The following is a 112781-nucleotide window of genomic DNA, read 5'->3' as shown; positions in this document are numbered from 1 at the left end:
AAGCGCATGCGGTTGTCGAGAGAGCCGCCAAATTCATCGTCGCGCCTATTCGTGGCAGGCGACCAGAAGCTGTCCATCAGGTGGCCATAGGCCTCGAACTCGATCCCATCGAGACCGGCTTCCTGCATGCGGGCAGCGGCCGTCGCATAGTCTTCGACGATGCGCTCGATGTCCCAATCCTCGATTTCCTTGGGGAAGTGCCGGTGGGCCGGCTCGCGGATCGGCGAAGGCGCCAGCACCGGCAGCCAGTCACCCTTGTTCCAATTGGTGCGTCGACCGAGATGGGTGAGCTGGATCATGACGGCGCAGCCGTGCTCGTGGCAGTCGTCGGTCAAGCGCTTCAGATGCGGGACGATCTCGTCCTTCCAGGCGAGCAGATTGCCGAAGGCGGGCGGGCTGTCGCGGCTGACACTCGCTGACCCCGCCGTCATGGTGAGCGCGATGCCGCCTCTCGCCTTTTCGACGTGGTAGAGCCGGTAGCGCTCGGTCGGCATTCCCGCTTCCGAATAGGCCGGCTCATGCGCCGTCGACATGATGCGGTTCTTCAGCATCAGGTGCTTCAGCTGGAAGGGCTGGAGAAGGGGATCGTTGGGACGGTCAAGCATGGTGGATACCACCCTCTGCCCTGCCGAGGATCTCCTCCTCCTCAAGGGCAGGGCCATCGAATATGGGACAAGCCCCCCTCTGGCCTGCCGGCCATCTCCCCCACACGGGGGGAGACTGGCTGAGCCGCCGGCCCGTTGAACCCCTCTGGCGTTGGAAAGGAAGTGGCAAACGCGGCGCTCCATTCTCCCCCCTTGTGGGGGAGATGTCACGCAGTGACAGAGGGGGGGGTCCCATGGGCTTATCGTCTCTCAATACCAGGCATCCGGCTTGGCGCGCTTTGTGCGATCCACATAGTCTAGAAGCGCCTCATCGATGGCGATGTCCAAAGGCGGCGCTTCGTATTCGGCGAGCGTCTTTTTCCAGCGGGCATTGGCACGCGTCGCCATATCGGTCGAGCCGGCTTCCGACCACTTTTCGAAGGGTTCGTTATCCGATAGGGCCGAATCCCAGAAAGCGGTCTGGTAGTTGCGCATCGTATGGGCCGAGCCCAAGAAGTGACTGCCCGGCCCGACCTCTTCGAAGGCATCCATGGCGAGTGTGTTGTCGTCGACCACGACACCGGCGAGATAGGAATGGAGCGCGCCGCAGAAATCGGTGTCCATGACGAACTTCTCGTAGGACATGGCGAGCAATCCATCGACGAAACCTGCCGAATGCAGGATGAAATTTGCACCGCAATGTACGGCCGAGAGCATCGACATCACACCTTCCTGCATGGCCTGTGCATCCGGCAACTTGGAATTGGAGAAGTTTCCGGCGCAGCGCAGCGGCAATTTCAGCCGCCGGGCGAGTTGGCCGATCACCATGGAGCCGATCGCCGGTTCCGGCGTGCCGAAGGTCGGCGACCCCGAGCGCAGAGACATTGAGGAGAGGAAGTTGCCGAAGATGACCGGCGCGCCCTTGCTTTCCAGCTGGGTGAGCGCGCAGCCGGCCATGGTTTCGGCCAGCGACTGGGCGATTGCGCCGGCATTGGTGACCGGGCCCATGGCACCACCAAGAATGAAAGGCACGATGACGGCCGCCTGGTTGGCCCGTGCATAGGCGCGCAGAGCCTTTGTCATCGTGCCGTCCCAGACAAGCGGCGAGTTGACGTTGACATTGCCGAGGATGACGCAGTTCCGGTCGACGAAATCCGCACCGAAGAGGATGCGGGCCATTTCGATCGATTCCTCGGCGCGGTCCTCTGCCGTCACCGAGCCCATGAACGGGCGGTCGGAATATTTCATATGGCTGTAGACCATGTCGAGATGGCGCTTGTTGACGGGCACATCGACCGGTTCGCAAATCGTGCCGCCGGAATGGTGCAGCCAGGGCGAGGACTGGGCAAGCTTGATCAGATTGCGGAAGTCCTCGATCGTGCCGTAGCGGCGGCCCCTGTCGAGGTCCATGACGAAGGGCGAGCCATAGGCCGGCGAGAAGACGACCGCATTGCCGCCGATCTCGACATTGTTTACCGGGTTGCGGGCGTGCTGGATGAAGACTGCCGGGGCCGAGGCGAGGATCTCGCGCAGCATGCCCTTGGGGAACCGCACGCGCAGCCCATCCATCTCGGCACCGGCCTTGCGCCAGAGCTCCAGCGCTGCAGGATCGTCGCGAAACTCGATGCCGATTTCGGCGAGGATCCGATCGGCGACTGCCTCGATGCGTTCGAGATTTTCCTCCGACAGAATGTCATAGGTCGGGATGTTGCGCCTGATATAAGGCACCACGAGCGGCGAGACCAAGGCTCCCCCTCGCCGAGCCGAACGCTGCCTGCGCGTGCCCGGGTTTTCCACAAGTGCCTGATCCATGACGCTTCCCCTCGTTTTCTCAGAGGCTAGTTCAGGGCAAAGCGGCTGTGACGCTGGAAAATTGCTGGAGATGCGATAAGCTCAGCTTATGACTACATTTCGCAGCCTCATCCCCTCGGCCAATGCGCTGGTGATCTTCGAAGCCGCGGGTCGACACGAAAACTTCACTCGGGCGGCCGAAGAGCTCGGCATGTCGCAGGTGGCAGTCTCCTATGCCATCCGTGGTCTCGAACAGCAGCTCGGCACGCAGCTCTTCGAGCGGCAGCATCGGGCAGCCAAACTGACGGAGGTTGGCGAGCGGTTTCATGCCGATGTCTCTGCCGGTCTGTCTCGCATCGGCCGGGCGGCGGAAGAAATCCGGATGAAGGGCCGCGAGGTGAATGTGACGCTCGCGGCCTCGACTGCCTTTGCTTCAATGTGGATGCTGCCGCGACTTTCCGCCCTAAGGGACGATCTTCCCGACATCGACCTCAGGATCCAGACCAGCGTGCGGGATCTCGATCTCGACGAGGAGGATATTCCGCTCGGGGTGCGCGGTGGCAACCCCGAGGACTGGCCGCATTACTATTCAGCTGAACTGGCGCCGGAGATCGTCACCGCCGTGGCGAGCCCCGCCTTTGTCGAGGCGAACGGCTTGCCTGATAGTCCCGAAGCGATCGCCCGGCACCGGCTGATCTGGCTGGAAGAGCCGGTGCGCCAAGCCTGCAGCTGGCCGGAGTGGTTTGCCTCGGCTGGCATCGACTACCGGCCAACGGGGCGGCGACTGGCGATCAACGACTATGTGCTCGTGATCCAGGCGGTGCTGGCTGGGCAGGGCATTTCGCTCGGCTGGCGGCATCTGGTCGAGCGGCTGATCGACCAGGGGCAACTCGTGGAAGTCGGTGGACATGCGCTTAGGACCGGCCAGGCCTTCCATGTCGTCTGGCCGCGGTCCCGCGAACTCAGCGCGGCTGCGACACGGGTGCGCGACTGGCTGCTGAGCCAAACCTGAGGGACAAGAGGATCAGGCCGAGGCGCGGTCGACGAGCGCGAAGTCGTGATGGTTCTCGGCGAGATAACGCAAGGTGGCTGCCGCATCGACCGGCTTGCCGAAGTAATAACCCTGCCCCATGCCGCAACCGAGTTCGCGCAGCTTCTGGGCTTCTGCATCTGTCTCGATGCCTTCGGCGACGACCTCGAGATCGAGGCCCTCGCACATGCTGACGATCGCCTTGATGATGTGTTCCGAGGTGCGGTCAGTGGTGATGGCCGAGACGAAGGCGCGGTCGATCTTCACCTTGTCGAATGTGAATTCGCGCAGACGGCCGAGGCTCGACTGGCCAGTGCCGAAATCGTCGAGCGAAATGCGGATGCCGGCGTCCTTCAATTCCTTGATGATGCGCCGTGCAGTATCGGCCGAGGACATGACCGCCGTCTCGGTGATTTCGAGTTCGAGGCGGCGCGGGTCGAAGCCGACGCTGTTGAGGATCGACAGCGTATTGAACGAGGTCCGGAGATCCATCAGCTGGACCGAGGAGAGATTGAAGGACAGGAAGAGATCGCGCGGCCAAGCGAGTGTCGCTTCGGCTGCCTTGCGCAGAAGCGTCTCAGAGAGAGTGTCGATGAAGCCGCGCTCTTCGGCAAGCGGCACGAAGACGGCCGGCGAGACGAAGCCGAGATCCGGATCGATCCAGCGGGCGAGCGCCTCGAAGCCGACGATGCGGTTGTCGCGCAGCCGGACGATCGGCTGGAAATGCACATCGACCGTATCGTTGATGATGGCGTTGCGCAGCGCCTGCTCGAGCTGTGTCGCCTGTTTCATCTCCTGGGCGATCTCGCGGGAATAGACGGTGATCTGGCCACGGCCGCGGCGCTTGGAGCGGTAGAGCGCCGTCTCGGCACTCTTCATCAGTTCCTCGAAATCCTCGCCGGCAAAGGGATAGACGGCAAAACCGAGGGAGGCGGAGAGGCGCACATTGCGGTCGCCCAGATCATAGGGCGCCGAGAGAACGTCCTTGATCAGCTGGCCGGCGCGCTCGGCGCCGAGGCGCTCGAAAACGAGCGGAAGGATGATGGCGAACTCATCACCATCGTGTCGCGTGACAGTCGCGCCATCCGGTACACAAGCCTTCAGGCGATGGGCGACTTGGCAGAGGATTTCGTCGCCAGCGGCCTGGCCGAACAGGTCGTTGATCGGCTTGAAGCCGTCGAGATTGACGATGCCGACGGTGAAAGGGGCAGGATCAGACGCGCGGTCGGCGGCAAGCTGCCGCACCTTGTCGCCCAGCCGATAGCGGTTGCCAAGGCCGGTCAAGCGATCGGTGTAGCCTGTCGTCTTCTGGTCGCTCTGGCGGTGCTGCTCAGGGCCTAGTCCGGCGGGACCCATTCATGCTTCCTGGTACGGTTCTCTCACACGTCCCAGAATGGGTCTAAAACATTAAAATTATCATATCGATGCATGGAAAGCGGCGACCATGGGCACCCCAAAAATCGGGGTCTGGATCAGGCCGTGGACGCCAGTCTTGCGATATCGGGAACGAGGCGGCGAATGGCCTGATCGACGACATCAGGGCTTAGCGGCTTCAGGATGACGTCGTTCATGCCCGATGCGAAGCAGGCTTCGCGGTCGCGATCGAAGGCCTGGGCGAGAACACCGATGATCGGCGTCGAGAGCCGGGCATCCTCCGATGACTGGCGGATGCGGCGGGCCGCCTCGAAGCCGTTCAGACCCGGCAGCGTTACATCCATCAGCACGATCGCCGGCTTTAGCTCGGTGCAGAGGCTTACCGCCGTCTCGCCGTCGGCGCAGATGCGATAGGCATAACCCAGGCCCTCGAGGATCTGCGAAAAGACGATCTGGTTGATCTCATTGTCTTCGGCGACGAGAACCAGAGAGGGCTGGCGTGGCGGTGCTGGCTTGACCGGGACTGCTGCGGCTTGCTCCGCCGTCCGCATGATCACGGCGGGCTCCGGCGCTGCCGGAACGTCCTCCGTGGTGATTTCCCAGTCATCTGCCGGAGATGGCCGTGCCTGCAGCGCGGTCAAACGGTCGAGCACGGTAAAGGCGAGATCCGTGGCGATCTCGTTTTCGGCCAGTGTCAGGTAATCGATGTCGACGGCCTGAAGCAGCTCCAGGCACTGCATGTCGAGGTCGACATCGACGATGGCGAGGTCGATGACCACACCCACCGAGCGGGCGACGGACAGGAATGCGTCGAGTTCGTCGTCGTTGCGGACGCAGCAGCTGTCGAGACCGAGGAGCTGCAGGATCTCCAGCGCTCTCGCCTCGAATTCGCGATCGCCGGTGATGAGCAATGCCTTGCGGCCGATCAACCGTCCGTCGACCGCCGCATATCCACCGCCCTCGTCCTGCCTCGTCTCAGGTACTTCGACCGGAGGAGACTGCAGGTCAGCGCCACTGCCGACTTCGCCGAGGCTCGCGACGATCAGATAGCGGCCAGGCGTTCCGACCCGCTGGACATGCGCGAGGATCGGTCGCGGCGGGTCTCCGTAGAGACGCATGGGCAGGGTCAGAGAGGATGTGACACCGGTTTCCAGCACCTGACGGGACACCGTCGTGAGGCGCTGGGCGACCTCTGCCTCGAACAAGGGGGCGATCGTCCCGCCCAGTGCGTTGTCCGCGCCGACGGAAATGGCCGAGCAGAAGACCTTGTTGACCGCGACCAGCTGAAGGTTGCGGTCCTGCACAAAAACAGGGTGGGCCAGATTGTCGAGAATCTCCTCCGTCAGCTGGACGCGCTCGATATCGGCACGCCACTGCTCTTCCCGGCGCTTCTGCTCGGTGATGTCGCTCATGACGCAGAAACCGAAACCGGACGGCAGGCGACGCTTGGAAAAGCGGGTCCAACGCTTACCGTCGTCGCAGGACTGGATTTCGTAGCGTTCCTTCCAGTGGGCGGCGATCTGGCGGGTCAGCCATTCTTCGCGGCTGAGCGCCGCTTCCGCCTGGCCGCTCGCCGCGTGGCGCAGACCAAGGTCATAGGCGGCGCCAAGAACGTCTCTCAGGCGCGTGCCGGGCGCGAAGAAGGAGGCCGGCAGCGGCAGGAACTGGCGGGCGCTGCGGCTGGCAAAGATCAGATGATCGTTGCGATCATAGACGATGAAGGCGGAGGAGAAGGCTTCGGACACCGCATCCAGCAGGGCAGCGTCGAGCGCAGCTTCGGCCGACGGATTGTCGTGCCCCTGCCGTCTCTTATCCTGGCCGGGGGCCGGTGGAAACTCGCTCACACTGCTGCCTCTTGGAACCTCGTTGCTGAACGCAACAAGACTTTTGTGGGGCTGATGCCATGACGGAGACATGCCGAACCATGCTTCTGGCGGGAACCCACACGAGAGACACCGCGGCTGTGTCCTCATTCCGCTGCCAGCGGACCTGCGCTCAGAGACATTGCAAGTCATTGTTCAGATTAGAGACATTCCGTTAAGACCCACTTAATGATGGGCATCGTCTCTGCCGTTGCGATTTCGTCTTTCGCCGCCGCCCCGAATCCGCGAAAATAGACAGATGATCATCAAGCAGCTCTCCGAAACGCTCATCAACCAGATCGCCGCTGGCGAGGTCATCGAAAGACCGGCCAGTGCGGCGAAGGAATTGATAGAGAACGCAATCGACGCCGGCGCTACCCGGATCGAGGTGGCGACAGCTGGCGGCGGCAAGACGCTTTTGCGCGTCATCGACAATGGCTGCGGCATGGGGCCGGAAGATCTGGCGCTCGCCATTCGCCGGCATTGCACGTCGAAGCTCAGCGAAACCTTGTTCGACATCCGCTCGCTCGGCTTCCGGGGCGAGGCCCTGCCCTCGATCGGATCGGTCGCCAAGCTGACGATCACCAGCCGCCCGGTGGGTGCCGACAGCGGCGCGGAGATCGCTGTGGTCGGCGGCAAAGTGGGGGACGTGCGCCCAGCGGCGGCCAATCCCGGAACGACGGTCGAGGTGCGCGACCTGTTCTTCGCGACACCGGCGCGGCTGAAGTTCATGAAGACGGAAAAGGCGGAAGCCGGCGCGATCACCGAGATCGTCAAACGCATGGCGATCGCCTTTCCGGCGATCCGCTTCGTGCTGTCAGGCACCGACCGCTCGACGCTCGAATTTCCCGGCACCGGCGACGATCATCTGGCGCGAATTGCCCAGATACTGGGCGCCGATTTCAAGGACAATGCCATCGAACTCGATGCCGAGCGCGAGGATGTGCGGCTCACAGGCTTTGCCGGCGTGCCAACCTTCAACCGGGGCAATTCCGCCCATCAATATGCCTTCGTCAACGGACGGCCGGTGCAGGACAAGCAGATCCTGTCAGCCATCCGCGGCGCCTATGCCGAGACCATTCCACAGGGACGTTATCCGGTGGCGGTGCTCTCACTGACGCTCGATCCGGCGCTTGTCGACGTCAATGTGCATCCGGCGAAATCGGACGTGCGTTTCCGTGACCCGGCCCTGGTGCGCGGGCTGATCGTCGGTGCTATCCGGCAATCGCTGCAGCGCGAGGGCGACCGGGCAGCAACGACGGGCGCCGGCGGCATGCTGCGGGCCTTCCGTCCGGGCTTCTCGCCGCAGCCGGCACAGGCGTGGTCACCGGCCAGTTCGCCGTCGCGGCCTCTCTATGGTGGGGCGCCAAGCTATGGCGGCGGGTTTGCGGCAGCGGCAGTGCCAGCTGCGCGCGGTTTTGGCGAGGCAGCGCAGGCGGCCTTCGACAGCCTCTCCGTGCCGACCTCCCGCAGCGAACCGGTCGTGATCGACCCTGCCCCCGCAAGCGCCTCTGTCGAAGCGATCTCGAACTATCCGCTGGGTGCCGCCAGGGCGCAGGTGCATGCCAATTATATCGTGGCGCAGACGGATGACGGGCTTGTCATCGTCGACCAGCATGCCGCCCATGAGCGGCTGGTCTTCGAGCAGATGCGCAAGGCCTTGACGGGACGCCGCCTCCCCTCGCAGGGGCTGCTCATCCCCGAGATCGTCGACCTGCCGGAAGAGGATTGCGACCGCCTGATGACCCATGCGGAGAGCCTGGAACAGCTGGGGCTTGCGATCGAACGCTTCGGTCCAGGCGCGATTGCGGTTCGCGAAACACCGGCAATGCTCGGCGAGATGGATGCGACGCAGCTCGTGCGTGACCTTGCCGACGAGATTGCCGAATGGGACACAGCCGACCGGCTGTCAGCCAAGCTCGAACATGTCGCGGCGACCATGGCCTGCCATGGTTCGGTGCGATCAGGCCGGCGGCTTCGGGTCGAGGAAATGAATGCGCTTCTGCGCCAGATGGAGCAGACGCCGGGCTCCGGCCAATGCAATCATGGGCGGCCTACCTATGTGGAGCTCAAGCTCTCTGATATCGAACGGCTGTTCGGACGCAGCTGAGCCGCCAGATGGTGGGTTTTAGGGCGAGCCATCTTTCAATCGCCCGGAGGGCGCTGTATTGCAGTTCCGTGACACGCGGCGCAGGAGAAGAGTGATGAACCGTTTCGAAGGCGGCGGAAACCGCGAAGCCAAGATCCGCTATCTCGATGCCGATTTCCAGATCCTGACACCGGGAACCTTCGTCACCTGCGCGATCACCGGTCGTCCGGTGCTGGTCGACGAGCTGAAATACTGGAGCGTCGCCCGACAGGAAGCCTATGTGGATGCGGCAGCCTCGCTCGAAGCCGAAAAGCGCGCAGGCGCCCTGCCCAACCAGCGGCGCTAGCTTCACGCCTTCTTGTCGAGACGCCTGCGGCGGCAGGCCTCGATGGCCCGGTCGATGATCAGGTCCGGCGCCTTCGGGTCGTCGAAGAGCATGTCGACATCGATGACCCTCGATTTTTCCCGAAGCTCTTCCGAACGTCCATGACCGCCCGACAGGCGGACGCTGTCCTTGGCCGTCGTGACGAGTTGCAGGCCCGGCTTTTCGGCGCGGCTGATCAGATCGGATATCTCGTCCTCGGCGAGGTGATGGTGATCGGGGAAATCCTGACGATCGGCGATGACGGCGCCGAGTTCGTCCAAGGTCCGGTAAAACTTGTTGGGGTCGGCGATCCCTGCGTAAGCGAGCACTGACTGACCGGAAAGCTCTGAGCCGGTGCTCGGCACGACATTGGCGACCAGGACCGGCTTGCCGCTGCGGGATGCCTTGCGGACGAACTGGTCGGCGGCATCGCCCTTGCCGACCTTCAGGATCGCATCGAGGTGGCGCATCTGGATGCCGATCGGGGCGCGGACCGGCCCTGCGGGCACGACCCAGCCATTGCCGATGCCGCGCTGGCTGTCGATGACGATCAGGGCGTAGTCGACCGTGAGGCGCGCACTCTGGAAACCGTCATCCATGATGATGAGATCGGCACCCTCGGCCACCAGCTTCTCGGCCCCGGCGACCCGCCGACGGGAGATAACCGTCAGCGCTTCGCGGGCGAGCAGCAAGGGCTCGTCACCCACGGCGGTCGAACGATGATGATGCGGGTCGACGACGGTCGTGACATCGAGAGAGCCGCCGTAGCCACGGCTTAGAAAACCAGGCTTCAGTCCCCGCGCCTTCGCGGCTCTGGCGATTGCGATCGCGGTCGGGGTCTTGCCGGCGCCGCCGACGGTGAAGTTTCCGACACAGATGACGGGGACGGATAAGGCATGCCTGCGGCGGTGGCGCATGACGGCACCGGAAATGCGGCCATAGGCGAAGGAGAGCGGATAGAGGCAGATCGCCTGCCAGCCGGTCTTGGTCCACCAGAAAGGCGGTGCCTCGGATACCATTCTTGTCCCTGTCGTGACCTCAGCGTCCCGCGGACGCCTTCCCATCGGCGCAACAAGAACCATTGCAACGCACGATGGTCAAGCGCGAGCGTGCCGAAATGAGACGGCGTGTCTCAGGCAAAAAGCGCTTCGAGCCCGGTGATGTCGCTCAAGATCATGTCGGATTGCTGGGTCAGCGTTTCCCGCGAGCCGGTTCCGGAGAGGACACCGATCTTCAGACCGGCCCCGGCATTCAGCCCCATATGCAGATCATGATTGTTGTCTCCGACGACGGCGACTTCAGACGGCGCAAGACCCGTTGCCGCGCAAAAGCCGAGCACCATGCCGGCCTCCGGCTTCTTGCCGTGGCCGCTGTCGTAGCCGGCGATGTAGTCCACGAAGGGCAGGATGCCGAGCCGTTCGGCAGCAACCCGGATCGAGCGTTCGTTGTCGCTGGAGGCGATGCCGAGGCGAAGGCCCTTGCCATGCAGTCGGGCAAAAAGCGGTCGAAGCTCGGTCACCGGCACGGAAAATTCTGCAGCCTTGGCGAAGCACGCGTCGATCTTCGGCACCAGAATATCCAGAGCGAAGGGCGAGCCAGCCGCGATCATGCCTTCAGCAATCTCGACCGTATTGCCGGCCGCAAACAGGCTGTCCGGAACAATGTCACCGGACACCGGATCCATGCCGCAGGCCTGAAGCAGGGCATCGGCCAAGGCCTGCTCCCCATCCGCCGCCATCAGGGCCACTTCCCGGTTGACCGGACCCCAGCTCGCGTCAAAATCGAGCAGCGTCCCGTCCTTGTCGAACAGGATGCCGGCAATCCGGGGTTTGTCGTTCATGGAAGAGGTCCTGACGTGGATGTCAGCTCTGGCCCGCGGCGCGCGGCTCGAGCTTGGCCTTGACGGAGAGAGGGCTGATATAGGGTTCGAGCCCCTTGAGGGTCGCGGTCAGCGCACCGCGCATTTCCTGCATGCTCTCAAGGCCGGCGTCGATCATCTTGGAGCGGGCGACTTCGTTGTTGAGCAGGAAATGCACGGCTTTGGCCAGCATTTCGGCATCGCGGACGATCCGGGCCGAGCCCTTGCGCACGAGTCGCTGGTAACTTTCGCGGAAATTGCTGACCTGCGGACCAGACAGGACGGCGCAGCCGAGCATGGCAGGCTCCAGCGGGTTTTGACCGCCTTCGGCCGAAAGCGAACGGCCGACGAATGCGACCTCCGTCAGGCGCAGATAAAGCCCCATCTCGCCGATGGTATCGCCAAGGAACACATCGGTCTCGGGCGTGATGACATCGCCACGCGTGCGGCGCGCGACCACCAAGCCCTTTTCGACCAGCATGGCCTCGATTTCGTCGCAGCGGTCGGGATGGCGTGGCACTAGCACGGTCAGCATGCCGGTATGGGCCTTCAGCGCCCGATGCACCATGGACGCGATCTTCTCTTCGCCCTCAAAGGTCGAGATTGCCGCCCAGGTCTTGCGGTTGCCGATTTGCTGGCGATAGCGCTCCAGCACCTGCTCATCGCAGGGCGGCGCGTCACTATCGACCTTGATGTTGCCCGACACGCTGACCGGCCAGGCGGCCAGATCGCGGAAGCGTTCCGCATCGAGGTCGGACTGGGCAATCACCAGCGCGAGCTTGCCGAAAAGGGTTTCGGCGATCGAGGGATGGCGCTTCCAGCGATCAAAGGACCGGTCAGACATGCGGGCATTGACGAGGATCTGCGGGATATGCCGCCGATGCAGTTCGGCAAGCGTCGTCGGCCAGATCTCGGATTCCACACCGATCGCAACATCCGGCTGCCAGTAGTCGAGGAAGCGACGAATGCAGGGGAGAAGGTCGAGCGGCACATACTGGTGCAGGACCATGTCGCCGAGGCGGTTCTTTGCGACTTCCGCCGAGGTGACAGTACCCGTGGTCAAGAGCACATGAATGTCGCGGCGGCGCAGTTCGCGCATCAGGGCGACGACGGCCGTCGTTTCGCCAACGCTCGCGGCATGGATCCAGACGAGCGGACCGGCGGGTCTAGCGAGGCTCGCATGGCCGAAACGTTCGCTGCGGCGGGCGCGATCTTCCTTGCCCTTGGCGGCCCGATAGGCAAGCAGGGGGCGCGACAGCGGATAGGCCGCAAGGCCCAACCAGCCGTAGGACGTCAGAGCGAGGGATGCGAGACCGTCGCTCAGTGCCATCGATCAAACCTGCTCATCTTCATCGACAATGCCGTTCTTCCCGTTCAGGAGGCGTCGCTACGCAACAAGAGAGATGCAAGAAGACTGAGTTGAAACCGTGACCATTGGAGGTCGAATGCAGCGACGGCGCGGTGGCCGCCGACCAGTCCTTACTTCTCGGAAGGATTGAGCAGCCGGTGCATGTGGACGATGAAGTAACGCATGTGGGCGTTGTCGACCGTCTCCTGTGCTTTCGCCTTCCAGGCGACAAGCGCGCTGGCATAGTCCGGGAAAATGCCGACGATATCGAGCTTGGTCAAATCACGGAACTGCACCTGTTCAAGGTTTGACAATTCACCGCCAAAAACGAGATGGAGAAGCTGCTTGTTTTCGTTGGATTCCGTCATGTTTGCGGCCTTTTTCTCATTCCTAGTCTGTTGGGAACCATCTGCGCGATTTCGCCCCAAAGGTCAACTCCGGGGAATTCGGGAGATGTTCTTCAGCAAGGCTGGAAGTAGTTCTCGCGATGCTGCGCAGAGCACCGGATGCGTCACCTCCTGCCTGTTGTATACGAGCGCTTCACCGTCGAGATCAGTGAGCGACCCGCCGGCACGCGCCAGGATCAGATCGGCAGCGGCAAGGTCCCAGTCGTGGGAGCTCTTCTTCACCAGCGTCGCATCGATGCGCCCGTCGGCCACCAATGCCAGCCGGTAGGCGAGCGAGGGTATGTGATCGACGCGCTCGATGCGGGGCCTGAGCACCGAGCTGAAACTTGCGACCATGTCCTGAGCCGAGGCGAGCTTCAGGCTGCCCTCGATGCCGGCCGTCGAGACTGAAATGTCCTGCCCGTTGCGGCGCGCGGGGCCATCGATCGTTGCGGTGAATTCCTCGCCCAGGGATGGCGCAACCAGGATGCCCGCCACAGGCTTTCCCCTGTGGACAACCGCCACAGACACGCACCAGGTATCCTTGCCTGCGAGGAAAGCCCGGGTGCCGTCGATCGGGTCGATGACGAAGAGCGTGTCGCAGGAAAGCCTAGCCGGATCGTCGTCGGTCTCCTCCGACAGCCAGCCGTAGTTCGGCCGGGCGTGACGAAGGATCTCCTCAAGGATGCGGTTGGCAGCGTAGTCGGCGGCGCTCACCGGCGAACGGCCCTCGTTCTTCCACCAGACCTCCGGCGACTGGCCGAAATGGGCCATTGCCACCTTGCCGGCCTCGCGGGCCGCCTCGGTGATCAGCGCAAGGTCCGCCTGCCAGTCGAAGTGCGGTATGGCCTCGGCCTTTCGATCAGAGTCCGGCAAGGGTCATACCCTCAATGGCAAGGGTGGGAGCTGCGACACCGAACTTGCGGTCTATGTCATTCGCCACCGTGATCCGCATGAACATGTCCTTCAGATTGGACGCGATCGTGATCTCGGAGACGGGATAGGTGAGTTCACCATTCTCGATCCAGAAGCCGCTTGCACCCCGGCTGTATTCGCCGGTGATCATGTCGACGCCACTGCCGATCATATCGGTGATGTAGAGCCCGGTGCCAACGCTGCGGATCAGGTCTTGCGGAGACATGTCACCAGGCTCCAGCGCCAGGTTGGTGGAGGACGGCGAGACCGAGGTGCCGCCGCGTACGCCACGACCATTGGTCGTCAGACCCAGTTCCCGGGCGGTGGACGACGACAGGAACCAGTGCTTCAGCACACCGTCCTCGATCATCGTCAGCGGCTTGCCCGACACACCCTCGCCATCGAAGGGGCGAGAGGAGGAGCCACGGACCTTCAGCGGATCATCGGTAATGTTGAGACCCGCTTTCAGGACCTGCTGGCCCATCTTGTCACGCAGGAAGGAGGTCTTGCGGGCAACCGAGGCACCATTGATGGCACCGGCAATGGTGCCGGCGAAGCCGCGGGCGACGCGCGGATCGAAAACCACGGTGAGGTTGGAGGCGGTCGGCACCTGACGCGGGTTCAGCCGCCGGATCGCGCGCTCGGCGGCGCGGCGGCCGATCTCCTCGGGGCTATCGAGATCGGCGAAATAGAGACGGCTGTCGAAATCATGGTCGCGCTCCATCTTCGTGCCCTCGCCGGCGATGACGCCGACCGAGCGGGAGAAGCGCGACGCGGCATAGCTGCCAGAGAAGCCGTGCGACGTGACGAGAACCATACCGCCCATGCCGGCCGAGGCACCGGCGCCCAGCGAATTGCTGACGCCGTTCACCGAGCGGGCCACCTCTTCCATGGCGAGCGCCGTTTCGCGCAGCTGATCGCCAGAGACCTCGGTCTCGTCGAAGAGCTGCAGGTCGGGAATGTCACGGGCGAGATCGCTCTCGTCGGCGAGACCGGCATAGGGATCTTCGGGCGAGACCTTGGCCATGGCGACCGCGCGTTCGGCGAGCGCCTTGAGGTCGAAGCCCGGATTGGCCGACACGCTCGCCACCTGGCGGCCGATGAAGACACGCAGCGAAAAGTCGTCACTTTCGGATGCTTCGGTCGACTCGACCTTGCCGAGGCGGACACTGACACCCTTGGACCGGGAGCGCACGACGACCGCATCTGCCTTGTCGGCACCCGCCTTGACGGCGAGGTCGACGAGCTGCTCGGCGCGTTCGAGGAGGTTGGCGGAATCGATTTGATTGGGCATAGGTTGGCCTTTCCTTCCCGCTCCATTTATTGTGCCTGTGATGGGGCATCAAGGGCGGTTCGGGCTTTTCCGTTCACGAGCCCGGCATAGGTCCATTTCAGGTCAACCCGATCGGGCAAACGAGGAGACAGAACCCTTGGCCAGCGCAACCGAAGCCCTGTTCGCCCAACCCCTGCTTCTCCTCGGAGGGGCGGTCATCGCAGCACCGCTTTTCCGCAAGCTGGGGCTCGGAACCGTGCTCGGCTATCTCGCCGCCGGCGTGGTGATCGGCCCCGTTCTGCACCTCATCGGAGGCTCCGGCGAGATCCTCGCGGTCGCCGAACTCGGCGTTGTGCTGCTGCTCTTCATCATCGGACTGGAACTGAAGCCTAGCCGCCTCTGGCACATGCGGCGTGATATTTTCGGGCTGGGTACGAGCCAGGTCGTGTTCACAGGTCTCGTGTTGACCGGCATCGTGATCGCGTCGGACCTGCTCGACTGGCGGGCCGCGTTGGTTGCCGGCTTCGGCCTCGCGCTGTCATCGACGGCCTTCGCCCTGCAATTGCTCGAAGACTATGGCGACATGAACAGCCGCTATGGCCAGCGCTCCTTCTCGATCCTCCTGTTCCAGGACCTCGCCATCGTGCCGCTTCTGGCCATGGTTTCGGTGCTCGGATCCCAGGGCGGCGACGTGCAGCAATCGCCCTTGATCGAAGTGGGAATCGCGATCGGCGCGGTGATCGGCATGATCCTCGCCGGCCGCTACCTGCTGACGCCGATGTTCCAGATCATCGCGCGGACGGGTGCGCGCGAGGTGATGATCGCGGCCGCTCTCTTCGTCGTTCTCGGATCGGCCTATCTCATGCAAGTCGCTGGCCTTTCGATGGCCATGGGCGCCTTCCTTGCCGGCGTGATGCTGGCCGAGTCGTCTTACCGCCACGAACTGGAGGCCGATATCGAGCCTTTCCGCGGATTGTTGCTCGCGCTGTTCTTCATCGCCGTCGGATTGTCGATGGAGCTTCAGGTCATCGTCGACAACCTGGCGCTGATCGCGATTGCCGTCCCCGTGCTGATGGCCGTCAAGGCCCTGGTCATCTACGGGATCACCCGCATCGCCGGCTCGTCACACAATGATGCCCTCCGCATCGGCATGCTCCTGCCACAGGGCGGCGAATTCGGCTTCGTGCTCTTTACCACCGCTGCGGCGGCAGGGCTTTTCAGCAATGCGCAATCTTCGCTGCTGATCTCGATCGTCACCTTGTCTATGGCGCTCACGCCGTTGACGGCACTGCTTGGCCAGCGGCTCCTCGCCCGACAGGCGGTCGACAAGGAACACATGGACGAAGACTTCGAAGGCGCCGGCTCGGATGTGCTGATGGTCGGCTTCTCTCGTTTCGGCCAGATCGCAGCGCAGATCCTTCTGGCGAGCGGGCGCGACGTGACCATTCTGGATGACAGTCCCGATCGCGTGCGACAGGCGGCAACCTTCGGCTTCCGCATCTATTTCGGCGACGGTACGCGGCTCGACATGCTGCGGGCGGCCGGCATCGAAAGGGCGAAGATTGTTGCGGTCTGTACCCACAAGAAGGAGATCACCGACAAGATCGTCGATCTGATCCGCTCGGAGTATCCGGACGTTCGCCTGTTCGTCCGCGCCTATGACCGCATCCACAGCCTGGAACTGCGGGCACGGGACGTGGAATACGAGTTGCGCGAAACCTTCGAGTCCGGCCTGCTCTTCGGACGGCGGACACTGGAGGGCCTCGGTGCCAGCGAAGACGAGGCCTATGACATCGCCGAGGATATCCGTCGGCGTGACGAGGAGCGGCTGAGGTTGCAGGCCCAGGAAGGCATTCTGGCGGGCCGGGAGCTCATGCACAAGCGACCGGTCAAGCCCGAACCGTTGATCAAGCCGAAGAAGCCGATCCAGGCCGTCGAGGAGGAAGAACAGGCGCCGGCCGCCTGATCTTCACCGACGTACGAAATCCTCCATGCGGGCCGATAGGTCCCGCTTCAGGGGCTCCTTGAGACGGTCGCAGAGTTCAAGGATCTGGCGCGCCTTGAAGAAATCGAGGACCTTGTAGCTGTTGACCTCGGGCCGCAGATAGATGTCCGGCTGGCAGATCTTCATTTTCAGCGCAATGTGCGACTGCATCATCAGCTGCGAGGCTCCGAACAGGCTGTCGATGCGGTTCGGCACCAGGGAGCCATCACCTTCCGGGGCGCCGATTACATCAACGGCAATCATGATGTCGACCTTGCCTACCAGATGGTCATAGGGCACCGGGTTGAAGATGCCTCCATCGATCATCAGGCGGCCACCGATGGTGACGGGCGCAAAGAGCGCGGGAATGGCGGCAGACGCCGACAGCGCCTCATAGAGATCGCCTTCACTGCGGACCAGTTCGCACTGGCCGTAATAATCGGTGGCGATCACCGTCAGCGGCAGCCGGAGATCTGCAAAGCTCTCTGGGATCTCAGGCGGGAGGAAGGCGCGCAAGAGGCGCGGCAGGTTGAACTGCCCGAGGCGGACGCCACCAAGGGCGCGAATGCTGGCAGGCCGCAAGCCCCAGAAGCGGTTGAGCACGAGGCCTCGGTTGTCGGCAAGCTGCAGCGTGTAGTCCCTGATGTCACGGCCGGACATGCCGGCGGCATAACCGGCACCGAGGATCGCTCCCATCGAGGACCCGGCGATCAGCGCCGGCTTGATTCCGAGCTCATCGAAGACTTCGAGCACCGGGATATGGGCAAAGCCGCGCGCGCCCCCTGCCCCGAGTGCCAGACCGATGGTCGGATCGGCCTTTACAGCTTCAGAGGGGATGGGCGTTTCGGCGACGAGATCCATGGGCTGAGCCTTTCTCCGCTGAGGGGATCAGGACGGCCTATAGGAAAAGAAGTACATTTTCGTGTCACCGAAGGTCCGCTCCTCGACGAAGGCGAAAACCGGGTCGACAGAGACCTGAACATCGGCGCGCTCTTCGAGGATGACGAGGGCGTCCTTCGCCAGCCAGCCACCCCGATGGGCCGAGAGCAGCGCCTTCTCACCCAGCCCCTTGCCATAGGGCGGATCGGCAAAGACCAGTTCGAAGGGTTCGATGTTGTTAGCAGGGCCGAGATCGGTCGCGTCGCGCCTCAACATGCGGGCGCGGCCATGCAGGCCGAACGCATCGATGTTTTCCCAGAGCAGGCCGCGACCCTCAACGCTGTTTTCGACGAAGAGTGCCGACTTGCAGCCGCGCGACAGCGCCTCGATGCCGACAGCACCTGTGCCGGCAAAGAGATCGAGGATGCGGGTGCCGTCGAGCACGCCCGGATGGGCATGCGCCAGGATGTTGAACAGGCTCTCGCGCGTCCGGTCGACGGTCGGCCTGATGTCATTCGACTTCGGCGTGGCCAGGCTGCGGCCACGAAACTCACCGCCGACGATGCGCATGACGGCTTACCTCTTGCCCTTCGGCGCACCGCCGCGGCTGCCCGAGGGCTTAGCCCCGGGACCACCGGAGCGCGGGCCGCCTGGGGCACGTCCGCCCGGCTTGCCGCCGAAGCTCTTGCCGCCACCCGGCTTGCCACCAAATGACTTGCCCGCAGGTTTGCCAGACGGCTTGCCGCCGAAGGACTTGCCCGCCGGCCTGTCACCAAATGGCTTGGCACCACGCGGCTTGTCGCCGAATGGACGCTCACCACGGGGCCGGTCATCGCGGGGTCTGTCGTCGCGGGGGCGATCATCGCGGGGGCGGTCGCCGCGCGGGGGCCGGTCACCGAAATCGCGTTTCGGGCCACGGTCGGAAAACTCGCGGCGCGGGCCACGCTCGTCGCCGTCACGGCGCGGCGCACGCTCGGCGCGATCGCCGAAATCACGCTTGGGGCCGCGTTCTGCTCCCTCGCGGCGCGGGCCACGATCCGATCCCTCACGACGCGGTGCACGATCATCACCGTCTCGGCGGGGCGGACGGGCGCCGAAGCCACCGGGCTTTCCACCACGGTCACCACGGTCACCACCGCGACCGCCAGGCTTCTGGTCCGGGCCGTCGGCGCGGATCCAATCGCCCTCTTCGTCCCGGGCGCGGGTGATCTGTACGGTAGACGTCGGACGATCGTCGAAGCGCTCGGTGGGCTTAGGCCCACGCGGATCGGGCTTGCGACGGGCAGCCGCTGCTGCCGCCTTTTCGCCGAGCGGACGCGCACCGGGCGCCATCCAGACGTTGGCGGTGCGGCCCTTGGTGTTGCCGGCCGGGCGCTTCGGCTTGTCAGAGAACTTGTCGCCGGATTTGGCACCCTCGTCGCGGCGGGTGTCGAGGCGTCCGAGTACCTTCTCGCGGCGGTCACCCTTGTCGGACCAGTCCTTCGGCGCGCGCTTCTTTTCAGACGGACGTTCGTCGCGACCCCATTCGGGCTTCGCTTCGCGGGCAGGCTTCTTCCCCGATACTGCTGGGGCGTCCTCGTCGTCGACCTCGGCCCCATGGGCGTAGATCGGAGCATCGAAATTGGCCTTGGATTCCTCGATCAGGCGTGGGCCCAGCTGATCGCGCAGCATGCGGCCGCGGACTTCGAGCACCTTGCCTTCGGGCAGGTCGCCAAGCTGGAACGGGCCATAGGAGATACGGATGAGGCGGTTGACCTCGAGACCGAGTGCGCCGAGCACGTTCTTGATTTCGCGGTTCTTGCCTTCGCGCAGACCCATCGTGATCCAGACATTATGGCCCTGCTTGCGGTCGAGCGTCGCGTCGATCGCGCCGTAGAGCACGCCATCGACGGCGATACCTTCCTTCAGCGCGTCGAGTGCCGGCTGATCGACCTCACCATAGGCGCGCACGCGGTAACGACGCAGCCAGCCGGTGGTCGGAAGTTCCAGCACGCGGGCAAGGCCCCCGTCATTGGTCAGCAGCAGCAGGCCCTCGGTGTTGATGTCGAGGCGGCCGATCGACATGACGCGCGGCAGTTCTTCCGGTAGATTCTCGAACACCGTCGCGCGGCCTTCGGGATCGGCATTGGTGGTCACCAGGCCGGCCGGCTTGTGATAGAGCCAGAGGCGCGTGCGCTCGATGCCGCGGATCGGCTGGCCATCGACCTCGATCGTGTCGGCGAGCGTGGCGTTGTGGACCGGGGTCTCCAGCACCTTGCCGTTCACGGACACGCGGCCTTCCATGATCATCCGCTCGATATCGCGACGGGATGCAACACCGGCACGGGCGAGAAGCTTGGAAATGCGTTCGGGCTTCACGGTCTCGTCGCCAGCGGGCGCAGCGGCGCGCGGCGCGCGGGCGGGCTTGTCTGCGGCGGCTACGGACGGCTTGGCGGACGGTTTTCTGGTTTGCGGCTTGCCGCTGCGGTCGGAGGACTTTGCCCCCGGACGCTTGGACTTGTCTTTGAATGTCATTTGTTGTTTGCCTGTGGTTTGGGCTGTCGTATCAGGTCGCGCGGCTCTGGTTAAGTGGAAAGTTCGTGCATGGGGAAGACAAACGGCTTCATGGAGGCGGCCTTCGAGGAGGCGCATGCCGCCGGGGCACGCGGCGAAGTTCCGATCGGTGCCGTGGTGGTGCGCGACGGCGAGATCCTCGGGCGGGCCGGCAACGAGTCGAGAGCCCTCAACGACGTCACCGCCCACGCCGAGATCCTAGCCATTCGCCGCGCGGCGGAAGCGGTCGGCGACGAGCGTCTGGTCGATGCCGATCTCTATGTCACGCTCGAGCCCTGCACGATGTGTGCGGCCGCGATCTCCTTTGCTCGAATTCGCCGACTCTATTATGCTGCTCACGATATCAAGGGCGGAGCAGTCGAGAACGGCGTGCGCTTCTATCATCAGCCGACATGCCACCATGTTCCGGAGGTCTATTCCGGCATTCGCGAGAGCGAGGCCGCGGACCTGCTGCGGAGCTTCTTTCAGGAAAGGAGAGACTGATGGTCTACGTCTTGCTCGCCGTGTCTATCGCGGCCATGGCCGGCATCGCGATCTGGGCCTATCGCAATATTGCTCCCGATGCAGACCGGCTACCGATGCAGTGGTCGGCAAGCGGCGAGATCAACTGGCGAGCACCGCGATTGATCGCCATTGCGGTCACCCCGCTGCTGATGCTTTCACTCATGGTGGTGATCTTCGTTTTCTCGCGCCATGACCATGCCGAGCGGGACATGGCGCTGATGTGGATTTCCTTCATCGGCCCGGCGCTCCAGGCCGTGCATATCGCGCTGATGGCGCGGGCGATCGAAAACGAGGAGTGAACCGGCCTTATTCGCCGCCGGCAAAGGCTTTCAGCTTATCACCAGTCAGCCGGTAGCGGATCCACTCGTTTTGCGGCTCGGCACCCACGGCGTCATAGACGCGGATCGCAGGTTCGTTCCAGTCGAGCACGCTCCATTCGAAACGGCCACAGCCCTTTTCCACCGCCACCCGCGCCAGATGCCTGAGCAGGAGTTTTCCGGCACCAGAGCCGCGACAATCGGGCGAGACGTAGAGGTCTTCGAGATAAAGACCGTTTTTTGCCTGCCAGGTGGAATAGCTGTAGAACCAGACGGCGAAACCGGCCGGGCGTCCGTCATGTTCGAGGATCACCGCTTCGGTGACGGAACCCTCGCCGAAGATCGAGGCGCGGATCGTTTCCTCCGTCGCCTCCACCTCATGGCCTGCCTTTTCATAGACGGCGAGTTCGGTGATGAAGCCGTGAATGACGGCGGCATCGTCTGGTGTTGCGGGACGGATGGTGAAGGGCATGGGTGGACCTCAAGCAAAAGGGCAGGCCGTTTCCGCCCTGCCCTGAAAATCACGATATCGGAGAAGACTTACTGGAAGGGCGTCCACCAGGAACTGCCCTGACGCGCCGCCTTGGCTTCGGCCTTGCGACGCTTTTCCTTCTTGGCTTCCGGCTCGCCCAGATCGCTCAGCGCCACATCCTGGGTCTGGCGATACTCGGTTGGCGGATCTGAAAGAAGGCGGCGCTGATCAAGATAGGCGCCCTTCTGCAGCTGGCGGGCGTCGCGGAATGCCTGCCACTTCTGCGTCTCGGTCATGGTGCCGGCCGTGCCGTAGCCGGCGAGCAGCGGCGAGCGATAACGCGGATTGTCGGCATTGGCGTCAGCTTCGGCGACCAGACGTTCGCGGGCCTCTTCCGGCGATTCCACCCATTCCGGATTGTTTTCGCGGCTGGCCACCGACGCCTGGGGCGCCACGAGCGCTGCCGTCTGCGTGCCGCCCGGGGGCAGCACGAGGTCGGGACGGGGATTATACTTAGTGCCCTTGTTGGCGGGCTCACGCGGCGCGATCGAGACGGCAGAGCCGACGTCATCCACCAGCTGCTCCATCGCCGTCTTGTCGGTGCCGTAGGTCGGGCTGCCGACGCAGCCGGACAAACCAGCCGTGACGCCGAAGAGACCAACCAGACCGAGGCCAACTCTGAACAGATATGCCGAATTCATGAATGCCTACCAGCCTCGCCGCAGTTTCATCAGTCGTGCCGAATACACGTGACCAGCCCTGCCGGTCGAATTCGGCCAATTTCAGGCAGTTTTACCGGATGACCCGCGAAAGCGCAAATCATCCGGTCACATTTCCTCATTCTGTCTTCAGCCGGCAGCCTGAGCGAGCTCGCGCAGCGCCTGTGCATCGCGGGCCGAGACATCAGGATAATCCGGATCGGAGCCGACATCCTTAGTGATCTTCCAGGAACGAGCGCATTTCTTGCCTTCGGCAAGCTTCGGCTCGACCGCGACCTTCGTGCCGTCATCGAGACGGAAGGCTTCCGAGGGGCCATCGCCTGCCACGACCTGGATATCCGAGGTGATGCAGATCTCGGCGAAGTCGAGGCCATCGAGCGCCTTCAGTAGCTCGGCGTCGGCGACATGAACGACCGGAGCCGCTTCCAGCGACGAGCCGATGCGCTTTTCCTTGCGCTCGATTTCGAGCGCGCCGGTGACGGCACGACGCACCGCGCGAACGCCCTTCCACTTTTCGGCAACGACCTCGTTCGACCAGTCGGCAGACACCGTCGGGAACTGTTCGAGATGGACCGACTCGGCCTTGGGATCACGCGACAGCCAGGCTTCTTCCGTCGTGAATGGCATCATCGGCGCAAACCAAAGGACCAGGCAGTCGAACAGCTTGCGGATGACGAAAAGGGCCGAGCGGCGCTTCAGGCTCGACGGGGCGTCGCAATAGAGCGTGTCCTTGCGGATGTCGAAATAGAAGGCCGAGAGCTCGACATTGGCGAAATCGCTGAGAGCGCGGACGATCCGCTTGAAGTCGAACTCGTCATAGGCCTTGCGGACCAGCTGGTCGAGTTCGGCCAGACGGTGCAGCATCAGCTTTTCGAGTTCCGGGAGATCGGCATAGGCAATCTCGTCGCCATGGTCATGGGCGAGCGTGCCGAGCATCCAGCGGACCGTGTTGCGGATCTTGCGGTAGGCGTCGATATTGGTCTGGATGATCGTCTTGCCGAGGCGCTGGTCCTCGGCATAGTCGGTCGACATGACCCAGAGGCGAAGGATATCGGCGCCGGATTCCTTCATCACGTCCTGCGGCGTCACCGTATTGCCGAGCGACTTCGACATCTTGCGGCCGTCCTCGGCCATGGTGAAGCCATGGGTGATGACGGCATTGTAAGGCGCACGGCCGCGGGTGGCGCAGCTTTCGAGCAGGGAGGAATGGAACCAGCCGCGATGCTGGTCGGAGCCTTCCAGATAGACGTCCGCCGGCCATTTCAGGTCCGGGCGGTCTTCCAGCGTGAAGGTGTGGGTCGAGCCTGAATCGAACCAGACGTCGAGGATGTCTGACACCATCTGCCACTTTTCGCCGTCATGCTCGCCGGCCAGGAAGCGTTCCTTGGCACCTTCGGCGAACCAGGCATCGGCGCCTTCCTTCTCGAAGGCTTCAAGGATGCGGGCGTTGACCTTTTCGTCCTTCAGGACATTGCCTTCTGCATCGGCGAAGACGCAGATCGGCACGCCCCAGGCGCGCTGGCGGGAGAGAACCCAATCCGGACGCTGCTCGATCATGGCGCGCAGACGGTTCTGGCCACCGGATGGCACGAAGCGGGTCTGGTCGATGGCAGACAAGGCGCGGCTGCGCAGCGTCGTGCCGTCGCCGAGTTCCTTGTCCATGTAGACAAACCACTGCGGCGTGTTGCGGAAGATGACCGGCTTCTTGGAGCGCCAGGAATGCGGATATTCGTGCTTGATGCGGCCGCGAGCGAAGAGGTTGTTGGCCTTGATGAGAGCGTCCATGACACGCTTGTTGGCGTCGCCCTTCTTGCCGTTATCATCGAGCACGCGGGCAGCACCACCTTCGGCCGAGGGGCCAAAGCCGGGGGCGTCTTCCGTGTAGAAGCCGGCATCGTCGACCGGGAACGGGATCTTCACATCGATGCCACGGGCTTCAAGCGCGCGGACATTCGCCATCCAGGCTTCAAAGTCTTCGCGACCGTGCGACGGCGCGGTGTGGACGAAGCCGGTACCGGCGTCATCGGTAACGTGGTCGCCGTCAAGCATCGGGACGGCGAAGGTGTAGCCGAGGTCAGCAAGCGGATGGGCACAAGTGATCGCGCCGAGTTCATCGGCTTCAAGATCTGCAATGTGACGAAGGACGATCTTGGCCTTAGCCCCACATTCCTCGGCCAAACGCCTAGCAAAAATAAGCTTCTCGCCCGGCTGAGGGCCAAAGTCGTTGTCCGCTTCAGTGACCTCAAACAAGCCGTATGGGATCTTGGACGAGAACGAGATAGCTCTATTCCCAGGGATGGTCCACGGGGTCGTCGTCCAGATAACGACGGAAGCCGAACGCAATTGTTCAAGCCTTTCTGTGCTCGCGGCCGCGCCAAGAACATTCTGGCGAACCTCGCTGAGCACGGCCTCGACCACCGGGAACTTCACCCAGATCGTGTCGCTCTCGACCTCGGCATATTCCACTTCGGCTTCGGCGAGCGCCGTGCGCTCGACGACCGACCACATGATCGGCTTGGAGCCGCGATAGAGCTGGCCGGACATGGCGATCTTCAGAAGTTCGCCGGCGATGCGGGCTTCTGAGTGGAAGGCCATCGTCGTATAGGGATTGTCGAAATCACCCTCGATGCCGAGGCGGCGGAATTCCTCGGCCTGGATGTTGATCCAGCCCTGGGCAAAATCGCGGCATTCCTGGCGGAATTCGTTGACCGGGACCTCGTTCTTGTCCTTGCCCTTCTCGCGGTACTTTTCCTCGATCTTCCACTCGATCGGCAGGCCGTGGCAATCCCAGCCGGGCACGTAATTGCTATCAAAGCCGCGCATCTGGAAGGAGCGGGTGATGACGTCCTTCAGCACCTTGTTCAGCGCATGGCCGATATGGATGTTGCCGTTGGCATAGGGCGGACCGTCATGCAGGACGAATTTTTCGCGGCCGGCGGCCGAGGCACGCAGCTTCTTATACAGTCCCATCTGCTTCCACTTTGCCGCCATTTCCGGCTCCTTCTGGGGAAGGCCGGCGCGCATCGGGAATTCGGTCTCTGGCAGATAGAGGGTCTTGGAGTAGTCGATCTTCTCAGGGGTATCGGTCATGGATCAGCCATCGGATGGGGCGACCTCAAGCGGTCGCGGAATTATGTCATGGATTGGCGGCAAGCGGGCGCTAAGGCTTTCAGACCCAACGCCAAAAACCCGGACCTTCCCGCAGCTCTTCAAGCCGCCGGGAGGGCCGGGCCAATAATTCGAATGATCCGGGCCGCCGAAAGATACGTCATGTTGCCGCGTTCTTTAGGGGTTTTTCGCGCCAAAAGGAAGGGGCAAGATAATGGCTGCAAAGCCGCTTTACTCGCCGCCGTCTGCCTCAACGACCGCACGCAGGGCGTCGTTGATACGGTCCTGCCAGCCGGGGCCGTCCTTCTGGAAATGTGCGAGGACTGCGCTGTCGAGCTTGATCGAGACGAGTTCCTTGACGTCGGGTGCCGCACGGCGCTCGACAACCGGGGCTGCCGGCTTTTTCACGGGCTTGAACAACGCCTCGGCGGCATCCTTCGGGTTTACGGGTCTGCGTGGCGTCATGGCCATGGGATGCCTTTCGGGCTGTCTCGATTGATATGCTGGGCGCAATAGGCGTCAATGCATGGGAGGCGTCAAGCCGTGATGGTCGTGAGGATACCGGGAACAACTCAGCCCGATCGACCGACGGCATCGGCAAAGAATTCGGCCTTTGCCAGCCTACGAGCGATGAGGATCCCGACGAGAAGGGCCGCCACGAAGATGGCGGCTGAGGTGTGGCCGAGGCCGAGTGCGGGGATGGATGCGCCGGGGCAGAAGCCGGCAATACCCCAGCCGATGCCGAAGACAGCGGAACCGCCGATCAGCTTCGCATCGATGGCGCTCGGCTTGGGCAGGCGGAAGGACTGGTCGAAGAGTGGCTTCTCGCGCATCCGGAAGAGGATCGCATAGCCGGGAGCTGCGACAGTGAGCGCTCCGGCCATGACGAAGGCGAGGCTCGGATCGAAACTGCCGGCAAGATCGAAGAAGTTGAGCACCTTGGCAGGGTTTGCCATGCCGGAAAGGGCGATACCGGTTCCGAAGAGGGCACCGATCAGGAAGACCAGGAGAAAGCGCATCAGATCGTGACCCCGAAGATGTGGCGGATGAGGAAGACGGTGAGGATGGCAAAGGCCATGAAGGTAGCGGTGGCCGCAATCGAGCGGCGTGACAGGCGCGCCATGCCGCAGATGCCGTGGCCCGAGGTGCAGCCGGAGCCGAAGGTGACACCGATGCCGGCGATCAGCCCGCCGATCACGAGGGCTGTGGTGGAAACCGGAACCGAATACTCGACCTCGTATCCGCCGAGCGTCAGGGCCAGCGGCGCAAGGATCGCCCCGGCGAGAAAGGCGGCCTTCCATTTCCAGTCAGAACCGAGCGGCGGCAGGATGCCGCCGATGATCGCGGTCATGCCGGCAATCCGGCCCCAGGTGAGCATCAAAAGGAGTGCCGAGAGGCCGATCAGCAGGCCGCCGGCGAAGGACATCAGGGGGGTGAATTCGGTCAAGAGAAGCTCCAGCATTCCCGCTTTGACACGGGGGATCAATCACATAGGTGCATCCATATGTGAGGCAATGCCGGGCGGCAATTCAAATCAGCGAGACCGAAGTGCCTCAGAACGCGATGGCAGCGTCGAGGGCGCCAATTGGCTTGACGCCCGAGAGCAGTGCCCTTGCCTCGTCCGCATCCTTGTGGATCTGCGCGACCAGCGGATCGAGACCATCGAACTTCCATTCGTCGCGCAGGAAGCCGAAGAGCGAAACCGAACAGATTTCGCCGTAGAGATCGCCGGAGAAATCGAAAATGAAGGTTTCGAGCCAGGGGTCGCCATTGCTGGTGACCGTCGGGCGATAGCCGAAGCTTGCGACGCCATCACGGATGATGCCATCGGGGCGGCGGAAGCGGACGGCATAGATGCCAGGCTTGAGCGTTGCTTCCGGCGGCAGATGCATGTTGGCGGTCGGAAAGCCGAGCGTGCGGCCGAGCTGCTGGCCCTTCATGATTTCCGCCTCGACCGTATAGCGATAGCCGAGGAGACCAGCGGCTTCCGAAACGTTTCCCTCGGCGATGAGGCCCCGGATCCGGCTCGAGGAAATGACCTCGGTTCCCTCGTCGCGGAAGGCATCCACGAGGCAGACACCAAAACCATGACGACTGCCGGCCTGCATGAGATAGGCGGGGCCGCCTTCCCTGCCCTTGCCGAAATGGAAATCGAAGCCGGTCACGACTTCTTTTGCACCCAGCCAGTCGCCCAGGATCGACTGGACGAAATCCTCGGCCGAGCGCTGCGAGAATTCCCGGTCGAAGGGATATTCGATCACCGAATGGAAGCCCATGGCCTCCAGGATACGGGCGCGCAGGGATGGCGGCGTCAGCCGGAAGACCGGCTTGTCGGGATTGAAGACGGTGCGCGGATGCGGCTCGAATGTGAGAACGAGAGCAGGAACGCCCAGCGCCTCGGCCCGCTCCAACGCCCGGCTCAACACCGCCTGATGACCGCGATGCACGCCATCGAAATTGCCGATGGCCACCACACCGCCGCGAAGGGCTGATGGCAGCGGCTCTTTCTTTTCGTTGCGGTGAAAGACGGTCATCGCAGGTCCCGCCTCATGCCAGCCTGTGCATCCAGAATTGCGGCGCGACCTTCTCGCGATCGAGGAAGAGCTTGAGCCTTGCCTCGTCGGTCACGTTGTTCGTCGCATAGTCGGCGGCGTGGATCCCACCGGAGATGTAGAGGAGATCGAGGCCGGCATCGATGGCACCCTTGACGTCGGTCGGCATGCCGTCGCCGATGGCAAGCACGCGGGACTTGTCGAACTCGCCGCGGGCTTCGCGGGCAGCCGCCAGCGTCGCTTCATAAATCGGGCTGTGCGGCTTGCCGGCAATGCGGGTCTCGCCACCGAGTGCGGTGTAGAAGGCAGCGACTGCGCCGGCGCAAGGGATGATGCGGTGGCCACGCTCGACCACGAGATCGGGATTGGCGCAAATGAACGGCACCTTGCGGGCAACGAAGGCGGTCAGCATGTCGCGGTAATCTTCGGGCGTCTCGACCTCGTCGTCGAAGAAACCGGTGCAAACGACGCAATCGGCTTCGTCAGCCGAAACAACCGTCACGTCGAGACCGTCGAAGAGCGGCATGTCCCGCTCGGGACCGAGCAAGAACACCTTCTTCGGGCCGGCAGCGATCAGCGTACGCGTGACGTCACCCGAGGTGACGATGCGGTCATAGGCCGTGTCGGGCACGCCGATGGCGCGCAGCTGCGGGATCACGCCGATGGCCGGCCGGGGCGAGTTGGTGATCAGCACCACCGTCAGGCCCTTTTCGCGGGCTGCCGTCAGCGCTTCACCGGCGAGCGGAAAGGCATCGATGCCATTGTGCAGCACGCCCCAGACATCGCAGAGGATGACATCATAGGAGCCGGTCACGTCGCCGAGGGTGGAAATGCTGCGGGTCATCGTCTGTCCTGACTGGTCAAAGTGTGACCGGTGACATGGCAAAGGACGGGCGGCAAGGCAAGGGGCAAGCGCGCCGGAGATCGAAATTGCTCCGGCTGCCCGCACCGCATCAGAGCAGGAAACGAGCCGCGAGACCAAGCGCTCCGGCGGCGAGAAGTGTCTTGCCGATGCCAAGGTGGAAGCGGAAGATCATCACGGCAGACAGGACGGCGATGACCAATGCTTGCCAGTCGAGGGACGACCAGCTGGGATACGGCAGGGAGAGGGTGAGCGGGCCGAGAGCGGTGAGCGTGGTCGGCTCCACCTCGGTGAAAATCACATGCAGCGCAAACCAGACCGCCAGATTGAGAATGACGCCGACCACGGCTGCCGTGATGGCCGAGAGGGCAGCGCTGAGGAGCCGATTGCCGCGCAGGCGCTCGATATAGGGAGCGCCAGCGAAGATCCAGACGAAGCTCGGGATGAAGGTAGCCCAGGCGGCGATCACGCCACCGAGCAGCCCGCCGACGAGTGGATCGAGTGCACCGCTCTGACGGAAGCCGGCGAGGAAACCGACATAGGAGAGCACGAGGACCAGCGGTCCCGGCGTCGTTTCGGCCAGCGCCAGACCATCGAGCATTTCGCCGGGTTTCAGCCAGGCATAGTGATCGACGGCGACCTGCGCGACATAGGCGAGCACGGCATAGGCGCCGCCGAAAGTGACGAGCGCCATCTTGGCGAAAAACGTCTGGACCTCGGGAAGTGCCGTTTCCGGCAGCAGCAGCCACAGAAGTGGCAGGGGTGCGAGCCAGACTGCGACCCAGAACAGCAGCGTTGCGATCTGACCGAGAAGCGGTGGTCTTGCACGCACCTCTTCGGTGATCTCGACGGCGGCCGAGGTGGTGCCTCGGGCGTGAACGAGGCCCGCCAGGGCTGCCGCAAGCACGACGAGGGGAAACGGCAGAGAAAAAAGAAAGAGCGCGATGAAGGCGGCCGCCGCGAGGCCGCGATGGAAACCGCTTTTCAAGGCCCGTTTGCCGATCCTGACCACAGCTTCCACGACAATCGCAAGAACCGCCGCCTTAAGGCCGAAGAACAGGCCGGTGACAAGGCTCGCCTCCTGATAGACCGCATAGAGGCCGGACAAACCAAGGATGACGGCCAGACCCGGAGCGACGAAGAGCAGACCCGCGACGATGCCGCCGCGCACGCCGTGCAACAGCCAGCCGATATAGGTCGCGAGCTGCTGGGCTTCGGGCCCCGGAAGCAGCATGCAATAATTCAGGGCATGCAGATAACGGTCCTCGTCGATCCAGCGCTTTTCCTCGACGCAGATCTTGTGCATCAGCGCAATCTGCGCGGCGGGACCACCGAAGGACATGAGGCCGATGCGGGCGAAGGCAGAGACCAACTCGGGAAATGCTGGCGAAACCTGGGGCTGCAGGGAAACTTCACTTGCGTGGATGTCGGTGGAATTCGCCGGCATTCACCAGTCCTTTTTTCACGCGCTCGCTTGACTCGGCCGAGCGCTGTTCTTATCTCAACCTCGCTGGCACTCACCAAGGGCGAGTGCTAACAGTATCGATGCGGACCCGCTCTGCGGTCCGCGAATGTCATTTGATCGAGGGATTAGACAATGGCAAGCACAACTTTCCGTCCGCTTCATGACCGCGTTGTAGTCAAGCGCGTCGAGTCTGAAGAAAAGACCAAGGGCGGCATCATCATTCCCGACACCGCCAAGGAAAAGCCCGCTGAAGGCGAAGTCATCGCTGTTGGCCCTGGCGCCCGCGACGAAAGCGGCAAGCAGGTTGCCCTCGACGTCAAGGTCGGCGATCGCGTCCTGTTCGGCAAGTGGTCCGGCACCGAGGTCAAGCTCGATGGCGTCGACCTGCTGATCATGAAGGAAGCCGACATCATGGGCGTCATCGGCTGATTTCAGCGCGATCACCCCTCTTCCTGTTTAACCAAGTCAACAATGGGCTAGATGCCCGGGAGTTTGAACATGGCTGCTAAAGAAATCAAGTTTGGCCGCACCGCGCGCGAAAAGATGCTGCATGGCGTCGACATCCTCGCAGACGCCGTGAAGGTAACGCTCGGCCCGAAGGGTCGCAACGTCATCATCGACAAGTCCTTCGGCGCACCGCGCATCACCAAGGACGGTGTATCGGTTGCCAAGGAAATCGAACTCGAAGACAAGTTCGAAAACATGGGCGCCCAGATGGTCCGCGAAGTTGCTTCGAAGACCAACGACATCGCCGGCGACGGCACCACGACTGCTACCGTTCTTGCCCAGGCCATCGTTCGCGAAGGCAACAAGGCTGTTGCAGCCGGCATGAACCCGATGGACCTGAAGCGCGGTATCGACCTCGCTGTTGCAGAAGTCGTGAAGGACCTGCAGGCCAAGGCAAAGAAGATCTCGACTTCGGAAGAAGTTGCCCAGGTCGGCACGATCTCGGCAAACGGCGACACCCAGGTTGGCCGTGACATCGCTGAAGCGATGCAGAAGGTTGGCAACGAAGGCGTAATCACCGTCGAAGAAGCCAAGACCGCTGAAACCGAGCTCGAAGTCGTCGAAGGCATGCAGTTCGACCGCGGCTACCTGTCGCCCTACTTCGTGACCAACCCGGAAAAGATGGTCGCCGATCTCGACGACGCCTACATCCTCCTGCACGAAAAGAAGCTCTCGAACCTCCAGGCGATGCTGCCGGTTCTCGAAGCCGTCGTTCAGACCGGCAAGCCACTCGTCATCATCGCTGAAGACGTCGAAGGCGAAGCGCTTGCAACGCTCGTCGTCAACAAGCTGCGTGGCGGCCTGAAGATCGCTGCCGTCAAGGCTCCGGGCTTCGGCGATCGCCGCAAGGCCATGCTGGAAGACATCGCCATCCTCTCGGGCGGCACTGTCATCTCGGAAGATCTCGGTATCAAGCTCGAGTCTGTCACCCTCGACATGCTCGGCCGCGCCAAGAAGGTCTCGATCACCAAGGAAAACACCACCATCGTTGACGGTGCTGGCCAGAAGTCCGACATCGAAGGCCGCGTTGCCCAGATCAAGGCGCAGATCGAAGAAACCTCTTCGGACTACGACCGCGAGAAGCTGCAGGAACGTCTTGCCAAGCTCGCTGGTGGCGTTGCCGTCATCCGCGTCGGCGGCTCGACCGAAATCGAAGTCAAGGAACGCAAGGACCGTATCGACGACGCGTTGAACGCAACGCGCGCTGCTGTTCAGGAAGGCATCGTTCCTGGCGGTGGTACGGCTCTGCTTCGCTCCTCGACCAAGATCACGGTCAAGGGCGTCAACGACGACCAGGAAGCCGGCATCAACATCGTTCGCCGCGCCCTGCAGTCGCTGGTTCGCCAGATCGCCACCAATGCTGGTGACGAAGCTTCGATCATCGTCGGCAAGATCCTCGACAAGAACGAAGAGAACTACGGCTACAACGCCCAGACCGGCGAATTCGGCGACATGATCGCCATGGGTATCGTCGATCCGGTCAAGGTTGTCCGCACTGCCCTGCAGAACGCAGCTTCGGTTGCTTCGCTGCTGATCACCACCGAAGCCATGATCGCCGAACTTCCGAAGAAGGAAGCTGCTGGCGGCATGCCGGGCGGCATGGGTGGCATGGGCGGTATGGACATGATGTAAGACCCATCGGGTCTTACCATCGGGTCCATCAAAGCCGCCCATCACTTAGAGTGGTTCAGCGCGTCCAGCGCGCTGAACAGGCGGCATGGACATGATGGAAGACCTTCAGGTCTTGCATCTGAGCCAACCGGTTCAGTTACGGAAAGGGCGGACTTCGGGCCGCCCTTTTCTTTTGCGCGAGGATGGGATCGGGAGCCCTCGCACTTCCCTTCGTTGCAGCTCTAGTTCCTGAGAACCGTGCAATAGCCACCTGCGGCTCGGATCTCGGCGCAGAGCCTGTTCGCTTCGGCACGGGTCTCGCGGCCGATCCTTGCGGCGTAACGCGGGCTGTAGCCGAAATTGCCGCCGCGCTGGCGCACGATGAGCGCGCGCTCGGCATTGAGCGGTGCCGGCAGCCGGCTGATGGCTCGGGTGAACAGCTGATCGACCACGGCTGGCAGGAAATGCGCGGCCAATTGCACGCCCCAGGGCGCCCAATCGGCCGAGCCTGCAAAGACCGGCTCCTTCATCCGGCGCTTGTCGGCGAGCACCACGCAAGCATCTTGAAAGCTGGAGGCTTCATCAAGCGCCGGCGCCACCATCTCCGGTGGCTTGTCCCGCCACATCTCGACGGTGGCACCGGTGATGGCGAAGACATAATCGCGCGTTTCGATGGGCAGGCGTTCGGTGGTGAGGAACCGGGACAACCCGTTTTCGCCTGCATTATAGGCCGCGGCAGCAAAGCCGAAATTGCCGAAGCGCGTTTTCAATTCGCCAAGATAGGTGGCGGAGGCATCGAGCGCGTCCAGCACGTCAAAGCTGTTCGACAGCCCGCGCATGCGCGCCGTGCCGGGCATGAACTGGGCGATGCCTTCCGCCCCCTTCGGACTGACCGCCTCTGGCCGGAAGAGGCTCTCCCGCCAGATCAGGCGCGCGAAAAAGGCAGGCGGCACATCATTTGCCAGCGAGAAATGTTCTATCGCACCGCAGAGATCGGCGTTGAACGTGTCCCGCCTGATGCACAGCGAAGATGAGCCATAGGTTCCCTCGTAAAGACATTCCGGCTCATCGGCGGACGGCTCGGCCCGCGCGCTCGACGGCGCGGATGCAGCCGCAGTCACGAGAATGATACCCGTCAGGATGAGGGCTCGCCGCGTGACATCCATCCAGACCACTCCCGTCGACCGAACTTCGGATCCTTATCTTATTCGCGTTTACCACCAGCACAACCGGGGAGACCCTCGCCCCGCCCTTTCTCGTATCTCTCTTTGATAGATCCAAAGATGGCGAAGCTGGATCGGCCTGCGGGCGGTTGACAGTGGTCAGCATCGTAGAACAAGTTGCGTTGCACCGGATGTGTTCGCAAGTCACATCGGCGAAAAGACCTTCTTCGAAATTCTTAATTTTATATTATTCTAATATTTAGTGCTTTCAGAATTGAGACAGTTCTTGCACCAATTCGGGACATGAACCGTTTTCACGCTGAATAAATCATGGTATCGAAACTGTTAATTCCGATGCGTGCAAGATTTTCTTCTTCAACCTTCTTGTGGGAGTCGGTTGAAAGCCTGCTCTAACTTGCGCGCAAGGGGCGCACATCGTGGCGATTGGGGGCAACTCGCGACGGTGTTTTTCGCCTGCTGACCTTTCGGATCGACCGAAGGGTCTCAGCGTCGACATCGTGTCGTCCCGATGGACGGAAGCACGGTGTCTGCGGTTCTGGCGGACCGCTTGAAGAACCTGGTGAACGGGCATCCGCTCGCCGGCGTTTCCGGTTTTGGCCGGATGGGGTCGGCTGCGGGGTTCACATACTTCGGGCCGGGGAAATTGGGGCCAGTTCTGGCTATCGACTTGGGGAACGCCTTGTTCAAAATAGCAAATGCCAATCTTGCGACCACCTTTACGGTGAGCGAACAGGATGGAAACGGCCTGCTGGGGCAGCATGCCTGCCGTTTCGGACTGTCCGAGGACTGGACCGGCGACCTGACCAACGGCCTGCTGAAGCTCGGGAACCATGCACGCAGCCTTCATGGCCTCGAAAACCATGAATGCGGCCTGCTGACCGTGATGCGCTGCTATGACCAGGCCGATCGCGGACACATCCTGCGCCTGTTCGAACAGGCGGCAACGCAGCCGTCGCGCTTCTGCTATTCGACCACCATCGTATCGGGCGCCCAGCACCGGCAACCAGTGTTCTGCATCGGCGAGTCCTCCGGCTTCGAAGGCAGCGGCGGCAATATGGTCGGGCTGTTCATCTTCCCGCGTTTTCAACTGCCGGCGACAGCATCCGTCACGCCGAGCTGAGCCTTCTCAGGGCGAGATCAGAGAAGGCGCCGTGATCTGGCACCTTCTCTGAGGCTTTAATACCGCGTCAGTCGCGCGCCGGAATGTTCAGCCCCTTCTGACTTGCGGGGCGGGCCTCGGCCCGCGCCCACCAGTCAAGCACGCGCGGGAAATCGGCAAGGCCGATATCCTCCTCGCCGTCGTAGAATACCTTCAGGCAACGGACCCAAGGCCAGGTGGCAATGTCGGCGATGGTATAGTCCTCGCCCGTCAGCCACGGCCCCTTTTCGAGCTGCGCTTCCAACACGCCGAGCAGGCGACGGGTCTCGTCACGGTAGCGCTCCGCCGGATAGGGATTGTTGGTTACCTTGTCGGCGGCGAACTTGTGGAAATGGCCGTACTGGCCGAACATCGGGCCGACACCGCCCATCTGGAACATCAGCCATTGCAGGACCTCGTAGCGGGCCGCACCGTCCTTGGGGAGCAGCTTGCCGGCCTTGTCGGCGAGATAGATCAGGATCGCACCGGACTCGAAGAGGCCGATCGGCTTGCCGTCGGGACCATCGGGGTCGATCAGGGCGGGTATGCGACCATTCGGGTTGAGGGAGACGAATTCCGGGCTCTTCTGCGCATTCGTGCCGAAGTCCACCAGATGCGGCTCATAGGCGAGCCCGAGCTCCTCCAAAGCGATGGAGACCTTCACGCCGTTCGGCGTCGGCAGGGAATAGAGCTGGATGATGCCGGGATCGGCGGGCGGCCATTTCGCGGTGATGGAAAAGGTCGAAAGATCTGCCATGAGAGGCTCCTTTGCGCTTTGAACAGGGGGAAGGTAGGGAGCGCCGGCCGCGACGGAAAGGGCTGTTCAGCGAACGAGTTTGGCTTGAGCGTTTCGCTTTTGTGAACAATCAGTCAAAGACTGTTAACCTATGCCTGCGGCAAAAAAGCATGCATCTGAGGGGCAGTAACTGAAACCGCCAGGGCTTGGGGTTTCAGCGTCAACGCTCAACGGAGTTCCCCCATGTCCGCGACCAATAACGGCCTTCTCATTCTCGTGCGTATCCTTCTCTCCTTCATGTTCATCATGTCCGGCTTCGGCAAGCTGACCGATCCGGCCGGCACTGCCGGCATGATTTCCGGCGCTGGCCTGCCCGCCGCCGACCTCCTGGCCTATGCCGCCGGTCTCTACGAGCTGGTTGCCGGTCTCTTCATCCTCGTCGGCTTCCAGACCAAGATTACGGCCTGGACCATCGCTCTCTTCTGCGTGTTCACCGGTCTCGTCTTCCACACCGGCACCGTTGCCATTGAAGGCTGGCCGGAAGGTGCTCTCGGCTGGATCAACACGCTGAACCAGATCATGGTGATGAAGAACGTCACCCTGGCTGGCGGCTATATCGCGCTTGCCATCGTCGGCGCCGGCGCCTACTCGATCGACGCCCGCCGCGGTTCGGCCCAGGCCGTCGCAGCCTGATATCCCTGCCCCACAAGGCAAAACGAAACCCGCTGGAGCGATCCGGCGGGTTTTTTTCGTGTGCCCTCTTCACCTAAGACTTTTGCGCCAGCCAAATCGTGGCGCCACCGCATGTCGGATCTTCGATCACATGCTGCAGAACAACGAAGCCGTTTTCCGACAGTAGAGACCGATATTCTTCGGGATCGAGGCTTGCGTGATACAGTGGCTCGCCCTCGAACTCACCGACGGCCACGCCGGCTGATGGACCAGAAGTGAACATCAGGGTAGCGCCGCTTGCTGCATGGGATGCAAAGCGCGGAAACATTGCCCGCTGCGCCTCGGGTGTCAGATGGAAAAAACTGTGCCAAGCGACGATCGCTGCGAATGTCCGCTCAAGAGACAGCTCCCGCATGTCGCCAACATGAAAGTCGTGGCCCGGAAACCTCTCACGGCACAGGCGGATCAGCGGTTCGGAAACGTCGAGCCCGGTGACGATGAAACCTCGGCCAATCAGGTCCGCCGCGATGGGTTCGCCGGAACCGCAGCCGAGATCAAGCACATGGCCACCGGGATGCAACGGCGAGACCAGCCGATCCAGCCAGGGACGCTCGAAGCCGTCCTTGCCACGGACACGATCAAAGGCCTCAGCGTGACGCGCATACAATCCGGGAATGGCATCCGCGTAAGACATGGGTCCTCAGAGTATGCCGCGCACGGCCTCGATGATGCGGCCTATCATGGGATTGCCCTCGTGCTCCGGCTTCCTTGCCCGCACAAGGCAGGCCTCGGAGCGCAGGATAACGCCATCCGACAGCACCTTCAGGTGATTGGCGCGCAAGGTCGAGCCGGTCGAAGTGATGTCTACGATGATATCGGCCTGGCCGGCAGCGGGCGCGCCTTCCGTGGCGCCCAGGCTTTCGACGATGCGATAGAGCTGGATGCCGTGTTGGCGCGAAAAATGCTGCTGGGTCAGGCGCCAGTATTTGGTGGCGATGGCGAGACGGCGGCCATGGCGGGTGCGGAATTCGGCGGCGACATCGCCGAGGTCGGCCATGGTGTCGACATCGTACCAGACCTCGGGAACGGCCACGATGACATCGGCATGGCCGAAGCCGAGGCGGGCTGATATCTCGACGCGGGCGTCGGCTTCCGCCAGACCCTCGCGGATCAGGTCTTCGCCGGTCACGCCGAAATCGACGGTGCCATTGCCGATCTCGCGGGAGATCTCGGAGGCCGAGAGATAGGCGATCTCGACATCGTCGAAGCCTTCGACGCGGCCGCGATAGGAGCGGTCGTTCCCGACCGCGACGATCTTCATGCCCGCGCGCTCGAAGATGGCGGAGGCGTCGTCCTTCATGCGGCCCTTGGAGGGCAGACCGATGGTGATGGTCATGATGCGCTCCTTTCCATCTCGATCCGGTCGAGCCAGAGCGAGAAGCCGACGGCCGGGATATGCGTCTCGGCGCCGAGCAGCGTCAGCAGACGGTCGAAGCGGCCACCGCCGGCAAGGACTGCGGGCTCCCCCTTCGCCGCGACCTCGAAGACGAGGCCGGTGTAATAATCCAACGGGCGACCGAAGGCGGCGCGGTAGGTGATCTGGCCGAGATCAACGCCGGTGCTGGCGAGTGCTGCGACACGTTCGTCGAAGCGCGTGAGTGCTGCCCCAAGCTTCAGACCGGCGGCATCGGCAAAGCCGGCAAGGGCCGCAGAGGCATCGCCAAGGGGCAGTTCGAGCGAGAGGAATTCGCGCAGCAGCAGCAGGGCGGCGCCATCGAGTCGCGTCTCGGAGAGCTCCAGCTTTTCCTTCAGACGACGGGCAATCTCGGCCGGCGTGCGGCTGGCATTGGTGAGATAGCCGGTTTCCTGCATGGTCTGATCGATATGGGCGATCAGGGCCTCCTGATCGCCCTTGGCGAGAAGTGCGGAGACTTGCGGATCGAGACCCGGCACCGGCGTCGGCGTGGCAAGAGTGCGCAGCAACTGGTCGATCTGGGCGGAATTGCCGAAGGCCTGGATCAGGCGTTTCTGCCAGCCGGCCGGCAGGCCGAGTGCCTTGACGACGGCCTCGAACACGGACTGGTCGCCGAGGGTGATGCTGAGCGGCTTGGTCGGGAGGAGGCGGGTAAGGATCGCGACGCTGTCTGCAATGGCACGGGCATCCGAGGCGGCGATCGCGATGTCTCCGAGATCCTCGATACCAGCCTGATAGAATTCCTGCGGGCCTTCGCGTCGCTGGCGGAAGACTTCGCCGAGATAGGCATAACGCTTCGGCGTGCCGGTCGCGGTTTCGATATGGCGCAGGCAAACAGGGATGGTGAATTCCGGACGCAGGCACAAGCTTTCGCCGCGCTCGTTCTCGGTCAGAAAGATGCGGCGACGCAGGTCTTCACCCGCCATGTCGAGAAAGGGGGCGGCCGGCTGGATCACGGGCGTATCGACGCGGGTCGTGCCGCGGGATGTGAATTCCTGCAGGATGGTGCCGGCGAAATCGGGCATGTCGGTCAGGGGCATGGAATTGAACCTGGAATGTGTTGATACCCCCCTCTGCCCTGCCGGGCATCTCCCCCACACGGGGGGAGAGCGGGTTGGGGCCGACGTCTCGCGCTGATCCCACTCTCCCCCCGTGTGGGGGAGATGTCACGAAGTGACAGAGGGGGGTAAAACCACGAACTCAACTCAAACACCCTTCGCCCGACGACGGTCTTCTGCCTGGGCAGCCAGGATTTCCTTGACCTTCGCCACAAGCTCAGCCTCGGGCACAACCTCCTGCGCGACGCGGGCTTCGCGCCATTCGGCGTTGTCGGTGATCTCGCCGGAGAGGCGCTTGCCCTCTATCAGGTCCTTGATCTGGACCACGCCTTGCGCCCGCTCGTCGCCGCCCTGGATGATGGCAATGGGCGCGCCACGGCGGTCGGCATATTTCAGCTGGTTGCCGAATTTCTTCCAGTTGCCCTGGTACATTTCGGCGCGGATGCCCTCAGTGCGCAGCTGTTGCGTAAAGCGCTGGTAGCGGCCCATGCTTTCGACATCGCCGTCCATGACGGTAACGAGGACCGGGCCGAGGACTTCGTCCTGACCGAGCTTGCCGAGGTTCTTCAGCGCCGTCATCAGGCGCGAGACGCCGATCGAGAAGCCTGTCGCCGGGACCGGCTGGCCCATGAAGCGCGAGACGAGACCATCATAACGCCCGCCGCCGCCGACCGAGCCGAAGACGACCTTTTCGCCCTTTTCATTGGTGACGTCGAAGGTGAGTTCGGCTTCGTAGACCGGGCCGGTGTAGTATTCGAGACCGCGGACGACGGAGGGGTCGATCTTGATGCGGGAGCGATCATATCCAGCGGCCTCTACGAGTTCAGCGATCATTCTGAGCTCTTCAATGCCTTCCCTTGCGAGATTCGCGTGACCGAAGTGCACCTTTAGACCGTCAACCACGCCCTTGTTGCTTTCAACGAATTCACTTATGCGGCCATCAGGAATGCTCTTGTATTCAAGCGAAGAGGGGTTCGCGCCACGAACGGGTTCCAACTCAGTGAATTGGTTGAGCAGCACGTAGACCATCAGTCGATTAATCTGTTGGTCATCCAGCCCCGCACCCTTGGTAAAGTCGCCAGACTCATCCTTACGGCCTTCGCCGAGCAAGAGCTTCACGCCTTCCGCGCCGAACTTGTCGAGCTTGTCGATCGCCCGCAGCACGTTCAGCCGACGCCCCCCATTCTCCTCGCCGCCGAGGCCGATGGCCTCCATCACGCCGTCCAAAACCTTGCGGTTATTCACCCGGATCACATAGTCGCCACGCTTGATGCCGAGCGCTTCCAGCGTGTCGGCCATCATCATGCACATTTCGGCATCGGCCTGGACGCCGGGCGCACCGACAGTGTCGGCGTCGAACTGCATGAACTGACGGAAGCGTCCAGGACCCGGCTTTTCGTTACGGAAGACATAGCCTGCGCGATAGGTGCGGAACGGCAGCTGGATTTCCTGGAAGTTCTCCGCGACATGACGGGCCATCGGCGCCGTCAGGTCGTAGCGCAGCGACATCCACTGCTCGTCGTCGTCCTGCAGCGAGAAGACGCCTTCGTTCGGGCGGTCGCTGTCGGGCAGGAACTTGCCGAGCGCATCGGTGTATTCGAAGAGCGGGGTCTCGATCGGGTCGAAGCCGTAGCGCTCATAGACCTCGCGGATGGTCTCCATCATCTGGTTGGCAGCGCGGATGTCGGCAGCCTCGCGATCGACGAAGCCGCGCGGCAGGCGGGCCTTCAGCTTCTGGGGCTTCTTGTTCTTATCGCTCATGATGACAACCGGAATTTCGTTTCAAAAAGGTGCCGGTGTCTTAGAGGATCAAGGATTTGGCGGCAAGGGCGAAGGCAGGTGGGCGCGAGGGCGGATGCTGGAAAATGGGTGGGTGCGGTGGTATACTCCATCGCGAAACCAGAGGTTGGACCGATGAACAAGCGCGTTACCATCGAAATTCCGGATGACCTGTATCGGGTTATATCGCGGTACGGAGACCTTCATGGGCTAGATCCGGACGACTACGCGACCATGGCGCTGCAGCGACATCTGGAAGATCTCCAAGATATCGCTGCCGCAGAGGCGGCGATGAAGGGTATTCAGAGTGGTGAAGACCGCGTTGTGAGTTCGAAAGAATTCTGGCATGGCATGGACGATTGAATATCGCCAGCCTGTTCAGAAAGCACTGGAAAAACTTGACCCTGCCACTCGCAAGCGCATTCGAAAATTTCTCGAAGTGCGTGTGGCCGGGCTCGATGATCCCAGACAAGTCGCCGATCGCCTGCAGGGCTCTGAACTGGGTCAGTTCTGGCGTTACCGTGTTGGCGACTACCGGATCATCTGCGATATCCAGGACCGCAAACTCATCGTGCTCGTCGTCGAGATCGGCCATCGCAGCTCTGTCTATCGGTAAGACATGATCCTTGAAGCCCTCAATTTTGCCGCGACGTGGCCGCTGACCTCCGCCACGCATAGGCCCTTCATCCGTTCCTCCGTCAATCTCTGGGCCCGTGCCAATCGCTGCGCTTCGGCATGGGACGACCATGAGCGGCGGACGAAGGCGGCCATTGTCACGGCGGCTGAAGGATGCCGGCAGCGGCGGACGGTGGTCGTGCTAGGATCGGGGCTGCTGCGGGACGTGCCGGTGATCGAGCTGTCGCGGCTTTTCGACACCGTCGTTCTGGTCGATCTTGTGCATCTTGCCAGCGTGCGGGGCTGGCTGGCGGTCAAGCGGCTGAAGAATGTGCGGCTGATCGAGCGGGATCTTTCGGGGCTGGATGCGCTGCTCGCCGGCGAGCCTTTGGAGCCGCTCGCGTTTCTCCGACAGGTGCCCTATCTCGATTTCGTTGTTTCGGCCAATCTGCTCTCGCAGATCGGCATCGGCGTGGCGCGGCGCCTCGGTGGGCAGCCGGCCGAAGACGACAGGATGCGCCAGGTGATCGCGGCGCATGTTGAGGGGCTGGCGCAGCTGCCGGCGAAGACCTGCCTCGTCACCGATGTCAGCTATGCGGTCATTGACCGAAACGGCCTCAAGCACGAGAGTCAAGACCTTCTGCATGGCGTCGATCTCGGCACTTCTTCGACTGATTGGGATTGGCCGGTGATCCCCTTCGGTGAAGAGAGCCCGGACTATCGGATCGTGCATCGCGTCACCGTACGATGACCAGGTCTCAAGCGGCCTTGCTTTCGTCCCGATCGAAGCCCATCCTCCATCCATGAGATCACTCGCCCGCCTCCTGCTGCTCATTGCTGCCCTTGCCTATGGCGCCATGCCCATAACCGGAATGTCGGCCATGGCGATGCCTGCGGCGCATGCGATGGATGCTGGCGGCGATCTTAGCGAGCCGGTCGCTGCCTCACCAACGATGGTAGATGTCGATTGTCCGCATGCGGCTACGGGACTTTCCATTGCGGATGCTGCTGATCGCGATCTTGATCATTCGTCCAAGCCGATGAAGACGGTCTGGCACTGCGCGGCGTGTCTGACGCTGCCCGCCGAGACCGTGCTTGCCGATAGCGGCAAGCCGGCGCGCGCTGCAGAAGCGTCAGCGCTTCTCTCAAGGCTCGTGTCTCAGCTGAGTGCACCTGCCACACCCCCTCCCCGCTCCTGATCCGATGATACCGCGCGGCCCTTGGCTGCGCTCGTTTTACCATCGATCAGCACAGGAGATTTCAATGCTGAAGACCCTTTTCGTTGCGGCGTCGCTGACGTCGGCGCTCTCCCTCTCGTCCGTCGCTCTCGCCCAGGATCACGGCGCCCATGGCGGGCATCAAGGGCATTCCATGGGCGCCGAGAGCCCGTCGTCCAAGGCCTTTGCCGAGGCCAACGCGAAGATGCATCAGGACATGGCCGTGCCGCTCACCGGCGATGCGGACGTCGACTTCGTTCGGGGCATGATCCCGCATCATCAGGGCGCGATCGACATGGCCAAGATCGTGCTCGAGCACGGCAAGGATCCCGAGATCCGCCAGCTGGCGGAAGAGGTGATCGCGGCCCAGGAAGGCGAGATCGCCATGATGAAGGAATGGCTTGCCAAGAACGGGCAATAAGCTCCGCCAGATCCGAAAACCGCAATGGCGCCTTCGGGCGCCATTGCTTTGCCCGAGAGAGGGATTAGTCTCACGCTCCCTGATCGATAAGGAGGCGTCATGTCCAACCGCCCTGTCTCCGTGATCGGCTTCGATGCCGACGACACGCTCTGGCAGAACGAGCAGTATTACAAGCTGACCGAAGGCCATTTCCGCAGCCTGCTGGCCGATTATGCCGAAGGTGAGCATGTGTCCGAACGCCTGCTGGAGGCGGAAAAGCGCAATCTCGCCCATTATGGTTTCGGCATCAAAGGTTTCACGCTCTCGATGATCGAGACGGCGCTGGAGATCACCGAGGGCCGTGCGCCCTCCTCCGTGATCAGCGAAATTCTGGCGATCGGACGCGATCTCTTGAGCCATCCTGTCGAATGCCTGCCGCATGCCCGCGATGCGCTGGAGGCTTTGGCCGGCAAATACTTCCTCGTGCTGATCACAAAAGGCGATCTCTTCGACCAGGAACGGAAGCTGGCGCAATCCGGCCTCGGCGATTATTTCGATGCGGTCGAGATCGTTTCGGACAAGACGGCCACCACCTATCGGCGGATCTTCGGCAAACATGGCGAGGGACCGGAGCGCGCGATGATGATCGGCAATTCGCTGAAGTCGGATGTCGTGCCTGCGATTGCGACCGGGGCCTGGGGCGTGTTCGTGCCGCATGAACTGACATGGGTGCTGGAGCATGTCGAAAAACCCGAGGAGGCGCCGCGCTTCCGTGAGATCCCCGATCTCGGGCATGTGCCGGAGCTCGTCGCCAATCTCGGGAGCTGAGCGGTGACGCGCCATTTCGACGAGATCTATGCGCTTGCCGTCGCCCGAAAGGGAGAGGCCGGCGTGTTGGAAAGCCTGCAGCATCCGAAGTCGCAGGCCGAGATCGCCGCATTGCCCGACGATCGCTTCCTCGCGCTGATGACCAGATGCATCTTCCAGTCCGGCTTCAACTGGAAGGTCGTCGACGCCATGTGGCCCGGCTTCGAAGCGGCTTTCGAAGGCTTCGACATCGGGCACTGCGCCATGCTGCATGACGAGGATTTTGCAAGGCTCGTCTCGGATACACGCATTGTGCGGCACGGGCCGAAGATCCGGGCGGTGCAGGAAAATGCCGTGTTTCTCTCCGGGATCGCCCGCGATCATGGCTCGGCCGGCGCCTTCTTCGCCGGTTGGCCGACCGAGAATTATGTCGGACTGCTCGAGTTGTTGCAGAAGAAGGGCTCCCGGCTTGGCGGTAATACGGGCCAGTATTTCCTGCGTTTTGCCGGGATCGACAGCTTCATCCTGTCGCAGAGCGTGGTGAACCGGCTGATCGCCGAGGGCGTGGTCACCAAGGCGCCAACCTCGGCGAAGGACAAGACCGACGTGCAGGCCGCGTTCAACACCTGGCGGGTGCAGTCCGGCCGGTCGCTCACCGAAATCAGCCGCATTGTCGCCGTCAGCATCGACTGACGGTCAGGGGCGGACCAGTCGGTTGCGCAGTTCTTCGGTCGGCGCGCGTCGGCAGCATCCCTCGATATGGTCATTGACCAGACCCATGGCCTGCATGAAGGCATAGACCGTGGTCGGGCCGACGAAGGTCCAGCCGCGCTTCTTCAGATCCTTCGACAGGCGGATTGAGGTGGGCGAGGTGGGATTGGCCCTGAGGGTGGCATAGTCCATGCGGGCGGGGCGCTCGGAAGCGTCAGGTTCGTAACTCCAGAAGTAACGAGAGAGCGAGCCGAACTCGCCCTGCAGGTCGATCGCGCGGCGGGCGTTGTTGATGGTTGAGACGATCTTGCCACGGTGGCGGATGATGCCGGCGTCCGCCAAGCAGCGGGCAATGTCGTCATCACCGAAGCGGGCGACCTGAGGGAAGTCGAAGCCCGCGAAGGCTGAGCGAAAATTCTCGCGCTTTCTCAGGATCGTCAGCCAGGAGAGGCCGGACTGGAAACCTTCGAGGCAGATCTTCTCGAAGAGCCTGACATCCTCGGTGACCGGGCGACCCCACTCCTCATCATGATAACGGCGATAGTCTTCGAGACCGCTATGCCAGAAGCAGCGGTCGAGACCGTCCTCTCCCCGGATGAGGCCTTCGGCGATCATGTCCATGCGATTCTCCCCCGATGCTGAGAAGCGTTTACCATTTGTTCACGACTTTTCCAAACCGGCTGCTAACCCTTCCGAAAGCTTTACCGGCTCGATCGCATTTTCATGAATGCCTCTTTACCAATTGGCGGCCTCCGCTCTGGCACGATCGGCTGGAATTGGCGGCATGTCTTGCCGCCGCATCCGGTCCCTAGTTCGCGAGTTGTCCGATGTCGAAGACTTCCCTGTTTCTGGCCATGCTGACCAGCCTGTCGATTGCCCTGCCCGTTCAAGCCAGTGATCGCTATCGGAGCCGTCCGCCTGTGATGGTCAGCCCCGACCTGCAGGCGTCCTGGGTGTTGCAGCTGGGTGGCGTGCCCGCGCAGACGCGCAGTTCGGTGACGCCGCAGCGCCAACGTCAGGTCGTTCCGGCAGGTCGTCAGCGGGTCGTCGTTCAGCCGCAGCAGGTGCTTCGCCAGCAGCCGGTGCAGCAGCAGCGGCGTCTCGTGCAGCAGCGGCGCGTGCTTTTCCCGCTGCAGCAGCCGGCAGAGCAACAGGTCGCCATGCGGCCGGACAAGCCGGTGCGTACGCAGATCGAGCCCAGGTTCCTGCCGCAGATGGTCGAGTACCAGACCAAGCACAAGCCGGGCACGATCGTCATCGATACGCGCGAGCGCTTCCTCTATCTCGTCATGGCCGACGGCATGGCAAAGCGCTACGGTGTCGGCGTCGGCAAGCCGGGCTTCGAATGGGCCGGCACGCACAAGGTGACGTCCAAGCGCGAATGGCCGGATTGGCGCCCGCCGCAGGAGATGATCGCCCGCGAGGCGGCCAAGGGCCACTTCCTGCCCGCACATATGCCCGGCGGCCCGGAAAATCCCCTCGGCGCGCGCGCGCTTTATCTCGGTTCGACGCTTTACCGCATCCACGGAACGAATGCGCCGTGGTCGATCGGCAATGGTGTGTCCTCCGGCTGCATTCGCATGCGCAATGAGGACGTGACCGATCTCTATGAGCGCGTGAAGGTCGGCACCAAGGTCATTGTGATCTGAGACACAGGGAATATCACAATCGATCGATTAGCGCTTGCTTTGAGAGGGGAAGCGGCTAGGCTCTAAGCCCTGCAAATCAGGGGGATTGCCTATGTTCAACACGACTTTCCGCAAGGCGGCGGTGGCGGTGATCGCGCTCACCATCGCCTTGCCGGCGCCCGCCAGCGCCATCAGCCTCAATCGCATCCAGACGACGAGCGATGTCACGCTCGTTGCGCAGCAGCGCAAGGAAGTGCCGGAGAAGTTCAAGCGCAAGGTCGTGCGCCTGACGACGGACGAGAAGCCCGGCACGATCATCATCGATACGAACAACAAGTTCCTTTACTATGTCGAGGGCAAGAACCGCGCGACCCGCTACGGCGTCGGCGTGGGTCGTGAAGGCTTCGGCTGGTCGGGCGTGGTGAAGATCGGCCGCAAGGCGGAATGGCCGGAATGGCGTCCGCCGGCTGAGATGCGCCGCCGCGAAGCCGCCAAGGGCCATATCCTGCCGGTCATGCAGGAAGGCGGACCGGACAATCCACTCGGTGCGCGCGCCATGTATCTCTACAAGGGCGGCCGCGACACGATCTTCCGCATCCACGGCACCAACCAGCCCTGGACGATCGGCCTGAACATGTCGTCGGGCTGCATCCGGATGATGAACAAGGATGTCGAGCATCTCTACGAGCGCGCCGCGATTGGCAGCAAGGTCATCGTCATCGGCCCCGGCAACCGCCAGGGTGACGTCTCCTTCGACGACAAGGGCGTCGACATTCTGCGCACGATCTTCGGCGGCTGAGCCGGATCCCGAATCTTGACGTCAACGGCCGTGCTCCGACGAATGCGGCCGTTTTCCGTTTCGAGGCTGGTCGTCAGCGTTTCACGTCACAGAAGATGTCGCCCTTGTGGGCGATGACCGTCTCGGCGCTGGCGCTGCCGCCCGCCGCCAGCTTCTCCACCTTCAGATCATAACGACCCTTGAAGCGCATGGCGGTATCGGAGTTGCGATCGGTCAGCATCGACATTGTGACGCGGTAGAGCGGCTTGCCTTCGGGAGCGAAGGCATGAATGCTGAAGCGAAGGTCACGATCATCGATCCAGTATTGGCGCAGCATATCGGATCGGATCTGGAAGCGGCGAAAGCCTGTTGGTGCAGCCTTGTCCTTGACTCCGGCCATGCCGCGGAAATGCACCAGCTTTTCCTGATCCTTGCTGCTGAAGCCGCTTTCCAGCGACATATCTATGACACTGTCGGAAGTGGCGCAGTAAATCCGCTCGATCGCTGCCGCCGGGGTCACGGTCGGACACAGCAACAGCAATGCGATAACAATCGTCTTTCTCGCCATTATGGCCTCTCCCGGGCTGCTCCATCCCGGGACAATCATTACAGCTATCGCTTAACAATTCGCTCAAACCGCCGTGCGGCGATCCAGCGCTTTCGGACGAGGACCGCCATAGGCCCAGTTCAGAAGCTCGACCGTATGCACGACGGGAACGCCAGTCGCCGAACCGATCTGGGTCATGCAGCCGATATTGCCGGCAGAGATGATGTCGGGTTTCGTCGACTCGATGTTCTTGACCTTGCGGGCCTTCAGCTTGGCTGAAATCTCCGGCTGCATGATGTTGTAGGTGCCGGCGGAGCCGCAGCAGAGATGGCCTTCCGGCGGGTCCTTGACCGTGAAACCCGCTGATTTCAGCAGAAGTTTCGGCGCCATGGTCACCTTCTGGCCGTGCTGCAGGGAGCAGGCGGAGTGATAGGCGACCGTCAGCCCCTTGGTCTCCGCGATCGGCAGATCGAGGGTGGAAAGATATTCGGTGACGTCCTTCGCGAGCGACGAGACCCGAGCCGCTTTTTCAGCATAGGCCGGATCGAGGCGCAGCATGTGGCCATAGTCCTTGATCGTCGTGCCGCAGCCCGAGGTCGTGACGATGATCGCGTCGAGACCGCCCGCTTCGATGGCGCGGGTCCAGACATCGACATTGCGGCGCGCGCTGTCGAGTGCCTGTTCCTCACGGCCCATATGGTGGACGAGTGCGCCACAGCAGCCCTCGCCCTGGGGTACGATAACTTCGACACCGAGGCGGGTCAGCAGCGAGATGGCCGCTTCGTTGATGCCAGGATCGAGGACCGGCTGGGCACAGCCGGTGAGGATCGCGACGCGGCCACGACGGGCGGCAGAGGCCGCATGAATGGCGGGCCTGGCGAAGTCGGAGGGTGGCGCGACCTTGGAAGGCGCGAGCCGCAGCATGGCGGCCATCGGCTTGAGCGATTTCACCTGGTCGAAGATGCCGGCAAAGGGGCGGCCGAGGGCGGCGAGCTTAAGCGCCAGGCGGAAGCGGCCCGGATAGGGCAGAACCATGGCCAGCATGTTGCGGGTCAGCCGGTTCATCAGCGGGCGGCGATAGGTCTTTTCGATGTGGATGCGGGCGTGATCGACCAGATGCATGTAATCGACGCCGGAGGGACAGGTCGTGGTGCAGGCAAGGCAGGAGAGACAGCGGTCGATGTGGGTGACGATCTGCTCGTCCGCCGGACGGCCGTTTTCCAGCATGTCCTTGATCAGGTAGATGCGACCGCGAGGGCTGTCGAGCTCGTTGCCGAGAGTCACATAGGTCGGACAGGTGGCGGTGCAGAAGCCGCAATGCACGCATTTGCGCAGGATGCTTTCGGCTTCCGCGACATGCGGATCGGCGAGCTGCTCGGCGGTGAAATTGGTCTGCACGCTGATCCTCCCAGGGAGCGGCCGGCGGGGCCGCCCCGTTCATTCGTTTTCAGATCCACCAGCTGGCGGGATTGGCGATCGGTTCGCCGGCCGAGGCCTTTTGCAGGCCGATGACGCAGCGGACGACGATCCAGATGGCGACGCCGAAGATCAGGATGGCGCCGATGGCCACAAGCATCAGGATGCTCGAAATCAGCGCATAGAGCAGGCCGATCCAGAAGGTCCTGATCGCATAGGTGTAGTGCGTATCGAGCCAAGGCTCGCCCTTGCCGCGGTTCACATAGGCCATGATCAAACCGATGATACCGGTAATGCCGACAACGAAGCTGACAAGATAGAGGCAGTAGACCAGCTGCACATTGAGGCGGCCGGGCGAAAACCAGCCTTCGCCGGAGGTCACAGGGGGACGGTAATTCGGATCAGCCATCAGAAAACTCCTTCATGCCATGAGGCCGGGATTGAAAATCCCGTGAGGATCGAGTTTTGACCTGACCCGGCCGGATAGCAAGGCGACGGCCGGCGTTTGCGGCTCGAAGGCGGCGGTTTCGGCGCGGATCTGGGGGGCGGCTCGGAGCAGCGTGGCATGGCCGCCGCCCAAGGTTCGGATGCCGTGGCGCAAGACCTCGGCCTCAGGATCGGCCTCCATGCGCATCCAGACGAGACCGCCCTGCCAGTCGTAATAGGCGTCGATGCCGGCGCGCATCCGAAGACCCGCCACCAGCTTCCAAGCTTGCGACGGCGCCATGGACAGGCGCCAGAGCGGACGGGCCTTGCCATCGGCATAGGGCATGACATCGCGGATTTCGGCCCAGAGCGTTTTCGTCTCGTCTGCGTCGATACGACTGACCGGGCCGAAGCTTGCCATGGCCGCCATCAGCTTTTCGGCCCGCACGGCCACCGAGGCTTCGAGGCCTTCCAGGCGCATGACGGTGGCCGCACCCTCGGGAAGCTTTCCGCTGATGAAACGGCCGCGCACGCTTTCCGGAAGATGGGCCGCACCGGAGACTTCGACGGAGAGCGACAGGGCAGCGGCGAGCGCCTTCATCGCCTGCTCGTCTTCCAGGCCTGACAGGACGATCGTGGTCGCAGTCTTCGGCACGGGCAGGACCTTGAAGGTGACTTCCGTGAGAAAGCCGAGCGTACCGTGGGATCCGGCGAGCAGCTTGACGAGATCGAGGCCGGTGACGTTCTTCATCACCTTGCCACCGGCCTTGACGACGTCGCCGGCCCCGTTGACGAAGCGGACGCCGAGCAGATGGTCGCGGGCGGCACCTGCGGTAATGCGGCGCGGACCGGAGCTGTTGACGGCAAAGAGGCCGCCAATCGTGGGCGTGCCCGAGGTGCCCATGGCGCTACGATGATCCATGGGTTCGAAGGCCATGCCTTGCCCGTTTTCGGCCAGGGCTGCCTCGACCTCCGCAACGGGCGTGCCGGCGCGGGCGGTGATGACCATTTCGGCGGGGTTGTATTCGACGATGCCCGTGAGGGCGGCTGAGGATAGGGTGGCCTCAGCGGCGACGGAATTGCCAAAGCCCGCACGCGTGCCGCCGCCGCAGATCTTGAGCGGGATCTTGCGGGCGGCGTGACCGCGGATGATCACGGCGGCCTCAGTTTCGGTGGCGGGGGTCAGCATGGGGTGGCTTTCGCGGTTACGCCGGCTTGCGGATGACTTAGCGCAAGCTCGCCCCCCTCTGCCCTGCCGGGCATCTCCCCCACGAGGGGGGAGAGTGGATGGGGCTGCCGCTCGGCCTTTCGGGGCAGAAAGAACACATGCGCTGAAACGCGCGTGCTCTCACAGTGCGAATGTTTCCCGAGCGCAGGGCGCTGGCGGGTTCCCACTCTCCCCCCTTGTGGGGGAGATGTCCGGCAGGACAGAGGGGGGTAAACCACAGAGAAAACCGACACGGCCATCATCCCCTCCCCTCCAGCGGAAAGACCTTCGATGGATTGAGGATCCAGTCCGCATCGAATGCGGAGCGCACGGCCATCTGCTGGTCGAGATCGACCTTCGTGAACTGGTGCAGCATCAGATCGCGTTTCTCGATACCCACTCCATGTTCGCCGGTGAGGCAACCGCCTGCGTCGACGCAGAGTTTGAGGATCTCCATGCCGGCCGCTTCCGCCTTCGCTGCGTCATCAGGGTCGTTGATGTTGTAGAGGATCAGCGGGTGCATATTGCCGTCGCCGGCATGGAAGACATTCGCGACGCGCAACCCGTAGCGGTCGATGATCTCGGAGGTCTTGCGCAAGACGTTGGCGAGCTGGCTGAGCGGCACGGTGCCGTCCATGCAGATGTAGTCGGCGATGCGGCCGGTGGCGCCGAAGGCGGATTTACGCCCTTTCCAGATGAGCGCCGCCTCGTTGGCCGACTGGCTTTCGCGCACCGTCTTCACGCCATGGCGCTTGGCGATCTCGACGATGGCGGCGAGCATCGCCTCCATCTCGGCCTCGGAGCCCTCGACCTCGACGATCAGCAGAGCCTCAACGTCGAGCGGATAGCCGGCCTTGGCGAAGGCCTCGCAGATCTCGATCGCCGGCTTGTCCATGAATTCGATGGCGACCGGAATGATGCCGGCGCCGATGACATCGACCACGCAGGAGCCGGCAGCTTCCGCGCTATCGAAGCCGAAGAGCACGGGGCGCGCACCTTCGGGCTTGGCGAGCAGGCGAACGGTCGCTTCGGTGACGATGCCGAGCTGACCCTCCGAGCCGCAGACGAGGCCGAGCAGGTCATACCCCTCGGCGTCTAGATGCTTGCCGCCGAGATCGATAATCGTGCCATCGACGAGGACCATCTTGACCCCAAGGAGGTTGTTGGTGGTGACGCCGTATTTCAGACAGTGGGCGCCGCCGGAATTCATGGCGATGTTGCCGCCAATCGTGCAGGCGAGCTGAGAGCTGGGGTCCGGAGCGTAGAAATAGCCGTCGGCGCCGACCGCATCGGAGATGGCCAGGTTGGTGACGCCGGCCTGAACGGTTGCGCAACGGTTGGCGTAGTCGACCTCAAGGATCCGGGTCATGGCGGAGAGGCCGAGCACGACGGCATCTTCCTGTGGGATCGCACCACCCGAGAGCGAGGTGCCGGCGCCACGGGGCACGACGGGGATGCCGTAGCGATGACAGTATTTCATGACGGCGGCCACCTGGGCTGTCGTCTCGGGCAGGACGACGGCGAGCGGGCGGCGGCGATAGGCGATGAAGCCATCGGTCTCGAATGGCACCAGCGCGTTCCGCTCCTCGACGAGGCGGCCTTGCGGCACCAGCTCCTTCAGGTCGGCGAGGATCTCGACGCGGCGCGACAGGACGTCGGGCCTCGGCGGCAGAAAGGCGATGGCTTCGCTCATGAAATGTCTCCCCTCTTTGCCCCGATCCTAGCTGCACAGCGCCCGCCGCTCAACTGGTCTATTTTTCTTACCACTAGGACTTTCGCAGGGCAAATGCTATGCACTTATGACCAAATCGGAAAAAGTGGCAGCCACTCATGACCAATCTCGGTGATCTCGAAGTCTTCGTCCGGGTGATCGCGGCCGGAAGCATGTCGACGGCGGCGCGTGATCTCGGGCTGTCCCCTGCCGTTGTTTCCAAGCGCATCAAGCGGCTGGAGGACAAGCTCGGCACGCGCCTCCTGCAGCGCACGACGCGGCAGATCTCGCTGACGGAAGCGGGCCAAGGATTTCACGAGCGGGTACTCACCGTGCTCGGTGGGCTGGAAGAGGCGGAGGCCTTTGCCTCGGGCCGCTCTTCGGAGGTCAACGGCACGTTGAAGATCTCGGCATCGACCTCCTTCGGCCGCATGCATGTCGCACCGCATCTCAAGCCCTTCATGGAGGCGCATCCGGATCTCGCGATCCATCTGGTGCTGTCGGATGAGTTTACCGACATCGTCGGCGGAGGCTTTGATCTCGCGATCCGTATTGCCGAACTCAATGATTCATCGCTGGTTGCTCGCAGGCTCGCACCGGTGCGCCGGGTGCTGTGTGCGGCACCAAGCTATCTTGCTGCACACGGGACGCCTGAAACCCTCGACGACTTGAAGAAGCATCGCTGCCTGCCGGCGCATAACCATGAATCCTGGCGGCTCGAAGGTCCGACCGGTCCGATCACGCTGCGCCCCGAGGGCATGCTGATCACCAACTCCAGCGAAGTGATCCGCGAAGCAGTCATCGCAGGTCTCGGAATTGCTCTGCGCTCCACCTGGGATGTCGGCGCCGAACTGAAGACCGGCAAGCTGGTGCAGGTGCTGCCGCGATATGAAAGCTCGCGCAACGTGGCGCTGTCTGCCGTCTATCCGAGCCGCCAGTTTTTGCCCGCGAAGGTACGGCTGTTCATCGATTATCTGGCGGAGTTGTATGGGCCGGTGCCCTATTGGGAGCGCTAGGGCTGTCCCGACAACCCACCCGGTACCGAACTCCAGAAACCATACTTCTTGGAATGATTGCGCCGCAGTTCCGCGAGGAAGGCGGCATGGGTCGTTAGACCGTGGCCTTCAGGCAGGTTCGGCATGAGGCGTGCGAGTTCACCGACGTAACGCCCGGCATGGGGATAGGCCATGCCGATGCCACGCCTCAGGATATCCTCGACCAGCACGCGGTAGAGCACGACGGCTGCCAGTGGCTCTTTCGCAGAAAGTGCTTCGGCGGCCGGAGTGAGGTCGTCGTAGTGGCGGCCTTCCCAATCGTGGTTGTGGCGCAGGACATGGGCGGCTGCGAGATCGAGGCGTGGCCAGGCGAGGAAGAAGTCGAGGGCGAGGTAGATGTCCTCGTGGTCTTTGGCCAAAGCCAGGGCCCGGTCGAGCTCGTCGAATTCGGCGAAGTCGTCGAGCTTCGACAGGTAGAGTTTCAGCACCGACGGATCGAGGGTTTCGCCGAATTCCCGCCAGCGCAGTTCCTGGGCGTCCTCGCGGCGCTTCAGCTTGTCGAGGATCTCGGCCTCGAGAAGGCGACGTTCATGGGCGCCGTAGTCTGGGCCGACGGAGGCGAGCACGCCGTTGACCGGGATCAAGCGCACGCCGCGCGGGCGCTCGCGGACCCATTCGAGTGCGTCCTCGAAGCGGCCCGCCCCGTGGAGCATGTCGGCCACCGCGAGCGTATCGCGCCGGTTGTCGGGCTTCTGGCGCTCCAGCCTCAGGAAGTCGTCGATATCGCCCTGGTGCAAAGCGAGCGACTGGAGAAGGTCCAGCGCGCCGAGCTTCAAGGGTTCGGAGGGCAGCACTTCGGCCAGGACGTTGCGCCATGCCTTCGCGGCCGGGCCTGAGACCACGCCGGTCAGCGCGCGCAGGAAACCGGTGTGTTCGCCGTAGCGATCCCGCAACCGCAAGCGTTCCAGATGCGGCACCAGCAGGACCTGCTCTTCGGCACCAACGGTCTTGATCAACTCGAGCGTGGCAAGTTCCGTATCCTCGAAGACCTTCCAGAGACGGGCATTGTCGGTTGCAAGCCGGGCGGAGACGGGAAAGCGCAGGCCGAGGAAACGCAGGATGCGCTCCGCTGCGGCCTGGGTATCCGCTGACCCGAGTTCCGAGAGAATGTTGCGCGCAAGGGCCGAAAATTCGCCGGCAAGATCACGGGCGCGGGCCCGGTTGATGCGTGTCGTCGCCTGGTCGATCGCGTCGAGGCGCTTGTCGATCAGCCGTGCCATCTCATCCGGCCCCGTTTCACCGGCGAGCGCCGTCTGCAATCTGGCCTTCAGCGCCTTGTTGGCCGCGGACTCCTCCAGGAGAATATCGACCAATTTCTCGAGCCCAAGGCCTGATAGCCCCTTCTTGTCGAGTTTCGCCTTGGTCTGTTTCGCCATTCTGCCTGTCATCCATTTCCGCGTGCCTTATATCGAACGGACGGCAAGGCTCGGCAAGAACAAAAGACGCGGCAGCGGCCCGCCGCATCAAGGTCCGGTTGAATTGGTACTGCTTTATGGTATCATTCCCCGATGAAGAAGAAGCATAGTGCCACGTTGGAGCAGCTCTTCGCCCGGCCAGTCAGCGGCACCATCCGATGGCAGGACATCGAGGCGCTTTTCATCGCGCTTGGAGCCGAAATCAGCGAGCGGGAAGGTTCTCGCATCGGGGTCTTTCTTTTCGGGCAGATCAGGGTCTTTCATCGGCCGCACCCGACGCCTGAAACGGACAAGGGTGCCGTGGCCAGCATCCGGAAGTGGCTGGAAGAAAATGGAATTTCGCAATGAACAATGTGATTGAAATCGACGGCCATAAGGCCGTTGTCTCGCTCGACCCGGATATCGGACTGCTGCGCGGCGAATTCCTCGGCCTCAATGGCGGAGCCGACTTCTACGGCGAGAGCATTGATGCCCTGCGCAAGGAAGGCGCGACCTCCCTTGCCGTGTTTCTGGACATGTGCGCCGAGAAGGGTATCGCGCCCTACCGCGAGTTCTCAGGCAAGTTCAATCTGAGACTCGATCCGAAGCTGCACGAGGCAGCCGTGATTGCAGCACGCGCCGAAGACAAGAGTCTCAACGAATGGATCACGGACGTCATTGCGGAGGCGGCCGAGCGCTGATCAGCCCTCTCGTTCGTGGCTCCTGCGGATGCGTCTGACGATCCACCAGACGCCAAGCACGGAGAGCGGCACCGAGATGCCGGTGATGATAGCCGTGTCGAAGGGCAGGAGATCGTGCGGGATCGCCTTGGCGGCGTAACCGACGAGACCGACGACATAATAGGAGATGGCGGCGACCGAGAGGCCTTCGACGGTCTGCTGCAGGCGCAACTGCATTTCGGCGCGGCTGTTCATGGCGGTCAAAAGGTCGGAATTCTGCCGTTCCAGTTCGACATCGATCCAGGAGCGGACGAGCGCTGTGGCACGCGACAGCTTGCGCGAGAGGTTGGCCTGACGTTCCTCGATCGACTGGCAGGTGCGCATGGCCGGCGCCAGCCGCCGCTCGAGGAAGGAGCCCAGCGTCTCGTGACCGGGCACCGGCGTTTCATCCAGCGTCTTGATGCGCTCGCGCACGATGCCGTCATAGGCGCGGCTTGCGCCGAACCGGTAGAGGCTGAGCGCGGCATTGGCTTCGAGTTCGGCGGCAAGGCGCGTGAGTTCCGAGAGCATCTCGTCGGATTCGTTGCGGGCATGGGCCTTCATGCGCTGCGTGACGGCGGTCAGACCATCCTCGATGCGGCGGATCTCCGGCGACAGCGTCTGGGCAAGCGGCAGGCCGAGCATGGCCATGGTACGGTAGGTTTCGATGTCGAGCAGGCGCTGGACCACGGCGCCGCGACCGGCTTCCGTCATACCTCTGTCAATGACGAGGACCTGGGTGAGGCCATGGCCATCCTGGCGGAAGTCGGTGAGCACGGCGGCCTGACCGTTCTTCAACTCGCTATAGCAGAGGCTGGCCGGATCGAAGGCGGCACGGGCATCGGCGATTTCGGAACCATCAGGGCGAAGTTCGAGGCGGATGCCCGAGATCAGCGGACCAGGCGCGATGAAGCCGTCGCCGAAGGGGTGGATCGGCACGTCACCACCGAAGCTTTCCGGCAGCGGGCCATCCCAGAACCAGGTGGAAAACTCGGTATGGCGTTCCCAGCGCAGCGTCCCCTGCCCCCAGGCGAGCGAATGATAGCGCCCATTTTTCTCAGGCGGAGCGACGCCGCGGGCGCGGGACAATTCAGAAATCGCCGCGTGGTGCACGGCCGAACCGCCATCCATCATGAAGGCGAGCTGAAAGATGACGCGCCCGGATTTGACCAGCGCATAAGGTCTGGCATGGATTTCTCCGAGCGCCAGCGCCCGCTCCGGCGCCATTGGAAATGCAAAATCACCCTTTGCCACGCTGACCGTCTCCCTTGCCCGTCTCTCAAGCTAGCAGTGCGCTTGTCTCCGCGCAAAGGTGCAAACGTCACAGGCCCGCTTTCGACAACTTGCCCACGCATCGACTGGACAAGAAAGTTGACCACTTGTCGTTTCGCTTGCTATGAAACGGCATTGGAGAGGGTGATGACCGAGAGCGACCAGACACTGTTTTCCGGCGTAAGCCACAGCCGCACCGCCGATGAGGTGGTGCAGCAGATCGAGCTGTTGATCCTCGACGGTGTGCTCCGGGATGGCGACCGGCTGCCAGGCGAGCGGGAACTGGCGCAGTCGCTGGAGGTGTCGCGGCCGATCCTGCGCGATGCGCTGAAGGAGCTGGAGACCCGGGGGCTGCTGATCAGCCATCATGGCGGCGGCACTTTCGTCGCCGATATCATCGGACAGGTGTTTTCAAAGCCGATCACCGACCTCATCTCCCGCCATGCCCGTGCCACACGCGATTATCTCGAATATCGCCGCGAACTCGAAGGCCTCACGGCGGAGCTTGCGGCGCAACGCGCGACGGACACCGACAAGGCGTTGTTGTCCCGGATCATCGAGGACATGCGGAACGCCCACGGGACCCAGGAGCCGGAAGACGAGCTCGCGGCCGACGTGGAATTCCACAATGCCGTCGGTGAGGCGGCGCACAACATCATCCTCCTGCACACCATGCGGGCCTGCTACCGGCTTTTGTCTGAGGGAATCTTCTTCAATCGCAAGGCCGTCTTCTCGCTGCCCAATGCGCGCGAACAGCTTCTGGACCAGCACGTGGCGATCCATGACGCGATCCTCGCCGGCGATCCGGAAGCGGCCAAGGCCGCAGCCCAGGCGCATATCGACTTCGTCATGCGTGCGGCCGACGAAAGCGCCCGCGCCGGCGAATGGGGTCGCGTCGCCAAGCTCAGACTGATCCGCCGTGATGGCGGACGCGGGAACCGCGCCACCGGCAATTCCAAGACGGAGACCAAAGCGTGAGCCAAGTCCAAACCCGGCCGAAGGTCGGCCTCTTTGCCACCTGTCTCGTTGACCTCTTCCGACCGAGCGTCGGTTTTTCCGCAGTTAAGCTGATCGAGGACGCCGGCTGCGACGTGCATGTGCCGATCGCCCAGACCTGCTGCGGCCAGCCGGCCTACAATTCCGGCGACACCAAGGATACGCGTGATCTGGCAAAGCAGGTGATCGAGCAATTCGAGGGCTTCGACTATGTCGTTGCTCCCTCCGGGTCCTGCGGGGCCATGCTGAAGATGCATTATCCCGAACTCTTCAAGGGCGACGCGCTCTGGGAGGAGCGCTGTCGGCGCTTCTCGGACAAGGTGTTCGAGCTCGTTTCCTTTCTCACCGATGTCAGAGGAATGACCGAAGTCGAGGTCCGGCTCGACAGAACCGTGACCTATCACGACAGCTGTTCGGGCCTCAGGGAGCTCGGCATTTCGAAGCAACCGCGCGCGCTTCTTTCGAGCGTCGAGGGGCTGGAACTGAAGGAGATGGCAGGCTCTGACGTCTGCTGCGGTTTCGGCGGCACGTTCTGCGTCAAATATCCCGATATTTCCGGCAAGATCGTCTCGAAGAAGACGGCGATGATTTCAGAGACCGGCGCCGAGCTGCTGCTCGCCGGCGACATGGGCTGCCTGATGAACATGGCGGGCAAGCTGAAGCGCGAGGGCTCGACCATCGAAGTGCGCCATGTCGCGGAGGTCCTGGCCGGGATGACCGACAGTCGGCCGATTGCCGGCAGCGGCAAATAGACGACACGAGGGAGGAGGAAGGCATGCAATTCACCGCCCCGCAGTTCAAGAACAATGCAGCCCGAGCGCTGGCCGATGGCCAGTTGCAGAAGGCGCTCACCAATGTCGAAAAGGGTTTCATCGCCAAGCGTGCCGCGGCCGCCGCCGCCCTTCCAGAGTTCGACGCCCTGCGCGACAAGGGCCGGGAGATCAAGAACCACACGCTCGCCCATCTCGATCTCTATCTCGAGGCCTATGAGCGCAAGGTGACGGCATCAGGCGGGCATGTGCACTGGGCCGAGAGCGCCGAGGATGCGCGCCGGCTGGTGCTCGACATCTGCCAGCGGGTCGGGGCAAAGACCGTGACCAAGGGCAAGTCGATGATCACAGAGGAGATCAATCTCAACGACTTCCTCTTCGAGCATGCGATCGAGCCGGTCGAGACCGATCTCGGCGAATACATCATCCAGCTTCGCGGCGAGCATCCGAGCCATATCATTGCGCCGGCGGTGCATCTCAACAAGGAGCAGGTGGAAGAGGACTTCCGCCGGGTACATACGCATCTCGACCCAAAGCGCGATCTGACGGCGCCGGAGACGCTGCTGTCGGAGGCGCGGCAGGTGCTGCGCAAGAGTTACTTCCAGGCGGATGTCGGGATCACCGGCGCCAACTTCCTGATCGCGGAAACCGGCACCTCCGTGATCGTCACCAACGAGGGCAACGGCGACCTCACCCAGTCGCTGCCCAGGGTGCATATCGTCGTCGCCTCGATCGAGAAGCTGGTGCCGACGCTCGAAGACTGTTCGCAGATATTGAGGCTTCTCGCCCGCTCGGCGACCGGCCAGGACATCTCCGTCTATACGACCTTCTCGACAGGGCCGCGCCGGGCCGAAGATCCTGATGGGCCGGAGGAATATCACGTCATCCTGCTCGACAACGGCCGTACCGCCATGCTCGGCAGCGAGTTCCAGGACATGTTGCGCTGCATCCGCTGCGGCGCCTGCATGAACCACTGTCCCGTCTATCACGCTGTCGGTGGCCATGCTTATGGCTCGGTCTATCCGGGGCCGATGGGCGCTGTCCTCACACCGTCTCTCTTTGGCGTCGACATTTCAGGCCATCTGCCGAATGCCTCGACCTTTTGCGGGCGCTGCGAGAGTGTCTGTCCCATGCATATCCCGCTGCCGAAAATGATGCGGCATTGGCGCGAGCGCGAGTTCGAGAAGCATCTCAATCCGGCGACGGCGCGCTACGGGCTCGGTGTCTGGGCCTTCTTTGCCAAGCGACCGAAGCTCTACCGCATGGCGACCTCGATTGGCGCGCGAATGCTGAACCTCATCGGCGGCAACAGGGGACGGATCGCGTCCCTGCCCTTTGCCTCGGGCTGGACCGACATTCGCGATCTGCCGGCACCGGAGGGGCAGACTTTCGCCCAACAATGGGCCGCACGCCAGAAGCAGGGAGCCTGACCGATGGACAGCCGCCAAGCCATTCTTTCCCGTATCCGCACCTCGCTGAAGGTGGCGGCCGGCGATACCGAGCGTGCCGCAACCGTCGCCCGTCGTCTCCAGGAACGCCCGCAAGGGATCATTCCGAAGCGCGGCCAACTGCCGGCCGATGAGCGGCTGACACTCTTCATCGCCATGGCCGAGAAATACAATGCTACGACGGAGCGCCTTACCTCGCGCGGGACCCTGCCGCAGTCTGTTGCTGAGTATCTGAAGCAGCGCAATCTGCCGGCCTCGATCCGGATCGGCGCGGATGCGCGCCTGACATCGCTCCCTTGGCATAATGCCGGCGCGCTGGATATCCGTCACGGCGCATCCGACGGCAATGACCTGGTGGCAGTGAGCCACGCCTTTGGCGGGATCGCCGAGACGGGTACGCTTTGCGTTCTGTCAGGACCCGACAACCCGGTGACGCTCAATTTCCTGCCCGACCATCACATCGTCGTCGTCGAGGCCGCCGCGATTGTCGGAGACATGGAAAGCGTCTGGGCCAATCTGCTAAAGGCTGACGGCGAGACGATGCCGCGGACGGTGAACATGATCACCGGCCCGTCCCGTTCCGCCGACATTGAACAGACTCTGCTCCTGGGTGCCCACGGTCCGCGGGCACTCCATATCGTCATCGTCGGGACGCCGGCGTGAGCGCTTGCGAAGGTGCCCAGACGCAAAAGTTCCGGGCAGTCGCGAAAATTTCATCCAAAATCTGAAACATTTACCGCCTTAACGCGTTATCATTCCCGCTTCTTAAGAACGAAATTTTCAGAAGGTGGGGATTATGGCACTTCAAACGGATCCGCATGAGACGCCGCGCATCGCGCTCGTCTCAACGCATGGCTACGTCGCAGCCCAGCCGCCACTCGGAGCCGCCGATACCGGTGGCCAGGTGGTCTATGTTCTCGAACTTGCAAAGAAACTCGCCCAGCTCGGCCACAAGGTCGACATCTTCACCCGCCGCTTCGAAGACCAGCCGGAGATCGACGCGGTGGATGATAATGTGCGCGTCGTGCGGATTCCCTGTGGCGGGCCTGACTTCATTCCCAAGGAATATCTGCACCGGCATCTGACCGAATGGAACGAGAAGGCCCTGCGCTGGATCAAGCGCGAGGGCCTCACCTATCTCTTCATCAACAGTCACTACTGGGATGCAGGCGTTGCCGGGCAGCGCCTGTCCGAAGCGCTGCGTGTGCCGCATATCCACACGCCGCATTCGCTGGGGATGTGGAAGAAGCGCCAGATGGAGACCGACTATCCGGAACGCGCCGACAGGTTCGAAGAAGAATTCAACTTCAAGGAACGCATCCAGCACGAGCTGATCGTCTATCGCAGCTGTCAGCTGGTGATCGCCACGACCCCCATCCAGCTGGACATGCTGACCGAGGATTACGGACTGGCGCGCAATCGCGTGCACATGATCCCGCCGGGCTATGACGACAATCGCTTCTACCCCGTGTCGGAATCTTCGCGGCAGATGGTGCGCCAGCGCTTTGGCTTCGAAGGCAAAACGGTTCTGGCGCTCGGCCGGCTTGCGACCAACAAGGGCTACGACCTCCTGATCGACGGTTTTGCCGTCATGGCGGAACGGGTGCCGGAAGCGCGGTTGCGGCTGGCGCTTGGTGGTGAAAGCCTCGATGCACAGGAAGAGACGATCCTAGCCCAGCTCAAGCAGCAGGTGGCCGATCTCGGCATCTCAGACAAGGTGGATTTCTCTGGCTTCATTCCCGATGAGGACCTGCCCGACATGTATCGCGCTGCCGATCTCTTCGTGCTTTCGAGTCGCTACGAGCCCTTCGGCATGACCGCGATCGAGGCGATGGCAAGCGGCACACCGACGATCGTCACCATTCATGGTGGCCTGTTCCGCGCGGTCAGCTATGGTCGACATGCGCTGTTTGCCGATCCCTTCGACAAATACGATCTCGGCATCACCATGATGAAGCCGTTCAAGCATCCGAGGCTTTACGGGCGACTGTCGCGCATGGGCGCGCACAAGGCGCGCAGTCTTTTCACCTGGACCGGGATCGCCCAGCAACTCGTGGCTCTTGTCGAAGGCCGTCCGGTGGCGCAAGCTCTTGAAGAAAGCGACTGGGCAGAACCATGGAACGACGGGGATTGAAACCGATCCGGCTCTTTTCATCCGATCTCGACGGGACGCTCGCGGGGGACCGCGATGCGTCGGTCGAGTTTGCGCGGCTGTGGCAAGCCTTGCCGGACGGCGAGCGACCGCTGTTGGTCTACAACAGTGGGCGCCTGATCGAAGACATCATGGAATTCACGTGGGAACAGGGTTTGCCGCAAGCCGACTTTCTGATCGGCGGCGTCGGCACCATGATGCATTCTTATGATCATCCCCATATGTCCGATCAGTACACCGCGCTGATCGCCGACGGCTTTGATGTCGACCTTATCGAGGCGGAGCTCGTGATGATGGAGCGGCTGACCCGGCAACCGGCACAGTATCAGCATGACTATAAGTCGAGCTGGTATCTGCATGATGCGACGGCGGACGACATTCTGGAACTGGAGCAGATGCTCGCCAGTTCGGGCCATCGGACACGGGTCATCTATTCCAGTGCGCGCGATCTCGACGTTCTGCCTGATGTCGCCGACAAGGGAAAGGCGCTTAGCTGGCTCTGCAGTGAGCTTGAGATCGGCCTGGACGAGGTGGTGGTTGCAGGCGACACCGGCAATGACAGGGCGATGTTCGAGCTCGACGGCGTGCGCGGCATCATGCCCGGCAATGCGCTGCCCGAACTCGTCAGCCTCGCGCAGGCAAGGCCCGGCATGATTGCCACTCAAGGGACTGCTGCCGGAGGCGTGATCGACGGGCTGAAGGAATTCGGCGTATTTGCGACGCCAGAGGCGACGTAAATGTCGGGAAATGCGACTTTCGGGCATCGAATGTCGCATTGAATTGAACGCATGACGCCTACACCTGATAGGCAGCGATAACCATCGTGTGAAAAGCGTATCATCCGCACAAGATTGGCCGCGAAAGCGCGGTATTTTGGCGTATTCTGATAGACGAATCGAGGTGCAAGTTCATTGGGTATCATTGGCCGTATCACATCAGACCTCAGGCTCATGCTGCAGCGCCCGCCGCGGCAGCAATTTGCTGCGATCTGTCACCGGACGCGCAAGAAGACGGGCGAGCTTGAGGTGTTGCTGATCACAAGCCGGGATACCGGGCGTTGGGTTATCCCGAAGGGCTGGCACATGCCGGGCAAGCAGCCCCATGCCATCGCCGAACGAGAGGCCTTTGAAGAGGCCGGCATCAAGGGCAAGGCGGGTATCGAGCCCGTCGGCTACTATACCTACATGAAGAAGATGCGTGGCGGGCACAAGGTCCCGACTCGCGTTCAGGTCCATGCGCTTGACGTGAAGGGCTTCGTCAAGGAGTTCCCCGAGAAGGGCGTCCGTCGTCTTGAGTGGGTCAGTTGCGCGGAAGCAGCCACCCGCGTTGAGGAGCCGGAACTCAAGGCGCTGTTCCTGGAATTCCCGAAACTGACACAAATGCCCGCGCCGATCCCAGAAAAGGCTGCAAAACGGGCCTGAAACCGACTGTCACAAAACTGTCATATTGCAGCGCGCCCCCTTTGTCGGTAGGGGCTTCTGCGACCCGATGAGATATGCCGTGACGTGCCTCTGGCCCACGGACTATGCGTCATCATCCGCCGCTAAAACAAGAGAATGAGGAATCCGGACAGGGACCCTCTTCCGGAGACACCCGCCATGGGCAAGCCAAAGCCGAAACTCGTGAAGCCTACCCTCGACAAGGATCTCGACAAGATCGCCCATGTCGAGGAAGCGGCGCAGCACGTTTCCCGCGGTTTTGCGCCACTCGGCATCGCGCTGATCTTCATGGTATTCGCCACCGTGTTTGCCGGGGCGCTTGCCATGGACCGGCCGGGCGCCTGGATCATCGTCGCAGCGGCTGCGATCGGCGCGTATATGGCGATGAACATCGGCGCGAATGACGTCACCAACAATGTCGGCCCCGCGGTCGGATCCCGTGCGATGACCATGGGGGTTGCGCTCGCCATCGCCGTGGTGTTCGAGACGGCCGGTGCGCTGATCGCAGGCGGCGATGTCGTTTCCACGATCTCGCGTGGCATCGTCGATCCGGACAAGATGGCGAATGCCGATACGTTCATCTGGGCGATGATGGCCTCGCTGCTGTCGTCGGCGCTGTGGATCAACCTTGCCACCTGGATCGGCGCGCCAGTTTCCACGACCCATGCCGTCGTCGGCGGCGTGCTCGGCGCCGGGGTCGCGGCAGCCGGCCTGTCCGCCGTCGACTGGGGCGTGATGGGCGGCATCGCGGCAAGCTGGGTCGTCTCTCCGGTGCTCGGAGGCGTGATCGCGGCGCTCTTCCTTGCCTTCATCAAGGAATTCATCATCTACCGGGAAGACAAGCTCAGTGCCGCTCGGCGATGGGTGCCGGTATTGATCGGGATCATGATCGGTTCGTTCATCGCCTATCTCGCGCTCAAGGGCCTCAACAAGATCGTTTCGATCAGCTTGGCTCAAGCCAGCCTGATCGGGCTTGTCTTCGGCCTGTTGTCCTGGTGGCTGAGTGTGCCGCTCATCCGGCGCCAGTCCCGCGGGCTCGAAAACCGCAATCAGTCGCTGCGCAAGCTTTTCCAGCTGCCGCTCATTTTCTCGGCCGCAATGCTCTCCTTCGCCCACGGCGCCAATGATGTGGCCAATGCCATCGGCCCGCTCTCGGCAATCGTGCATGCCGCGCAGGATCACGAGGTCGCAGGCCAGGTGACAGTGCCTCTCTGGGTCATGGTGATCGGTGCCGTCGGCATCTCCTTGGGTCTGCTGCTCTTCGGTCCTCGCCTGATCCGCCTGGTCGGCGAACAGGTCACCAAGCTCAACCCCATGCGCGCCTTCTGCGTCTCGCTTTCGGCAGCCATCACCGTGATCGTGGCGTCGGCGCTGGGCCTGCCGGTCAGCTCCACCCACATTGCCGTCGGTGCTGTCTTCGGCGTCGGCTTCTTCCGTGAGTGGTACACCCGCAATTCCAAGCGGCGCATGGAATACATGCGCAGCAAGGCCGAGCGTTTCGTCATCGAGCCGAAGCCGGAACGCAACCCGGAAGAGATCCGCCGTCGTTATCTTGTGCGCCGCTCGCACTTCATGACGATCGTGGCGGCGTGGATCATTACCGTTCCAGCATCTGCCGGCCTTGCAGCCGTGCTGTATTGGGTTATGTCTCTGATCGCTCTTTGATCCCGGAGACGAGACCATCATGCGTGCCAATTACCGGATGCAACGGCTCTATGTGACCGCCGACCTTGCTCTCGCCCAAGCCTTCGAGGCGACGGCGGAGCAGTTCAACTACCTGGCCAATGTGCTGCGGTTTGAGGAAGGGGCCGAGCTCCTTGTCTTCAACGGACGTCATGGCGAGTGGAAGGCCAGCATCCACTTTCCCACACGCAAGAAGATCATGATCACCCCTGTCGAGCAAACACGCCCGCAGCCTGATGATTGCGATCTGCATTTTCTCTTCGCGCCGCTCAAGGTCGGCCGCATGGACTATCTGGTGCAGAAGGCAGTCGAGATGGGCGCTGGCATCCTGCAACCGGTGATGACGCAACATGTCCAGGGCAAGATCGGCAATATCGATCGCCTGCAGGCGAATGCCGTGGAAGCCGCCGAGCAATGCGGCATTCTCGCCATTCCCAAAGTCGTGGAGCCGGTCAAGCTGCGCGACCTGCTCGATCGCTGGCCCTCGGACCGACGGATCATCTATTGCGACGAGGACAGCGCCACGCAAAATCCCCTTCCCGCGCTCTCGCGGATCGAGGAAAAGTCGCTCGCGCTTCTCGTCGGCCCCGAAGGCGGCTTCTCCGAAGACGAGCGGGCTCTGCTGCGGTCCCTGCCCTTCGTGACGGCCATTCCGCTTGGGCCCCGCATCTTGAGAGCAGACACGGCAGCGGTCGCCGCAATGGCCGTTGTGCAGGCCGCCATCGGCGACTGGCGCTAGCCTTTATTTCCGCTTCACTTCGTTCCAGTTTTTTGAGCCGTGCATGAGAGATTTTCACTTGCACGGCACAGAAATCCGGTTCAATCAGCCATCAGTGATGGGCCTAGTCTTGCCCACCGACGACGCCCAGCAAGGTAGCTTCCATGGCCCGTGATACCACCGACCAGACCCCTCTCGGCACTCTCGACGACATGGCAGCCTATATGGCAGCCGGGTCCAAGCCGAAGGAGCAGTTCCGGATCGGCACCGAGCACGAGAAGTTTGCCTTCTTCCGGGCCGACAACAGCCCGGTTCCCTATCATGGGGACGCCAGCATCTCGGCTCTGCTCAAGGGCATGCAGGAGAAGCTCGGCTGGGAACCGATCATGGACGGCGAAAACATCATCGGTCTCGGCGAACAACACGGCATGGGCGCGATTTCGATCGAGCCAGGCGGCCAATTCGAACTGTCCGGCGCACCTGTCGAGACGCTCCACCAGACCTGCAAGGAATCGAACCAGCATCTCGCCGTGCTGCGGGACGTTGCAGAGCCCATGGGCATCCGCTTCCTCGGGATCGGCGGCAGCCCGAAGTGGTCGCTGGCCGAGACGCCGCGTATGCCGAAGTCCCGTTACGACATCATGACCCGCTATATGCCGAAGGTCGGCAGCCAGGGTCTCGACATGATGTACCGGACCTGTACGATCCAGGTGAATCTCGACTTCTCGTCGGAAGCCGACATGCGGCAGAAGATGCGGGTGTCGATGAAGCTGCAGTCGCTGGCAACCGCGCTCTTTGCCTCCTCGCCTTTCACGGAAGGCAAGCCGAACGGCCTTCTTTCCTGGCGGGGCGACATCTGGCGCGATACCGACAATCAGCGCGCCGGCGTTCTGCCCTTCACCTTCTCGAAGGATTTCTCGTTCGGCGACTATGTTGCCTGGGCCATCGATGCGCCGATGTATTTCATCGTGCGCGACGGGCGGTACCACGACTGTACCCACATCACCTTCCGCCAGTTCATGGATGGCGCTCTCAAGGGCGAAGTCGCCGAGTGGGAGCCGCAGCTGGGGGACTGGACCAACCACCTTTCCACCCTCTTCCCCGATGTGCGGCTGAAGCGCTTCCTCGAAATGCGTGGCGCCGATGGTGGCCCGTGGAGACGCATCTGTGCGCTGCCGGCGCTCTGGGTCGGCCTGCTCTATGACGAAACAGCGCTGGCTGCGGCCGATGAGCTGACTGCCAACTGGACCGTCGAGGACGTGATTGCCATGCGCGATGCTGTCCCGGCCCAGGGGCTCAAGGCTTCGGTTGCGGGACGCCCGCTGATGGAAGTGGCACGCGAGGTCGTGGAAATGTCGCGCGCGGGGCTGAAAGCCCGTGGCCAGTTGAATTCCGAAGGCCAGGACGAGACGGTGTTCCTGAACACCCTGGACGAAGTTCTCGCCAAGCGGATGACGCTGGCCGACGACATGCTGGCTCTCTATAACGGACGCTGGAACGGGTCGGTCGAGCCGGTTTTCGAGGAATATCAGTACTGAGCAAGCGGTCGCGCCACGCCTGGCATTGAGACATCAGGCAAAAAGCGGTTTGCCTGATGGCCATTCCGGATATAGTGCTGAATCATCTGCACGCATCCGGGGAGAAATGCCATGCTGCCACTGTTCGACATGATGCTGCAGGCCCAAAACGGCATGGCGATGGACGCCATGGCCAAACAATATGGCCTTGCACAGGAACAGGCCGCCAAGGCCGTTGCGGCGCTGATGCCGGCCTTCGCATCGGGCTTCAAGCGCAACACCACCAATCCCTACGATTTCTCCGCGCTCGTCCAGGCGATGACTTCGGGCAATTATGCCAAGTATTTCGAGGACATGAGCTCGGCATTCACGCCACAGGGCATTGCTGACGGCAATCAGGTCCTGCAGCAGCTCTTCGGATCGAAAGAGGTGTCGCGGGCGATCGCCGCGCAGGCAGCCCAATTGACGGGCATCGGACAGGACATCCTGAAACAGATGATGCCCGCCATGGCCGACACGCTGATGGGTGGGCTCTTCAAGCAGACGACGGGGCAGTTCCCGGGCGCCAATGCCTTTGCCGGAACGCCCATGGCGGCAATGATGCAGCAATGGCTGGAGAACACCGGCCTGCAGCCGAAGCCTCAGCCCCAGCCGGCAGCGATGGCGGCGGCGATGTTCGACAATCCGTTCATGCGCGCCTTCCAGGACATGATGGGCGGTCAGAAGAAGCCGGAACCCCAGGCAGCCGCCAACCCCTTCCTCGACAATCCCTTCACCAAGGCCTTCCAGGACATGACGGCCGCCTACACGGCGCAGATGACCGGGCAGCCGGCAGAAGCGCCGAAACCTCAGCAAGAAGCGCCAAAGGCTCCGGAGAAGGAAGCGCAGGAAAGCTTTGCGGCCATGGTCAACACCATGTTCGACAGCGGGCTTGAAGTGCAGAAGAGCTACCAGAAGAGCATGGAGCAGATCTTCGACACCTACCTTACCGCATCGCGCAAGGACGCGCCGGAGCCTGCCGATCAGGCTCCCGAAGACAAGGCCTGAGCGGCCGAAGGATCGCAGGCAAACGAAAACGGCGCGGTTTCCCGCGCCGTTTTGCATTTCAGCGGCCGTGCAGCCTCAGAATTCTTCCCACTCTCCGTCAGGCTTGCCATCCTTCGCCTGGTTGAGCTTGGCGCCGAGTCCGATCGAGATCTTGTCCATCAGCGAGCGTGCCGGAGACGCCACGGCTCGGCTTCCGGCTTCTGCCGGTGCCACCTTCGGCTTGATGAAAGATCGCGTTGCGGGCTTCGCAGCGGCTCCTGTTGATGAGGCAGGCTGCGGCGATGACGGCGGAACCGGACGGCCGAAGCTCGTGTCGCGCTGGTCGGCGAAGCGGTTCTGCATGGTGGTCGCATTGGCTTCGAGCGTGAACTGACCGACCAGACCGGAAAGCATCTCGGCATCGCGGGTCAGCCCCGCCATGTCGGCATTGGTCTGTTCGGCCGCCCGTGCGTTTTGCTGGGTGACATTCTCCATGCGGGCAACCGCATCATTGATCTCGTTGAGGCTTGCCGACTGCTGCTTGGCAGCCGAAGCGATCGAGTGGATATGATCGCCGATCTGCACCACTTGGCCCGCGATCGACGAGAGCACGGTGCCGGTTTCACGAACCATGCCGACCCCGGTTGCGACTTCATCACCCGACTTGGTGATGAGAGCCTTGATGTCCTTGGCGGCGGTCGCCGAGCGCTGGGCGAGTTCGCGGACTTCCTGGGCGACGACGGCAAAGCCCTTGCCGGCTTCACCGGCACGGGCCGCCTCGACGCCAGCGTTCAAGGCCAGCAGGTTGGTCTGGAAGGCGATCTCGTCGATGACGTTGATGATCTTGGAAATCTCGCTCGACGCATTCTCGATGCGCTGCATGGCATCGACGGCGCCGCCGACGATTTCGCCAGAGCGGTCGGAATTGGCCCGGGCCTCGCGAGCGAGACGCGAGGCATTCTCGGCGCGTTCCGAGGAATGACGGATCGCATCCATGATCTGCCGGATGGCGGTCGAGGTCTCGACCAGAGCCGCCGCCTGCTGTTCGGTGCGCAGGCTGAGGTCGGCGGTGGACGAGCTCACCGTGCTGCTCTTGCGGTTGATCTCGGTGACATTGCCGTGCACGGCGGCAACGGTGCCCGACAGGCGTTCGAGCGAGGCGTTGAAGTCGAGGCGCAGTCGGTCGAGATTGCCGGCAAGCGGCTTGCGGATCGTGCCGGTCAGATCGCCATTTGCCAGACGCTGCAGACCTGTTCCGAGCACGTCGATGGCTTCGGTGAGCTCTGCCTGGGCAGCCGCACGTTCTGCCTCGCGCTGGTGACGCTCGCTTTCGGTGGCCGTGCGCCGACTTTCGTTTTCCGCCTCGAGTTCGCGCTTGTCGATTTCGGCCTGGCGGAACACGGCGACCGAGCGCACCATGTCGCCGATCTCGTCAGAGCGGTCGATGCCCTTAAGTTCGATGTTGGTATTGCCGTCGGCGAGTTGCCCCATGGAGGTGACGAGCTCGGAAATCGGACGGGTGAGGCTGCGCGAAAAGATGAAGCCGACCAGCGAGCCGACCAGCACGAGCACTGCACCGATGCCGACCGATTTCAGGCCCGCGGTGACGAGCTGCGCGGCGACCTCGTCCTCGCCGATCAGTGCCACGACCGTCCAGCGGACGTCGCCGAAGTCGAGCGGAACCACGGCCGCATAGCTCGTCATGTTGCGATAGCCACTGATGTCGCCGCTCGCATCCTGGCCGCCAATGGCGCTGGCCAGCATGGGTGACGACAGGCTCACCTTCAGACTGTCGACATCTGCCGTTCGCGCGCTGTCAGAAACGAGCATGCCGGCCTTGTCCACCACCACGGTCTCCCCGGTCTGACCAAGGCCGCGCGTATTGGCGAAGATGCTGTTCAACTGGTCGTTGGGCAGCTGATAGGCCAGAACACCGAGCTTGCGCTCGTTCATGATGATGGGAACGGCGACAAAGGCCGCCGGCGCGCCACCGGAGGGCGCATAGGCCTCGAATTCCGAATTGGCAAAACTTTCGGGATCGTCGCTTGCGATCGCCTTCTTGAAGACCTGAGCCAGGCCCGTATCCTTGTAAGGACCATCGATCAGATTGGTGGCGAAGTCGCGTTCCTTCTTCACTGTATAGACGATGTTGCCATCGGCATCGATCAGGAAGATGTCGTAGTAACCCTGTGCCTCGAGATGCTTGAGGAAGGTTGCATGGCCCTGTCTATGGGCGCGGTCGTAGCTGTCCTTCTTGGCACTGTCGAGATTCTGCTTCTCGCCGGCGGGATTCGGATTTTCGTCGATATAGCGCTTCTGCAGTTCGGCGGCCGGATCGTCACCCAGCTTCGGCCAGGCACCGGTGATGCCGAACAGCGCCTGCTGGGTCATCATGTCGGCGGCGGTGCCGCGGGCGTCGAGCCTGATGGCCTCGAGGAAGCGGCGTGCCTCGTTACGGCGGCCGTCGGCTGTCGCCTCCAGCTTCTGGTAGACCTGCTCATCGAGGATCCGGCTCTGCTGGACCAGACCGATGGCCACGGAGGCACTCAGGATCACGAGGGCAAACAGCGTGGCGGCCAGAGGCAGCTTGGTCGATATACGCATGAGGGGTCTCCGAAAAAGGTAGCACGTCAGGCGTTTTCATCGCTGACATACGCTCGTTAGCAACAGGTTACTTCCGGTCGCTTTTCCCCTCGTAATTCACACCATTCATCGTTATTTTAGCGTTTACAAAAAAGCCCGGTCCAGAATAAACGGACCGGGCAAGAGGCAGGGCTATTGGCTGTCACCCTGCGGGGATGGTCGAGGGGGTCTCAGTCGCTCTTGTGACCGCGAAGGGATCGCTCGGCGCGGCGACGCGCGAGACGGGTCAACTGCTGCGAAGGATCGTCAGTATAGCCGTGACGACGCAGCACCTCCTGCACCTCGCCCCGGCTGAGGCCGAGGTCGTTCAGAAGGCGCTCGTCGAGATCGGCGAGGCTGTTCGCGGCAAGTCGATTGCGCAGCGCCACGCGAAGGGATCCGATCCATGCCTGGAGGCGGGCGAGACGTGCGGCAAGCGTCCGGGCCGGCCGATCAACGGCAAGGTCGAGGTCAAAGTCGAGGATCCGATCGTTCGTGCGCATGGCTATTTCCTTTCAGCGGGCACGAGAAATTGCTCCCGTCCGCGAAAAAGCGGACAGGCGATGAGGGCTGGAGGTTGATGCTTGGCCGGGAACCGGTCGGTGAGGATTACGATCACGAAGATGCCGAAAGGATATTGATCAGTCCAACGAATGTTTCTAATGGTAGTCATCAACCCTTCTGATGGATCACTCTCATGTCGGCCCCCCTCGATATCGATCAGTTGCAGACCTTCATTGCCATCGTCGACACCGGCAGCTTCACCAAGGCCGCCGGGCGTGTTTTCAAGACGCAGTCCGCCGTTTCCATGCAGATGCGCCGCCTGGAAGAACGGGTCGGAAAGCAGCTGTTCATCAAGGATGGCCGGGGCAACCGGCTTACAGCCGATGGCGACAAGTTGCTGAATTATGCGCGGCGCATCATCCGGCTGAATTCCGAAGCAATCGCGGCCTTCGACGACAACAGGCTCGAGGGAACGCTCAGGATCGGCACGCCTGATGATTATGCCGACCGCTACATGCCCGAAATCATCGGACGCTTTGCCAAGACGCATCCGAATGTGGAGCTCTACATCGTCTGCGAGCCCTCGATGGATCTCGCCGACAAGATGGGCAAGGGCGAACTCGATATCGCACTCGTCACACACAATCCGCTGCTCAGACAGTCCGATGTCGTGCGGACCGAACCGCTCTGCTGGGTGGGATCGGCCAACCATCCACTGAAGGATGACGCTCCCGTGCCGCTCGCGGTCGGACGCCGCGACTGCCAGTGGCGGCAGCTCGCCTGCTCGGCGCTGGATGCGGATGGCCGTGAGTATCAGATCCTGTTCACCAGCTGGTCGTCGACCGTCGTTGCGGCCGCAGTGCTCGCCGGCATGGCGGTGTCGATCCTGCCGGAGTCAGCGCTGCGAACGGGGATGAAGGTCCTGACGGCGAATGACGGCTTCCCGCCGCTGCCGCCGGTGCAGATCGGCCTGATGAAGCGGCCCGGTCTTTCCACCTCGCTGGTCAATGCGATCACCGACCACATTACCGCCTGCCTGGACAACATCACCCCGGCACAGGTGGACGACGACATGGACGGAGAGCCGAAGGCCTATTCGCGCTACTATCCGAGGCTGCGGGCCGGGAACATGATCCCCGGCTGGTGAGGCCGATCAGAAGGCGAAGATGCTGCCGCGAATAATGCGGCGCCATTGATCGAGATGGGCGCGTGCGACCTCGTCCGACTGCTGGGTCGTGAAACGGATGACCTCGCCGGTTGCGAGAATCATCAGCTTGATGTTGACGCGAAAACGTTCGAACTCGCTTTGTGGGACGAGATGCGACAGATCGCGGTAAAAGCTCGCGATGACCTGCTCGTGAAATTCGTGCGACAGCTGGGAGAGATCCTTGTCGACGACGATCGCCTGCCACAACGACATGTAAATGCGTTGTTCGCGAAACATGGCATTCAGCTCAATCAGACTGTCCGCGGCGCGCTCCGCCGCCTCATCCAGCGTTTGGACATTTGCAAAGATCTGCCGGATGAAGCCCTCGAGCTGGGCCGAAAAACGCTCGTGCAGCGCCTTGATGACGGCCGCCTTCTGGGGAAAGAACTGGTACAGCGAGCCGATCGAAATGCCCGCTCGCACCGCGATTTCGCTCATCGTCGTCTCTGCGACGCCCTTTTCGAGAAAAAGCTCGATGGCAGCCTCGAGAATAGCCTCCAGTCGCTGTATGCTTCGTTCCTGCTGCGGCTTCTTGCGAAGTTGCAGTCGCCCCTCCACGGCGTAGTCGCTCATCATTCCCCCCATCCGCTGCAACCATCATGGCTGTCAGATTTGTGTCACCGACATAAGTCGAGCGGTCTGGCAAAAGTGTTAATGCAAGAGCCAGCACCCATCTTTGGTTGGTTCTCCCACAAAAAAGGTCGCGGTCCTCAAGCCTCCAGTTGCAGATGACGCTCGCGCGCCAGGTCGAAGATCTGGATGCCGTCCTTCGGGCGACCGCGATTGCGCCACTTCGGATGTTTCAGCGTATAGGAGGCGTCGTCGTATCCTGCCTTCCAGTGCTCCTCGATCGAGCGGCGGGAGAATTCCGCATCCATCGCATGGGTCGCATGCGACGCGCGGCGATGAATCAGGTGAACAATGGTGACGTCGTATTCATGACCGATGGAGCGGAGGATTTGTGCATCCTCGTCGTCGCGGAATTCCGGCGGCAGCTTTTCGAGGAGACGCTTGGCGGCGCGACGGACGATCTGGCGGCGGGCAAAATCGTCGGTGTTCATACGGGTGCGGCTGGAGTAGCGGATCTCCTTGATCCGGCTTTCCACCTCGAACTGGTCGCGCGGCATGTCGCCCCGCGCATTGAAGAGATCCACCTGGAAGATTTCGAGGTCGCGCGAGGCATCGTTGACGTTCAGGACATGCTGCAACGGTGTGTTGGAGACAAGGCCGCCGTCCCAATAGTGTCGACCATCGATTTCTATGGGCGGGAACCCCGGCGGCAGGGCGCCGGAGGCGGCGATGTGACGGGCGTCGAGACGGTTCTTGCGATTGTCGAAATAGGCGAAATTGCCGGAGCGGACTTCTACTGCGCCGAGGCTCAGCCGCGTCTGGCAGTCGTTGAGCAGGTCGAAATCGATCAGCCGGTCGAGCGTCTTCATCAGCGGCTCGGTGTCGTAGAAGCTGACGCGCTGATCCGGATTGGCGAATAACTGCTGGAAGGTCGGCAAACGAGGCGAGAAGAACCCGGGAATGCCGAAGGCCATGGCGGTCATCGCTGCGGCGTCGTTCTGCATCCGGCGGAGCGTATTGTCTTGAGCCGTCCAGCCAAAATCGAGGGTCGACGACACTGTGTGCCAGAAGTCCCGGAGATTTGCGATGCGCGTCTCGCGCGGGCTGCCGGCGATGATGGCAGCATTGATCGCACCGATAGAAATGCCGGCCAACCAGTCGGGCTCCACCTCGTTTTCATGCAAGGCCTCGTAGGCGCCTGCCTGATAGGCACCGAGCGCGCCGCCGCCCTGGAAGACGAAGATCCTGTCGGTTGCGGCGTTGGTCTCTGCTTGCGTCATGTCGCGATCCCTGTCTTGCTGCAACGCAATATATAGCGACGCGTCAGTCGGGCAACCAGACCCGCCTCCTTCACTCTGCGTTCACAATTACCGCGATCTATTGCAGGTCCCTCCAAAAGTGATGCGATGCACCGCCGCGGATCTGGATTATCAGGAGGGTGAAGCTTGTCCGGGGACCGACATCACATGATCCGATCGACTGCCATTCTCTTTTCCGCCGCGCTCGCCGCAGCCATCTTCACAACCCAGGTCACGCGAGCCGACGAAGCCTCGGTCGATCAACAGATCGAAACCCTTCTCGGCGATGTCGCAGACTACAAGGAGCTGTTTTACGCCTTCAAGGTGGCGCTCGAGGAAGGCAAGTCCGACATCGTGGTCAGCCTCGTGAACTATCCGATCACCGTGAACATTGACGGTGACGAGGCGACCTATGCTTCGGAGCAGGAGTTGCTGGAGGCTTATGACAGCGTCTTTACCGAAACGATCGTCGAAGCCGTGTCCAACCAGGAATACGGCGATCTCTTCGTCAACTCAGAAGGCGTCATGATCGGCAATGGCGAGGTCTGGATTTCGGGCATCTGCGAAGACACAGCCTGCACCAGCGCACCGCCGCGGATCGCCGTCATCCAGTCGGGCAACTAGTCCAAGCCTGACCGTCAGAAATGCAAGAGAGGCGGCATCCGGGATGCCGCCTCCATTTCTCGTTTCGGATCAGGCTGCGAGATCGAGAACGATACGGCCGTCGATCTTGCCTTCCTTCATCCGGTCGAAAATCGCATTGATGTTTTCCAGCTTGTCCCAGCTGAAATGCGACGCGACCTTGCCTTCACCGGCAAATTGCAGGCTCTCCTCGAGGTCCTGACGCGTGCCGACGATCGAGCCGCGCACGGTGATGCGCTTCAGGACGGTCTCGAAGACCGGCAGCGAGATGAAGCCTGGCGGCAGGCCGACCAGCGCCATTGTGCCCTTGGAGCGCAGGAAGCCATAGGCTTGCTCCATGGCCTTTGGCGAGACGGCCGTGACGAGTGCGCCATGCACGCCGCCGGTTGCCTTCTGCACCTGTTCGATGGCATCGGCGGCCGTGCCGTTCACCACAACATCGGCGCCGAGATCCTTGGCCAGTTTCAGCTTGTCGTCGAAAATGTCGGCGGCGACCACATGCATGCCCATGGCCTTGGCATATTGCACGGCCATATGACCGAGGCCGCCGATCCCCGAGATGACCACCCATTCGCCCGGACGGACTTCGGTTTCCTTCAGGCCCTTGTAGACGGTAACGCCGGCGCAAAGGATCGGTGCTGCCGCGCCGAATTCAAGATTGTCCGGGAGGCGTCCGACATAGTCGGGATCTGCGAGGCCATATTGGGCAAAGGTGCCGTTGACCGAATAGCCGGTGTTCTGCTGGCTGCCGCAAAGCGTTTCCCAGCCGGTGCGGCAGGGATTGCAGCAGCCGCAGGCTGTGTGCAGCCACGGCACGCCGATCCGGTCGCCTTCCTTTATGCGGGAGACGCCGGAGCCGAGCTTGGCAACGTAGCCGACGCCCTCATGGCCGGGAATGAAGGGCGGGCTGGGCTTGACCGGCCAATCGCCATTGGCGGCATGCAGGTCGGTGTGGCAGACGCCTGTCGCTTCGTACTTGACCAAGATCTGGCCGGGACCCGGTTCCGGGATCGCCATTTCCTCGATCACGAGCGGCTTGCCGAACTCGCGCACCACCGCAGCCTTCATTGTCGATGCCATATCAGTCTCCCTCGCTTGATTGCTCGCAGGGCGTGTGCCCGCGATCTGGGGCAACGTTATGCGGAGGAGACCGGCCGCGACTTGATCGGCATCAAAGATGCGGAGATATCATCGAAATGTCATGAAGGGAGACGGGGGAAGCGCGACGCCTCCCCCACCCTCGATCAGGCGAGGTTCTTCTTGAGGAATTCGACGGTGCGCGACCAGGCAAGGTCTGCAGCGGCCTTGTCGTAGCGAGCGGACGAGGTGTCATTGTTGAACGCGTGGTTGACGCCCTCGTACATGTGCAGCTCGTAGGTCTTGCCATTGGCGTCGAGCGCGGCCTTGTAGGCGTCGATGCCGGCGTTGATGCGCTCGTCGAGGCCCGCATAATGCAGCATCAGCGGTGCCTGGATCGAAGGCACCTGATCGGCCGGGGCCTGGGAGCCGTAATAGGCGACGCCTGCGCCGAGTTCTGCGGATGCGACCGCCATGCGGTTGACCATGCCGCCGCCCCAGCAGAAGCCGATCGCGCCGACCTTGCCATTGGTTTTCTCATGGCCGGCGAGGAAGGCGCGTGTCGCCTCGCCATTGGCCGTGGCGCCCGCCATGTCCAGTGACTGGAACATGTTGCGCGCCTCGTCCTCATTGGCGGGCGTGCCGCCATTGGGCGACAGGAAATCGGGGGCGAGTGCGACGAAACCCTCGAGTGCCATGCGGCGAGCGACATCGCGGATATGCGGGTTGAGGCCACGGTTTTCGTGGATGACGATCACGGCGGGTAGGCGGTCGGCAGCGTCCTTCGGGATTGCGAGGTAACCCTTCATTTCGCCGGACGCGCCGGGATAGGTCACGTCCGACACGTCGAGGCGCGCGTCGGTCTCCTCGACCATGGCGGCATTTGCCTGGTTGGCGGCGAGCATGGGCATGATGGCGGCAGCGGCGGCACCGGAACCTGCAAGCGCCGTCAGCTTTTGCATGAAGCCGCGGCGGTCCAGGGTCAGGTGGGTGTATTCGTCATAGGCTTGGATCATGGCTTGGGTGACTTCGGGCTTCGACATGACACTCTCCTCGGGGGACGGATGGGATGCCACGGCAAGATAGAGCCTCGGCCCGCTCCGCCCAAACACGTTGCCGTGAAGGGTCAAGCCGTCAGCTGGTCGCCATCCAGGCGACGAGCCACACCCACATGAGAAAGAGCGCGACGAAGCCCAGCATGAAGGAGAGACGGCGAAGCGGAAGGTTGCCGGTCAATTGCATGGCAACCTGGACATAGCGGGCGGCGACGAAGATCCAGGCGAGCACGACGGCGACAATATTGTCGGCTTCGGTGATGAAGAGCAGCACGGACACGGCATAGAAGAGGACCGGCAGTTCGAACTGGTTGGCGATAGCCCTATTCACCACCCGGCTTTCCTCCGGCTCGGCGAGGTTTTCACGGAAGGCGATGCGCTCGACCTTGCCCGAACGGACGACCGAGGCGCGGCGCATGACCAGCAGAGCATAGAGGCAGAAAACGAGAAAGGCATGGGCCGCGAGGGGCCAGAACATTTCAAAACCGGTCATAGGCAATCAGGTCCCAGAAAATGCGAAGGTGCTGAAAGGGTTACTCGGCCGACGGTTTGGGGCCGAAAGCGAGGCGAAGAACGAGTATGCCTGAAACGACGAGAGCCACAAATTTCAAACGCGTGAGCCAGACCAGCGCCTGCGCCAAGCGGGTTGCCGCGTCCGGTGACGGCGTGGACGGCGCAATGAGCATCAGGCTCACAGCATTTTCGGCATAGTCGATCAGCGCATAGGCGACAGGCAGCGCCATGAGGATGGGCAGCAGCCGTTCGGCCGGGCGGCCATAGAGGCTCGCCCCTTTCGCCACACGGCGCATCAGGAGAAGGAGAAACAGGCCAAGGATCGCGGGAAGCAACAGGTCAGGGCCGAGATGCATGCCCCGGAGAAGCTCAGCGGCCTCGGGCCTCGCCTCCAGCATGGCCTTGAGGTCAAGCAGGGACTGCACCGTGCTCTCGATATCGAGATCGGGCATGGCCCGTCCGCCGGTCAGTTCGGCGAAGGGCAAGGCAAAGCCGAGATTCATCCACACGAGCAACACGGCCGACAGGACGCCGCTCCCCCAGAGGAGCGGTGCCCGGCGCGGTCCGGGCACCTGTCCCAGGATCACGCGGCGCCCGGGTAGTTCGGGCTTTCGCGGGTGATGGTTACGCCATGCGGATGGCTTTCACGAAGGCCGGCACCGGAGATGCGAACGAATGTCGCCTTTTCCTGGAAATCCTTGATGTCCTTGCCTCCGACATAGCCCATGGCAGCCTTCAGGCCACCGGCGAGCTGGTGCAGCACGGCCGAGACCGGACCCTTGTAGGGCACCTGGCCTTCGATGCCCTCAGGCACGAGCTTCAGCGTGTCGCGCACTTCCGCCTGGAAGTAACGGTCGGCCGAGCCCCGGGCCATGGCACCGACGGAGCCCATGCCGCGATAGGCCTTGAAGGAGCGGCCCTGGTAGAGATAGACCTCGCCCGGGCTTTCATCCGTGCCGGCGAGTAGCGAGCCGACCATGACGGCGGAGGCGCCGGCGGCAATCGCCTTGGCGACATCGCCGGAAAACTTGATGCCACCATCGGCGATGACGGGAATGTCGTGCTTGTTGCCTTCTTCGACGGCCGCCATGACAGCTGCGAGCTGGGGAACGCCGACGCCGGCGACAACGCGGGTCGTGCAAATCGAGCCCGGACCAATGCCCACCTTGATGCAGTCTGCACCGGCATCGATGAGCGCACGGGTGCCCTCGCTCGTGGCGACGTTGCCGGCGATGATGCGGATGGCGTTCGACATCTTCTTCACATGGGCAACGGCATCCAGAACCTTCTGGCTATGGCCGTGGGCGGTGTCGACAACGATCACGTCGCAGCCGGCGTCGATCAGGCGCTCGGCACGCTCGACGCCGTCGTCACCGGTGGAGATGGCAGCGGCGACACGCAGGCGCCCTTGCGCATCCTTGGCGGCATGCGGGTTGAGCTGCGACTTCTCGATGTCCTTGACGGTGATCAGGCCAACGCAACGGCCTTCATTGTCAACCACCAGCAGCTTTTCGATGCGGTGCGAGTGAAGCAGGCGCTTGGCTTCCTGCTGGTCGACACCATCCTTGACCGTCACGAGGTTTTCGCGGGTCATCAGTTCGTAGATTTTCTGGCTCGGATCAGACGCGAAGCGTACGTCGCGATTGGTCAGGATGCCGACGAGGCGGCCGGGACGGCTCGAACCTTCGACAACCGGAATGCCGGAAATACCGTGTGCGCCCATCAGCGCCTTGGCTTCCGCCAGTGTTGCCTCGGGGCCGATGGTCACCGGATTGACGACCATGCCGCTTTCGAACTTCTTCACCTGGCGGACCTCTTCGGCCTGCTCGACCGGGGTCAGGTTGCGGTGGATGACGCCGATGCCGCCGGCCTGGGCCATGGCGATCGCCAGCCGACTTTCCGTCACGGTATCCATAGCGGAGGAAAGGATCGGAAGGGAGAGGTCGATATCCCGGGCAATCCGCGTCGCGATGTTGGTCTGCCCCGGCATCACTTCGGAGTGCCCCGGCTGCAGGAGGACGTCGTCAAAGGTGAGCGCTTCTGCGCCAGTTGCCGACATTACGATGCGTGCCATTGCCAATTCCTTCGTTTGAATAGGCAGAATCCGGCCGGAAAACGAGAAATCCCGTTCGGTCGCTTCTGCATGAAATGCTTGGAAGTTGGCGAGGGCTGGTAACACGTTCATGACAGGAAAGGAATAGCAAAAGCTGGCAAAGTTCCCAGGTTGCAGATCGAGGCCGCGCCAATACAGAAAAATCCGCGATCGTTAGAATTGTATCGAGCGGCTACACGGTCCTTGAAGCTCTTGCTTATATAAGGGATGTGCTCTCGGGGCTGGGGGCACATCCAATAACAAGAAGACCAGGGGATCGACAATGACGGCATTGAAGAAGCGTGCTCAGGCACTCGAAAACCAGTTCGCCCGCCAGGCGGAAATCCAGTTCAAGGCCCGCGTGCGCGGCAGCAAGATGGTCGGCCGATGGGCTGCCTATACGATGGGCCTCGACGACGTCGAAGCCTATGCGCGCACCGTCGCCGTCAAGCAGGTCGTCGAGCCGCATCGGCTGCTGGAGCAGTTGCGCCAGGACTTTTCTTCGGCAGGCGTCGCTGTAAGTGATGCCGATATAGACAGCCGCATTCATCAATTCATCGAGCAGGCAACCGACGAAATCTTCGCCGGTCAGTGAACCTCAGAATGAAGGGGCCGCACCTTGGCGCGGCCCCTGATCAGGCTCAGATGTCGAACTGATAGGCCTTGGGCACGTAGCGATAGCCCTGGTCGATCTTTTCGACATAGCCGACCGCCGGGAACGGCATGTGATAGCCGAGGAAGGCGAGCTTGTCGGTCGCCAGCATATCGAAGACCTTGGCACGGGTCGCAGCGGCTGCCGCCTTGTCCATATCGAAACGCACTTCCCAATCCGGCCGCTGCAGCGACAGGACGAAATGGTTTGCCGTATCGGCGGTCAAAACCAGCTGACGCCCTTCCGATTCCAGGCGGTAGATCATGTGGCCCGGCGAATGGCCGAAGGCCGCCATGCCGGTGATGCCGGACACGACTTCGCCACCGTCGCCGATGAAGGTCATCTTTTCTGCCATCGGCTGGACATTGGCGAGGACTGCGTTGTGGCCGTTTTCGGCCGGGGTGCCGGCACGGGCCGTATCGACCCAGAAATCATATTCTGTCTGACCCGTCACATAGCGCGCATTCGGGAAGGCCGGCTGTCCGCCTTCCATCATCCCGCCGATATGGTCGCCATGCATGTGGGTGAGGACCACGATGCTCACGTCCTCGCGCTTGTAGCCGGCAGCGGTCAGACCTTCTGCCAGTCGACCAAGGCCATTGGCGCGACCGCCCTCACCGAGGCCAGTGTCGAACAGAATGACCTCGGAGCCGGTGTTCACGAGCACCGGGGCGAAGCTGTTGACGAAGTTGTCAGGCGGCAGGAAATTCGCCTCCAGAAGCGCGCCGACGGTTTCCACGCTCTGATTGGTGCCGAAGGTCTCCTGCGGATTGCCGGAAGGCCGCGCGCCATCCTTGACCACCACGACCTCGAACTTGCCGACGTTGAACCGGTGTGTTTCCGGCGGCATGGCGTGATCAATATTCATTGACGTATCCGCTCCCGACTGCTGTGCGATCGCAGCCCGGGTCATGATCATCGGGGCGGCCAAAGCCACGCCGGCGCTTCCGAGCAGCATACGTCTTTTCATCGAAACCATTGCAATCTCCTCAAACAAATCACCTCGCCCCTGCACGGGCTGACCTCGACATAGGGGAAAGGTCTGCGCCGGGTAGCGCTCTCACACCATCGTGATGGTGTTTCGCAGCGGGTGTCGGAACCGCGGCTCGCTGCAGACTGCCGACCGAGAGAGCCAAGGTTTCAACCGCCGCGCGATTGCGGTATGAGAGCCGGTCCTTGCCGCAGCCGCGGTGCCGCCCGGAATGCCGATGAACCGCATCACGCCCCTCATCCTTGCCGTCGCGCTCTTCATGGAGCAGATGGACTCAACCGTGATCGCCACGGCCCTTCCGACCATCGCCGCCGATCTCGGTGTCGGGCCGATCACGCTGAAGCTGGCGCTCACCTCCTATATGGTGGCGCTTGCAATCTTCATTCCTGCGAGTGGCTGGATGGCGGATCGCTACGGCGCCAAGCGGGTATTTCGTGCGGCGATCGTCGTCTTCATGCTGGGCTCACTCTTCTGCGCCATTTCCGATTCGCTTCTCACCTTCGTGGCTGCGCGTTTCCTGCAGGGCATGGGTGGGGCGATGATGACGCCGGTCGGACGCCTGGTTCTCCTGCGCACCACAAAGAAGAGCGAACTCGTCTCCGCCATGGCGCTCCTGACCATTCCAGGTCTGCTCGGCCCGATTACCGGTCCTCCTGTCGGCGGCTTCATCACCACCTTCTTCAGCTGGCACTGGATCTTCCTGATCAATCTCCCGATCGGTCTCCTCGGCCTCTGGCTGTCCAGCATCTACCTTCCCGAGATCGAGCCGGTCGAGACCGCACGGATCGACTGGACGGGCTTTCTCCTCAGTGCGTCCGCGGCATCCGGGCTGGTCTTCGGTCTTTCGGTCATGAGCCTTCCGGCCCTGCCTGTCTGGGTCGGCGCTGCCGCAACCCTGATCGGCTTCCTGTCGATGATCCTCTACGTGCTGCATGCGCGCCGACATCCCGCACCAATCCTGAACCTTACCCTGTTTGCCAACAGGAGCTTCCGCGCCTCGATCGTCGGCGGCACGCTGTTCCGGATCGCTGCGGGCGCCACGCCTTTCCTCCTGCCGCTGATGCTGCAGCTGGGCTTCGGCATGACCGCCTTCGAATCCGGCATGACCACGTTCATCGCCGCCATCGGGGCGATCACCACCAAGTTCATCGCAAGACGTGCCTTTGCCGCTCTGGGTTTTCGCAACGTGCTGATCATGGCCGGCATCTTCGGCGCGCTGACCACGGCCGCCAATGCACTTTTCACGCCGGCGACCCCGATACTCCTGATCATGGCGGTCCTCCTTTTGGGTGGCTTCTGCCGCTCGTTCTTCTTCACAGGGGTGAACACGCTGGGTTATGCGGAGATCGAGGATCGCGCTGCCTCGCAAGCGACCTCGCTCACCTCCGTGCTGCAGCAGGTGAGCCTGGCGCTCGGCGTTGCCGCCGCCGCCTCGATCCTCGAAGCCAGCACGCGGATGTCAGGCGGGGAGCTGTCGCTCGGTGATTTCCATCTGGCGTTTGCGATCGTCGCGGGACTGTCGCTGTTTGCGGTCGTCCCCTTCTTCGGTCTGCCGCGCGATGTCGGCTCGGCCGTCTCTGGCTACCGGCGGGCAAGCGAGGACGAGACCATCAGTGTGAAGTGACTATTCGGGCCGCTCGCAAAGCGCCGAAAGCTTGTTGCCGTCGGGATCGCGGACGTAACAGGCATAGAAATTGGGATGAAAGTGGCGAATGCCGGGGGCGCCGTCGTCCGTGCCGCCATGGGCGATTGCTGCTGCATGGAACGCATCGACTGCCGCCCGCGAAGACGCCTCGAAGGCCGGCATGGAGCCATTTCCCACCGTTGCCGCGCGGCGATTGAAGGGATGATTGATCCAGAACCGGCAGCGGCTATCGTCGGCGGTGGCATAACCCGCCTCGTTCTCGTCCGTTTCGCGGCGCTCGATGCCGAGCGTGGCAAGGACCGCATCATAGAAGCGGATGGCACCGGGCAGATCGTTGATGCCGACGGTGATATAGGTGAACATGACGGATGCTCCTTCCGCTTGGCCCAGGCTTACGACACCGCTCGTCCGCCTTGACCTCAGTCCTGATCCAGATCCTCAGTGGCGGGCATATCTTCGCGCGGATCGCGGGCGAAACCTTCCTCGTCGACTTCGATAACGCCGGGGCCGTGACGCCCCTTGAAGCCCTTGGCGAGCAGGAACATCTCGACCGATTCCTGGCGAGATGAAGCCGGCTTGATATGCAGGACCTGACGGAAATTCTGCTTCAACATGGTGAGCAGCTCCTTTTCCGTGCCGCCCTGGAAGGTCTTGGCGAGGAAATGACCGCCTTCCGCCAGAACCTCGACGGCAAAGTGTGCCGCGACTTCGCAGAGATGCATGGTGCGCAGGTGGTCGGTCTTCTGGTGGCCCGTCGTCGGAGCCGCCATGTCCGAAAGCACAAGGTTCGGGGTGCCGCCAACGGCTTCAATGAGCTGGCGGGGTGCGTCGGGATCGAGGAAGTCAAGATGCAGGATCTTCACGCCCGGGATCTGCGCCATTTCGAGGAAATCGATTGCGGCGACGCGGATGTCCTCATCGGTGGAATCGGTCACCTTGGCGGCGATCTGCGACCAGCTGCCGGGGGCAGCGCCGAGGTCGATGATGCGCTTGGCGCCCTTCAGGACCTGATGCTTCTCGTCGATTTCCAGCAGCTTGAAGGCGGCGCGGGCGCGGTAACCCTCAAGCTTTGCCCGCTGGACATAGGGGTCGTTGATGTGGCGCTCGAGCCAGCGTCTGGACGAGGCCTTGAGCTTGCCCTTCTTGACCTTCTGGCCGAGCTTGCGGCCCGTGCGGTTGCCGCCGATGGGTGGTTTCGCCATTGTCAGCGCTCCCTCAAAACTGGAGGACGTCGGTTGCGGCCGCGGCGCCAGACGCCGTCATCGGCCATCATGTCGGTGAGCAGGCCTTCGCGCAGGCCGCGGTCGGCGACGCGCATGCGGCTCGAAGGCCAGCGGCGGCGGATCGCTTCCAGGATCGCGCAGCCGGCCAGCACCAGATCGGCGCGGTCAGGCCCGATGCAGGGATTGGCGGCGCGGCCGGCATAATCCCAGGACAGAAGTTTTGCCTGCATCGCCGTCACCTCGGCATCGGAGAGCCAGAGGCCATCGACCTTGCGGCGATCGTAGCGTGGCAGATCGAGATGCACGCCGGCCAGCGTCGTTACCGTTCCCGACGTGCCGATGAGGTGGAAATCATCCATGCTGCGCGGGATATCGGGGCACTCGAACTTCGCCAGCATGCCCTCGACTTCACGGGTCATGGCCTCGAAGACATCGGGGGTGACGTCGCGTCCGCCATGGCGCTCGGAAAGTGTCACCACGCCAACGGGAAGCGATGTCCAGTGGGTGATGTGGTTGGCAAGCCGGCTGGAGCGATTGTCATGGATGCGGATGACCGCAATCTCCGAGGAGCCGCCGCCGATATCGAAGAGGACGACGGAGCGCGCTTCCCGGCCAACGAGCGACGAGCAGCCGGAGACGGCAAGCCGCGCCTCGGTCTCGCGATTGATGATTTCGAGCTGCAACCCGGTTTCGGCGGTCACCCGCTCGAGAAAGAGCTCGCCGTTTTCCGCCGCACGGCAGGCTTCGGTCGCGATCAGCCGCATGCGCCTGATGTCTCGGCCGGACAGTTTACCAGCGCAGACGCGCAGGGCATCGACCGCGCGGTCCATGGCGTCCTGCGACAGGCGACCTGTGGTGCCAAGGCCTTCGCCGAGCCGCACGATGCGGGAAAAGGCATCAACGACCCGGAACTGGCCAGGTCGGGTGGGCTGGGCAATCAGCAGGCGGCAATTGTTGGTGCCGAGATCGAGTGCTGCATAGAGGTCGTCGGGTCCGCCATCCTGGGCCGGCCGAATGCGCTCGGCAGCGGGCACGCTCTTTTGCGGCGCATGGGCAATCTGTTGTGTCAGGGCGGCGGCATGCGCGTCCGCTCGACCCGGCTTTGCTGCTGAGGCCGAGGGCGGCTCGGAACCGGTCAGCGGACGGACATGGCCGGGCTTCTGGACTACAACATGGCGATTTCGATTGCGCTTGCGCTTGCGGCCGGTGCGCGGAGTTGCCGTATCCGGCCCGCCTTGCTCCCCACTCCTTGCCGCACGCGACTGTGGCGCATTCCCCTGCCCGCCGCGGCCATCGTCCCGCAGGTTCGCGGACGCCGCAGCCTCCGTGCTGCCCGTCGCATCATGGTCATGGATCTTGCCGTTTGGATTAGCGCTGCCCGGCAGCGAAGCCGCAGCACCGCCGCCTTTGCCGCGCCGACGGCGCTTTCGCTTGCGGATGGGACCATCCGCAAAGACTGATTCGGAACGTCGCTCGGCGACCGGCGTGTCCGCCGATCCTGCCGAGGCAGAAGCCTCGTGACCGTTCTTGACCGGTCCCGCCTTCTTGCCCTTGCCGCGCCGGCGGGAAGATCCGCCCTTGCGCTTGCCTGTCGACGCCCCCTCGCTGTTCGGCTGTCCGCCGCGATTGGGGTCTGTCACTGAAGTTTTCCACTGCACCGCGCAAGGCGCCAAAACTGACGCATGCCGCAGGTGTCATCATTCGTTTCGTTGGACAAAGCATACCAGCGCCGGCCCGGAGCACCAAACGGTTTTTCGAAAGGACTGCTGGAGGCCTGGGCGCCGGCGACGACCGGCCGACCACCGCCCTCCTCGGACGGCTCGCAACCTCGCTTCAGCCCAATTTGGGAAAGCTGTCATTTTTTTGAAATTCAGTCTTTGCAATGCCGGATGTTTTGGCTATAAGCCCGCTCACCGATCGCCGCGGCGATACCCTTGGTGGGGAATAGTTCAACGGTAGAACGACGGACTCTGACTCCGTTAATCTTGGTTCGAATCCAGGTTCCCCAGCCAATTCTCCCAAAAACCCCTGATTGTCATGTTTTTCCATCGTGCCGGATCCCGTTTTGGCGTCATCGGCGACCTGATGCCCAAAGGTGATGCCCAAGCTGAAATCGGCATGGGGTGCCCTTCGGGCCTGATACAGGGTGTCTTCGTCATGGCAGTCCGCCACGGGGTCGAAAATCTTATCCGTCGGGGAAACATCTTCTACTGGCGCCCACGCATTCCAGCAGCCTTCATTCACTGCCAACCCGGCAGTCGGCTTTCACTGACCCTTCATTGTTCGGATCATAGGAAGGCACAGATGATCGGTCGCAAACTCAACACGCGGCTTGCCGAATTGAAGATGCAGTCGAAGGAAACAATGTCCAAGCAGCAGCTCCAGAAGCTCCTTGAACATGAGCGCGACAAGGAACTCGAGCGACTGGGAGAGATCAGCGAAGCCGCAAAGATCTTCGGGCGCGCTGGTGATGTCGTTGACATGGAGCTCGATCTTGAAGCGGGCTGGGCCTACCAACTCCTCGCCAAGTTCGGAACCCGTGTGGAACTCTCCCTGGAGGGAGAGTGCATCGGCCTCAGCTATCTCTTGAAAAATGGCGTACCAATCTCTCACGTCGATGCCATCCGCATCAATTATCGTGCTGAGCGCACCGCAGCCGTTAGCGCAAGTCTTGAAGCCGGCATCAGCAGGCTGATGGACCACTTCGAAATTGAAGACACCGCGATCAATCGTCAGCGAGCAGCGTCAAAAATCTTCGAGGGTCGCGCAGCAGCCCTCCTCGAGATCGATGAGCGCCACGATTGGGAACAGGCGGCAGCGGAATAAAGAAAAGATAAGGATGCACCCGCAGGGCTAATTGGGAAGCTATGTCCGCGGGTGTTGGGGGCACGGCGCAGTCGGTTTCGCCTCCGAGCCTCGGTTCAGGCTCCTGTCAGCTTTTCCCTTCAGTGCATCGGATCTCTTTGATCCATGCACGAAAGGAAGCGGGCTTGTTCAAGACGCTTTTGCACTTCAGGCCGCGGATGCGCAGCGAGTGGCTGAGCATCCTCACTGCCGTCTATCTTCTTATTTTCATGAACGGGACGTTCTGGGACAAATCCTCCGTCTTCCTCAAAGGCGACACCCTGGCATTGCTCGCGCTTGGGATCGGACTGCTTGCTGCTTTCATCGCACTGATCGTCTCCTTTTCGGCGAAGTTCGTCATCAAGCCGGTACTGATCGTCCTGGTGCTGGCAAGCGTCGCGGGAGCGTGGTTCATGGACCGGTTCGGCGTGATCATCGATGGCGAGATGATCCGCAACGCCATGGAAACCAATCAGGCGGAAGCCGGTCACCTGATCACCACGACCTTTATCCTTCACATGCTGCTGTTCGGCCTGTTGCCGGTGGTGTTCATCATCATTGTGGACATCGTGCATCGACCGATCCTCAAGAAGGTCGCCGTCAATCTGATGATCATCCTACCTTGCCTCGTCGTGTTCGGACTGGCTGGGCTTTCCAACAGCGGCACCTTCATCTTCAACATCCGCCAGCACAAGGAGTGGTTCCGCACCTTGAATCCCGTCTTCCCGATGGCGAGCGCGGCAGGGTTCTTCATCGGTCAAAGCAAGGAGCAGAACATCGTCGTTCAACCGCTCGGAAGGGATGCAAAGGTCGTGGACGATTGGCCAGTCGGCCATCGCAAGCCGCGGGTGACAATCATAGTTGTCGGGGAGACCGCACGGGCACAGAATTTCCAGCTCGGCGGCTATGCCCGCGAAACCAATCCCGAGCTTTCGAAACGAGACATCGTCTATTTCGACAACACGTCGAGTTGCGGGACGGCGACGGCCGTATCTGTGCCCTGCATGTTCTCCGTCTATGGCCGAAAGGACTATTCTCACGCGAAAGCGCTGGCCACCGAAGATCTCGTGGATGTCCTCGGCCATGCCGGGATCAAGACCGAATGGTGGGACAATAACACCGGGGACAAGCACGTTGCCGATCGGATCAAGAGAACGGACTTGTTCCAGTCCAACGATCCGCGCTTCTGTGCTGGCGGTGAGTGTCTTGACCAAATCCTGGTCGATGGCCTGAACGCCTGGCTGGACCAGATCGATGGCGACGCCGTCTTGGTGCTGCACCAGTTGGGCAACCACGGACCTGCCTACTACCTCCGCTACCCCGAAGAATTCCGAAAATTCGTACCCGACTGTCGCTCGGTCGAATTCGACACCTGCACACCGGAGACCATCACCAACGCCTATGACAATGCCCTGCTCTACACCGACCACATCCTGTCGGAAGTCATCGATACGCTTGGCGCGCAGGGCGAGCGGCTGGACACGGCGATGATCTATATGTCGGACCATGGGGAATCGCTGGGAGAGAATGGTCTTTACCTGCATGGCGCACCCTACATGTTCGCACCGGCGCAGCAGACCCATGTCCCCTTCGTCCTGTGGATGTCGCCGGGTCTGCAACAGTCGTCCGGGATCGAACAGGCATGCCTTGCCGCCAAGGCAGACGCGCCGCTTTCGCACGACAACCTGTTCCACAGTGTCCTCGGCCTGATGCAGGTCACGACGGAGGTGCGAGACCCCGCGCTGGACATCTTCGCAAACTGCCGCACGGGGGCCAACTCATGACGCATGACACTGAATACGGCGCGTCCAAGCGCGCGGGCCTTTCCCATCTATGGGCTGCTGCAGGTTATTCGACCGGCGGCCTGACACGGCTGATGAAGGAGGCCGCCTTCCGCCAGGAATTGCTCGTCGGCGCTGGGCTTGCCGCAGCTTACGCGATCATGGATGTCACGGCGGCCATCCGGCTCGCGGCAGCGGTGCTGTTTCTCCTGCTGGTCGCCATGGAGGCGGTCAACACGGCGATCGAGGAAATCATCGACCGGATCTCGCCCGAAGTGTCGGATACCGGCAAGCATGCGAAGGATCTCGGCTCACTCGCCGTCTTCTGCCTGATCTCGGCGAATTCCATTCTGCTGCTCCATGCACTCGCGATTGAACTCACCACGTAAGACATCCGACCGACACCGCGCCCTCGAGAGCCGCGTTCTTTACAGCATGACGGTGCAGTATGAGGAGATATCGCAGTCGGCGGGTGCCCGCTTGCGACCGGTGATCATGGGGAGCATGAGGTTTTCATGGTGCCGGAGGCTTGCATGGATCACGCCCACCCCATGCAACGTGATCGAGGCGTTCCATCGATCTTGCCGAGCGTTCAGCGGCCTGTCAGTTTGAGGCGTAACAAGGGGTGGCAACCCCTTGGCTGGAGATGACGAGATGCGGGTGCTCTTGATTGAGGACGACGAAATGCTCGGTGACGCGGTGAAGACACATGTGCACCGTCAGGGTCATGCCGTCGATTGGGCGCTGTCACGGGACGAGGCCGAAGCCAGCCTTGGAGCGGCCGCCTATGACCTCGTCCTTCTCGACCTGCGGCTGCCCGATGGCAGCGGGCTTGACATCCTGAAGGCACTCCGCAGCCGCCGTGACGAGACCCCCGTGATCATCATGACCGCGCATGACCAGGTGTCGGATCGCATCGCGGGATTGAATGCCGGTGCCGACGACTATCTCGTAAAACCCGTCGATCTTGGAGAGTTGCAGGCCCGCATCCACGCCGTATCGCGGCGCTACGGGACGCATAAATTGCCCGATCTCACCATTGCAGGGATCGCGATCTATCCCTCCGATCGCCGGATTGTGGACGTAGACGGCAAGGAGATCTCTCTGTCCTCGCGCGAATGGGCCGTGCTCGACAGACTGATCGCCCGCAAGCGCGCGATTGTGTCCAAGGCACAGATCGAGGAAGCGCTTTACGCCTTCGGAGCGGAGGTGGAGAGCAACACTGTCGAAGTCTATGTCAGTCGCTTGCGCCGCAAGCTGGGCCGACAAGCCATCGAGACCGTGCGCGGTGTCGGCTACAGGATTTCCGTCGATGCGACTTGAACCCCGAAGCCTCACCGGACGTCTCGTCCTGTCCCTCTCGGTCTTGCTTGCTGTCTTCTGGTTCATCGCGGTCGGGCTCTCCATTCATGTCATGCGTGCCGAGTTCGATGAAGTTTTCGACAGCGCGCTGCAGGAAACCACCGAACGCCTCGCCCCGCTCGTGGTCGACGACTATATCCGCCGCGACGACGGCACAGGGCCGAGCCAGGTGGCGGCGCTTCATCCCGGCGCCACGGATGAATACCTCACTTACCAGGTGCGTGATGCCTCCGGACAAGTGCTGCTGCACTCCCACAATATCGGGACGGAGCCTTATCCTGCGCCGTTGAGGCCCGGCTTCTGGAGCGGCGATGACAAGCGGATCTTCACCATCGCGACGGTCAGCGACACACTCTTCGTACAGGTGGCGGATTCGCTTGCGCATCGCCGCGAGGCCACACTCGAAAGCGCCCTCGCGCTATTGTTGCCGATCCTGCTGCTCCTTCCACTCGGCATGTTCGCGACCCGCTGGGTCGTCGTGCGCGCGACAAGGCCGGTCAACGAACTGCGGGACTCCATCAGCGTACGCGACGGAAGCAATCTCGAGCCGATCGTGTTGCAGGGCCTCCCGACAGAGATCGCGACGATCAGCAGTTCAGTGAATACGCTGCTCGACCGATTGAAACTCGCGCTGCAGGCCGAACGAGACCTTGCAGCCAACAGTGCCCATGAATTGCGGACACCGCTCGCTGGTGCTCTTGCCCAGATGGAACTGCTCGCCGATCAACTCACTGAGCGAGATGACAGGTCGCGGGCAGATCGGGTGTTGGAAGCACTTCGCCGCCTCTCACGAATACTCGAAAAATTGCTGCAGCTTGCGCGCGCGGAAGCCGGCATCGGGTTGTCCAGCACGCCCGTAGATTTGTTATCGCTCGTCAAGCTGCTGGTCGAGACCTTCCAGCGCTCGCATCAGGCCGCGCCGATCGTGTTGCGATCTGCACCCGGTCTGGCGGCGCTCATGCGAGCGGTCGATCCCGACGCCTTTGCGATTGCCTTCAACAACCTTCTGGAAAACGCGGCCCGCTATGGCACTGCCGGAGAACCCATCACGGTCGCGATCTCGGCGGATGGACGCATCACGGTGACCAATGCTGTTTCCGTCCCCCTCGATCGCGACCTCGATGTTTACCGGTCACGGTTCAGGCGCGGCCCATCCACCAAGCAGGGATCCGGTCTCGGTCTTGCGATCGTCGACAAACTGATCGCGCAGATGAGCGGCACGATGCTTCTGAGGGCCGTAACTCTGCCGGACGAGCGCACGGGGTTCGAGTGTGAGCTCGAACTCCCGCCGCCAAAACAATAGCGCAAATGCGGGGCCGACGAGGCCAAGGCGTGCATTGTTTTCTGAGAGCTTGCTACCAGGCGTTACAGTGAGCGAAACACCCAGAACATGAGCGTTTTGCCTGCCATCATGCCCCGAACCGGGCTGCGCCGCCAAGCTCCGCCTCGATTTCCAAGAGACGGTTATATTTCGAAATGCGGTCCGAGCGCGAGGCCGAGCCTGTCTTGATCTGCCCTCCCCCCATGGCCACCGCGAAATCGGCAATGAAACTGTCCTCGGTCTCACCGGAGCGGTGCGAGATGACGTAGTTCCATCCTGCCTTCCGGCAGAGCTGGATGGCGCTGATCGTTTCCGTCACGGTTCCGATCTGGTTGAGCTTGATCAGAGCCGCATTGCAGGCCTTCTCCTCGATGCCTTTCGCGATGAAACGGGTATTGGTGACGAGATTGTCGTCGCCGACGATCTGTATCTGATTGCCGAGCGACTTGGTGATGGCCTTGTAGCCGTCCCAGTCATTCTCATCGTGGCTGTCTTCGATGGAGACGATCGGGAATCTTTTGACCCAGGTCTCGAACAGGCTGACCATCTCTTCGGATGTCTTGTTGCCTTGGCCGCTTCGCGTCAGTCGATAGAGGCCGCCCTCAAAAAACGAACTGGCGGCCGGATCAAGGGCGATGGCTATGTCTTCGCCAGGCCGAAACCCTGCGGCCTCGATCGCCTCGACAATGAGCTCGCAGGCCTCTTCATTGCTTTTGAGCTTCGGTGCAAACCCGCCTTCGTCACCGACACTGGTGCTGAGGCCTCGCTTCGACAGGAGGCTCTTCAATGCATGGAATGTCTCGGCCCCATAGCGGAGGGCTTCAGTGAATGTCGGCGCGCCGTGCGGATAGAGCATAAATTCCTGGAAATCCATGCCGGAGTCCGCGTGCTTGCCACCGTTGAGGACGTTCATCATGGGGATGGGGAGATGAAAGGCACCGACACCACCCAGATAGGCATAAAGCGGCAAACCGTGGCTCTCGGCTGCGGCACGGCTGAGAGCCTGGGAGACCCCAAGGATCGCGTTGGCGCCAAGCTCGGATTTGTTGGGCGAGCCATCGAGTTCGATCATTGCCGCGTCGAGTGCCGCCTGATGCGAAGGGTCATGTCCCTTCAGGAGAGGGGCAATCCGCCGGTTGACGTTGTCGACCGCCTTGCGAACGCCCTTGCCGCCGTATCGGTCGGGGTCTCCGTCCCGAAGTTCCACGGCCTCGTTCGCTCCCGTTGACGCCCCGGAAGGGACGGACGCTGTGCCCACAATCCCATTATCGAGGTGAACACTGACGCGAAGGGTCGGATTCCCACGGGAATCCAGAATTTCCAAGGCAGTGATGTTTTCAATAGAGGCTCTCATGGATGTAACTTCTGTTGCCGAGTGGCTGACCTTATGGACAATTGTCACCGCCTAAATGGGGCGGTCGGAATCTTCGATTTCTTTTTCTCTGTCTGATCGGAATGATCGATATTCCCATCGTCCAGTTTGGGGGTTCCGCCGTCGCCAGACCTGCTCCAGCCAGAAGAGATGATCATCGACCGGCATGATGGGAAACCAGGCGTACCACTCGCGCCATAGACATTCTTCCTTCAGCATCGAGCATTGCTCCCCCCTTGAAGTGTTTGGTCGCCTTACGCCCTGTACGCCACGAGCACGGCTCCAACCCCGATCATGACGACACCAAGCCAGTTCGGGAGTGACAGGCGCTCCCCGAGAAACAGCACGGCGAAGACTGAGACGAAGACGACGGAGAGTTTGTCGATGGGGGCAACGCGGGCGGCATCTCCGAGCTTCAGTGCCCGGAAGTAGCAAATCCATGATGCGCCGGTGGCAAGTCCGGAGAGGACCAGGAAGAGCCAGGTCCGAGGCGAGACGGTGGACGGTTCCTGCCAGTTGCCCGTGATGTACAGCATCAGGCCAGCCGCCATGAGGATCACGATCGTGCGGAAGAAGGTGGCAAAATCGGAATTGACGTTCTCGATGCCGACCTTGGCGAAAATCGCGGTAAGCGCCGCAAATCCCGCCGATAGAAGCGCCCAGAACGGCCAGCTCGTGAGAAAGGTCTTCATCATCAGCTCCCGTGGCCTGTCAGACGGATGAGGGAAAGTCCAAGGAAGAGGCCGACCATTGATACCACCAGCGATGTAGCGACATAGCCTGCTGCAAGCCCCCACTGTCCACGCTCCCAGAGGGTGACCGTGTCCAGCGAGAAAGTGGAGAAGGTCGTGAACCCGCCGAGAAGCCCGGTCGTCATGAACAGGCGCAGCTCCTGCGGCAGGCCTGTGCGAACCACGAAGAACTCCGTCAGCAGCCCCATGGTGATGGAGCCGAGGATGTTGACGGCGAGCGTTCCCCACGGAAAACCGAAACCCAGCATCCGGGCGGCCGCCGCATTGACCGCGTGACGCGCGGCACCCCCGAAACCTGCTCCGAGGAAGACGATCAGGTAGGGCATGGTCAGGTCCTCACCGCGCGGTGTCCGACAGCGCATCTTCGGTCTTCAGCGCATGATCCAGCACGTCCCAGTGCTCGATGTGCTTGTAGATGATGACCTTGTTCTTCAAGAGCGCACCGTGGGTCCGGCAGAATTCTTCGAGCAACGCGCGGTCAGCGATGAGCTCGACACACATGGTGAGATCCGGGTTCGGGATCTCGAAACCTTCGTCCTGCAGCTTGCCGCTGTTGGAATAGCCGAAATGGGTACGGTGCGCGACGGCGTTCATGATGCCGGCAGCCTTCGCCTGCACGACCAGTTCCCGATAGAGCGGCCTGCCGCCGCCGAACCACCCGCCCGTGCCATGCGCCTTCTCACGAGGCTTCATATAGATGCGAACCATCCCGATCTCGCGCGAAGAAAGCTTGTGGCTAGTCATGACGATGGGCCTTTCTGCAAGGTTTGCGGTTGTCCGAAGCGAGCGCAAACGCACCTGCGCCAGGAGGTCGCCTCTGGCCTGGGCGCTCATCTCACGCATGTGGCGGACGGAGATATCAGGGGGAATGTCGTTGGCGGCGGCCGTCTTCGGCACGCCGACCCGCTGCGAGAGATAGATGCTGGAATGGCCACTGCAGAGATAGGCAACGAAGCAGGCGACCGCGATGTAGACGGAATGGGTCGCTCCAAAGAGCTCGATCCCCATGATCATGCAGGCGAGCGGCGTATTGGTCGCGCCCGCGAAGACGGCGACAAAACCGAGCGCTGCAAACAGGTCCGGCGGGGCGCCAAGCACGCCGGCGACGGCACTGCCGAGAGCAGCACCGATGAAGAAGAGCGGTGTCACCTCGCCGCCCTTGAAGCCCGCACTCAGTGTCACGATGGTGAAGAGGCCCTTCCACGCCCAGCTCCAGTAATCGACATGGTCGGGCCGGAAGAAACCGAGAATGGTTGCGTCCTCAGGGTTTGGCGACCAGACGCCAAGGCCGAGATATTCGCGCGTACCCAGAACATAGACGAGACCGATCAGGATCGCGCTCGCCAGCACCGGCCGCAGCGGCGCATAGGGCAGGATCGCCTTGTAGGCGGATGACGCAAGATGCGAGAGTTCGGCGAAGAAGTGGGCGGCAATACCGAAGGCGACCCCGGCAATTACCACTTTCAGCATCAGCAGCGCATCGAGATGAAAGCCGACCCCTTCGGCTGCAAGATAGACGATCGAATACTGAACATGGCCGATGCTCCAGGCATGGCAGGTCCAGTCGGCGACGATGGCGGCGAGCAGAGAGGGGAGCAGCGCCTCGTACTGGATCCGCCCGATGGTCAGAACTTCAAGCGCAAACACCGCGCCTGCGATGGGCGTTCCAAAGACTGCGCCAAAGCCTGCGGCAATACCGGCCATCAGAAGAATCCGGATGTCTGCAGGCGCCAGTCTGAACAGCTTGCCGAAGGCGCTGGCGAGGCTTCCGCCGAGTTGGACCGCGGTCCCCTCACGGCCAGCCGAACCACCGACCAGATGCGTGAGGACGGTTGTGACCAGGATGAACGGAGCCATGCGCAACGGGACGCCGCCGCCGGGCTCGTGGATCTGATCGACAATGAGGTTGTTGCCACCTTCGGCCGCCTTGGCGAATTTGCCATAGGCCCAGACCATGGCGAAGCCCGCCACCGGCATGAAGTAGATCAGCCACGGGAACTCGAAACGCAATTCGGTGGCGCGGTCGAGGCTCCAGAGGAAAAGGGCAACGACCGATCCAACGGCCATCGCCATCGGGACGACGATGACGATCCATTTGGCAAGGCTGCGGATTTGCTGGAGACGGAGACCGAAAATCGAGATGGGCGTCATGCGAAGGACGCTCCATGATCAAAGGAGATCTGAGGAAAAAGGAACGGACTTTGACTTATAGGCACGACTCTACTCCTTCGCGTATCTTGCGCTGAGTAGGAGTCATCAGCTTCATCGGGGAAGCGGTTTGGCTTGATGCCCGGCAGAATCCATTACCGTACAAAACCGATATGGCATCGCGCAGGTTTTTGTCAACGCCCTGTTGGGCTGTTGACATCAGGTGAGATGATGAGCGACCGAGTTGAGGCGCCGTATGGAAATCATTTCCGCATCGGGTCCGTGAGGGGACCCTTGATCGTCATTTGGAGGCACGCGCCCCGCGCCATGACTTTATACTAACGCCAACTCCAGATCGCGGTGCCGCCTACTCATGCCTGTGTCGGGTAGGGTTGCTGCGGCCAGATCGTGATCCGAATAAGGCTTCGGCAAGAAGCGAGCGCCAGGGGGGAGAGCGGACGGGCGGAAGCGGCCGGATGTAATGATGATAGGGACACCTGGACAGAGCCGCGAGAATTCACGCGCCAGATCCATGCCCGACGAACCATCGGCAAGATCGATGTCGGCAAACAGGAGACTGACGCCTTTCTCAACACCCAGGACAGCCAGAGCCTCCAACTCGGTGCGCGCTTCCAGAACCTCGAAGCCGAGGTCCTGCATCATATCGCATCCGACCATGGCAATCAGTGGTTCGTCTTCGACCAGCAGCACGATCTTCCGATGATCGTTCACTCTGTGCTGCCTTCCGTCGGTAAAGGCTGTGCGGTGTTTTCCGCGACGTCCGGAATGAGACTTTGAAAGATCGCGTCATTGGTGGCGCGCCATGTTTCGTCGGCCAGCCAGTTATAGTCCTGATCCGGCATGAGCGGGACCGCCTTCACCTGGTCGTTCGATATCCGCAGGAAAAAGCTTTTGCGTTTCTGATCGATCACGAGATAGCGAAGCGGGACCACAAGACTGTTCTTGCCTGCTACGAAGAAGCCGTCCGATGCGACGATCACGTAATCCCACCGGTCCTTCGTGCCGATCACGACGTTGCGGACTTCCCCGACGATCATGTCATCCGAGGTGCGCACCTCAGCTCCGATGATCTCACTCGCCAACAGACCTGGATCGAGGTCGTTGATGCTGACCAGTGCGTCTTCACCGGGTTCGCCTCGAGTACCCTTGATCTGGCCCAAACGGTGCCACTGCGGTTCACCGGCCGCGAGTTGCTGATCGGCTTCATCTTCATCATTTGTGCCAAGGCTCCCCATATGCGGCGCGGCAATCAGCTCCTTGATATTGCCGACGAGGCGTTCACAATCCTCCTCAAGCCCATAGTTCCAAAGCAGGAAGGCAGCGTCTCTCAAGGCGCGCAGATCATGAACGAGGTAACGGTTTTGGGGAGCGCGTAGTTCAGCGTTTTCGAGGACAGCCTCTTCCAGTTGGGCGTCCGATATGTTGCAGGCAGCCCAGCTCGCGTGTGGGCTCATCGCCAGCAGGAATGCGCCGGCGGCAATAGATCTCAAGCGTGTCATAGATATCCGATCAGCGGAATTATAGACTCCGTGTCGCCATCGCACGTGTCGGAAGGAAGCGAACCGCAGACGCTGATCTTCGCCACGTCAACGCATGTCCAAGACTTTTGTTCCAGAGTTTCTTTGCTTGCGTCATCAGTCGCTCCCACGATACGCGGAAGGCCCCGCCCCCAATCAAAGAAATTCCGGCCGAGATACCCCTCGCCTGATACGCCACCCCGGGACCACCGAAAATTGAATTCGACCACGACGTAACCAAAAGGTTGACAAACTTCTGGAACTCCAATACATAGAACTATCGATATTTTGCTGCTGAGCTTTGGTTATTGCGCGTGTAGCACCGCGCCCTGAACGAACCCTCCCTTTAAAGCATCGCTATCACCATCCGCTGCGCAATCGCGCTGTGGTACCTCCTATTGCTACGAAAGGGTTCATCATGACCACTGGCACAGTAAAATGGTTCAATTCCACCAAGGGCTTCGGCTTCATTCAGCCTGACAACGGCGGCCCGGACGCATTCGTCCACATCTCGGCTGTCGAACGCGCTGGCATGCGCGAAATCGTCGAAGGCCAGAAGTTGTCTTACGACATGGAGCGCGACAACAAGTCGGGCAAGATGTCGGCCTGCAATCTTCAAGCAGCCTGATTTGGGATCTGCTTTCCCCTGACCACGGATGTACTGGCAGTGTGAGAGCGCGAAACCCATGAGACCAATGAAGGTCAGGCAAATTGCCTGGCCTTTTTTTATGCCTCAACCGCAGCCGATAGAGGACTGCAGACTGGAGCTTTCATGACACAAGAAGCAGCAGCAGAACTACAGGCAATCAACACGGCCTGGCAGATCGCCATTCAGGAGATCCTGAGAGTGGTTGTGCGTGATATGTACATGACCGGTGATGAGCCGGCATTCAGATCGCAGGTCAAGCGCATCGAGGAGACGGCTGTCGACAGCATCTACTCGAGCTTGGCGCTCCGTGGCACCGACGAGTGGACGGAAGTTCTGGTCAAGGAAAAGGCCAGCAATTTCGTGACAACGCTGCTGACATCCTTCACCTACGACAAGGTTTGATGCAGGCTCACTATCGATCTGCTCTGTTGAAGCTGGACTCTCTCTGTGGCGAGCTGAGATCGCATGGTCGAAATGCCTGATGCGACCTCGTATCTGGTGGACGCCGCCTCGCGAAACTGATCGAATGGCACGCTGCAGAGATGTCTCGATCAGAGCGACCCACAGACAGGAGATAAGAGCGCATGGATGTGTTTCGGGCCATCTACACGTCACAACCCTTTGGTTATGACAGCGCAACTCTAGACGGAATCCTCATGGAGGCCCGGCGCGCGAATTTTCGTGACGGCATTACAGGTGCCTTGATCTGCCGCGCAGACATCTATCTACAGTGGCTCGAAGGCCCCGAGCCGGAGGTCCGCAAGACCCTCGAGCGCATCGAGCGCGACGACCGCCACCTCGATCTCAAGGTCCATGTTGCAGAACATGTTGCAGAGCGGATGTTCGGAGAATGGGCCATGTTGCACGATCCGGCGGCAACATGGATCTGGACGCAAAGCGAGATCGAAAGCGGCGCCCTCGAACGAGCGACCCCGGAAGAAATAACGGGTTTCTTTCTCAGACTTCCTCGTATCGGCGCGATTGACGACAAGTCACACCCCTGACCGCATGCTGTTGTCCGCCCACCGCTCCGATGAAACACCAGCGCCGTCTTCGGCTGATTATCAGGCCGCGAGCATTTCTCGCATGGCGGATATGATGCGGGCATGGTCATACGGTTTGCTGAAGAACTTGCCCTCGATCGGAAGAAGGTCATCTCTCAACTGCCGGTGTCCTGATGCAATGATGATCTTGACCGGAGGCCACCTGTCACGCACGGCCTCTGCCAGCTTCAAGCCGTCCATACTGCCGGGCATGTCGATGTCCGTGAACATGAGCCTGATTTCCGGATGGCTATCGAGAAGTCCAATCGCCTCATCGGCATTGGACGCTTCAAGGACGATGAAACCCTCATCCTGAAGCGACATTGCGATGTCCATGCGGACGATCACTTCGTCCTCAACGACAATAACGGTGGTCCCCTTCTGCGCCATTCCATTTACTTTCCGTCGGCGATGTCGTGTCACACGCCAATTGACTGATGAAGTAGGGGCAACGCACTCATCGGTGGATTGATCCTCGGTTTTTCCGGTTAGTCCCGGGTTAGTTAAGAGCGACCGCGTGTGAAGCCCGCCAGACGGCAATCAACTGGCACTTATCCGTTCGACGGGACCTCGCACGCTGCAGCGAAAGCCATCTGGTGCAAACACGATGTCAGGGACGTTGCCGAATAGAGACCCCAGGGCTGCCCGCACATAACGCGTGCCATATCCCTGCCGCGTCGGCTCGCGCACCGGCGGCCCACCGATCTCGGTCCAACTGAGAGAGAACTCACGGGGACCGTCGGCGGCAATCGCCCAGACAAGTGCCACGTGCCCCTCGGGCCGGGAAAGCGCACCGTATTTGATGGCATTCGTGATGAGCTCGTGCAGGCACAATGCGATCGTTGTCCCGGCGTCCCGACTGACGACCATATCCGCACCGGTGACCTCGATCCGGGTGACGCCCTCGCCATTGTAGGGGGAGACTGTCAGCTCGACGACGTCGGACAGCCGGACCTCCTCACCACCAGCCTCGAAGACCGCGGCATGCACATTGGACAAGGCCTTCAGGCGGCCGGAAAAATCGCTGGCCAGATCTTCCACGGTTGCAGCACCGCGCTTCGTCATCTGAAAAATCGACTGGACACTCGCCAGAATGTTCTTAACCCGGTGGTTGAGTTCCAGGCGCAGCTCTTTTTCCCGTTCGATCGAATCCCGAACCTCGCGTTGGCGCAGCCGCACCAGGAGGTTGGACTGGATGCCGTTCACGAGTTCCAGCGGCGTGATCGGACGCGTATAGAACAGGACGCGGGCGCCCGGCCAGGAACCCTCCAGTTGGCCTCGAATACGAGCAAGGGGTGCCGCCCGCTCCAGGAGGACGATGATTGGCACTTCGGACCAGTCGGGCTGCCCGGCGAGATGCGCCCCAATCTGTGCGAAAACGGTCGGGTTCAAAGCCTCGTGCGTGATCACGATCATGCCCGGCGATCTGTCCAGATGCTTGACCAGTTCTGAATCGAGCTCAGACGCCATCACCTCGATCTGCTCTTCCTGCAAAAGGGCCGCGATATAGTCGGCATCCCTGCGGAAGGGAGCAAGGACGAGCACCCAGTCCAGCTCACTTTCGGTAGAAACGGTCATCCCTTTGATTCTGGGAGAGGGTTATAGGCCACCACGCTGACACCTCCACTCTCGATGATGAGTTCGCGAATGTTCAGATCGTGCGGGCCATGGCGCTTCTTGACGACTGTGATGTTCCGGCGCAAGCGCCCCTCATGCTCCATGATCCGCAACAGCAGAACGGTGTCGCCGAGGAAGCTCACATCGACATCGATGCCAACATTCTGGCCGATCAGACCATGCTGCGCAACGATCAGCATTGTCAGCACGCCCGAGCGGGCGAGATATTTGAGGAGCGACTGTATGTCGCGAACCGCCTTCTCCCGGTGGGGGAGAGAATTCAGGTAGCCGGTCAGACTGTCGATCACGACGACGCGTGACTTGTTCTGCGTGACGGCATCCTGGACGATCTGTCCGAATTCGCCCGGGGAAATCTCATTGGGATTGAAATCGCGCAGGATCAGCTTGCCGTCCTTGTGGAACTGCCTCAGCTGCATGCCCAAGCCTTCCGACCTGCGGAAGAAGGTCTCGAGCCGCTCCTCGAACAGGAAAAGCGCGACATTCTCGCCGCGCTCGAGTGCTGCTGTTGCGTAGAGTGAGGACATTGTCGACTTGCCGGTCCCCGACTGGCCGATAACCAGGGTTGTCGTCCCGGATTCCTGGCCGCCGCCGAACATCTCATCCAGCTCGGCGACCCCAGACTTGATCAGTTGCGGCTTGGCGCTCTCCGCCGCCGTGCTCGGCATGATCCGAGGGAACACCACGACGCCCTCGCCTTCGCGGATCGCCATATCGTGATACCCATCGGCGATGGGCACCCCGCGCATCTTTGAGACCTCGATGCGGCGACGGACGCCGCCGTATTCTTCAAGCGACTTGTCGAAACGGATAACGCCGTGGGCAAGGCCTTCGACCTCTTCCCCGCTGCGATCAGACCCGGCTGTCTGGGTGTCCAACAGCAGCGCCACGACATTCCTTTCAGCCAGGAACGACTTGAAGCCGATCAGCTCCCTGCGAAAGCGTGGGCTGTCACCGGTGATCAACCGGATCTCGAGGAGGGAATCGTAGACGAGGCGACGAGGCTTGTGTTCCTCAATCGCGGCTTCGATCGCTTTGCGCGTCTGATCCAGCCGAAGATCCGCCGTGAGAAATATGCTTTGGTCGTCGGCCTCGCTGACCGTACCAGACGTTGACAGCTCTTCGACCCGGATGCCGTCGAGCGTCCAGCCGTGCGAAAGGGCGATCGCTTTCAATTCGGCCGCCGTCTGCGAAAGCGTCACATAGATGCAGTTTTCGCCAGCCTCGACACCCGCACGGAGAAACTGAAGAGCGGCTGTGGTCTTGCCCGAACCCGGAGCCCCCTGCAGCATATAGAGGTTGGACGCCGGGAGCCCGCCGCGCAGGATTTCATCGAGGCCGACGATACCGGTGCTCACGACCGCGGGCTTTTTCTGTTTGGGCATGTTGATCTTCCACTTTGATAATCGGCGCATTCTAGATCGGCAGCGCGCTTCGTCATGGAAGAGCCGCCTGGCAGTTATAGGTGCCTCGCCTGAAACTGCAATGAAATTGGGACCTGACGCTCATGCGCTTGTCGTCACGAGACCCAGCCGTTTGCGGCAAGTCACGGGGCGAATAAGCTGCAAACCGTACAGCGTTCAACACTGCATGTGGTTTCGGTCGGTCGGAAGTCGGCTCGGTTTTCCGACCGGCAGCCAAACGCAAGGTTGTGGCTGTTTTTTGGCGGCGTAAGGCTGTCTAGCCGGCCGAGAACACATCGCCGATGCCTCGGACTGCAACGATGGTCCGCTGCACGTTTTCATATGATGTCGGACCAACGGTCGATTGAAGGCGCAAAGCTGCTCTCGCGCAAATGCTCACCCCACCTGCGGCCCGACGCGCTCAAGCAGGAGTGATTGCCACTCTCACGCCATGATGACGAAGTCCTTGCCTGTGCGGGTATCGGGCGCAAGCGGTGCATCGGTCAGGATCAGCACTGCGCCGGGGTGCAGGAGCCTTTGCATGGTCGACACGAAGGTCGGATCGGCGGATATCCGGGCGAGGAGGTTTGCGGCCATGTTGACCACGCCTTCATCATCGTTCGGATTGGCAAAGGCGATCCAGCGCATGCCGCGTGTCGCCTCGTCGAGGCCGTCGAGCAGGAAGACGTGGCTGCCGAGCTTGTCCCGGCCATTAACGGTGATCCGGCCCTCCGCGCGGATCTCGGAGTTTTCGACCAGCAAGGCCTTTCCGTCAAAGGTCGACATGATGACGGAAACGACGGGTTGCTTGCTGAGGTCGGTCCAGTCATTCGGCCGCTGCTTGCCGTGCAGCGCCGTCACGGCGTCACTGAATTCCCGTGCGGCATAGGCCCCCAGCACCATTCCCGGATGGGTGAGCGCCTGCGGATCCTGAGTCGATCCCGCGATGATGACCGGCGTTCCGAGATGGGTGATGTCGAAGAGGCGTTCGGAAAAGGCCATGGGCAGACGTACGCAGCCATGCGACGCCGGATAACCCGGCAGATTTCCCGCATGCAGAGCGATGCCGGACCATGTGAGCCGGTTCATGTTCGGCATGGGCGCATCGTCATAGGTGCTCGACTTGTGGTGCTTGTCCTTCTGCAGCACGACAAAGACGCCGGTCGGGGTCTCGTGGCCGGGCTTGCCGGTCGAACAGGTGGAGACCGCAATGCGAATGCCGTTGCGATACACATGCACGCGCTGTTCCGGGAGAGAGACGACGACCGCCACAGGTCCGGTGCGCTGGTGCTCCGGATGCCAGGTGAATTCCCCCGGCTTCAGCGCGGCGATCTCTTTCATCACTTCGCCGGCAAGTGTTCCGCCCGGTCCGGCCACGGCGGCCAGGGCCGCCAGACCGGAGATGAAATCTCGCCTGCCCCGCTCCTTGTTCCGCATGGCAGATCTCGCCCTCTCGCCTCTATCGGGACGGATCATTTCAGGGCTGCCCAAGGCTGTCCAATGAGTTTCCTGCTTGAATTTTAAAAAACTCTCATGAAACGTTGCATGGATCTGGCAGTTCATCCTCGGCGCGCATCAGTCGCTGCGGGTGCCAGACGACGATTCGAGCGCATCGGAGGGATCAGCGCATGGAGTTTCGCCACAACCTGCGCGCCTTGCATACATTCGAGACCGTATCCCGCCATCTCTCCGTTGCTGCAGCGGCTGCGGAACTGGGCGTTACCCAGAGCGCCGTAAGCCATCAATTGCGCCTTCTCGGAGAAATCGTCGGCGAGAGGCTGTTGCAGAAAAGTGGCCGCGGGATCGTTCTGACCGATGCCGGACGCGATCTTGCACGGCGGCTCCAGCCGGCCTTCGCGGAGATCCATCGATCACTCGCCGAGACAATCGGCGGTTCTCGCGATCGCGTGCGGCTTGCGGTTTGCAGCAGTTTTGCGACGGCATGGCTCGTGCCACGTCTGAAATCCTTCTACGCCGCGCATCCTCAGATCGACCTGCAGATCATGATGTATGCGCAGGATCCCGACCTCACCGATGCCACGGGCGACGCCTTCGTCACCACCTTGCCAAGGGATCCGGGCTACCATGCTCAGCTTCTCTGGCCGGAATTCCTGGTTCCCGTCGTGTCATCGGCACTTGTGAGCGGCACGACGGAGCCCAGTTACATCACCACGGAGCTTTCGCCCGGCAAGATCGGTTCCGATTGGCAGGCCTATGCCAGACACAGCGGACGGGCGGATGTGAACCCAGGCGGCGACCGCTGGCTTTTTGCCTCTCACTATGTGGTCGCGCTCGACATGGTCCGTCTGGGACTTGGTGCCGCGCTGCTTCCGGATTTCCTGGTCGAGCCCTGGATCCGGGAGGGAAGCCTTCGGCTTCTTCACGAGGCAGCCATGCCAACGCATGAGGACTATCATCTCTGCATCAAGGAGAGCCGCCGGTCCGAACCGGCTCTCGACGCGCTGGTGCGGTGGTTCCGGCAGGAGCTGGCCAAAACCGACCGCGCGCCGCTGAGAGAAAGACTGCGCCTTGTGCAACCATGAGGTATTTTCATTTTAGACTAATTTAATTCACTGGTCGCGGCTCTGTGAGCATGCCAGTCTGAGGACATCGACAGGTTGTGAGGCTGCCGATCAAAGCCTTGCCCGAGGGAGATGTCCGATGCGTTTGTGGCGTGCGTTCGTGTGTGGAGTGATCGCCATGACGCTTGGCGTCATCGGCAATTTCGACGCCGGGTCTGTGGCTGCACAAGAGCGCAGTGTGCGTGTCGAATTCGGTCGTAGCCAGAGTTCGACGGTCATCCGTGGCACGGTTCGAGGCTATGACGGAGCAAGCTATCGCATCAATGTCCGTGGCAGCCAGCGGCTCGCCGTGACGATGAATAGCTCGAACAGCAGCAACTATTTCAACATTCTCGGCCCGAGCGGCGGCGAAGCGCTGTTCAACGGTTCGATCTCCGGGGACTTTGCCGACATCATCGTTCCCACGAGCGGCGACTATGTCGTGCAGGTCTACCTGATGCGCAATGCCGCCCGTCGTAATGAACAGGCGCGGTTTACGCTTCGCATCGAGGTGACGGGTGGCCGGCCGATCACGCCGCCCTCGCCCGATTTCGCCGACGGCCTGTCCGGCGGCCCCGACTTCTTCGAAGTGGCCGGCATAGCGCGGGGCGATGCGCTCAACATCCGCACGCGCCCCAGCGCCCAGAGCCCTATCGTCACCCGTGTCGTCAATGGCGAGATCTTGCGCAATGGCGGCTGCCGCATGACCGGGCAGACGCGCTGGTGCCGCGTTTCGCGGCCCGATGGCAGCAATGCCGGCTGGGCGGCGGGTCGGTTTCTGATCGAGGCAAGCAACTGAACCCGGGCTCTGATCGGAAGCCTGCAAGGCAACAGAAGGGAGAGACACATGGCAAGGCATGGAACGACGACGGGAATGATGTGCCTCGCCATCGGCCTGCTTGCTGGCTGCACCTCGGACGGAACCTCGCAATCGCCACCGATGGCGGCCGCGACCCAGCCCGTGATGGACGAGAGCGTACCGCCTGCGGCGCGCAGCGCCTGTCTCGCTGCCGTGTCCAACGCGACCAACAATGGCGATGTCCAGATCATGGAGATGCTATTCTCCGAAGCCAATTCGCAGGTGACAGTGGGCGTTGGACCGACACGAGCGCCGTGGCGCTGCCTCGTGTCGAACAGCGGCGCTGTGGTCAACGTGATGTCGATGACGAACGAGGGCAGCCTCTAGCTCGCTCTAGCCAAGCCAGCAGACGCTGCTTGCGACCCTGAGTTTCAGGAAAATCAGCCAAGGGGATTCCCGTGCGATCTTTCACCTCTAGTCTTCTTCTGTGTCTTGCCATGGCTCCGATCGCTTGCGCCACTGATCGGCCCCCTGTGCCTGCGGTCGGACCGGATCAGCTGGCCTTTTCGCTTGAAAACATGGACAGGACATCTGACCCGGGCAACGATTTCTACCGCTTTGCACTCGGCGGCTGGATCGATCGGGTCGAACGCCCGGCGGACCGGCCGATGATCGATGCCTTCGATTTCATGGGCCGCCGTCTGACGGCGCAAATGGAGGAAACGCTGCTCGATGCCGCCGCCAAATCGGGAACGGCGGAAAGGGGAACACCGATCCAGCAGGTGGGGGCCTTCTACACCTCCTTCATGGATGTCACGACACTCGATGCCAAAGGCATGACACCGCTCGATCCGGAGATGGCGAGGATCGATGCGATCGCCGATCTCGGCGACCTCGCTAGCTATCTCGGCCACTATCTTCTGGTCGCTGAGGATCTGGCACTGGCGGGCTTCGTGCCGACGACCGACATGGCCGATTCCACCCGCAATTCACTTTACTTCGTCGGCTCGTCCCTCGTGCTCGGCCAGCAGAACCTCTACGAGGAACCGGCGGGCTCGGCACTCGACCTCGCCTTGCGCAAGAACCTGACCGACATGCTGGTGGCGGCCGGTTACGAGCCAGCGCGGGCGACGGCCGTCGCGACGCTTGTCGCCGATATCGACCGGGAACTGCATGGCGGGTTGCTGACACCAGTAGAGGCCACGAACCCTGCCAATACCTATCAGCCGGTGACCTTTGCGGCCCTGCAGGCGGATATTCCAGAGCTCGACCTGACCGCTCTGCTTGCTGGTCTCGGCATGAAGCCGCCGGAACGGATCATCAAGTCGGAGCCGCGCTACCTTGCTGTCCTCGGAAAGGTACTGCGCGAACGCCCGATCGAGCAGATCCGGGACTACCTAAAGGTCAAGTTGATCAACCGCTTCAAGCCGTATCTCGGCAGCCGCTTCGAGGCGGTGATCGCCGACCAGCAGAAGATTCTGGTCGGCGTAGACAAGCTGCCACCGCGCGAGGAGCGGGTGCAGAACGAGCTGAAGATGTTTCTCGGCCACCCCGTCTCGCGGCTCTATGTCGAGCGGTTTTTCGACGACGAGACGCGGGCGAAGTCGGCCGACATGGTCGGACGTGTCAAGGACGCCTTCCTGGCGCGGATCGAGACCCGGGACTGGCTGACGGATGCCACACGGGCGGCGGCGAAGGAGAAGCTTGAGAAACTCACCTTCGAGGTCGGCTACCCTCAGACCTGGATCGACATGTCCAATGTCGAGGTGCGCCCGGACGACCTGATCGGCAATATCCAGCGGCTGATCGCCTTCGACGTGAAGCGCTCGCTCGACAAATTCGACGCACCGGTCGAGCATGAATCCTTTGCCAATGTGCAAGCGACGCTGCCGATCATCGTCAATGCCGCCTATGATCCCTCGATCAACGGTTTCGAAGTGCCGGCGGCAATCCTGCAGCCACCGGCCTTCGAGGCAAACCTCGATGCACCGGTCTACTTTTGCCGGCTCGGCGCCGTGCTGGGTCATGAAATGACACATGGCTTCGACAGTCGCGGACGGCAGTATGATGCTTCGGGCAATCTGCGCGACTGGTGGACGCCGGAGGACACCGCTGCCTTCACACGCGAGGCGGAAAAACTCGTCGAACAGGCGAATGCCTATGAAGTCCTGCCGGGGCTTACCCTCAACGGCGCACTGACGGTCACGGAAAACATGGCCGATGTCGGGGGCATCACGCTCGCCTATGCAGCGCTCAAGGACTATCTCGCCGAAAACCCGGAGGAGAATGTCGAGATCGACGGCTTCTCACCGGCGCAACGTTGCTTCCTCGCCTGGGCACAGTTCTGGGGCATGAAGTCAACCGACGGGGTCATTCGCAGCGTCTTCATGAGCGATGAGCATGCGCCTGGCATGTATCGCTCGGTCGCGGCCCTCAAACACGTGGACGACTTCTACACCGCCTTCGACATCACCGAGGGCGACCCGGAATGGCTGGCGCCGGAAAAGCGCGTGAGGGCCTGGTGAGACGCCTGTTTTTGCGGGCGCCGGAACGATGACGACAAGACAGGGAACGATCATGAAGCGTTACATCGCCATTTTCGCCGCCACGGCTCTCGGCCTGACGGCAGCCGCACAGCCGGCTACGGCCCGGATGAGCGACAAGGACAAGGCGGCAGCAGCCGCAGCCGCGATCGCTATCCTCGGCATTGCGGCCCTCGCCCACAACAAGCACCACTATCAGAATGGTTATGAACCGGGCAGTGGCGAGGAGACTGCCGAATTCGAGCGCGGCTACCGCGACGGTCTGCATGGCTATCCCTATTGGGAAGGCAACCGCACGCCGAGTTACGCCGAGGGCTATCAGGCGGGCGACCGCGAACGGGAGATCAGCATGGCGCATCGACGCGTCGCAGCCGAGGCCAAGGCCCCACCCATGGCCTATCGAGGCTGCGCCGAGATCGTCGCGCGCAACTTCGCCGTCGGCTTGAACCACGTGCATTTCACACGGGTACGCTCACCGGCCAAGCACGAATGGCTGATCGAGGCCGCCGTCGGGCATCAGTACATGACCTGCACCATGCGGGACACAGGCGAGTTGATCGACTTGCGCGGCGGACAGTTTTGAAAGCCGAAGATGCCGCAAGCGTGCGGCGGCACTGCCCGTTCCGGCGCTGTCCCTCATGGCGATCAGAGGCCTCGCACGACCTCTACGAGCTTCACCAGGTCGGTGGGCTTTCCGAGGTTTCTCGCGTCGGCAAGGCAGTCGTGCCGTGCAAGCTCGGCGGCGTCGCTGGCGCTTGCCAAGACGAACGGGATCCCGATCGATTTCAACAGGAGGGCGACGGGCGTGACTTTCTCCCCGCCCAGCGTCACGTCCAAGACAGCGGCGTCAGGCCGCTCGTCATTCAGCAGGCTCAAGGCTTGCCTCACCGATGCGGCAGGACCGATGACATCGAACCCGCCCTCGCGCAGGGCGTCCTCCAGCTCGATCGCGAGCCAAACCTCGTCTTCAACGACCAGGATGCGTTTTGCGGGCGGGTTGTCGATCATTAGGTCGGTCATGCGGACGCACTCGGAAAAACTAACACCACAGCCAAACCGTGCGGATGGTAGGACAGTTCCACCGATCCGCCAAGATGAGCGGCCATTCGGCCAATTAGCTCCGAGCCGAACCCCCTATGTTGCGGCGGTGAAACCATGGGGCCACCCTCTTCGCGCCACTCATAGCGCACCTGACTTGTCCCGTCGGGCGCAGGCTCCAGGGACCAGTGCGCATAGACTTTCCCGTCAGGCACGGACAATGCGCCGTATTTCGTAGAGTTTGTCGCAAGCTCGTGAAAGATCATGCTGAGAGAGACGATACGAGACCCCGCAACGACAACGGTCGGGCCAACACAGGTCAATTGCGCCACAGCTGTCTCGCCTACCGCCTGCAGGGCCAGCGTTTCCAGGTCGACGGCCTCGGAAGAGGCGGCGACCTCCTGGGCACGCAGGGTTCCCAGCAGCCTACTCAGAAATCGGTCGCGATAGTCGGCGGCGGTGAGGCCATCGACCTTGATCCGCATGGCCAGGGAACGAACGACCGCAAAGAGGTTCCTCATTCGATGTCGGGTTTCCGAGAGGATCATGTCCTTCTCCAGATCACGGCGCTGACGCTCGGTCACGTCATCGAAGAGAACGAGCATGCTGGTGCTGTTGTCATCGGGATGAACCAGGCGACGGGCGTCGACGAGAAAGGTCCGTTCGCCGATATTGGCAAACTCGTGTTTCACCTCATAGCCAACGACGGCGTGTGCCTTGGGCACGACGTTGGCGATGAGCTCGCGAAGTTCGGGAATATCCCATTGGCCATTTCCCAGCTCAAAAAACGGGCGGCCGAAAACATCGTCCCTCTCCACCTGAAAAGTCCTGAGGAAAGCGTTGTTGGCCGTGGAAACGCACAGGTTCTGATCAAGGACAACAATAGGCTGGGTCATCGTGTCCACGACACCCTGGGCCTGGATATGTCCTGATCTCAACAGGCGGTAAAGGTCCTCTAGCATCATCTGTTTGCCCTTAGACGCATAACTTCAAATCCGGACGACCAGCCGAGGCAATCGGTGATCGGCGGAGCAATGAGGGCGCGTCGGGTCATCGACCGTCTGAGCACTCCCTGTGCCCCATTTGCGTACTCATTGATCGTTTTTGAGAAATTCAGTGTGCAATCAAAAGTTCCACAACCGAAAACGCCTTTCAAGATTCTGCATGCTGCAGTGGAACCAAATTGCCGCGGCAGAGTTGATTACGGTCGAAATGCGGGCGTTTGGGGAAATGGCGTGAATCTGGCAACACCGAATTTGCATCAGGACATCTTTATCGGTGACAGCGAGATGGCGCAGATGATGCGCCAACATGATTGGGGGCAGACGTCGCTCGGGTCGCCAGAACGGTGGCCTGAAGCGCTGAAGGTCGCCATCCGACTTCTTTTGACTTCGAAATTCGAGATGTGGCTGGGTTGGGGGCCGGACATCGCCTTCTTCTACAATGACGCCTATCGCCCTACTCTTGGCAACAAGCATCCCAACGCGCTTGCGGTGCCTACGAATATCCTATGGGCGGAGATCTGGGATGACATCAAGGACCGTCTTGCGACGGTCTACGGATCCGGCCAGGCGACCTGGGACCGGGCTTTGCTTCTTCTCCTGGAGCGAGGCGGATATCCCGAGGAAACCTACCATACCTTCTCTTACAGCCCTCTGATCGGTGACTCCGGGAAGGTCGAAGGCGTCTTCTGTGCCGTCACGGAGGAAACCGAGCGGGTCATCAGTGAGCGACGCATGGGCACAATGCGTACCCTTGCCTCGGGACTGGCAGCCGCAGACACCAAGAGGGAAGTGCTCGATGCATCCCATCAAGCTCTGAGAGACAATCTCTATGACCTGCCATTCAGTGCGCTCTACCTTTTCGACGAGGAAGGTCGGGCCAGACGGCAATGGGCCTCGGGCACTTACGATGATCATGACCTGCTCCCGGCTTACATCGACACGATGCACAGCGTCTGGAACCTGAAAGCTGTCGACGCCTGTCAGGCGCTGGAGCTCATTGACCTCTCCGGAACGCCTGACGTCCCTCGTGGCGCATGGCAGAATGCGCCTGTCCAGGCGGCAGTCATTCCTCTTGCTGGGCAAGGCAGCGGGAAGGCAACCGGCATATTGATCGCAGGCCTCAATCCCCATCGGGCCGTAAGTGACGAATATCTCGACTTCTTCAAGCTGATTGCCGGCCAGATCACATCGCGTCTGGCCAGCGCAGAAGCTTTTGAGACCGAGCGGCGGAGAGCAGCAGCCCTCGCGGAAGCCGCAGAATTGCGAGATCAGGCGGCCGCGGCCCTGGAGCAGATAAACCGCCAGCTCTCCTCCGAAGTTGAACTGCGCACGGCCGAGCGGGACCGGATGCGGGCTCTCTTCCAGCAAGCCCCGAGCTTCATGTGCATTCTGAGCGGCCCCGACCATATGTTCGAGCTGGTCAACGACGCCTATCTCCAGCTTGTCGGAAAGCGCGAACTGGTGGGGTCGACCGTGCGAGAGGCCCTTCCCGAGGTCGAAGGCCAGGGTTTCTTCGAACTGCTGGACAGCGTGTTCCAATCAGGAAGGCCGTATATCGGGCGCAACGTGAAGGTCAATCTTCAGCGGGAGGGCTCGACCGAGCCCGACGAGCGGTTCCTCAATCTCATCTATCAACCGATCTTTGATCAGGCGAACCAGGTCACGGGCATTTTTGTCGATGGCTTCGATGTCACCCATCAGCGGCGTGCGGAGGAGCAACTGCATAGCCTCAACCATACGCTCGAACTAAGGGTGGAACAGCGCACGACAGAGCTGAGGACGGCGCTTCTCAAGCTGGAAAGCGAGACGGTCGAACGCGAGAGTGCACAGCTGGCGCTCAGACAGGCTCAGAAGATGGAGGCACTTGGCAACCTAACGGGCGGCGTCGCGCACGACTTCAACAATCTTCTCCAGGTCGTGGGTGGCAATCTGCAACTGCTTTCCAAGGACATAGAAGGAAACGAGCGGGCCGAACAGCGTTTGCAGAATGCTTTGTCCGGGGTTGCGCGCGGCGCGAAACTCGCCTCGCAGCTCCTTGCCTTCGGCAGGCGCCAACCGCTCGAGCCGAAGGTGGTCAACGTGCGCAGGCTCATCCAGAACATGGATGACATGCTTCGCCGTGCTCTTGGCGAAGAGATCGAACTGGAAACGGTCGTGTCGGGAGGATTGTGGAACACACTGATCGATCCCAGCCAGCTCGAAAACGCCATACTGAACCTGGCGATCAATGGGCGCGATGCCATGGATGGTCGTGGGCGCCTGACGATCGAAGCGGCCAACTCGGTCCTGGACGACGACTATGCCCGGATGCATGAAGACGTTCGGCCCGGTCAATATGTCATGGTTGCCGTGACCGATACCGGATCCGGAATCCCGTCCGAAATCATCGAGCATGTGCTGGAGCCGTTCTTCACGACGAAATCGGATGGAAAAGGCAGCGGTCTTGGGCTCTCGATGGTCTACGGCTTCCTCAAACAGTCCGGTGGCCACCTCAAGATCTACAGTGAACCGGGGCATGGGACGACGATGCGTCTCTACATGCCGCGCACCATGCAGGTCGAGGACAGCCTGACTGATCTCAGCTCGCATCCGGTAAAGGGTGGAAGTGAGACAGTTCTGGTCGTCGAGGACGATGACGGCGTTCGTGACACCTCGGTCGCGCTTCTGGCTGACCTGGGATATCGCGTCCTGAAGGCACAGGATGCGCATTCGGCATTCGCAATCGTCAACAGCGGCGTGCAGATCGATCTCCTGTTCACCGACGTCGTCATGCCGGGTCCGATGCGCAGCACCGAAC

At 61.9% G+C, this 112781-nt stretch carries 113 protein-coding genes, 1 tRNA gene and 1 riboswitch (2 of these 115 only partly in view); of the genes, 52 read left to right on the top strand and 62 right to left on the bottom strand.

Annotation, left to right across the window (positions count from 1 at the left end; all coding sequences use genetic code 11):
• On the bottom strand, positions 1-605 hold the 5' portion of the coding sequence (locus QWE_RS13140) for an NADH:flavin oxidoreductase (protein WP_006726624.1). Its footprint begins 1441 nt before the window's first position; only the first 605 of its 2046 coding nucleotides appear in the window; the start codon lies at positions 603-605; the stop codon falls past the left edge of the window.
• Positions 606-854: 249 nt separating this feature from the next.
• Positions 855-2396 carry a trimethylamine methyltransferase family protein gene (locus QWE_RS13135; protein ID WP_006726623.1) on the bottom strand — a complete coding sequence of 514 codons (1542 nt, stop codon included), beginning with the start codon at positions 2394-2396 and terminating at the stop codon, positions 855-857.
• Positions 2397-2484: 88 nt separating this feature from the next.
• On the opposite strand from QWE_RS13135, the gene QWE_RS13130 reads away from it, so the two are divergent.
• The gene (locus tag QWE_RS13130; protein WP_006726622.1) at positions 2485-3387 is read left to right on the top strand and encodes a LysR substrate-binding domain-containing protein; all 903 of its coding nucleotides are present in this window, start codon (positions 2485-2487) and stop codon (positions 3385-3387) included.
• 12 nt (positions 3388-3399) lie between these two features.
• Here the strand turns inward: QWE_RS13130 and QWE_RS13125 are convergent, their stop codons facing one another.
• Both QWE_RS13125 and QWE_RS13120 read right to left on the bottom strand, forming a co-directional pair.
• Complete coding sequence (locus QWE_RS13125) at positions 3400-4761, bottom strand: putative bifunctional diguanylate cyclase/phosphodiesterase (RefSeq protein ID WP_006726621.1); 1362 nt, start codon at positions 4759-4761, stop codon at positions 3400-3402.
• A 116-nt stretch (positions 4762-4877) separates the two neighbouring features.
• The gene (locus QWE_RS13120) at positions 4878-6623 is read right to left on the bottom strand and encodes a response regulator (RefSeq protein ID WP_006726620.1); all 1746 of its coding nucleotides are present in this window, start codon (positions 6621-6623) and stop codon (positions 4878-4880) included.
• Between the two features lie 277 nt (positions 6624-6900).
• Here QWE_RS13120 and mutL point away from each other — a divergent pair, with 277 nt between their 5' ends.
• Together mutL and QWE_RS13110 are read left to right on the top strand one after the other, a co-directional pair.
• Positions 6901-8751 carry a DNA mismatch repair endonuclease MutL gene (mutL, locus tag QWE_RS13115; protein ID WP_006726619.1) on the top strand — a complete coding sequence of 617 codons (1851 nt, stop codon included), beginning with the start codon at positions 6901-6903 and terminating at the stop codon, positions 8749-8751.
• Positions 8752-8845: 94 nt separating this feature from the next.
• Complete coding sequence (locus QWE_RS13110) at positions 8846-9076, top strand: DUF2093 domain-containing protein (RefSeq protein ID WP_006726618.1); 231 nt, start codon at positions 8846-8848, stop codon at positions 9074-9076.
• 2 nt (positions 9077-9078) lie between these two features.
• Here the strand turns inward: QWE_RS13110 and lpxK are convergent, their stop codons facing one another.
• The 6 genes from lpxK to QWE_RS13080 form a co-directional block, all read right to left on the bottom strand.
• Complete coding sequence (lpxK, locus tag QWE_RS13105) at positions 9079-10113, bottom strand: tetraacyldisaccharide 4'-kinase (RefSeq protein ID WP_006726617.1); 1035 nt, start codon at positions 10111-10113, stop codon at positions 9079-9081.
• A gap of 113 nt (positions 10114-10226) precedes the next feature.
• Complete coding sequence (locus QWE_RS13100; protein WP_006726616.1) at positions 10227-10934, bottom strand: HAD family hydrolase; 708 nt, start codon at positions 10932-10934, stop codon at positions 10227-10229.
• 22 nt (positions 10935-10956) lie between these two features.
• On the bottom strand, positions 10957-12276 hold the full coding sequence (waaA, locus tag QWE_RS13095; RefSeq protein WP_040300213.1) for a lipid IV(A) 3-deoxy-D-manno-octulosonic acid transferase: 1320 nt from the start codon (positions 12274-12276) through the stop codon (positions 10957-10959).
• 155 nt (positions 12277-12431) lie between these two features.
• Complete coding sequence (locus tag QWE_RS13090; protein WP_006726614.1) at positions 12432-12668, bottom strand: DUF4170 domain-containing protein; 237 nt, start codon at positions 12666-12668, stop codon at positions 12432-12434.
• A 63-nt stretch (positions 12669-12731) separates the two neighbouring features.
• Entirely contained in the window at positions 12732-13562 is an 831-nt protein-coding gene (locus QWE_RS13085) for a 3'(2'),5'-bisphosphate nucleotidase CysQ (protein ID WP_006726613.1), read from the bottom strand.
• On the bottom strand, positions 13549-14895 hold the full coding sequence (locus QWE_RS13080; protein ID WP_006726612.1) for a TldD/PmbA family protein: 1347 nt from the start codon (positions 14893-14895) through the stop codon (positions 13549-13551). The genes QWE_RS13085 and QWE_RS13080 overlap by 14 nt, the downstream gene beginning before the upstream one ends.
• 136 nt (positions 14896-15031) lie before the next feature.
• On the opposite strand from QWE_RS13080, the gene QWE_RS13075 reads away from it, so the two are divergent.
• Positions 15032-16840, top strand: coding sequence for a monovalent cation:proton antiporter-2 (CPA2) family protein (locus QWE_RS13075; RefSeq protein ID WP_006726611.1), 1809 nt, complete (start codon positions 15032-15034; stop codon positions 16838-16840).
• 3 nt (positions 16841-16843) lie between these two features.
• Here QWE_RS13075 and QWE_RS13070 read toward each other — a convergent pair whose 3' ends face one another.
• Genes QWE_RS13070 through QWE_RS13060 form a run of 3 tightly spaced genes read right to left on the bottom strand, consistent with a single transcriptional unit; the run spans position 16844 to position 20251 of the window.
• Positions 16844-17719: a patatin-like phospholipase family protein gene (locus QWE_RS13070; protein ID WP_006726610.1), complete on the bottom strand. Its 876-nt coding sequence runs from the start codon at positions 17717-17719 to the stop codon at positions 16844-16846.
• A gap of 27 nt (positions 17720-17746) precedes the next feature.
• The gene (gene rsmD / locus QWE_RS13065; RefSeq protein WP_006726609.1) at positions 17747-18307 is read right to left on the bottom strand and encodes a 16S rRNA (guanine(966)-N(2))-methyltransferase RsmD; all 561 of its coding nucleotides are present in this window, start codon (positions 18305-18307) and stop codon (positions 17747-17749) included.
• A 6-nt stretch (positions 18308-18313) separates the two neighbouring features.
• Positions 18314-20251 (bottom strand): pseudouridine synthase, encoded by a 1938-nt coding sequence (locus tag QWE_RS13060; protein ID WP_006726608.1) that lies wholly within the window; start codon positions 20249-20251, stop codon positions 18314-18316.
• 69 nt (positions 20252-20320) lie between these two features.
• On the opposite strand from QWE_RS13060, the gene QWE_RS13055 reads away from it, so the two are divergent.
• The gene (locus tag QWE_RS13055; protein ID WP_006726607.1) at positions 20321-20773 is read left to right on the top strand and encodes a nucleoside deaminase; all 453 of its coding nucleotides are present in this window, start codon (positions 20321-20323) and stop codon (positions 20771-20773) included.
• Positions 20773-21093, top strand: a complete 321-nt coding sequence (locus QWE_RS24445) for a hypothetical protein (RefSeq protein WP_006726606.1) — start codon at positions 20773-20775, stop codon at positions 21091-21093. The genes QWE_RS13055 and QWE_RS24445 overlap by 1 nt, the downstream gene beginning before the upstream one ends.
• Positions 21094-21100: 7 nt before the next feature.
• On the opposite strand, the gene QWE_RS13045 is transcribed toward QWE_RS24445, so the two are convergent.
• The 9 genes from QWE_RS13045 to chrA all read right to left on the bottom strand — a co-directional run bounded on the left by QWE_RS13045 (position 21101) and on the right by chrA (position 30271).
• Entirely contained in the window at positions 21101-21583 is a 483-nt protein-coding gene (locus tag QWE_RS13045) for a GNAT family N-acetyltransferase (RefSeq protein WP_006726604.1), read from the bottom strand.
• Between the two features lie 68 nt (positions 21584-21651).
• Positions 21652-22284 (bottom strand): hypothetical protein, encoded by a 633-nt coding sequence (locus QWE_RS13040; RefSeq protein WP_006726602.1) that lies wholly within the window; start codon positions 22282-22284, stop codon positions 21652-21654.
• A 147-nt stretch (positions 22285-22431) separates the two neighbouring features.
• Positions 22432-25392 carry an isoleucine--tRNA ligase gene (ileS, locus tag QWE_RS13035; RefSeq protein WP_006726601.1) on the bottom strand — a complete coding sequence of 987 codons (2961 nt, stop codon included), beginning with the start codon at positions 25390-25392 and terminating at the stop codon, positions 22432-22434.
• A gap of 249 nt (positions 25393-25641) precedes the next feature.
• Positions 25642-25881 (bottom strand): BrnA antitoxin family protein, encoded by a 240-nt coding sequence (locus QWE_RS13030; protein ID WP_006726600.1) that lies wholly within the window; start codon positions 25879-25881, stop codon positions 25642-25644.
• Between the two features lie 101 nt (positions 25882-25982).
• Positions 25983-26429: a DUF6691 family protein gene (locus QWE_RS13025; RefSeq protein WP_006726599.1), complete on the bottom strand. Its 447-nt coding sequence runs from the start codon at positions 26427-26429 to the stop codon at positions 25983-25985.
• A complete protein-coding gene (locus tag QWE_RS13020) occupies positions 26429-26872 on the bottom strand; it encodes a YeeE/YedE family protein (RefSeq protein WP_006726598.1) in 444 nt (147 codons plus the stop codon). Before QWE_RS13020 ends, QWE_RS13025 begins: the two co-directional genes overlap by 1 nt.
• A 91-nt stretch (positions 26873-26963) precedes the next feature.
• Positions 26964-27944 carry a bifunctional riboflavin kinase/FAD synthetase gene (locus tag QWE_RS13015; RefSeq protein ID WP_006726597.1) on the bottom strand — a complete coding sequence of 327 codons (981 nt, stop codon included), beginning with the start codon at positions 27942-27944 and terminating at the stop codon, positions 26964-26966.
• A gap of 13 nt (positions 27945-27957) precedes the next feature.
• Entirely contained in the window at positions 27958-28806 is an 849-nt protein-coding gene (locus QWE_RS13010; RefSeq protein WP_006726596.1) for a TIGR01459 family HAD-type hydrolase, read from the bottom strand.
• A gap of 109 nt (positions 28807-28915) precedes the next feature.
• On the bottom strand, positions 28916-30271 hold the full coding sequence (gene chrA / locus QWE_RS13005; protein ID WP_006726595.1) for a chromate efflux transporter: 1356 nt from the start codon (positions 30269-30271) through the stop codon (positions 28916-28918).
• 150 nt (positions 30272-30421) lie between these two features.
• Here chrA and groES point away from each other — a divergent pair, with 150 nt between their 5' ends.
• Both groES and groL read left to right on the top strand, forming a co-directional pair.
• Positions 30422-30718, top strand: a complete 297-nt coding sequence (groES, locus tag QWE_RS13000; protein ID WP_006726594.1) for a co-chaperone GroES — start codon at positions 30422-30424, stop codon at positions 30716-30718.
• Between the two features lie 69 nt (positions 30719-30787).
• Positions 30788-32428, top strand: a complete 1641-nt coding sequence (gene groL, locus QWE_RS12995) for a chaperonin GroEL (RefSeq protein ID WP_006726593.1) — start codon at positions 30788-30790, stop codon at positions 32426-32428.
• 221 nt (positions 32429-32649) lie between these two features.
• On the opposite strand, the gene QWE_RS12990 is transcribed toward groL, so the two are convergent.
• Positions 32650-33573: a lytic transglycosylase domain-containing protein gene (locus QWE_RS12990; protein WP_006726592.1), complete on the bottom strand. Its 924-nt coding sequence runs from the start codon at positions 33571-33573 to the stop codon at positions 32650-32652.
• A 697-nt stretch (positions 33574-34270) separates the two neighbouring features.
• Here QWE_RS12990 and QWE_RS12985 point away from each other — a divergent pair.
• Entirely contained in the window at positions 34271-34711 is a 441-nt protein-coding gene (locus tag QWE_RS12985; RefSeq protein ID WP_006726591.1) for a hypothetical protein, read from the top strand.
• Positions 34712-34778: 67 nt separating this feature from the next.
• Here the strand turns inward: QWE_RS12985 and QWE_RS12980 are convergent, their stop codons facing one another.
• Entirely contained in the window at positions 34779-35486 is a 708-nt protein-coding gene (locus tag QWE_RS12980; protein ID WP_006726590.1) for a glutathione S-transferase family protein, read from the bottom strand.
• 222 nt (positions 35487-35708) lie between these two features.
• Between QWE_RS12980 and QWE_RS12975 the strand changes: the two genes are divergently transcribed.
• On the top strand, positions 35709-36158 hold the full coding sequence (locus tag QWE_RS12975; protein ID WP_006726589.1) for a DoxX family protein: 450 nt from the start codon (positions 35709-35711) through the stop codon (positions 36156-36158).
• Between the two features lie 73 nt (positions 36159-36231).
• Here QWE_RS12975 and QWE_RS12970 read toward each other — a convergent pair whose 3' ends face one another.
• The 4 genes from QWE_RS12970 to hisS form a co-directional block, all read right to left on the bottom strand.
• Positions 36232-36831 carry a class I SAM-dependent DNA methyltransferase gene (locus QWE_RS12970; RefSeq protein ID WP_006726588.1) on the bottom strand — a complete coding sequence of 200 codons (600 nt, stop codon included), beginning with the start codon at positions 36829-36831 and terminating at the stop codon, positions 36232-36234.
• 6 nt (positions 36832-36837) lie between these two features.
• Positions 36838-37533 carry an ATP phosphoribosyltransferase gene (gene hisG, locus QWE_RS12965; protein WP_006726587.1) on the bottom strand — a complete coding sequence of 232 codons (696 nt, stop codon included), beginning with the start codon at positions 37531-37533 and terminating at the stop codon, positions 36838-36840.
• Complete coding sequence (locus QWE_RS12960; RefSeq protein ID WP_006726586.1) at positions 37530-38651, bottom strand: ATP phosphoribosyltransferase regulatory subunit; 1122 nt, start codon at positions 38649-38651, stop codon at positions 37530-37532. The genes hisG and QWE_RS12960 overlap by 4 nt, the downstream gene beginning before the upstream one ends.
• A 165-nt stretch (positions 38652-38816) precedes the next feature.
• Positions 38817-40430 carry a histidine--tRNA ligase gene (gene hisS, locus QWE_RS12955; protein ID WP_006726585.1) on the bottom strand — a complete coding sequence of 538 codons (1614 nt, stop codon included), beginning with the start codon at positions 40428-40430 and terminating at the stop codon, positions 38817-38819.
• 153 nt (positions 40431-40583) lie between these two features.
• Here hisS and QWE_RS12950 point away from each other — a divergent pair, with 153 nt between their 5' ends.
• The 7 genes from QWE_RS12950 to QWE_RS12920 all read left to right on the top strand — a co-directional run bounded on the left by QWE_RS12950 (position 40584) and on the right by QWE_RS12920 (position 44180).
• Positions 40584-40811 (top strand): hypothetical protein, encoded by a 228-nt coding sequence (locus QWE_RS12950; RefSeq protein WP_006726584.1) that lies wholly within the window; start codon positions 40584-40586, stop codon positions 40809-40811.
• Positions 40795-41064, top strand: coding sequence for a type II toxin-antitoxin system RelE family toxin (locus QWE_RS12945; protein WP_006726583.1), 270 nt, complete (start codon positions 40795-40797; stop codon positions 41062-41064). The genes QWE_RS12950 and QWE_RS12945 overlap by 17 nt, the downstream gene beginning before the upstream one ends.
• 3 nt (positions 41065-41067) lie before the next feature.
• Positions 41068-41814 carry a hypothetical protein gene (locus QWE_RS12940; RefSeq protein ID WP_006726582.1) on the top strand — a complete coding sequence of 249 codons (747 nt, stop codon included), beginning with the start codon at positions 41068-41070 and terminating at the stop codon, positions 41812-41814.
• Between the two features lie 52 nt (positions 41815-41866).
• Positions 41867-42262, top strand: a complete 396-nt coding sequence (locus QWE_RS12935; RefSeq protein WP_006726581.1) for a hypothetical protein — start codon at positions 41867-41869, stop codon at positions 42260-42262.
• Between the two features lie 64 nt (positions 42263-42326).
• Positions 42327-42701 carry a CopM family metallochaperone gene (copM, locus tag QWE_RS12930; protein ID WP_006726580.1) on the top strand — a complete coding sequence of 125 codons (375 nt, stop codon included), beginning with the start codon at positions 42327-42329 and terminating at the stop codon, positions 42699-42701.
• Between the two features lie 99 nt (positions 42702-42800).
• The gene (locus tag QWE_RS12925; RefSeq protein WP_006726579.1) at positions 42801-43508 is read left to right on the top strand and encodes an HAD family hydrolase; all 708 of its coding nucleotides are present in this window, start codon (positions 42801-42803) and stop codon (positions 43506-43508) included.
• A gap of 3 nt (positions 43509-43511) precedes the next feature.
• A complete protein-coding gene (locus QWE_RS12920; protein ID WP_006726578.1) occupies positions 43512-44180 on the top strand; it encodes a DNA-3-methyladenine glycosylase I in 669 nt (222 codons plus the stop codon).
• 3 nt (positions 44181-44183) lie between these two features.
• Here QWE_RS12920 and QWE_RS12915 read toward each other — a convergent pair whose 3' ends face one another.
• Positions 44184-44813, bottom strand: coding sequence for a DNA-3-methyladenine glycosylase I (locus tag QWE_RS12915; protein ID WP_006726577.1), 630 nt, complete (start codon positions 44811-44813; stop codon positions 44184-44186).
• Between the two features lie 212 nt (positions 44814-45025).
• On the opposite strand from QWE_RS12915, the gene QWE_RS12910 reads away from it, so the two are divergent.
• Both QWE_RS12910 and QWE_RS12905 read left to right on the top strand, forming a co-directional pair.
• Complete coding sequence (locus QWE_RS12910) at positions 45026-45847, top strand: L,D-transpeptidase (protein WP_006726576.1); 822 nt, start codon at positions 45026-45028, stop codon at positions 45845-45847.
• 91 nt (positions 45848-45938) lie between these two features.
• A complete protein-coding gene (locus QWE_RS12905; protein ID WP_006726575.1) occupies positions 45939-46625 on the top strand; it encodes a L,D-transpeptidase in 687 nt (228 codons plus the stop codon).
• Between the two features lie 73 nt (positions 46626-46698).
• Here the strand turns inward: QWE_RS12905 and QWE_RS24440 are convergent, their stop codons facing one another.
• The 5 genes from QWE_RS24440 to QWE_RS12880 form a co-directional block, all read right to left on the bottom strand.
• Positions 46699-47172, bottom strand: a complete 474-nt coding sequence (locus QWE_RS24440; protein WP_006726574.1) for a hypothetical protein — start codon at positions 47170-47172, stop codon at positions 46699-46701.
• A gap of 63 nt (positions 47173-47235) precedes the next feature.
• Positions 47236-48549 (bottom strand): glycolate oxidase subunit GlcF, encoded by a 1314-nt coding sequence (gene glcF / locus QWE_RS12895; protein WP_006726573.1) that lies wholly within the window; start codon positions 48547-48549, stop codon positions 47236-47238.
• Positions 48550-48598: 49 nt separating this feature from the next.
• Positions 48599-48976, bottom strand: a complete 378-nt coding sequence (locus QWE_RS12890; protein WP_006726572.1) for a DUF4870 family protein — start codon at positions 48974-48976, stop codon at positions 48599-48601.
• Between the two features lie 12 nt (positions 48977-48988).
• The gene (locus QWE_RS12885) at positions 48989-50182 is read right to left on the bottom strand and encodes an FAD-binding protein (RefSeq protein ID WP_006726571.1); all 1194 of its coding nucleotides are present in this window, start codon (positions 50180-50182) and stop codon (positions 48989-48991) included.
• A 277-nt stretch (positions 50183-50459) separates the two neighbouring features.
• Positions 50460-51893 (bottom strand): FAD-linked oxidase C-terminal domain-containing protein, encoded by a 1434-nt coding sequence (locus QWE_RS12880; protein ID WP_006726570.1) that lies wholly within the window; start codon positions 51891-51893, stop codon positions 50460-50462.
• A 137-nt stretch (positions 51894-52030) separates the two neighbouring features.
• Here QWE_RS12880 and QWE_RS12875 point away from each other — a divergent pair, with 137 nt between their 5' ends.
• Positions 52031-52927 (top strand): LysR family transcriptional regulator, encoded by an 897-nt coding sequence (locus QWE_RS12875; RefSeq protein ID WP_006726569.1) that lies wholly within the window; start codon positions 52031-52033, stop codon positions 52925-52927.
• On the opposite strand, the gene QWE_RS12870 is transcribed toward QWE_RS12875, so the two are convergent.
• Positions 52924-54342 (bottom strand): DUF6880 family protein, encoded by a 1419-nt coding sequence (locus tag QWE_RS12870; protein WP_006726568.1) that lies wholly within the window; start codon positions 54340-54342, stop codon positions 52924-52926. The genes QWE_RS12875 and QWE_RS12870 overlap by 4 nt on opposite strands.
• Positions 54343-54474: 132 nt before the next feature.
• Between QWE_RS12870 and QWE_RS12865 the strand changes: the two genes are divergently transcribed.
• Positions 54475-54729, top strand: a complete 255-nt coding sequence (locus QWE_RS12865) for a type II toxin-antitoxin system HicA family toxin (protein WP_040300124.1) — start codon at positions 54475-54477, stop codon at positions 54727-54729.
• Positions 54726-55061, top strand: coding sequence for a type II toxin-antitoxin system HicB family antitoxin (locus QWE_RS12860; RefSeq protein ID WP_006726566.1), 336 nt, complete (start codon positions 54726-54728; stop codon positions 55059-55061). The genes QWE_RS12865 and QWE_RS12860 overlap by 4 nt, the downstream gene beginning before the upstream one ends.
• Here the strand turns inward: QWE_RS12860 and QWE_RS12855 are convergent, their stop codons facing one another.
• Complete coding sequence (locus tag QWE_RS12855; RefSeq protein ID WP_006726565.1) at positions 55062-56333, bottom strand: DUF3422 family protein; 1272 nt, start codon at positions 56331-56333, stop codon at positions 55062-55064.
• A gap of 165 nt (positions 56334-56498) precedes the next feature.
• Here QWE_RS12855 and QWE_RS12850 point away from each other — a divergent pair, with 165 nt between their 5' ends.
• The 11 genes from QWE_RS12850 to QWE_RS12800 all read left to right on the top strand — a co-directional run bounded on the left by QWE_RS12850 (position 56499) and on the right by QWE_RS12800 (position 68121).
• The gene (locus QWE_RS12850; protein WP_006726564.1) at positions 56499-57329 is read left to right on the top strand and encodes a FadR/GntR family transcriptional regulator; all 831 of its coding nucleotides are present in this window, start codon (positions 56499-56501) and stop codon (positions 57327-57329) included.
• Positions 57326-58099, top strand: coding sequence for a (Fe-S)-binding protein (locus QWE_RS12845; RefSeq protein ID WP_006726563.1), 774 nt, complete (start codon positions 57326-57328; stop codon positions 58097-58099). The genes QWE_RS12850 and QWE_RS12845 overlap by 4 nt, the downstream gene beginning before the upstream one ends.
• Before the next feature lie 23 nt (positions 58100-58122).
• Positions 58123-59547 carry a LutB/LldF family L-lactate oxidation iron-sulfur protein gene (locus tag QWE_RS12840; protein WP_006726562.1) on the top strand — a complete coding sequence of 475 codons (1425 nt, stop codon included), beginning with the start codon at positions 58123-58125 and terminating at the stop codon, positions 59545-59547.
• Positions 59548-59550: 3 nt separating this feature from the next.
• Complete coding sequence (locus QWE_RS12835; protein WP_006726561.1) at positions 59551-60228, top strand: LutC/YkgG family protein; 678 nt, start codon at positions 59551-59553, stop codon at positions 60226-60228.
• 133 nt (positions 60229-60361) lie between these two features.
• On the top strand, positions 60362-61699 hold the full coding sequence (locus QWE_RS12830) for a glycosyltransferase family 4 protein (RefSeq protein WP_006726560.1): 1338 nt from the start codon (positions 60362-60364) through the stop codon (positions 61697-61699).
• Positions 61696-62454 carry an HAD-IIB family hydrolase gene (locus QWE_RS12825; RefSeq protein ID WP_006726559.1) on the top strand — a complete coding sequence of 253 codons (759 nt, stop codon included), beginning with the start codon at positions 61696-61698 and terminating at the stop codon, positions 62452-62454. The genes QWE_RS12830 and QWE_RS12825 overlap by 4 nt, the downstream gene beginning before the upstream one ends.
• Before the next feature lie 174 nt (positions 62455-62628).
• Positions 62629-63138, top strand: a complete 510-nt coding sequence (locus QWE_RS12820; RefSeq protein WP_040300122.1) for an NUDIX hydrolase — start codon at positions 62629-62631, stop codon at positions 63136-63138.
• Between the two features lie 177 nt (positions 63139-63315).
• Entirely contained in the window at positions 63316-64821 is a 1506-nt protein-coding gene (locus QWE_RS12815) for an inorganic phosphate transporter (protein WP_006726557.1), read from the top strand.
• 19 nt (positions 64822-64840) lie between these two features.
• Positions 64841-65578, top strand: a complete 738-nt coding sequence (locus QWE_RS12810) for a 16S rRNA (uracil(1498)-N(3))-methyltransferase (RefSeq protein ID WP_006726556.1) — start codon at positions 64841-64843, stop codon at positions 65576-65578.
• A gap of 143 nt (positions 65579-65721) precedes the next feature.
• Positions 65722-67095: a glutamate--cysteine ligase gene (locus QWE_RS12805; RefSeq protein WP_006726555.1), complete on the top strand. Its 1374-nt coding sequence runs from the start codon at positions 65722-65724 to the stop codon at positions 67093-67095.
• Positions 67096-67206: 111 nt separating this feature from the next.
• A complete protein-coding gene (locus tag QWE_RS12800; RefSeq protein WP_006726554.1) occupies positions 67207-68121 on the top strand; it encodes a DUF937 domain-containing protein in 915 nt (304 codons plus the stop codon).
• Positions 68122-68196: 75 nt separating this feature from the next.
• On the opposite strand, the gene QWE_RS12795 is transcribed toward QWE_RS12800, so the two are convergent.
• Positions 68197-70704 carry a methyl-accepting chemotaxis protein gene (locus QWE_RS12795; protein WP_006726553.1) on the bottom strand — a complete coding sequence of 836 codons (2508 nt, stop codon included), beginning with the start codon at positions 70702-70704 and terminating at the stop codon, positions 68197-68199.
• Positions 70705-70913: 209 nt separating this feature from the next.
• Positions 70914-71225 (bottom strand): YjiS-like domain-containing protein, encoded by a 312-nt coding sequence (locus tag QWE_RS12790; RefSeq protein WP_006726552.1) that lies wholly within the window; start codon positions 71223-71225, stop codon positions 70914-70916.
• A gap of 194 nt (positions 71226-71419) precedes the next feature.
• On the opposite strand from QWE_RS12790, the gene QWE_RS12785 reads away from it, so the two are divergent.
• Positions 71420-72373: a LysR substrate-binding domain-containing protein gene (locus tag QWE_RS12785; RefSeq protein WP_006726551.1), complete on the top strand. Its 954-nt coding sequence runs from the start codon at positions 71420-71422 to the stop codon at positions 72371-72373.
• A 6-nt stretch (positions 72374-72379) separates the two neighbouring features.
• On the opposite strand, the gene QWE_RS12780 is transcribed toward QWE_RS12785, so the two are convergent.
• Together QWE_RS12780 and QWE_RS12775 are read right to left on the bottom strand one after the other, a co-directional pair.
• Positions 72380-73009, bottom strand: a complete 630-nt coding sequence (locus QWE_RS12780) for a TetR/AcrR family transcriptional regulator (RefSeq protein ID WP_006726550.1) — start codon at positions 73007-73009, stop codon at positions 72380-72382.
• A 134-nt stretch (positions 73010-73143) separates the two neighbouring features.
• Entirely contained in the window at positions 73144-74283 is a 1140-nt protein-coding gene (locus tag QWE_RS12775) for a DUF3734 domain-containing protein (protein ID WP_006726549.1), read from the bottom strand.
• A gap of 186 nt (positions 74284-74469) precedes the next feature.
• Here QWE_RS12775 and QWE_RS12770 point away from each other — a divergent pair, with 186 nt between their 5' ends.
• Positions 74470-74925, top strand: coding sequence for a hypothetical protein (locus QWE_RS12770; protein ID WP_006726548.1), 456 nt, complete (start codon positions 74470-74472; stop codon positions 74923-74925).
• 69 nt (positions 74926-74994) lie between these two features.
• Here the strand turns inward: QWE_RS12770 and adhP are convergent, their stop codons facing one another.
• The 5 genes from adhP to guaB all read right to left on the bottom strand — a co-directional run bounded on the left by adhP (position 74995) and on the right by guaB (position 79662).
• Positions 74995-76023, bottom strand: a complete 1029-nt coding sequence (adhP, locus tag QWE_RS12765) for an alcohol dehydrogenase AdhP (RefSeq protein ID WP_006726547.1) — start codon at positions 76021-76023, stop codon at positions 74995-74997.
• A 164-nt stretch (positions 76024-76187) separates the two neighbouring features.
• Positions 76188-77063: a dienelactone hydrolase family protein gene (locus QWE_RS12760; RefSeq protein ID WP_006726546.1), complete on the bottom strand. Its 876-nt coding sequence runs from the start codon at positions 77061-77063 to the stop codon at positions 76188-76190.
• Positions 77064-77154: 91 nt separating this feature from the next.
• Positions 77155-77568, bottom strand: a complete 414-nt coding sequence (locus QWE_RS12755; protein WP_006726545.1) for an MAPEG family protein — start codon at positions 77566-77568, stop codon at positions 77155-77157.
• A gap of 40 nt (positions 77569-77608) precedes the next feature.
• Positions 77609-78175, bottom strand: a complete 567-nt coding sequence (locus QWE_RS24435; protein ID WP_006726544.1) for a hypothetical protein — start codon at positions 78173-78175, stop codon at positions 77609-77611.
• Positions 78172-79662: an IMP dehydrogenase gene (guaB, locus tag QWE_RS12745; protein WP_006726543.1), complete on the bottom strand. Its 1491-nt coding sequence runs from the start codon at positions 79660-79662 to the stop codon at positions 78172-78174. Before guaB ends, QWE_RS24435 begins: the two co-directional genes overlap by 4 nt.
• Positions 79663-79963: 301 nt before the next feature.
• Between guaB and QWE_RS12740 the strand changes: the two genes are divergently transcribed.
• Positions 79964-80275: an ATPase inhibitor subunit zeta gene (locus QWE_RS12740; protein WP_006726542.1), complete on the top strand. Its 312-nt coding sequence runs from the start codon at positions 79964-79966 to the stop codon at positions 80273-80275.
• A gap of 46 nt (positions 80276-80321) precedes the next feature.
• On the opposite strand, the gene QWE_RS12735 is transcribed toward QWE_RS12740, so the two are convergent.
• Positions 80322-81311 carry an MBL fold metallo-hydrolase gene (locus QWE_RS12735; RefSeq protein WP_006726541.1) on the bottom strand — a complete coding sequence of 330 codons (990 nt, stop codon included), beginning with the start codon at positions 81309-81311 and terminating at the stop codon, positions 80322-80324.
• A 229-nt stretch (positions 81312-81540) separates the two neighbouring features.
• Between QWE_RS12735 and QWE_RS12730 the strand changes: the two genes are divergently transcribed.
• Positions 81541-82947 (top strand): DHA2 family efflux MFS transporter permease subunit, encoded by a 1407-nt coding sequence (locus tag QWE_RS12730; RefSeq protein WP_006726540.1) that lies wholly within the window; start codon positions 81541-81543, stop codon positions 82945-82947.
• Here the strand turns inward: QWE_RS12730 and QWE_RS12725 are convergent, their stop codons facing one another.
• Genes QWE_RS12725 through QWE_RS12715 form a run of 3 tightly spaced genes read right to left on the bottom strand, consistent with a single transcriptional unit; the run spans position 82948 to position 85831 of the window.
• Positions 82948-83331: a VOC family protein gene (locus QWE_RS12725; RefSeq protein ID WP_006726539.1), complete on the bottom strand. Its 384-nt coding sequence runs from the start codon at positions 83329-83331 to the stop codon at positions 82948-82950.
• A 56-nt stretch (positions 83332-83387) separates the two neighbouring features.
• On the bottom strand, positions 83388-84170 hold the full coding sequence (locus tag QWE_RS12720) for an RlmE family RNA methyltransferase (protein ID WP_006726538.1): 783 nt from the start codon (positions 84168-84170) through the stop codon (positions 83388-83390).
• A 2-nt stretch (positions 84171-84172) separates the two neighbouring features.
• A complete protein-coding gene (locus QWE_RS12715; RefSeq protein WP_006726537.1) occupies positions 84173-85831 on the bottom strand; it encodes a Ppx/GppA phosphatase family protein in 1659 nt (552 codons plus the stop codon).
• A gap of 298 nt (positions 85832-86129) precedes the next feature.
• On the opposite strand from QWE_RS12715, the gene QWE_RS12710 reads away from it, so the two are divergent.
• The 6 genes from QWE_RS12710 to QWE_RS12685 all read left to right on the top strand — a co-directional run bounded on the left by QWE_RS12710 (position 86130) and on the right by QWE_RS12685 (position 91481).
• A tRNA-Gln gene (locus QWE_RS12710) sits at positions 86130-86203 on the top strand.
• A 352-nt stretch (positions 86204-86555) separates the two neighbouring features.
• Positions 86556-87017, top strand: a complete 462-nt coding sequence (locus QWE_RS25585; RefSeq protein WP_193353710.1) for a hypothetical protein — start codon at positions 86556-86558, stop codon at positions 87015-87017.
• A gap of 197 nt (positions 87018-87214) precedes the next feature.
• Complete coding sequence (locus QWE_RS12700) at positions 87215-88819, top strand: phosphoethanolamine transferase (protein ID WP_240532547.1); 1605 nt, start codon at positions 87215-87217, stop codon at positions 88817-88819.
• Positions 88816-89205, top strand: a complete 390-nt coding sequence (locus QWE_RS12695; protein ID WP_006726534.1) for a diacylglycerol kinase — start codon at positions 88816-88818, stop codon at positions 89203-89205. Before QWE_RS12700 ends, QWE_RS12695 begins: the two co-directional genes overlap by 4 nt.
• Positions 89206-89470: 265 nt before the next feature.
• Positions 89471-90139, top strand: coding sequence for a response regulator transcription factor (locus tag QWE_RS12690; RefSeq protein ID WP_006726533.1), 669 nt, complete (start codon positions 89471-89473; stop codon positions 90137-90139).
• The gene (locus QWE_RS12685; protein ID WP_006726532.1) at positions 90129-91481 is read left to right on the top strand and encodes a sensor histidine kinase; all 1353 of its coding nucleotides are present in this window, start codon (positions 90129-90131) and stop codon (positions 91479-91481) included. Before QWE_RS12690 ends, QWE_RS12685 begins: the two co-directional genes overlap by 11 nt.
• Before the next feature lie 106 nt (positions 91482-91587).
• Here the strand turns inward: QWE_RS12685 and eno are convergent, their stop codons facing one another.
• The 7 genes from eno to QWE_RS12655 all read right to left on the bottom strand — a co-directional run bounded on the left by eno (position 91588) and on the right by QWE_RS12655 (position 97291).
• The gene (eno, locus tag QWE_RS12680; protein WP_040300120.1) at positions 91588-92853 is read right to left on the bottom strand and encodes a phosphopyruvate hydratase; all 1266 of its coding nucleotides are present in this window, start codon (positions 92851-92853) and stop codon (positions 91588-91590) included.
• 51 nt (positions 92854-92904) lie between these two features.
• Positions 92905-93090, bottom strand: a complete 186-nt coding sequence (locus QWE_RS25745; protein ID WP_083872909.1) for a hypothetical protein — start codon at positions 93088-93090, stop codon at positions 92905-92907.
• Between the two features lie 35 nt (positions 93091-93125).
• Entirely contained in the window at positions 93126-93563 is a 438-nt protein-coding gene (locus QWE_RS12675; RefSeq protein WP_006726530.1) for an EamA family transporter, read from the bottom strand.
• A 2-nt stretch (positions 93564-93565) separates the two neighbouring features.
• Positions 93566-93949 (bottom strand): fluoride efflux transporter CrcB, encoded by a 384-nt coding sequence (gene crcB / locus QWE_RS12670; protein WP_006726529.1) that lies wholly within the window; start codon positions 93947-93949, stop codon positions 93566-93568.
• A 10-nt stretch (positions 93950-93959) separates the two neighbouring features.
• The gene (locus QWE_RS12665) at positions 93960-95774 is read right to left on the bottom strand and encodes a DUF190 domain-containing protein (protein WP_006726528.1); all 1815 of its coding nucleotides are present in this window, start codon (positions 95772-95774) and stop codon (positions 93960-93962) included.
• 89 nt (positions 95775-95863) lie between these two features.
• Positions 95864-95940: riboswitch (Fluoride riboswitch) on the bottom strand.
• Between the two features lie 164 nt (positions 95941-96104).
• A complete protein-coding gene (locus QWE_RS12660) occupies positions 96105-96503 on the bottom strand; it encodes a response regulator (RefSeq protein ID WP_006726527.1) in 399 nt (132 codons plus the stop codon).
• Entirely contained in the window at positions 96500-97291 is a 792-nt protein-coding gene (locus tag QWE_RS12655) for a PRC-barrel domain-containing protein (protein WP_052018169.1), read from the bottom strand. The genes QWE_RS12660 and QWE_RS12655 overlap by 4 nt, the downstream gene beginning before the upstream one ends.
• Before the next feature lie 436 nt (positions 97292-97727).
• On the opposite strand from QWE_RS12655, the gene QWE_RS12650 reads away from it, so the two are divergent.
• The 3 genes from QWE_RS12650 (at position 97728) to QWE_RS12640 (ending at position 98962) form a co-directional block, all read left to right on the top strand.
• Positions 97728-97937 carry a cold-shock protein gene (locus QWE_RS12650; RefSeq protein ID WP_006726525.1) on the top strand — a complete coding sequence of 70 codons (210 nt, stop codon included), beginning with the start codon at positions 97728-97730 and terminating at the stop codon, positions 97935-97937.
• Between the two features lie 144 nt (positions 97938-98081).
• The gene (locus tag QWE_RS12645) at positions 98082-98360 is read left to right on the top strand and encodes a hypothetical protein (RefSeq protein ID WP_006726524.1); all 279 of its coding nucleotides are present in this window, start codon (positions 98082-98084) and stop codon (positions 98358-98360) included.
• Between the two features lie 182 nt (positions 98361-98542).
• Positions 98543-98962, top strand: a complete 420-nt coding sequence (locus QWE_RS12640) for a BLUF domain-containing protein (RefSeq protein ID WP_040300119.1) — start codon at positions 98543-98545, stop codon at positions 98960-98962.
• 60 nt (positions 98963-99022) lie between these two features.
• Here QWE_RS12640 and QWE_RS12635 read toward each other — a convergent pair whose 3' ends face one another.
• The 4 genes from QWE_RS12635 to QWE_RS12620 form a co-directional block, all read right to left on the bottom strand.
• Positions 99023-99391, bottom strand: coding sequence for a response regulator (locus QWE_RS12635; protein ID WP_006726522.1), 369 nt, complete (start codon positions 99389-99391; stop codon positions 99023-99025).
• A 150-nt stretch (positions 99392-99541) separates the two neighbouring features.
• Positions 99542-100579: a sensor histidine kinase gene (locus QWE_RS12630; RefSeq protein WP_006726521.1), complete on the bottom strand. Its 1038-nt coding sequence runs from the start codon at positions 100577-100579 to the stop codon at positions 99542-99544.
• Positions 100576-102021 (bottom strand): DUF7125 family protein, encoded by a 1446-nt coding sequence (locus QWE_RS12625; RefSeq protein ID WP_006726520.1) that lies wholly within the window; start codon positions 102019-102021, stop codon positions 100576-100578. Before QWE_RS12625 ends, QWE_RS12630 begins: the two co-directional genes overlap by 4 nt.
• A gap of 462 nt (positions 102022-102483) precedes the next feature.
• Positions 102484-103476, bottom strand: coding sequence for a L,D-transpeptidase (locus QWE_RS12620; protein ID WP_006726519.1), 993 nt, complete (start codon positions 103474-103476; stop codon positions 102484-102486).
• A gap of 191 nt (positions 103477-103667) precedes the next feature.
• Here QWE_RS12620 and QWE_RS12615 point away from each other — a divergent pair, with 191 nt between their 5' ends.
• From QWE_RS12615 to QWE_RS12595, 5 genes are all read left to right on the top strand, one after another.
• Positions 103668-104582 carry a LysR family transcriptional regulator gene (locus tag QWE_RS12615; RefSeq protein WP_006726518.1) on the top strand — a complete coding sequence of 305 codons (915 nt, stop codon included), beginning with the start codon at positions 103668-103670 and terminating at the stop codon, positions 104580-104582.
• Positions 104583-104739: 157 nt separating this feature from the next.
• On the top strand, positions 104740-105399 hold the full coding sequence (locus QWE_RS12610; RefSeq protein WP_006726517.1) for an SH3 domain-containing protein: 660 nt from the start codon (positions 104740-104742) through the stop codon (positions 105397-105399).
• Between the two features lie 48 nt (positions 105400-105447).
• Positions 105448-105786 carry a putative periplasmic lipoprotein gene (locus QWE_RS12605; RefSeq protein WP_100220900.1) on the top strand — a complete coding sequence of 113 codons (339 nt, stop codon included), beginning with the start codon at positions 105448-105450 and terminating at the stop codon, positions 105784-105786.
• Between the two features lie 191 nt (positions 105787-105977).
• On the top strand, positions 105978-107924 hold the full coding sequence (locus QWE_RS12600; RefSeq protein ID WP_167539697.1) for a M13 family metallopeptidase: 1947 nt from the start codon (positions 105978-105980) through the stop codon (positions 107922-107924).
• 52 nt (positions 107925-107976) lie between these two features.
• Positions 107977-108525, top strand: a complete 549-nt coding sequence (locus QWE_RS12595; protein WP_006726514.1) for a hypothetical protein — start codon at positions 107977-107979, stop codon at positions 108523-108525.
• 62 nt (positions 108526-108587) lie between these two features.
• Here QWE_RS12595 and QWE_RS12590 read toward each other — a convergent pair whose 3' ends face one another.
• Both QWE_RS12590 and QWE_RS12585 read right to left on the bottom strand, forming a co-directional pair.
• Positions 108588-108950, bottom strand: a complete 363-nt coding sequence (locus QWE_RS12590; protein ID WP_006726513.1) for a response regulator — start codon at positions 108948-108950, stop codon at positions 108588-108590.
• An 8-nt stretch (positions 108951-108958) separates the two neighbouring features.
• A complete protein-coding gene (locus tag QWE_RS12585; protein ID WP_006726512.1) occupies positions 108959-109945 on the bottom strand; it encodes a sensor histidine kinase in 987 nt (328 codons plus the stop codon).
• Between the two features lie 324 nt (positions 109946-110269).
• Here QWE_RS12585 and QWE_RS12580 point away from each other — a divergent pair, with 324 nt between their 5' ends.
• Positions 110270-112781: the 5' portion of a hybrid sensor histidine kinase/response regulator gene (locus QWE_RS12580; RefSeq protein WP_040300183.1), read on the top strand. Its footprint extends 653 nt past the window's final position; the window shows 2512 of its 3165 coding nt (coding positions 1-2512); it begins with the start codon at positions 110270-110272; its stop codon lies beyond the right edge, outside the window.

This window comes from Agrobacterium albertimagni AOL15, assembly GCF_000300855.1.
Taxonomy (GTDB): domain Bacteria; phylum Pseudomonadota; class Alphaproteobacteria; order Rhizobiales; family Rhizobiaceae; genus Allorhizobium; species Allorhizobium albertimagni.
This window is presented reverse-complemented; position numbering and strand designations above follow the sequence as displayed.

What these genes read in the sequence shown, in the direction of transcription:
- QWE_RS13135 (WP_006726623.1), bottom strand. Translation starts at nt 2,396, where the DNA reads ATGGATCAGGCACTTGTGGAAAACCCGGGCACGCGCAGGCAGCGTTCG.
- QWE_RS13130 (WP_006726622.1), top strand. Translation starts at nt 2,485, where the DNA reads ATGACTACATTTCGCAGCCTCATCCCCTCGGCCAATGCGCTGGTGATC.
- QWE_RS13125 (WP_006726621.1), bottom strand. Translation starts at nt 4,761, where the DNA reads ATGGGTCCCGCCGGACTAGGCCCTGAGCAGCACCGCCAGAGCGACCAG.
- mutL (WP_006726619.1), top strand. Translation starts at nt 6,901, where the DNA reads ATGATCATCAAGCAGCTCTCCGAAACGCTCATCAACCAGATCGCCGCT.
- QWE_RS13110 (WP_006726618.1), top strand. Translation starts at nt 8,846, where the DNA reads ATGAACCGTTTCGAAGGCGGCGGAAACCGCGAAGCCAAGATCCGCTAT.
- lpxK (WP_006726617.1), bottom strand. Translation starts at nt 10,113, where the DNA reads ATGGTATCCGAGGCACCGCCTTTCTGGTGGACCAAGACCGGCTGGCAG.
- QWE_RS13100 (WP_006726616.1), bottom strand. Translation starts at nt 10,934, where the DNA reads ATGAACGACAAACCCCGGATTGCCGGCATCCTGTTCGACAAGGACGGG.
- QWE_RS13090 (WP_006726614.1), bottom strand. Translation starts at nt 12,668, where the DNA reads ATGACGGAATCCAACGAAAACAAGCAGCTTCTCCATCTCGTTTTTGGC.
- QWE_RS13080 (WP_006726612.1), bottom strand. Translation starts at nt 14,895, where the DNA reads ATGCCCAATCAAATCGATTCCGCCAACCTCCTCGAACGCGCCGAGCAG.
- QWE_RS13070 (WP_006726610.1), bottom strand. Translation starts at nt 17,719, where the DNA reads ATGGATCTCGTCGCCGAAACGCCCATCCCCTCTGAAGCTGTAAAGGCC.
- rsmD (WP_006726609.1), bottom strand. Translation starts at nt 18,307, where the DNA reads ATGCGCATCGTCGGCGGTGAGTTTCGTGGCCGCAGCCTGGCCACGCCG.
- QWE_RS13060 (WP_006726608.1), bottom strand. Translation starts at nt 20,251, where the DNA reads ATGACATTCAAAGACAAGTCCAAGCGTCCGGGGGCAAAGTCCTCCGAC.
- QWE_RS13055 (WP_006726607.1), top strand. Translation starts at nt 20,321, where the DNA reads ATGGGGAAGACAAACGGCTTCATGGAGGCGGCCTTCGAGGAGGCGCAT.
- QWE_RS24445 (WP_006726606.1), top strand. Translation starts at nt 20,773, where the DNA reads ATGGTCTACGTCTTGCTCGCCGTGTCTATCGCGGCCATGGCCGGCATC.
- QWE_RS13045 (WP_006726604.1), bottom strand. Translation starts at nt 21,583, where the DNA reads ATGCCCTTCACCATCCGTCCCGCAACACCAGACGATGCCGCCGTCATT.
- QWE_RS13040 (WP_006726602.1), bottom strand. Translation starts at nt 22,284, where the DNA reads ATGAATTCGGCATATCTGTTCAGAGTTGGCCTCGGTCTGGTTGGTCTC.
- ileS (WP_006726601.1), bottom strand. Translation starts at nt 25,392, where the DNA reads ATGACCGATACCCCTGAGAAGATCGACTACTCCAAGACCCTCTATCTG.
- QWE_RS13030 (WP_006726600.1), bottom strand. Translation starts at nt 25,881, where the DNA reads ATGGCCATGACGCCACGCAGACCCGTAAACCCGAAGGATGCCGCCGAG.
- QWE_RS13025 (WP_006726599.1), bottom strand. Translation starts at nt 26,429, where the DNA reads ATGCGCTTTCTCCTGGTCTTCCTGATCGGTGCCCTCTTCGGAACCGGT.
- QWE_RS13020 (WP_006726598.1), bottom strand. Translation starts at nt 26,872, where the DNA reads ATGCTGGAGCTTCTCTTGACCGAATTCACCCCCCTGATGTCCTTCGCC.
- QWE_RS13015 (WP_006726597.1), bottom strand. Translation starts at nt 27,944, where the DNA reads ATGACCGTCTTTCACCGCAACGAAAAGAAAGAGCCGCTGCCATCAGCC.
- QWE_RS13010 (WP_006726596.1), bottom strand. Translation starts at nt 28,806, where the DNA reads ATGACCCGCAGCATTTCCACCCTCGGCGACGTGACCGGCTCCTATGAT.
- chrA (WP_006726595.1), bottom strand. Translation starts at nt 30,271, where the DNA reads ATGCCGGCGAATTCCACCGACATCCACGCAAGTGAAGTTTCCCTGCAG.
- groES (WP_006726594.1), top strand. Translation starts at nt 30,422, where the DNA reads ATGGCAAGCACAACTTTCCGTCCGCTTCATGACCGCGTTGTAGTCAAG.
- groL (WP_006726593.1), top strand. Translation starts at nt 30,788, where the DNA reads ATGGCTGCTAAAGAAATCAAGTTTGGCCGCACCGCGCGCGAAAAGATG.
- QWE_RS12990 (WP_006726592.1), bottom strand. Translation starts at nt 33,573, where the DNA reads ATGGATGTCACGCGGCGAGCCCTCATCCTGACGGGTATCATTCTCGTG.
- QWE_RS12980 (WP_006726590.1), bottom strand. Translation starts at nt 35,486, where the DNA reads ATGGCAGATCTTTCGACCTTTTCCATCACCGCGAAATGGCCGCCCGCC.
- QWE_RS12975 (WP_006726589.1), top strand. Translation starts at nt 35,709, where the DNA reads ATGTCCGCGACCAATAACGGCCTTCTCATTCTCGTGCGTATCCTTCTC.
- QWE_RS12970 (WP_006726588.1), bottom strand. Translation starts at nt 36,831, where the DNA reads ATGTCTTACGCGGATGCCATTCCCGGATTGTATGCGCGTCACGCTGAG.
- hisG (WP_006726587.1), bottom strand. Translation starts at nt 37,533, where the DNA reads ATGACCATCACCATCGGTCTGCCCTCCAAGGGCCGCATGAAGGACGAC.
- QWE_RS12960 (WP_006726586.1), bottom strand. Translation starts at nt 38,651, where the DNA reads ATGCCCCTGACCGACATGCCCGATTTCGCCGGCACCATCCTGCAGGAA.
- hisS (WP_006726585.1), bottom strand. Translation starts at nt 40,430, where the DNA reads ATGAGCGATAAGAACAAGAAGCCCCAGAAGCTGAAGGCCCGCCTGCCG.
- QWE_RS12950 (WP_006726584.1), top strand. Translation starts at nt 40,584, where the DNA reads ATGAACAAGCGCGTTACCATCGAAATTCCGGATGACCTGTATCGGGTT.
- QWE_RS12945 (WP_006726583.1), top strand. Translation starts at nt 40,795, where the DNA reads ATGGCATGGACGATTGAATATCGCCAGCCTGTTCAGAAAGCACTGGAA.
- QWE_RS12940 (WP_006726582.1), top strand. Translation starts at nt 41,068, where the DNA reads ATGATCCTTGAAGCCCTCAATTTTGCCGCGACGTGGCCGCTGACCTCC.
- QWE_RS12935 (WP_006726581.1), top strand. Translation starts at nt 41,867, where the DNA reads ATGAGATCACTCGCCCGCCTCCTGCTGCTCATTGCTGCCCTTGCCTAT.
- copM (WP_006726580.1), top strand. Translation starts at nt 42,327, where the DNA reads ATGCTGAAGACCCTTTTCGTTGCGGCGTCGCTGACGTCGGCGCTCTCC.
- QWE_RS12925 (WP_006726579.1), top strand. Translation starts at nt 42,801, where the DNA reads ATGTCCAACCGCCCTGTCTCCGTGATCGGCTTCGATGCCGACGACACG.
- QWE_RS12915 (WP_006726577.1), bottom strand. Translation starts at nt 44,813, where the DNA reads ATGATCGCCGAAGGCCTCATCCGGGGAGAGGACGGTCTCGACCGCTGC.
- QWE_RS12910 (WP_006726576.1), top strand. Translation starts at nt 45,026, where the DNA reads ATGTCGAAGACTTCCCTGTTTCTGGCCATGCTGACCAGCCTGTCGATT.
- QWE_RS12905 (WP_006726575.1), top strand. Translation starts at nt 45,939, where the DNA reads ATGTTCAACACGACTTTCCGCAAGGCGGCGGTGGCGGTGATCGCGCTC.
- QWE_RS24440 (WP_006726574.1), bottom strand. Translation starts at nt 47,172, where the DNA reads ATGGCGAGAAAGACGATTGTTATCGCATTGCTGTTGCTGTGTCCGACC.
- QWE_RS12890 (WP_006726572.1), bottom strand. Translation starts at nt 48,976, where the DNA reads ATGGCTGATCCGAATTACCGTCCCCCTGTGACCTCCGGCGAAGGCTGG.
- QWE_RS12885 (WP_006726571.1), bottom strand. Translation starts at nt 50,182, where the DNA reads ATGCTGACCCCCGCCACCGAAACTGAGGCCGCCGTGATCATCCGCGGT.
- QWE_RS12880 (WP_006726570.1), bottom strand. Translation starts at nt 51,893, where the DNA reads ATGAGCGAAGCCATCGCCTTTCTGCCGCCGAGGCCCGACGTCCTGTCG.
- QWE_RS12875 (WP_006726569.1), top strand. Translation starts at nt 52,031, where the DNA reads ATGACCAATCTCGGTGATCTCGAAGTCTTCGTCCGGGTGATCGCGGCC.
- QWE_RS12870 (WP_006726568.1), bottom strand. Translation starts at nt 54,342, where the DNA reads ATGGCGAAACAGACCAAGGCGAAACTCGACAAGAAGGGGCTATCAGGC.
- QWE_RS12865 (WP_040300124.1), top strand. Translation starts at nt 54,475, where the DNA reads ATGAAGAAGAAGCATAGTGCCACGTTGGAGCAGCTCTTCGCCCGGCCA.
- QWE_RS12860 (WP_006726566.1), top strand. Translation starts at nt 54,726, where the DNA reads ATGAACAATGTGATTGAAATCGACGGCCATAAGGCCGTTGTCTCGCTC.
- QWE_RS12850 (WP_006726564.1), top strand. Translation starts at nt 56,499, where the DNA reads ATGACCGAGAGCGACCAGACACTGTTTTCCGGCGTAAGCCACAGCCGC.
- QWE_RS12840 (WP_006726562.1), top strand. Translation starts at nt 58,123, where the DNA reads ATGCAATTCACCGCCCCGCAGTTCAAGAACAATGCAGCCCGAGCGCTG.
- QWE_RS12835 (WP_006726561.1), top strand. Translation starts at nt 59,551, where the DNA reads ATGGACAGCCGCCAAGCCATTCTTTCCCGTATCCGCACCTCGCTGAAG.
- QWE_RS12830 (WP_006726560.1), top strand. Translation starts at nt 60,362, where the DNA reads ATGGCACTTCAAACGGATCCGCATGAGACGCCGCGCATCGCGCTCGTC.
- QWE_RS12815 (WP_006726557.1), top strand. Translation starts at nt 63,316, where the DNA reads ATGGGCAAGCCAAAGCCGAAACTCGTGAAGCCTACCCTCGACAAGGAT.
- QWE_RS12810 (WP_006726556.1), top strand. Translation starts at nt 64,841, where the DNA reads ATGCGTGCCAATTACCGGATGCAACGGCTCTATGTGACCGCCGACCTT.
- QWE_RS12805 (WP_006726555.1), top strand. Translation starts at nt 65,722, where the DNA reads ATGGCCCGTGATACCACCGACCAGACCCCTCTCGGCACTCTCGACGAC.
- QWE_RS12800 (WP_006726554.1), top strand. Translation starts at nt 67,207, where the DNA reads ATGCTGCCACTGTTCGACATGATGCTGCAGGCCCAAAACGGCATGGCG.
- QWE_RS12795 (WP_006726553.1), bottom strand. Translation starts at nt 70,704, where the DNA reads ATGCGTATATCGACCAAGCTGCCTCTGGCCGCCACGCTGTTTGCCCTC.
- QWE_RS12790 (WP_006726552.1), bottom strand. Translation starts at nt 71,225, where the DNA reads ATGCGCACGAACGATCGGATCCTCGACTTTGACCTCGACCTTGCCGTT.
- QWE_RS12785 (WP_006726551.1), top strand. Translation starts at nt 71,420, where the DNA reads ATGTCGGCCCCCCTCGATATCGATCAGTTGCAGACCTTCATTGCCATC.
- QWE_RS12780 (WP_006726550.1), bottom strand. Translation starts at nt 73,009, where the DNA reads ATGATGAGCGACTACGCCGTGGAGGGGCGACTGCAACTTCGCAAGAAG.
- QWE_RS12775 (WP_006726549.1), bottom strand. Translation starts at nt 74,283, where the DNA reads ATGACGCAAGCAGAGACCAACGCCGCAACCGACAGGATCTTCGTCTTC.
- QWE_RS12770 (WP_006726548.1), top strand. Translation starts at nt 74,470, where the DNA reads ATGATCCGATCGACTGCCATTCTCTTTTCCGCCGCGCTCGCCGCAGCC.
- adhP (WP_006726547.1), bottom strand. Translation starts at nt 76,023, where the DNA reads ATGGCATCGACAATGAAGGCTGCGGTGGTGCGCGAGTTCGGCAAGCCG.
- QWE_RS12760 (WP_006726546.1), bottom strand. Translation starts at nt 77,063, where the DNA reads ATGTCGAAGCCCGAAGTCACCCAAGCCATGATCCAAGCCTATGACGAA.
- QWE_RS12755 (WP_006726545.1), bottom strand. Translation starts at nt 77,568, where the DNA reads ATGACCGGTTTTGAAATGTTCTGGCCCCTCGCGGCCCATGCCTTTCTC.
- guaB (WP_006726543.1), bottom strand. Translation starts at nt 79,662, where the DNA reads ATGGCACGCATCGTAATGTCGGCAACTGGCGCAGAAGCGCTCACCTTT.
- QWE_RS12740 (WP_006726542.1), top strand. Translation starts at nt 79,964, where the DNA reads ATGACGGCATTGAAGAAGCGTGCTCAGGCACTCGAAAACCAGTTCGCC.
- QWE_RS12735 (WP_006726541.1), bottom strand. Translation starts at nt 81,311, where the DNA reads ATGGTTTCGATGAAAAGACGTATGCTGCTCGGAAGCGCCGGCGTGGCT.
- QWE_RS12730 (WP_006726540.1), top strand. Translation starts at nt 81,541, where the DNA reads ATGAACCGCATCACGCCCCTCATCCTTGCCGTCGCGCTCTTCATGGAG.
- QWE_RS12725 (WP_006726539.1), bottom strand. Translation starts at nt 83,331, where the DNA reads ATGTTCACCTATATCACCGTCGGCATCAACGATCTGCCCGGTGCCATC.
- QWE_RS12720 (WP_006726538.1), bottom strand. Translation starts at nt 84,170, where the DNA reads ATGGCGAAACCACCCATCGGCGGCAACCGCACGGGCCGCAAGCTCGGC.
- QWE_RS25585 (WP_193353710.1), top strand. Translation starts at nt 86,556, where the DNA reads ATGTCCAAGCAGCAGCTCCAGAAGCTCCTTGAACATGAGCGCGACAAG.
- QWE_RS12700 (WP_240532547.1), top strand. Translation starts at nt 87,215, where the DNA reads ATGCGCAGCGAGTGGCTGAGCATCCTCACTGCCGTCTATCTTCTTATT.
- QWE_RS12695 (WP_006726534.1), top strand. Translation starts at nt 88,816, where the DNA reads ATGACGCATGACACTGAATACGGCGCGTCCAAGCGCGCGGGCCTTTCC.
- QWE_RS12690 (WP_006726533.1), top strand. Translation starts at nt 89,471, where the DNA reads ATGCGGGTGCTCTTGATTGAGGACGACGAAATGCTCGGTGACGCGGTG.
- QWE_RS12685 (WP_006726532.1), top strand. Translation starts at nt 90,129, where the DNA reads ATGCGACTTGAACCCCGAAGCCTCACCGGACGTCTCGTCCTGTCCCTC.
- eno (WP_040300120.1), bottom strand. Translation starts at nt 92,853, where the DNA reads ATGAGAGCCTCTATTGAAAACATCACTGCCTTGGAAATTCTGGATTCC.
- QWE_RS25745 (WP_083872909.1), bottom strand. Translation starts at nt 93,090, where the DNA reads ATGCTGAAGGAAGAATGTCTATGGCGCGAGTGGTACGCCTGGTTTCCC.
- QWE_RS12675 (WP_006726530.1), bottom strand. Translation starts at nt 93,563, where the DNA reads ATGAAGACCTTTCTCACGAGCTGGCCGTTCTGGGCGCTTCTATCGGCG.
- crcB (WP_006726529.1), bottom strand. Translation starts at nt 93,949, where the DNA reads ATGCCCTACCTGATCGTCTTCCTCGGAGCAGGTTTCGGGGGTGCCGCG.
- QWE_RS12665 (WP_006726528.1), bottom strand. Translation starts at nt 95,774, where the DNA reads ATGACGCCCATCTCGATTTTCGGTCTCCGTCTCCAGCAAATCCGCAGC.
- QWE_RS12655 (WP_052018169.1), bottom strand. Translation starts at nt 97,291, where the DNA reads ATGACACGCTTGAGATCTATTGCCGCCGGCGCATTCCTGCTGGCGATG.
- QWE_RS12650 (WP_006726525.1), top strand. Translation starts at nt 97,728, where the DNA reads ATGACCACTGGCACAGTAAAATGGTTCAATTCCACCAAGGGCTTCGGC.
- QWE_RS12645 (WP_006726524.1), top strand. Translation starts at nt 98,082, where the DNA reads ATGACACAAGAAGCAGCAGCAGAACTACAGGCAATCAACACGGCCTGG.
- QWE_RS12640 (WP_040300119.1), top strand. Translation starts at nt 98,543, where the DNA reads ATGGATGTGTTTCGGGCCATCTACACGTCACAACCCTTTGGTTATGAC.
- QWE_RS12635 (WP_006726522.1), bottom strand. Translation starts at nt 99,391, where the DNA reads ATGGCGCAGAAGGGGACCACCGTTATTGTCGTTGAGGACGAAGTGATC.
- QWE_RS12630 (WP_006726521.1), bottom strand. Translation starts at nt 100,579, where the DNA reads ATGACCGTTTCTACCGAAAGTGAGCTGGACTGGGTGCTCGTCCTTGCT.
- QWE_RS12625 (WP_006726520.1), bottom strand. Translation starts at nt 102,021, where the DNA reads ATGCCCAAACAGAAAAAGCCCGCGGTCGTGAGCACCGGTATCGTCGGC.
- QWE_RS12620 (WP_006726519.1), bottom strand. Translation starts at nt 103,476, where the DNA reads ATGCGGAACAAGGAGCGGGGCAGGCGAGATTTCATCTCCGGTCTGGCG.
- QWE_RS12615 (WP_006726518.1), top strand. Translation starts at nt 103,668, where the DNA reads ATGGAGTTTCGCCACAACCTGCGCGCCTTGCATACATTCGAGACCGTA.
- QWE_RS12610 (WP_006726517.1), top strand. Translation starts at nt 104,740, where the DNA reads ATGACGCTTGGCGTCATCGGCAATTTCGACGCCGGGTCTGTGGCTGCA.
- QWE_RS12605 (WP_100220900.1), top strand. Translation starts at nt 105,448, where the DNA reads ATGGCAAGGCATGGAACGACGACGGGAATGATGTGCCTCGCCATCGGC.
- QWE_RS12600 (WP_167539697.1), top strand. Translation starts at nt 105,978, where the DNA reads ATGGACAGGACATCTGACCCGGGCAACGATTTCTACCGCTTTGCACTC.
- QWE_RS12595 (WP_006726514.1), top strand. Translation starts at nt 107,977, where the DNA reads ATGAAGCGTTACATCGCCATTTTCGCCGCCACGGCTCTCGGCCTGACG.
- QWE_RS12590 (WP_006726513.1), bottom strand. Translation starts at nt 108,950, where the DNA reads ATGATCGACAACCCGCCCGCAAAACGCATCCTGGTCGTTGAAGACGAG.
- QWE_RS12585 (WP_006726512.1), bottom strand. Translation starts at nt 109,945, where the DNA reads ATGATGCTAGAGGACCTTTACCGCCTGTTGAGATCAGGACATATCCAG.